A 115,343-nucleotide genomic window follows, 5' to 3' on the forward strand; every position below is an offset into this window, starting at 1 on the left:
CCACGCCCTTCCTGGATTTCGACCGTGATGGCGCGACTTACGACGTCGCGTGAGGCGAGATCCTTGGCGTGCGGTGCGTAGCGAGGCATGAAGGCCTCGCCCTCGCTGTTGGTCAGATAGCCGCCTTCGCCGCGAGCGCCCTCGGTGATCAAACACCCAGCGCCGTAAATGCCGGTCGGATGAAACTGTACGAACTCCATGTCCTGCAGCGGCAAGCCGGCCCGGACAACCATCCCGTTGCCGTCACCCGTGCAGGTATGAGCGGAGGTGCAGGAAAAATAGCAGCGTCCGTATCCGCCGGTGGCCAGGATCGTCATCGGCGCCGAAAACAGGTGCATGGAACCGTCCTCGAGCCGCCAGGCGACGACGCCTCGACAGGCGCCGTCTTCCATGATCAGGTCGACCACGATGTATTCGACGAAGAATTCGGCCGCGTGCTTGAGCGACTGTTGGTAGAGCGTGTGCAGGATGGCATGGCCGGTCTGGTCCGCCGCCGCGCAGGTGCGCTGAGCCTTCCCTTCCCCGAAATGGGTGGTCATGCCCCCGAAGGGTCTCTGATAGATACGGCCATCCTGGGTGCGGGAGAACGGAACGCCGTAATGCTCGAGTTCAATGATGGCGGGAATTGCTTCGCGGCACATGTATTCGATCGCGTCCTGGTCTCCGAGCCAGTCGGAGCCCTTGACGGTGTCGTACATGTGCCAGCGCCAGTCGTCCTCACCCATGTTGCCGAGTGCGGCGCTGATGCCGCCCTGCGCTGCAACCGTGTGGCTGCGGGTGGGGAAGACCTTCGACAGGCATGCGGTCTTGAGACCCCGCTCGGCCAGGCCCAGAGTGGCCCGCAGCCCGGCGCCGCCAGCGCCGACGACGATCACGTCATAGTGGTGCGGAATTAACGTGTAGGGTGTGGCGGCCATGAATTCAGGTTCCGAGGGCGATGTGCAGGACGGCGTACACCGAAAATAGCGCAGCGGTCAGCAGGGTGCCGTTGGCGAACAGGATCGCGGTCATACGCAGTGGGCGGCGCGTGATGTAGTCTTCCATGATGACCCGAATGCCCAGCGCGGCGTGGTAGCAGGCGGCCACCACGTAAACGATCAGTAGCAAGGCATTGACAGGGGAGGCGACCCAGTCGCTGGCGGCTTCAGTCGTAACGTCCGGAAGACGTGCGAGGGAGACGGCAAACCAAAGTCCCGTGGGCAGCAACAACAATGCGCTGATGCGTTCGCGCCACCAGTGTGTCGCGCCGTGGTGGGCGGAGCCCAAGCCACGGGCGCGGGCGAGCGGGGACTGGAATTCCATAACGGCTGCCTAAGTCAGAATCTGGGAAGTCACGAACACAACAAACAGCAAGAGTACCGAACCCACCAACTCAAGGATTACGTATCGCTGCATCCGCTCGCGCTCGAAGCCCCAGCCGATATCCCACAGCAGGTGCCTGACGCCGTGGCATAGATGAAACAGGAAGGCGTATAGCCACAGCCACAGCGCCCCCCTTCCGATGGGGGTTGCGATGGCGTCGCGCAGCTGCTCGAACGCGTTCTGGTCAAAGGCGAGAGCCAGCAGCAGCACGCTCCCGAGCACGGTGCCGACAGTCAGGACGACACCCGAGATACGGTGGGAGATCGACAGCAGCGCGGTGCCGGGCAGGCGGTAGGCCTGAAGATGTGGCGATAGCGGACGTTGTCTCATCAGGGGCAATTGGGGTCTCGTTAGTGGCGCTCGAATGGTCGCTGTCGTGCGGGGTAGAGCAGGTTCGGTCCATCCGACACCGTCGCCGGATCGGGGGAGGGAATTCCCATCCTCGCCGCGAATGCCGCGCTGGTCCAGCCGCGTCGGATGGGCGTTCCTTCCGCGGGTCGTCATTGAGCCTGTCCTCAGATGCCCGCACCTGCAACCGCTTGGGCGATGTCGCGATTTATACCGCGTGTCAGGACCCCAAACAAGGGCAATTGGTAGCAGGAAGGCGCATTGCGCTGCATCGAGTGCCGCGTCTGCTTCCTGCGCGGAAACAATCGACACGCGGTGGCGGCGCGGGTCAGCGGCGCTCCGCGGCCGGTGCTTCTCGGCCCGCGGGCACCGCAGGACGCAAGTACCTCAACCGGCAGAGGCCGACAGTACCAGTCGGACGACGAGATAGATCGCCAGCACCAAGGCCACTGTCATCGCGATCCCGACGAGCACGAACAGGGTCGGAGACCCGTGTTGGAAGTCGCGGCGCCGCTTCTGTTCGCTCTGAACCCCGAACGCGGCCGACAAGGCGCTGCCGATCATGGAGAACAGGGATGGTTTGTCCGATCCGGGCGGTTGGTAGCTCACGTGAAGGGCAATCGGCTGGGGTTTGTGCGGAGGCGCGTTGGTCTCGGTACGACTACGGTGCGGTGCCGCGGGGAGATCCGTGGCGTGGCCACCATCGGCGATTTACTGCTTTCTGAAGAAATAAAATCCTTCGAGGCCGCCCTTAAGGATCATTGAGTCCGGCGTCTTCTCGTAGACGACATAATCGATGGTTCGGCCAGGACGGCCGGGGTCATCGGCCACGATCCTGCCGTCAACGATCTTGTACTTCCACTCGTAGCGGTCCTCGCCACCGAGGATACGGTTATGTCCGGATGTCACGATCGTGCCATCGGCCCGGAACTCCCAGACCCGGTTCTCGCTGATTCGCGCCTTGTTGATGCCGGGCGCGACCGATTCCAGCTTCCATTTTCCGGTCAACTCGGCTCCGTCGGTCAGCGCGACCTCGGCCCAGCCATTACTGGCCGCCGCGAGGAGCGCCAGGATTCCCATCAGTCGGATTCGCATCTGTTTCGGCATGACATCGTCTCCATGTACCGCGTCGATCACCTTCGGTCTGTCAGCCCACCATTCCGCCAACACAGGCTAATGGCCGCGGCCGCCGTGCGGCGAGAAGGCCGGATTGTGACACCTTCACGCGAAAGCTGGCAAGGAAACCCCGTTGCGGGTTCGAGAGGCTACGGCGAAAAAGGGCTTTATCGTGGCGGGGTGTCACCTTAGAATGCGAACGATCCTCCGTATGCTCCTGTTTCCTGCCGATGTCTCGCCTCCCCACCATGCGTGCCGAACTTCTCCATCGCCTCCTGTCCGAGCGCATTCTTTTTCTGGATGGCGCCATGGGCACGATGATTCAGACTTACCATTTGTCCGAGGCCGATTATCGTGGGGAGCGATTCGTTAGCTGGGCCTCAGATCTGAAGGGCAACAATGACCTGCTGTCCTTGACCCAGCCGCAGATCATCGGTGCAATCCACCGCGCCTACCTGGATGCGGGCGCCGACATACTCGAGACCAACACCTTCAACGCCAACCGGATCAGCATGGCCGACTATGGCATGGAGGATCTGGCCTACGAGATCGGTTACGAGAGCGCGCGCCTCGCGCGCCAGGTGGCGGACGAAGTCACGGCGAGGACCCCCGACCGTCCGCGCTTCGTCGCCGGCGTACTCGGGCCGACCAACCGGACCGCGTCGATCTCCCCCGATGTCAACGATCCGGGTCACCGCAACGTCACCTTCGACGAACTCGTCGACGCATACTTCGAGGCGGCCGATGCGCTGGTCGCTGGCGGTGCCGACATCCTGTTGATCGAGACGGTGTTCGACACCTTGAATGCCAAAGCCGCCGTCTTCGCGGTGAAACGCTATTTCGACGAACGCGGCGTCGACTTGCCGGTGATGATCTCGGGCACGATCACCGATGCTTCCGGACGCACACTGTCCGGTCAGACGGCAGAGGCGTTCTGGAATTCACTGCGCCACGCGCAACCGGTGTCGATCGGTCTGAACTGCGCGCTGGGCGCAAAGCAACTCCGGCCGTTCATCGAAGAACTGGCGCGCATCTCGGACACACATGTTTCCGCGCACCCGAATGCCGGTCTGCCCAACGAATTCGGCGAATACGACGAGTCGCCCGAGAGCATGGCCAAGGAACTCGCCGACTGGGCCGAGCAGGGCTTCCTGAACATCATCGGCGGATGCTGCGGTACCACGCCGCGGCACATCAAGGCCATTCACGATGCCGTGCAGCATTTTCCGCCGCGGAGCGTTGCGGAGATCGAACCGCGCTGCCGCCTGTCCGGGCTGGAGCCGCTGAACATCGGACCCGATACCCTGTTCGTCAATGTCGGCGAGCGGACCAACGTGACCGGCTCGGCTGTCTTTCGGCGCCTGGTGGTGGAAGGTCGTTTCGACGCGGCGCTGGACACGGCTCGCCAGCAAGTCGAGAGTGGTGCTCAGGTCATCGACGTCAACATGGACGAGGGCATGCTCGATTCCCAGGCGGCGATGGTGCGCTTCCTGAATCTCGTCGCCAGCGAACCCGACATTTCTCGGGTTCCGATCATGATCGACTCGTCCAAATGGGACGTGATCGAGGCTGGATTGAAGTGCATACAGGGTAAGGGGATCGTCAACTCGATTTCACTGAAGGAAGGCGAGGCGCCTTTCCTGCACCACGCCCGATTGGTGCGGCGCTACGGGGCCGCCGTCGTCGTGATGGCCTTCGACGAGCAAGGGCAGGCCGATACGCTGGCGCGGAAGGTCGAGATCTGCGCCCGGGCCTATCGATTGCTGACCGAGCGGATCGGGTTCCCGGCAGAAGACATCATCTTCGACCCGAACATCTTCGCGGTGGCCACCGGTATCGAAGAGCACAATCGCTACGGCCTGGACTACATCGAGGCCGTTGCCGCAATCAAGGCCACGCTCCCGCATGCACTGATATCGGGCGGCGTGTCGAACGTGTCGTTTTCGTTCCGCGGCAACAATCCGGTCCGCGAGGCGATCCACGCGGTCTTCCTGTATCACGCGATCCGGGCCGGCCTGGACATGGGCATCGTCAATGCCGGGCAACTTGCGATCTACGCCGAACTGCCCGAGGAACTGCGCGAGCGCGTCGAGGATGTCGTGCTGGCCCGCCGCGACGATGCGACCGAGCGGCTGCTGGCCATCGCGGAGAAGTATCGCGGCGACGGCAGTGTCGCGGAACGCAAGGAAGATCTCGAGTGGCGATCATGGTCGGTCGCGAAGCGACTGGAGCACGCACTCGTCAAGGGTATCGATGAGTTCATCGAGGAAGACACCGAAGCAGCCCGTCAGGCGGCCGAACGGCCGCTGCATGTAATCGAAGGTCCGCTGATGGACGGCATGAACGTCGTCGGCGACCTGTTCGGCGCCGGTCAGATGTTCCTGCCGCAGGTCGTCAAGTCGGCCCGGGTCATGAAGAAGTCCGTGGCGTACCTGATGCCCTTCATGGAGGCCGAGAAGGAGGCGTTGGGCGACCACCGCTCGAACGGCAAGATCCTGTTAGCGACGGTCAAGGGCGATGTGCACGACATCGGCAAGAACATCGTCGGCGTCGTGCTGCAATGCAACGGTTACGACGTGGTCGATCTTGGCGTCATGGTCGCCTGTGAACGCATCCTGCAGGAGGCCCGCGAGCATCAGGTCGACGTGATCGGCCTGAGTGGCCTGATCACGCCTTCGCTGGACGAAATGGTACATGTCGCCAGGGAGATGGAGCGCCAGTCCTTCGACATACCCCTGCTCATCGGCGGCGCAACGACTTCCCGAGTGCACACGGCCGTCAAGATCGCACCGCACTATACGCGTGGTGCCACGGTTTACGTGACCGACGCGTCCCGCGCGGTGGGTGTTGCATCCAGCCTGTTGAGCGAGGATCAGCGCGACGACTATATGGCCGGGATCCGCAAGGAATACGAAGACGTCAGGGAGCGGCACGGCGGGCGGCAGTCCCATAAGCCACAGCTGACGTTGGCCGAGGCCAGGGCGAATGCCTTTCGCACGGATTGGGCGCACTACGCGCCGGCCCGGCCAAGTTTCCTGGGCGTGCAGCAGTTCAAGCGCTTCCCGCTGGCAACCCTGGTACCGTACATCGATTGGTCGCCGTTCTTCCACACCTGGGAACTGGCCGGCAGCTACCCGAAGATACTCGATGACGAGGTGGTCGGCGAGCAGGCGCGCGCCCTCTGGAAGGATGCCCAGGCGATGCTCGAGATCCTGGTTGCGAACGACTGGCTCGAGGCCAGCGCGGCCGTCGGCTTCTTCTGCGCCAATACCGAAGGCGACGATATCGTGTTGTTCACGGACGAGTCGCGTACCGAACGGCTGGCCGTCATCCATGGCCTGCGGCAGCAGGCGGTCAAGCCGCCGGGCCAGCCGAATTACTGCCTCGGCGACTTTGTGGCGCCCATCAGCACGGGTGTCGCGGATTATCTCGGCGCGTTTGCCTTGACCACAGGGCACGGGATCGAACAGCATCTCGAACGCTTCGCGGCGGAGCATGACGATTACAGCAGCATCATGTTGAAGGCTCTGGCCGACCGTCTCGCCGAGGCCTTTGCCGAGTGTCTGCACGAGCGTGTGCGCAAGGTGCTCTGGGGCTATATGGCCGATGAGCATTTCAGCAACGAAGAACTGATCGAGGAAGTGTACCGGGGTATCCGTCCGGCTCCCGGCTATCCGGCCTGTCCGGACCACACCGAAAAGGCAACCCTGTTCGAGTTGCTCGACGCCGAGCGTGTCACCGGGATTGCGCTGACGGAATCTTTCGCGATGATGCCCGCCTCATCCGTCAGCGGCTGGTATCTGGCCCACCCGGCATCCCGCTATTTCAATGTCGGGAAGCTTGGCGAAGATCAGGTCCGGGACTATGCGCAGCGCAAGGGTATGCCGCTGGCCGTGATGGAGCGCTGGCTGGCGCCGAACCTGGCCTACGAGCCGTCGAGCCGGTAGGTGGTCCGCGCATAATGAACATCAGGGCAGAAGCGCGATCGAAAGGGCAGGCCGCGTGCGTCAGACGTGGAGGTGTGCGGTGACCCTCGACACGCCAATGCTGACGCTCTTGGGAACGATGGGTTGCCATTTATGCGACGAGGCCGTTGCGGTCCTGCAGCAGGCCGCGGTCCCCGAATGGCAGACGGTCGACATTGCCGACGATGCGGCCCTCCTGGCGCGGTACGGCACGCGCATCCCGGTCGTGCGCAACGAGGGGAGCGGGCGCGAAGTCGGCTGGCCATTCGATGCTGCGGCGTTGCAGGAGTTGATGGCCAGCGGGGCAGACTGAGGCCTTGCACCGGGACTCACCATCGGATTGATCACAGAGGATGACCGTGAATACCCGAATCGAACGCGACAGCATGGGCGAGATGCAGGTCCCCGCCGATGCCTTGTACGGCGCCCAGACGCAACGAGCTGTACAAAATTTCCCGATCAGCGGCCTGCGCCTGCCGGATCGTTTCATTCGTGCGGTTGCACTGATCAAACAGACGGCGGCAGCCGTCAACGTGCGTCTCGGCCTGCTGGACGGATCGATCGGCGCTGCGATCGAAGCGGCGGCGCAGGCCGTGCTCGATGGCGAGTACGCCGATCAGTTCCCGGTCGATGTCTACCAGACGGGGTCCGGAACCAGCACGAACATGAACGTCAACGAGGTGCTTGCGGCGATTGCATCCCGCAACGCCGGACAGGCCGTCAGTGCGAACGACCACGTCAACATGAGTCAGAGCAGCAACGACGTGATCCCGACGGCGATCCACGTCAGCGCGGCACTGGCGATCAACGAAATCCTGATCCCCGCCCTGGAACATCTGTCGGCGACGGTCCGCGCGAAAGGCCAGGCCGAGAGCCATGTCGTCAAGACCGGCCGCACCCATCTGATGGATGCGATGCCGATCCGGTTGGAACAGGAACTCCAGGGCTGGGCTGCGCAAATCGACAGCGGTGTCGAGCGCCTGCGCGCCAGCCTGCCGCGTCTGTATCGAATTGCCCAGGGCGGAACCGCGGTCGGCACCGGCATCAACGCGCATCCTGAGTTCGCAGGGCGGGTCGCCGAGGCGCTGGCGGATGCGACGGGCCTGCCGTTCGTGCCGAACCCATCGTTCTTCGAGGGCTTGAGCAGTCAGGATGCCGCTGTCGAGGTATCGGGCCAACTGAAGACGATTGCGGTCGGCATCATGAAGATTGCGAACGATCTTCGCTGGATGAACTCCGGACCCTTGGCTGGTCTCGGTGAGATCGAACTGCCAGCGCTTCAGCCTGGCAGTTCCATCATGCCCGGCAAGGTCAATCCGGTGATTCCGGAAGCAGCCTGCATGGTCGCTGCGCAGGTAATCGGCAATGACGCGACGATTACCGTCGCCGGACAGGCCGGTTCTTTTCAGCTCAATGTGATGCTGCCCGTGATCGCCCATAACCTGCTGGCCAGCATCGAGTTGCTGGCCAATGTGGCTCGGCTGCTGGCGGACAAGGCGATCGCCGACTTCCGGGTCCGGGAAGACAATCTGAAGCGGGCTTTGTCGCTGAATCCGATTCTCGTGACTGCGCTCAATCCGATGATCGGCTACCTCAAGGCAGCGGAGGTGGCCAAGGCCGCCTATCGGAGCGGCCGACCCATCGTCGATGTGGCCGAGGAAATGACGGGGTTAGCGCGCGCGCAGTTGTTGGCCGTGCTTGATCCTGCCCAGCTGACCCGAGGTGGAATCTCGGACTGAAACCAGGGTGGGACGGCGGATTCCTGTCAACAACGACCTTCGATTTCGTATCAATAACGTTAAGGTGCCGTATGGCTGAGTTTCGATTGCCGCCGGGCTCGCAGGTACAGCCTGGCCGGATTCATCCCAAACCGACGGGCGGCGGAAGCCTTCGGCGGATCGAGGTCTATCGATGGGATCCCGATCGCGATGAGAATCCGCGGATGGATGTCTTTCATGTCGATGCCGAGCGCTGTGGCCCGATGGTGCTGGACGCACTGATCGCGATCAAGAACGAGATCGACAGCACACTGACGTTCCGGCGCTCTTGCCGCGAGGGGGTGTGCGGCTCGTGTGCGATGACGATCAACGGTCGGAACGGACTGGCGTGCACGAAAGCGCTGGATGCCGTGGACGATGTCGTCAGGATCACGCCGCTGCCGCACCTGCCGGTCGTGAAGGACCTCGTGCCGGACATGACGCATTTCTATGCCCAGTACGCGTCCGTCAAGCCCTGGATGCAGTCCCCGTCACCGGCGCCGGCCGACCACGAGCGACTGCAGAGCCACGAGGAACGCGCCAAGCTGGACGGACTGATCGAATGCATTCTGTGCGCCTGTTGCTCGACCTCGTGCCCCAGTTACTGGTGGAATGGCGACCGTTATCTGGGGCCGGCCACCTTGCTGCAGGCCTATCGCTGGATCGCGGACAGTCGCGACGAGGCGACTGGGGAGCGGTTGGACGCGTTGGAGGATCCATTCAAACTGTATCGCTGCCACACGATCATGAACTGTGTGGATGCGTGCCCTAAGGGGCTCAATCCGGCCAAGGCCATCGGGGAGATCAAAAAGCTGTTGGTAGCCCGGCAGACGTGACGGGTGTGCCGCCCGAGTTGGTGTGGCGCTGCCGCCGCGGCACCCGCGAACTCGATCTCTTGCTGTCCCGTTACCTGGAACAGGCCTATGCCGCCGCGCCTTCCGACGAGCAAGCGCGATTCGTCGCGTTGCTGGAGCGCCGCGACAGCGAACTGCAGGCCCTGTTTTTCGGTGGCGCGAACCGGGATGAGTCCTTAGGCGATCTGCCGGCCCGGATTCTTGCGCTCGCTTCGGTTTCCGCTTGAGCCGGGTGCGGCACTCGTGCGCTACGTGGTGCTGCTGCATCTGCTGGCAGGGCTCGCGATCTGGGTCTGTGCACTCCCGCTGCTGGCGCGTCTAGTTGGGGTCTGCCTGATCGCTGCCAGTCACGGGTATCAGATGCGCCGGCTATCGCGGCTGGGCGGATTCCTGTGTTACGGGGAAGAGCGGGGCTGGTGGTTTGAACGCAACGATTGCCCACCGGAGCGGCTGGAGATCAGGGGCAGCAGTGTCGTGACGCCGTGGATCGTGGTGGTGCAGGCACGTGGCGACTGCGGCGAGTATGCGTGGGCGCTGGTCGCCGGTGCCGGTGATCGCGACAGCTTCCGACACCTGCGGGTGTGCCTGCGCGTTGACGGGTCGTCCGGGAATCCTTCGTCGCGGCAGCGGGAGGTGGCTGCGCCGCAGGGCAGTCGCGCTTCTTGACACATCGTTCTGCAATTCCATAACAAACTCCTGCAATGATCGCCCGCCAGCCCTTGCTGATTGCCCGTCTCATAGTGCTGCCCATGCTGATTGGCATCGCCGCAGCGTTGCCGGGCTGCGCGCCGCGACGGGTTGCCGGGCCTGCACCCGGCGCGGACCGGCCCCCGGCTTCGCGGCCAGAAGCGGTGTCCCCGTCGTCGAAGCCCGCTGCGCCGTCCACGAAATCTGAAACGCAACCCTCCAACGCGGCTTCCTCTCCTGCCGAGGAAAAGGGGCCCGTCGAACCGGCAGTGATCGTCGCGTTGCTGGAGGAGTCGGCGGCGAGCCGCTCATCCGGGGATCTCGACAATGCAGTGGCCTCGCTGGAAAGGGCGCTGCGGATTCAACCGCGCAATCCTCGCCTGTGGCACGAGCTGGCGCAGGTACGGCTGGAACAGGGCGAACCTGCCCTCGCGGAGGAGTTGGCGCGGAAATCGTCTGCTCTGGCGGAGGACAACGAGGGCCTGATCGCGGCGAATCAGCAGCTGATGGAAGAAGCTCGCCAGCGTCAGACGCCCGGGGCAGCGGCGCCGGCAGCGGCGGAGTAGGGTGATTTCGCTGGAAGCCGTTTTCGCTGCGGACGGCCCTCTAGCGCGCGAGTTGCCCCATTATCTGCCGCGGGCAGGCCAGCTTGACATGGCCCGGGCGGTCGCTGCGGCGATAGCCGACCGGCAGACACTGCTTGCCGAGGCCGGCACCGGAATCGGCAAGACCTATGCCTACCTGGTGCCGGCGATCCTGTCGGGTCGGCGAATCATCGTATCGACGGGGACGCGCACGCTGCAGGACCAGCTGTTCGGCAAGGACTTGCCGGTGCTGCGCCGCGCTTTGGGGGTCCCGTTCAGCGCTGACTTGCTCAAGGGCCGCGGCAATTATCTATGCCGGTACCGGCTGGAGCACGTGCTCGGCTTCCACCTCGGGCAGCGCGTGCAGGATGCTGCCCAGATCGAGAGTCTACGCCGCTGGGCGCGCTTTACGACAGTCGGGGACAAGGCCGAGGTCGCTGACATACCCGACGAGTCCCCGCTGTGGCATGCGGTCACCTCGACGGCAGACAACTGTCTGGGGCAGGAGTGTCCCAGCTATGGCAGCTGTTGTGTCGCGGCAGCGCGGCGGCGCGCTCAAGAGGCGCAGATTCTGATCATCAATCATCATTTGCTTTGGGCGGACTGGGTGCTCAAGGCGGACGGTCTGGGTGAACTGCTGCCCGAGGCGGAGGTGGTCATCGTTGACGAAGCCCATCAGTTCTCCGAGGCGGCGTCGCAGTTTCTTGGGGTCAGTCTGGGCTCGAGGCAAGTCGAGGCGTGCGCCGAAGATCTCCGGCTCGAACTGGGGAAATTTCCGGGCGAGTTCCGGGAATTGGTGGCTGGAGCGTCCCGGGTCGAAGAGACGCTGCAGGATGCCACGCTTGCCCTGGGCGGTGCCGCGGAACGCGCGGCCTGGACGCACGCGGCCATGCTGCCCGAGGTTGCGGAAGCCTTCGCGGCTCTGGCGGAAAGCTTGAGTACGCTGCGTGATGGGCTTTCGCGGGTCATCGAACGCAGCCCGGGACTGGAGTCCTGCCATCATCGTGTCGAGACCCTGGTTGAGCGCCTCGGGGGGTTCGTCGGGGAGACCGAGACGGATGACAAGGACGTGCTATGGGTCGACGTACGCCGACGCGGGTTCCAACTGTACCGGACACCCATCGACACCGCGGAAGAGTTCGCCCGTTTCCACGAAGCCAGTGGCGCCAGTTGGATCTTTACGTCGGCAACACTTGCCAGCGGCGGGAGTTTCGACGAGACAGCCCGGGAGTTGGGAGTCGATGATTGTGTCGCCTTCCATTGCGACAGCCCCTTCAATTACCGTCAGCAATGTCTGATCTATCTGCCGCCGGGTCTCCCGGAACCTTCTCACCCCGATTTTACGAGCCGAATGATCGAGACGGTGCTGCCGGTACTCTCGGCCAGCCGCGGGCGCGCATTCCTGCTGTTCACGAGCCACCAGGCCATGAATCGCGGCGCCGAGTTGCTCCGCCTGGCGGATCTGCCGTTCCCGCTATTCGTCCAGGGTACCCAGCCGAAGGCCCTGTTGCTGGATCAGTTTCAGCGCGCGGGCAACGGCGTTCTGTTGGGCACGGCAAGCTTCTGGGAGGGCGTGGATGTGCGCGGGGCACTACTGTCGTGCGTGATCATCGACAAGTTACCGTTTGCCTCGCCCGGCGACCCGGTCCTCGCTGCGCGTATCGAAGCTGTCAAGGCGACGGGTGGCGATCCGTTCCGTTCGTTGCAGTTGCCCGCGGCTGTAATGGCGTTGCGACAGGGATTCGGCCGGCTGATTCGTGATGTTCATGATCGCGGTGTGTTCGTGCTGTGTGATCCCCGGGTTGTGACGAAAAGCTATGGAGCGCGCTTCATCGGCAGCCTGCCGCCGATGCCGCGCACGCGCCGCATCAGTGACATCGAGGCGTTTTTCGCGGCAGAGACAGTGGAGGCCGAGGAGTCCACATGAAGATTTTGGCTATCGAAACGGCGACCGAGGCCTGTTCCGCCGCCCTGGTGCAGGATGGTGACGTCATTGAGCGATATGTCGTCGCGCCCCGCGAGCACAATCGCTTGATCCTGCCGATGATCGAAGAGGTCCTGGCCGAAGCCGGGGTAGTGCGGACGCAGATCGACGCCGTTGCATTCGGTCGCGGTCCCGGTTCGTTTACAGGTCTCCGGATCGCAGCGGGTGTGACGCAAGGGATCGCCTATGGGCTCGATTGTCCGGTGTTGCCCGTGTCGACGCTCGCGGCGCTGGCTTTCCAGAGTTTCGAGGAAGCGGCCGGGGAGGGCGTCTATGCCTGCCTGGACGCGCGGATGGGTGAAATTTATGGTGCGCTTTTCCGTCGGGGGCAGGCGGGTGTCCCGGACCTCATCGGGGACGAAGCAGTCCTCGCGCCGGAAAGGGTCGAAGCCGCTGGCATAATGGTGCGATTGGGCGTCGGGAGCGGCTGGGTCACGTATCGGGGGGTATTGTCCGAGCGGTTGAAGACGGTCGTCGAGGTGCTTGAAGACCATTTTCCTCGCGCAGCCTATATCGGGCGACTGGGGGCCCGGGATTTCGCGGCCGGGCGCTGTGTGTCGGCCGGCGAAGCCATACCGGTTTATCTCCGGGATCAGGTGGCGCGGAAACCCAGGACGCAGGCCCGGGAATGAGTCGGCGGGCCGCCTGTAGTAGACTAAGCGGATGGCCCAATACTTCCAGATCCACCCGGACAACCCGCAAATCCGCCTGATCCGGCGTGCGGTCGAGATCGTCATGGATGGCGGTTTGGTGGTTTATCCGACCGATTCATCCTATGCGCTCGGGTGCCGGTTGGACAACAAGGAAGGGCTGGAACGCATACGGCGGATCAGGATGCTGGAGGAGGCGCACCATTTCACCCTGATCTGCCGCGATCTGTCGCACATCTCGGCGTTCGCGAAGTTCGGCAACGAAGCCTATCGGCTGATACGGCAGTTGTCCCCGGGACCGTATACGTTCATCCTTCGCGCGACCCGGGAGGTTCCCCGGCGGCTGCAACATCCGAAGGCCAAGACGATCGGCATCCGGTTACCGGACAATCCCGTCACCTTGGCGTTGCTGTCCGAATTGGGTGAACCGCTATTCAACTCGACCTTGATCGCACCGGATGCCGAAGAGTCCCTGTCGGATCCGGTCGAGATCCGCGATCGCCTCGAAAAGGCGGTCGACCTAGTGCTGGACGGCGGTATCGTCGCCTACGCTCCGACGACCATCATCGACTTCACGGAAGATGAGCCCCGCGTGCTGCGCCAGGGTGCGGGCCCGGTCGACTTTCTCTCCTGATCAATCCCGCAAACTTTCCATGCCCGATTTAGACACGTTCATCCAGGCCCTCAGCGTATGGGCCATTCCGGTTCTGTTCGCGATCACGCTGCACGAAGTCGCGCACGGTTACGTTGCAAAGCTGTTGGGCGATACGACGGCAGCGAGCCTGGGCCGCCTGTCCCTGAACCCCATCCACCATATCGACCTGTTCGGAACGGTACTGATTCCGGGGCTGCTGGTCGCGACCAGCGGGATGATCTTCGGCTGGGCCAAGCCGGTCCCGGTTGACTACCGTCGTCTCAATCATCCGAAGCGGGACATGGCGCTGGTGGCCGTGGCCGGTCCTGCCGCGAATCTGCTGATGGCCGTGTTCTGGGCCCTGACAATCCGACTTGCCGTCGTCCTCCCGGACTACTTTTCGGAACCGATGCGACTGATGGGCATTGCCGGCATCAAGATTAACGTGGTGCTGGCCGTGTTGAACCTGTTGCCGATTCCGCCGCTCGACGGTGGACGCATCGCGGTGGGGCTGCTGCCCGACAAGCTGGCCTTCGGGCTGGCGCGGATTGAACCCTATGGCTTCGTGATTCTGCTGATCCTGCTGGCGACGAAGCTGCTCGACAGCATTCTCGGTTACCCGGCAGCGCTGCTGATCCGTCTGTTCGCCGATGTCGCCGGACTCTGAAGCCATCGAGGCCGGGGCCGACACTGCAGCTGCAGAGGGGGAGGGTGGGGCTCCCGCCTATGCCATCGTCAATGGCAGCCCTCTGACACAACTGCCGGAGGATCTCTACATCCCACCGGAGGCCCTCGAGGTCGTGCTCGAGACTTTCGAAGGCCCGCTCGATCTGCTGCTTTACCTGATTCGTCGCCAGAATCTGGACATCCTGAATATCCCGATCGTGGAGATCACGCGCCAGTACATCGACTACATCGACATGATGCAGGAGCTCAAGATGGAACTGGCGGCCGAGTATCTCCTGATGGCCGCGATTCTGGCCGAGATCAAGTCGCGCCTGTTATTGCCCAAGCCGCAGTCGGCAGACGAAGAGGAAGCCGATCCGCGAGCGGACCTGATACGGCGTCTCCAGGAGTACGAGCGCTTCAAGAAGGCGGCCGAGCAAATCGATACCTTGCCGCGCTGGGAGCGCGATATCTTTCCGGTCGAGGTCGATAACAGCACCATTCAAATCCGCAAGGTTTACCCCGAGGTGGATCTGAAGGAGGTGCTGCTCGCCTTTCAATCGGTCCTGCAGCGGGCCGATCGAACCGTGCATCATCAGATCCGGCGCGAGGCCTTGTCGGTGCGTGAACGGATGTCCTCGATCCTGGCTCGCCTGCTGGATTCCAGCGGCCTGGACTTTCTGCAGTTGTTCGAGACGCACGAGGGTCGGCAGGGCGCCGTGGTTTCCTTGCTGGCGATCCTGGAACTCGCCAAGGAGAATTTGATCGAGATCATTCAGGACGAACCTCTTGCCGCTATCTGGGTCCGTTCACGCGGCGATAGCGGGCTGGTGGCGGCGTGAACTTGAAGGATATCGTTGAGGCGGCGTTGTTCGCCTCGCCGCAGCCGCTCAGCGTCGAGGCTTTGCGGAATCTGTTCGAAGAAGCGGAGCGCCCTGACGTCGCCACCGTCAGGGAGGCGATCGACCAACTCACGCAGGATTATGCGGTTCGGCCCGTTCAACTGCAGCAGATTGCCAGTGGCTTTCGGTTCCAGGTGCGGGACGGCTATTCGCCGTGGTTGTCGCGTTTGTTCGAAGAACGCCCCGTGCGTTACTCGCGCGCCTTGCTGGAAACGCTGGCCATCATCGCCTATCGTCAGCCGGTGACACGCGGCGAAATCGAGGACATCCGCGGTGTCGCCGTCAGTTCTAACATCGTGCGCACCCTGCAGGAGCGGGAGTGGGTCCAGGTCGTGGGCCACAAGGAGGTGCCCGGGCGACCAGCCCTGTATGCCACGACTCGGGAGTTTCTGGACTATTTCGGACTGCGCACCCTTTCCGAACTGCCGGCCCTCGCGGTGTTTTCGGAACCGGCCGCGGAGGGCGACGAGGCCGAAGCGGCCCCTCTTCTGCCCGCCGCGTCCGAGTCGCCTGACGCCCTCATGACCCACATTGATGAGCCACAATGACTGATTCCTCCGTCGATTTGAACGAGAGTCCCGAAGGCGAGGGTGCAGCGGAAGGGCGCATCCAGAAGATTCTTGCCCGTGCCGGGTTGGGTTCGCGGCGCCAGATCGAACAGGCCATCCAGGAGGGAAAGGTGTTCGTGAACGGGCGCCTTGCCAAGCTCGGTGACCGTTGTGCGCTCAGCGACCGTGTCGTCGTCAACGGGCATCAGATAAATCTGCTCAAACGCTGCGCCGGACCCACCCGCGTGCTGCTGTACCACAAGCCGATGGGTGAGATCGTCAGTCGACGCGACCCTGAAGGCCGGCCGGTTGTGTTCACCCAATTGCCCCGGTTGGAAAATGGGCGCTGGATTGCCGTCGGCCGGCTCGACATCAATACCCAGGGATTGCTGCTGCTTACGAACAACGGTGAGCTGGCGAACCGGTTGATGCATCCCGCACGGGAGATGGAGCGCGAGTACGCGGTGCGCGTGTTCGGGCACGTCGGCGAGGCGATGCTGCAGCGATTGCAGGACGGTGTGGGGCTGGAAGACGGCCCGGCACAATTCGAGTCGATACGTTCCGCGGGAGGCGACGCGGCCAACCAGTGGTTTCATGTCGTGGTCCGTGAGGGCCGCAACCGGCTGGTTCGACGCTTGTGGGAGTCTCAGGGCGTCACGGTCAGCCGCCTGATCCGGGTCCGCTTCGGTGACGTCCTGTTGCCGCCGCGGCTGCGAGCCGGCGGATCCATGGAACTCGAGCCGGAACAGATCGAGGGGCTGATGGTGTCAGTCGGGCTCTCCGTCGCGGAACAACACGCCGACAAGCCGCGTCGTGTTCGGGAGGAGCGCTCGGAAACTACCCCGCGTCGTGGCAGACCGCGCCAGCCCACGGCACGGTCGCGGCGCTGAGTGAGCTGAGGCTTGGGCAGCATGGACGGTAAGGATTCAGGCTCGATCGGGTACCAGTGCCGGGATTGCGCGGGGTCGAACGGCACGCGGTGACGAAACGATGGGAGCGGACTCCGCGTTTGCGCTGTACTGCCCCAAGCTTTATGTTTGACATAATATATATTATGCGCAGCAATGAGCGGAAGGCGGAAGAGCGAACCGTATGCGACCGGGGGCATGAACGAAAGCGGCGGGCTCGTGGCCCGCCGCTGCGTTGGAGGCGTTCTGTCGTCTACTGCGCGGCCTTCAGATGGACCACGGCTTCTTCGGCGGCCTTTTTAGCAAGGTCCGCGTGCCCGAGCTTGCCATGTTCGATCGCGCTGTCCAGGCTCTTTATGCCGGCATCAAGGTGCTGATCCGCCACCCCAGCGTGTTCTTTCGACATTCCGGCATGTTCTGCGATTTCCTTGGCGTCAGTCGCTTTGGCAGCGGCATCCGCATGCGTCAACGCGGCGCCGATGTGACTTTCCTCGGCAGACGCGCCGAGGCATGCCAGTGTAAGCAACGCGCCCGCAACTTTACTGGTCAGTTTGATATTCATTGCCATGCTCTCCTCGAAAACGCTCGTTCTTGTCGGAGTTGCCGCGGTTGGCAACTCGGCGATTCGCGGCGACGATTGCAATTGCACCGCCGATCCGCTTTGTCAGCCTTCGTCCTGAGCCAACGCCTTCTTTGACCATCTTGGGCGAGTTGCGTTGCACTGACGACGTTCGAACTGGCCAGTTACCGGAGCCGCCCCAGTCGGTCAGAGCGCATTCCGCTATCGCGCGGTGTGCTCAGTCGCGAACTTCGTCGCCATCGAGTTGACGTTCGATAGCCCGGATCTCTTCCAGCTTCTGCCGCAGTCTGGCCGTCTCGTCCTGCTGGGCTTGCGTTGGACGGCCCTGGACGCGCGCACTCCTTCGTGTACGGGGAGCCTGCGAAGCCGCACGTTCCAGGCGCCGCATTTCCCTGAGAACGGCGCTATCCCTGGCTATGAGCCAACGCAGGCGATCTTCGGCGATGTGGTCGCTGGGGATGCCAGACACCCATTTCAGCACGGCTGCGATATCACCGCAGGACCTGGACAAGGTTCGACCCACCATCAGTTTCAGTTGCAAAACAGGGTCGGCGTGCTCGCGCTCGCGTTTCAGCAAATCGCGGCAAAGCGTTTTTCGCTCGGGTGGAGTCGCCTGCGCGAGATGCGCACCGAACCGCAGCAGTTCGTCGCTATCGATCCGCTCATGCGGTGTCGCGGGCGCCTGCTTTGCCACCGGCCGTGCCGGAGCCGCCAATGGTTCGGGCTGCACTGGTCGGGTTGAACAGGCTGAACCCAACAGTGCGAGCAAACCGATCAGGCTAAGCGTGCGTGGGTCCATAACTTTCCAGCGGTAGTTGGATACGAAACCGTGCCCCTCGTTTTGGATGTCTTGGGTCTGCGATCTCGATCTCTCCGTTGTGGAAACGGACGCATTCCCGGACGTTCGCAAGGCCCAACCCGTCGGTGTAGCATCGGCTGGAGGCTGCCGCCTTGCCAACGAAAAACGGCTCGAAGGCGTGTTCACGCTCCTCATCGTCGATGCCCGGTCCATCATCCTCAACTTCCAGCTTCATGCGGTCGCCGACACATCTCAGGATGACATTGATTTCGGAGCCATCAGGCGAGAAGCTGACCGCGTTCGAGACGAGACCATCGACCATCTCGCGTAACCGCTGCGCTTCCCCGACTACCGTAACGGGTTCGAGAGATAGATTAAGGCGGAGGTCTCGGGATTCCATTGTCGTTCGGTAGGTCGCAGCGATGTCCTCGACCACGCTGCGCATGTCGACATGTGTGATCACCGGCGGCGCCGCCGCCGCGGAGCTGTCGTCTATCGCAACGACATATCGCTCACACGCTGCCGTCATTTTCCGCAGTGCGGCCGCGGCTGCGACCGCATCTCGCACCAGGACCTCCTGAGCTTCGTTCAACTCGCCCGACGTCTCCGTGGCCAGTTGCCCCAGAGTGTCACTGATCGCGTTGGCGGGCCGTTTCAAGGCATTCAACAGGTTCGCCACCAGCATTGTGTCGGCACGGTGCTGTTCGATGCGGCGTTGATGGCACTGCATCATCGCGGCGGCCAGACTCTTCAGGCCTGGCGGTACCGCCAGTTCGGCAGCCTCGTTCAGGGGAGCCCGCTCATAGGCCTGGAAATCCCGGGTGAGCTTTCCCAAGGCGTTGCGCTGCAGCCGCCAAAAAACGGCGATCATTGCGGCCGGAATAAGCCCCCAAAGGACGACCAGAATGCCCCGCCGCTCGCGCTGCCCCACCGCGGACCGTTCCAACTGCGCAATATCCTGTTCGAGGCCTGAAGATGCCGCACTGGAAAGGCGCTGGGCGAGGCTCTGCAGAGTGGTCAGGGCCGTATCGAGCGACCGACGGCTCGTCTTGGAGAGCATGGACGGGAGTTGCTCATGGAACTGCTGCTCCTGCTCGACGATCTGGTCGGCAATCAGCAGCATTTCGTTTCGCTCGAGATTTGCCGCCGATGCGCGGAAATCATCCAACGCCTCCGCCAGCAGTGTTCGTGCCTTATCATATGCCACACGTTCGTTGGCACTTTGCAGTTCGGGTTCCGAGAAAGCCGCGAGCCAGCGCGCCCGCCGCTCGACGTCGTGCAAGCGCTGCTGCACCCGCCGCGCCAACGCGACCTGATCAGCCGAGCCCCGAATTGCACGTGTGCCCTGCCCGCACATCGTGTCGCCGATAGAATCGGCTCGTAGCACGAAGGCGCTGAAGCAAAGAGCGCTCGTCAGAACCAAAAGAGCCATCCATGTCCCGGACGGCAGCCGCGTCAAGATTCGCATGGGACGGTGGGTACGATAAGGGCCGGCAGCCCACGGCAGGCGGAATGTATCGCTTTAGAGGCTTTGACCCGCGCACTATAACGGATACTTGTCGCTCTGGGTGCACTGCACTGCCCTACCCCAATGGGCCGTTGTTCCCAGTGCTTGAGGCTGGGCGCACATGACGCTGGGCCGTCGGTTGGCTGTCGCGCTCACGATCCTGGTGTTGTTTTCGCTGCTGGCCTGGACCGTCAGCCTGCGCGCGCAGGTTCAGGTTCGGCTTTATCGGACACTGGCCGACGAGGCGGTCCAGGATTTGCGCGGCATAGGTGAACTGGAGCGGATTTCCGATCGTTATGTGCAGCTGAGGCTGAGGCAAGTGCTCGAACAAGGGTACAGCGCCGAGGATGCGGCTCGCCTGCGCGTGCGCCTGAAGGAAGCCGTCGCGGCACTGAGTGAAGTGACTGCGTCCCCTTCCCCGGCTGTCGATGACGATCTAGAGTCCCGTTTGCAGGGGGATGCTGTGACCATGCAGGAATCAAGGACCGCCAGGATTCTCGACGCATTGCTGTCCCACTGTGATCAGGCTGAACGCCTCCTCGCACAGGGGCAAGCAGCAGAGGCCGCAGTCCTGATGTTTCGCATCCTGCGCCACGATGTCGAAGGCCAGTTGGATCGCGCCTTCGATGCTTTATGGGACGCACGCCAACAACGCTATGCAGCGGTGTCCGCTGGGTTCACGGACAAGACGCAGCGCTGGCTGACCGCGCTAGATGCTTCGCTTTTCGGCCTGACCTGCGTCTCCGTGATAATGGTCGGGTGGGTGGCGCGCGGGCTCAAGGCACCACTACGCGACCTGGCGACGGGGACCGAAGCCATTACCGCCGGGAATCTTGCGTGGCGGTTCACCTGGCGGCAAGGCGGGGAGGTTGGAGAACTCGCGAGCCACTTCAACCGGATGGCTCAGGAACTGGAGCACCAGCATCACGCCTTGCTCGAGCAGCAAAGGGTTCTCGAGTCCCGAGTCGCCGAACGAACGAGCGAGCTGAGCCAGCGCAACGAGGAACTCCGTAAACTCGACAAGTTTCGGCGGCAGTTCTTCGCCGATATCAGCCACGAGCTTCGGACTCCGCTGACCGTGATGCGCGGCGAGGCGGAGGTTACGCTGCGGGGTCGCGCGACTTCTCCGAGCGAATATCGCGCTTGTCTGCAGCGCATCCAGGTTTCTGCGGTTCAACTCGATCGACTCGTCAGTGAGATGCTGTTCTTGGCGCAGATCGAAAGTGGGCACCTCGAATTCGATGCCCAGCAGCTAGATTGGGGGGAACTTGCGGCCAGCGTGGTCGATGACCTGCGCCTGCTGGCGCAGGCGAGATCGATCGAGGTGTGCTGGACCCCGCCGTCCGGTCCCACCTGGGTACGCGGCGATAGGTCCCGACTCCGCCAGTCGATGCTCGCCATCGGGGACAATGCCTGCCGTTATTCTCCTACCAACAGTCGCGTTAGGCTGTCCATTGAATCGGCGGACGGCGAAGCGATCTTCACGGTCGCTGACCGCGGGATCGGCGTTCCCCCTCAGGACAAGGTGAAGATCTTTGGCCGTTACTATCGCAGCGAGAATGCGCGGCGCTGCCGCCCCGACGGCACGGGCCTCGGTTTGCCGGTCGCTCAAGCGATTATCACCGCCCATGGCGGACGAATCACTATCACGGACCGCCCTGGCGGCGGCACCCTGTTCTGCATCGTCCTGCCCATGTGCGATCCCGCAGTCGGGATGGGCGAGGATGATGGCGCGGATTCCTGATCTATTGCCATGACGCTGCGGATGAGATTGTTGCTGGTCGAGGACGATACTCGCATCGTCGGCTTTTTGCGCCGAGGGCTTGAGGCTGAGGGCTATGCCGTCGAGGTCGCCGAGTCTGGGGCCGCGGCCATCGCAATCGGACGCGAGCAGGCGTTTGCGCTAATCATCCTCGATATTGGCCTGCCGGACTGCAACGGGTTCGAGGTCTGCCGCAGCTTGCGAGAAGCCGGTGTCGACACGCCGATTCTGATCCTGACGGCCATGGATGCCATGGCGGACAAGCTCAGTGGTCTGCGCGGTGGCGCCGATGACTACATGACCAAGCCATTCGCGTTCGAGGAACTGCTGGCTCGGATCGAGGTCCTGCTGCGTCGCACTGCCCTACCCGTCCCCACCCCGACAGCACTGCTGCAAGTCGCTGACTTGACGTTGAACCCCGAGACGCATGAGGTTCAGAGGGGCGGGAGGCCCATCGCTTTGACCCCAAAAGAGTTTGCCTTGCTGGCGTATTTCATGCGGTCTCATGGCAAGGTCCTGAGCCGCACCCGCATACTGGAGCAAATCTGGGGTTACAGCAGCGATCCGATGACCAATGTCGTCGACGTATACATCCGGCAACTCCGCCGAAAGATTGATGCCGGTCGCGAGCCGAAGCTGCTGCACACGATCCGCGGGTTCGGTTATCGCCTCGCCGTGCTGTGAAGGGTCTGCTGCCGCCTGGCGCGGCAGCAGACCGGTGGGGAACCGCACTGAAATCGCCGCAGTCGCCCCTGCTGGCCGTCTGCGGCGTCCCACATACGTCGAGTCCGTCCTCATGTAATCTTAATGAATTACCCAGCGCATTCCTCATGTCATCGGCGCTAGCCTAGCGGCGCCGACAAACAAGAAACACAGAGGATGACCGTCGATGATGGGGAATCGTAGTCAGCACACAGGTCGTCAACCAGCGTCTTCATTGCGGATGACACTGCCGGGCCCGCGCAGGATCTGCTGGACCCGGCTGGCCGCAATCGTCCTGTTATTCGCGTCAGCGGACCCGGTAAAAACAGCGGGGGCGTCCGTCCATTCGCTCGGAGATATCACGTCTGCCATTCCAGTGACCTGGAGCGACGACGGGTCGATCGTCGGCGGGCTTGAGCAACCAGAGGAACGCGTGCTTTTCAAACTGGCTCGCGGCCAGCATCTCGTGCTGAGTCTCGACCCGATGCCGGACGGTCGTTCACCCGGTGTTGCGGTGAACATGCAGGCATCGGTCTGGAGTAAGGACGGAAAGCTGATGGGCACCCTCGAGGGTCAGCCGCTGCGCCTGGCAGGCTATCTTGGCGCCGGGGACTACCAAGTGCGCGTGCGCCCTACCGGAGGAGGCGCAAATAGCCCTTACCGCCTGTCGATCAAGTCCGCCGAGGCCACCCCGCGTCCCAAAGCATGGGCATTGGTCGGGCTCGCTGCAGTGGTCATCGCGCTCCGGATGTTGTCCGGATCGCGGACCTATTCCGTGATGGGCCCCGGTGGCGCGCACTACCGCGATATCTCCTGAGTCGTCACCACCCTGGGAGCCCGCGGGATTTCATGCGCTCAAACCTGGGGTTACATGCTGAGGGTTCCGTGCTGACCTGGATCAGACTGCCGTTTTGGGTGACGAGGACTTGCGCTCGCTCCACCGCTGCGTCAGGACGTAGAACACCGGAACGAAGGGGATCGCAAGGATGGTCGAAGCCAGCATGCCGCCGAACACGACCGTGCCGATGGCCCGCTGGCTGGCTGCTCCGGCCCCATCGGCCGTCAGCAGCGGCACGACACCGAGGATGAAGGCGAACGAAGTCATCAGAATCGGCCGGAAACGGCGCCGGGTCGCTTCGACGGCGGCCTCGGCGATCGTCATCCCTTCCGCGCGCAATTCCCGGGCAAACTCGACGACGAGAATGGCGTTTTTGCTGGCCAGGGCGATCATCAACACGAGCCCGACTTGCGTGTACAAGCTGTTTTCGTAACGACGCGAGATCAGTGCCGCGATCACGCCAACCAGGGCCATTGGGACGACCAGGATCACGCCGAACGGGCTGGACCAGTTTTCGTACTGTGCCGCCAGTACCAGGAAAACCAGCAAGATCGACAACGCATAGACAAAATAAGCCTGATTGCCAACCTGTTTCTCCTGAAACGCGGTGGCGGTCCAATCGAAGGCCATGCCGCTTGGCAAGTTGGCGCTGGCGACCTGCTCCATCAGCTTGATGGCATCACCCGAGCTGTGTCCAGGTGCCTGCGCGCCGAACAGTGGTGCCGCGGGGTAGAGGTTGTAGCGGGTCACCAGTTCCGAGCCGACGCGCCGGTTGACACTCAGCAGCGTGCCAAGCGGCACCATTTCCTGCCGGCTGTTTCGAACATAGAGGTTTTCGATATCCGTTGGCTCCAGACGATAGGGTGCGTCCGCCTGCACGTAGACCTGGTACGACTGGTCGAACTTGTTGAACAGGTTGACATAGGACGATCCCAGGAAGGCTTGCAGCGTTCCGAACACATTGTTCAGGGGTACGTCAAGCGACTGCGCCTTGACTCGGTCGATGTCGAGAAAGAGCTGCGGGCTCTGTGCGCTGAACGTACTACCCACGAATCCCAGCGCGGATTGCCCGCCGGCAGCCCGCATGGTTTCCAGAACGGTTCTCTGCAATTCGGCCAATCCCAGGCTGTGGCGATCTTCGATCATCATCTGGAATCCGCCGGCCTGACCGAGGCCGGCAATCGGTGGCGGAATCACGACGGCGATCCGGGCTTCCTGCACGGCGTCGAACTGCTGTTTCAGGCTGGTCAGGATTTGCTTTTGATCGAGCCCCTTCTCTCCGCGTTGGTCCCACTTCTCGTAGATGGCGAAGGTGCTGAACGCGTTCGAGACATTGGCGGCGTCGAGCATGGAAAAGCCGCCGATGGTGACCCATGCAGCAATACCGGGGGTCTTGGCGAGCACGCCGTCGACCTGCGCCGACACCGTCCTCACCCGCGGTTGGGCGCTGCCCTCAGGGAGCTTCGCGACGACGATCGCATAACCCTGATCTTCGATTGGCAAAAACCCGGTGGGATGCCGGGCAAAGAACCACGCGCCGACGCCGACGATGACGAAGAACACGACGGCCATCCAGCCGCTTCGATCGACCATGGCGCGCACGAGGCGCGCATACCCGCCTTCTATGCCGTCGTAGATGCGGTTGAAACCCCGGTAGAACGCGTTCGGCCGGTAGTCGGCCGGCCGTGAGCGCAGATACTGGGCACACTGGGCAGGCTTGAGGGTCAGGGCGTTGATGGCGCTGATCACCGCGGTCGAGGCGATCACCAGCGCGAACTGCCGGAACAGCTGGCCGCTGATGCCCGGCAAAAAGGCGGCCGGCAGGAAGACCGCAATCAAGACGGCCGTGATGCCGATGACCGGACCGGTCATTTCCTGCATCGCCTTGATCGCGGCGTCCTTCGGCGACAAGCCCTTCTCGATGTAGTGCGAGGCGTTCTCGACGATAACGATCGCGTCATCCACGACGATCCCGATGGCCAGAATCAGGGCGAACAGGGTCATCAGATTGACGGAAAAGCCGAGCATGGCCATCGCGGCGAAAGCGCCGATGATGGTGACCGGAACGGTCGTGGCCGGCACCAGCGTTGCTCGCCAGTTTTGCAGGAAGATCATGATGACCACGAGGACCAGAACGCCGGCTTCCTTCAGCGTTTCGTAAACGGCATCGATCGATTGTTGAATGAAGTCCGTAGTGTCGTAATGGATCGCGTACTTGAGCCCTTCCGGGAATTCATGGCTCATCTGTTCGACGGCCGTGCGAATGTTCTTCCCGAGATCGATGGCATTGGCGCCGGGCAATGCATAAACGAGAATCTGCGCCGCCTTGTGCCCGCTGACCCCAGCGAAGTTGCTGTACATCTGCTGGGACAGTTCGACCCGCGCGAGATCCTTGACGCGCACCAGTTGGGCGGTTTCGTCGCTCTGCGTGCGGACCGTCTTGACGATGATGTCCTCGAACTCCGACACGTCCGACAATCGCCCCAGGGCATTGACCGTGAGCTGGTAGGATTGCTCCGCAGGCACGGGCGCCCCACCCAGTTGTCCGGCGACCACCTGATTATTCTGTTCGCGCACCGCATCGGCGACATCCATGGTCGTCAGGCCGTAGTACTTCAGGCGCTCCGGGTTCAGCCAGATGCGCATGCTGTATGCGCCTGCCCCCAACACCTTGATCTGCCCTACCCCCGGGATCCGGCCCAATGGGTACTGCATGTTGATCATCGCGTAGTTCGACAAAAAGGTGTCGTCGAAGCGGTCGTCCTCCGCATACAGGCTGACCACCTGCAAAATGTTGGTCGATACCTTCTTGATCGTGACCCCCTGCTTTTGCACGGCGTCCGGCAACTGAGCCAGCTGCCCGTTGACCATGTTCTGCACGAGGCTCATCGACGCATTCAAGTCGGTCCCGACGCGAAACGTGATCGTCAGCATGTAGGTCCCGTCCGAACCGCTCGTCGAGGACATGTACATGGAGTTCTCGATTCCGTTGACGCCCTGCTCGATCGGGATGCCGACGGTTTTTGCGATGACTTCGGCGCTGGCGCCCGGGTAACGTGCCACGACCTGTATCGTCGGCGGCACGATATTCGGGTATTGCGCGACGGGCAGGTTCAGCAGGCTGACCGCACCGAGGATGATCGTGATGATCGCGATGACATTCGCGAAAATCGGCCGTTCGATGAAGAAACGGGAGATCATTGCGCGGTCTTCGCCGGGGCTGCATGGGGGGCGTCGTCAGGGAGCGGCGCGCGGGTGGGTGTGACCGGGCGCCCTGGCATGGCTCGCAGCAGACCGTTGACGATGACCCAGTCCCGATCGTCAACACCGGAGGTGATGGCGACGCGACCGCCGGTCTTGGCGCCCAGCGTGACGGGGCGACGCGCGACCATGTTCTTGTCGTCCACGACCAGCGTGAACGCACCGCCCTGGTCGAAGCCTACGGCGTCCTCCGGCAGCAGCCATTGTTGTTCCGGCTTCCCGGTCTCGGCGCGGATCCGAACGAACAGGCCAGGCAGGATGCGGTAGTCGGGATTCGGCAGCAAGGCGCGGAGTTGCAGGGTACCGGTCGTCGTGTCGACCTCGATTCCGCGATAATCCAGTTGGCCCTTGTGCGGATAGCCTTCTTCATTGGCCATGCCGAGCGCCAGCGGAATGTAGGGGACCTTGCTGGCCGTGTCCGTTCCCTCGTTCTGGCGGGCGCGGCGGACCCGCAGCAGATCCTGCTCGCTGATCGTGAAATAGGCGTAGATCGGATCGATCTGGTTGATTTCGGCGAGCACGGTCTCCTCCCCTGCCCCGACGACATTGCCCGGGTCCTTGTACCGGCGGCTCACGCGGCCACGGAACGGGGCTTTGACGGTCGTATAGCCGAGATTCAGTTGCGCCAGTTCGACCTGCGCCTCGGCCGCCATGACGTCGGCCTTCGACCCATCGCGTTCGTAGCGCCAGCGATCCACATCGGTCTGCGCGGCGGCGTTCTCCTGCAGCAATCCGATAAAGCGCTTGAACTCGGTCTCGGCATGGAACAGCCGCGCCTTTGCCGCCAGAAGCTGGGCCTGGGCCTCTTTCAACTTCGCCTGATAGGTGTTCTGTTGAATCACGAACAGCACCTGGCCCTCGTTGACGACATCGCCCTCCTTGAACAGTATCTTTTCGAGATAGCCCTCGACGCGTGCCCGCAATTGCACCGTGTGCAAGGCCTGGGTGTTGCCGGTGAACTCGAGGTACGGTTTGATTTCTCCCCGAATGGGATGACTTACCGTGACCGGTGGCGGCGGTGGTGGGACATAGGTGTTGGGGTTCTCACAGCCCGCCGACAATACCGACAGGGCGAGCAATACCGCCGACGCGAAGCGACCGACGCAGCAAATGGGAAATGGTTTCGTCACCTCGGGCCTCAGGCGTTGGCGGCTTGCAATGGATGGGATGGCAACCGGAGGGTTCACCACGCGGGCGCCCGGATCAGGTTCGTTGGGCGCTCCGTAGGCACGGGCATGGGTTCGAGCAGTTCCCCCCAGTTGGTGCGCCGCGCCATCGCATCCTTGATGGGAGCCGGTACGAAGTCCTTGCCTTCACGGAGTTGCCAGCCGCCACCGAGCGCCCGGTAGACGTTGACCAGGCTGGAGGCGATATCGCCAAGGGTCGTCGCAAAGCTGTCCTGTTGCTGCAGCAAGGATTGTTCGGCGGTCAAAACGGTCGTGAAATCGGCGATACCCTCGCGATACTGCAGCGTCGCCAACTGCAACGAGCGCTGAGCTGCCGCGGTGCTCTGTGCGAGATACTCCGCCGCATCCTGCGTCTTGATGAACGCGATCAGACCGTCCTCGACTTCCCGTTGCGCGCTCAGGACGGCATTCTGGTAAAGGGTCAACGCTTCCTGCAGCAAGGCGTCCTGGGTTCGCACCTGGTTCGTGATCTGCCCGTAGTTGAACAGATTCCACTGTACGGCCGGTCCGAAGCGGTAGAAATGGCTGCTCCACTGGAACATGTCGCTCAGACTGTTCCCGGAGGCGTTGGACGACACGAAGCCAAAACTGCCGCTCAGGGAAAACGCGGGATACAGATTGGCCTCGACCACACCGACACGAGCCGACTGGGCGGCCGCTGCCATTTCCGCCTTGCGGATGTCGGGGCGGCGGCGTAACAGATCGGCCGGAATGCCGACGGCGACGTGGAGCGGCGGCGAAGGGATCTGCGCCATGCGCGCGCCGGCACCGAGGGGTTTGTCCAGTGTGCGCGGTGACTGCCCTAGCAGCAGGCATAGCGCATTCTTGGTCTGGCGGAGTTGGCTTTCCAGCGAAGGGATGGAGGCCTGGGTGCTGCCGAGCACGGTCTTCGCCTGTTCCACGTCGCGTTGCGACGAACTGCCGCCGCGGAACTTGGCCTCGGCGATCTTCAGGCTTCCCTGTTGCGCGGCGACATTGTCGCGCGCGATGGCGAGTTTTTTCTCGAGCGTTCGGATACGAATATAGAAATTCGCAACGTCGGCCGTCAGCGTGACCAGCGTGCTGTCATAGTCGGCCACGGCACTGAGTAGCTCGGCATCGGCTGCTTCAATGGCACGACGAAACTTGCCCCAGACATCGAGTTCCCAACTCGCCGTCATTCCGATTCGATCGATCCACAGCGTATGTACCAGACCGTCGCTCGTCGGCAGCCGCTCGCTGAGCCCGCGGAGCGGCAGGTGAAACTTCTCGACCAATCCGGTCAGGTGTTGTTGTTGCGGATAGAAGTCACCGATCGCAATGCCGAGTTGCGCCCTGGCCTCTAGGATGCGGAGGCCCGCCACCCGCAGCGGAAGGTTCTGGGAGTAGGCCTGTTCGACCAGTTGATTGAGAACGGGATCCTTGAAGACTCGCCACCAGGCCCGGGTTTCAGCGCTGCTGCTGCGGACTCGCTGGTCGCCCTTTTCCAGCCACTGGTTGGCAAGGTCGGCGTTGGGTGTTTCGAAGTCAGGCCCGATCAGGCTGCAACCCGCGCCGAGCGCGGCCAAGCACACAATCCCGACCAGGGACGCGAACACGCGACAATCCATGCAATCCTCCTTGCGGCCCATAGTAGCGGACTGGCACGGCCCGTGCCAACACCAGAACCGGACAAAGCCGCTGCCCCTGCGTTATGGCACCTCCGACGCCAAGTTTGTGGCGGGCGATGGGTAAAGAAATGCTTCCGACCGGCTTCTGCCCTTCCCTGCTGGGGCGGCATCAATAATGCTTTCACTACCAGCAGAACCATCCAGAGCGAGGGGATAACGTGATACCCGAAGGGAACGCACTACAGCAGTACCTGAATACCCTTTACCGCGACTACGCGGCGCTCGACGAGGGCGAAGTCGCCAGCTACATACCCGAACTGACGAAAGCCGACCCTGCCTGGTTCGGGATCGCGTTGGTTACGGTGGACGGGCATGTGTATCAGAGCGGCGATACGCGACAGGCCTTCACCATCCAGTCGATATCGAAGGCGATCACCTATGGGCTGGCATTGGACGATAGCGGCATTCCCAGCGTGCTGGGCAAGGTCGACGTCGAGCCCTCCGGCGAGGCTTTCAACGAGATCAGCCTGGAGCCGGGTACCGGCCGTCCGCGGAACCCCATGATCAATGCCGGAGCGATTGCCACCGTGGCGCTGATCGCTGGTGATACGGCGGATGAGAAGCTCGCTCGGATGCTCAAGACCTACGAACGCTATCTCGGCCGTCAGGTGACGATAGATGAGGAGGTTTACCGTTCCGAAAAGTCCACCGGTCACCGCAACCGAGCCATCGCCTATCTGCTGCGCAATTCCAACATCATCGAGAAGGACACCGATGAGATTCTGGACGTGTACTTCAAGCAATGCTCGATTCTCGTGGATTGCCGCGATCTGGCCCTGATGGGTGCCACGCTGGCCAACGATGGTGTGAATCCGATCACGAGCGTGCGGGCCCTGACCAGTCCGCTGGTGCCGAAGGTGCTAAGTGTCATGAACTCCTGCGGCATGTACGATTATTCCGGCGCGTGGGTGTACGAGGTTGGCATGCCGGCCAAGAGCGGTGTCGGCGGCGGTGTCATGGCCGTGTTGCCCGGACAATTCGGTCTGGCGGTGTTCTCGCCGAAGCTGGATGTTCGCGGCAACAGCGTGCGCGGTATCGCCGCCTGCAAGAAGATATCCAGCGACTTCGGGCTGCACGTCCTGCAGACCGGGCGCATGACGACCACCTCCGTCATCCACGTGCGCTATAACGCGGCCCAGATTCCCTCGAAGCGCTCGCGGGCAGCCATACAGACACGCGCGCTGAGCACGTTGGGAGAACGGGTCGTCGTTTTCGAACTCGCGGGCGACCTGGTTTTTTCCTCGGCTGAGATTATCGTCAGCGAAGCCATGGGCGCGATGGACACGGCAGACTTCCTGATTCTCGACTTTCGCCGAGCACCGCGCATCGCTCAGGGTGCCGTCTGCCTGTTGGTGGCCTTGATTCAAAGCCTCGGTCAGGGCGGCAAGACGGTATTGCTGACAGGCATAGCGGATAAGTTCGACGTGGCGCGCGAGATTCGACGGCGCGTGACGGCTGTCGAACTGGAGCCTCTACTGGGCTGCGAAGACGTGGATCACGCACTGGAGTGGTGCGAAGATCGCTTGCTGGCCGATCACGCGGCCACAATCTCGACCGAGGTCCCCCTGGCGCATCAGGCATTTTGCGAGGGTTTCTCGCCTGAGGAACTGGCGGGACTGGAAGTCATCATGGAGCGTCGGGATTACGCCCCCGGGGCCGCGGTCTGCAGGGAGGGAGAAGTCGCCGAATCGATTTTTTTCATCCTGCGTGGCCAGGTCAGTGTCAACATTCCGTTGGAACACCGGCGAGCGGGACGAATCTCGATGTTGTCCGCCGGCTCGGCCTTCGGCGAAATGGCACTATTCGATCAAGGCGTGCGCACTGCCGACATCATTGCCGACGGCCCGGTTACCTGCCTCGAACTGGACTTCGCGCGCCTGGAGGCCGACTCATCGCCACTGCACGCACGGATCCGCTACCAACTGGTGCGTAATATCGCCCGAGGACTGAGCCGGAAACTGCGGCAATTGACCGGGGAAGTGCGCTTGTTGCGGCGGTGAAAAAAGGTGGCGCGCCATCGCTCGCGTGCAGGGAGAAATCCGGGCTATTTTGCGTCCAGTGCGACGACCAGCGGCTTTGCGGGTAATTCGGCAGCCATGAGGAAGCGCCGACACCGCGCCAGATGGAACTTGGTCGGCCCGTCATCCGGAAACCTGTCCTGCAGGGCCGAAAAGGCGTGCTCGGCTTCCCGCCAGTCTCCCGAGGCCAAGGTCTGCATCGCCTGCTCGAAATCCGCGCAGAGGGTCAGCTGCCTCTCTTCAGCCGTCGAACGTAAGGCGATGACCTCGACGACCGGAAGCGGCGTGGTCTTGCCCACGAAGCAGAAGTCGCCGACATGCCGCAATAGCAGATCGTTCACCCCTTCCACCGCCGCCTGCGTGGCGAGGATCTGCGTGCCCATCTGCTTGTTCAAGCCCTCCACGCGGGCGGCCGTGTTGGCACAATCGCCGACGATGCTGTAGACGAAATGGCCTCCCCCACCGGCATGCCCCACGTAGGCCATGCCGACTTCGAGGCCGATGCGCAAAGACTGCGTCAACAGTGAGTAACGCTCCTTGAAGGTCGCCATCGCCTTTACCGCGTCCAGTGCGCCGAGAATGGCTTGGTGCCGGACCGCGACCGTTTCTTCATCCGACGTCCAGGCACACATGATTCCGTCTGCACGGAACTCGACGACATCCACGCCGTTCTCGCGGAGCGGTTGCGACAGGGTGTCGAAATAGTCGTTCAGGAAGACGGCGAGCTCCTTCGGCCGCAACTGTTCGGAAATCGTCGTGAATCCCGCCATGTCCGACGCGAAGCAGCAGCTGTAGGCCACACGGTTGATCGCGGAGGGATCCAGGACCTTGTCCGTGAAGTCCCTCGCTACCCCTTCCGGAAGATAAAAGCTGATGGCCTCCGTGGCCTTGTTCTTTTTGTGCCGCTCCAGCAGGTATTGGCTCACCAAACCAATGAAAAGGGCCAGCGGTAACTGCACCAACATCGGGATGGCCAGCGGCAGCCAGCCATGAGTCTGAACGAAGGCCTGATAGACGCCGAATGCGTAACCGCCGCCGAGCAGGAGTGCGAGAGGAACGCCGGCTATCGCTGGAAGCAGATAGACCATGCTGCCGAGCAGACCGCCCACGATAGCCAGTACCGCGGCAATGGTGAACGGACTGGAGGGTTGCAGCCCCTGTTCATGCAGCAGATTGCCGAAAGCGGTCGCGGCGATCTCGACACCGCTCAGGTCAACGCCGTCGTCGTTGGTAAACACCGTGTAGAACCGATCCGGCTGTCCGGGGTCGTAGAGATCCGAGTAACCGACGAAGACGACCTTCCCATTGACATCGGGGGGCGGGTGTCCGCTTCCGAGGTCTTCGCTGTTCATGACGACATGGTAGGGTATGGTTGCGATGGTGCCTGGCGGACCGTAGAAGTTCAGGTAGCGATGATCATCACCGGCATAGAGGCTGATCAGCGACTTGGCGGTCTGCCGCTGGCCCGGATCCGGGATGCGGGCGGGATCCTGCTCCAGAAACTGTCTCAGCGCAGGTGCCAGATGAGGGGCCTTCTGGAACAGGTGCCGGGTGTGCGCCATCAGCTTGCGGAGCTCGACTCCGCGCAGGTCTCCTCCGCGGGGCACCGTGACGGTGCCCTCGCCGCCAAGCCCTGATGCCTGCAGAAATGCCCAGAAATTCGGCTGTGTCCTGAGGGCGTGGACTTGCAAGGCAACTGCCGGCATCGTCGCCGCGTCGCCCACACTGGGCTTGAAGGCCCAGAAATCGTAAACCGCTACTTGCACCTTTGGCAGGGGAAACGGCCCCAGGCCCTTCGCGGCGTTGGCCAGCGGCGCGACCGGCGGCACGAGTTGCTCCAGCCACACCGAGCCGGAGGGTTTGCCGCTCGCGTCCAGGATCATCTGGCGCTTGCCGACGAGCTTCGCCGCCAGGACGACCCGGTTCGATCGTTCGATTGCTTGAGCAAAGGCCGAATCCTCCTCGGCGGTTTTCTCCGTCTGAAAGTCGAAGTCGAAGACGATGGATGAGGCGCCCAGCGCCGTCAGACGGTCGACCAAACGGGCATGCACGGACCGGGGCCACTCGCGCGGTAGCCGCGAGAGTCCGAGGTGAACCCCGGTCTGATCGTCAATCGCGATGACGGCGACTTCCGGGGGTGGGTCGATGGCTCCGCGAAGCTTGAAGAGCCATGCCAAGCCAAAATCCTGCTCGACGCCGTGTCCCAAGGGGCTGATACCCAATACGGTGCCGACCGACGCGGTGGCTAAGCCAGCGAGCAGGCCCTTTACCCAGCGGCGCATGCCCTAGCCAGTGGGATGTTGGTTGGTGAGCGCTTGTTGAAATGCATTCTTTATCGGGAAGTCAAGAACCTATCGTTGCGCCGGGGAACGGCTAATGGCGATTTCTCGCCTGTCGACGCGGCGTTGGAGTAGTCAGCAAATCCAGTGCCGGTAATACGTTGCGCCCCGTGGCCAAGTCGGAATCATCAGGATTTTTCCCTGCCCGGAGTTTACGACACTCAAACGGATTTCCGCGATTGGCGCGTAATGACCCCAATGCTGCACCCGTAGATAACATGTGCGATCAGCGTACGACGCGCCTTTTTTGGGCGCGCGTGTCGTGTCAAGCACCGTTTGCGTGCAAAAAGAGGGCTGTCACGGTCCGCTTGTCGAGCGAACGGCGCAACAGAGACGTAATTGGCCGGGTTTTCCGTCATGCGTGGTATGGTACACGTGTAGCGGTACACCCTGTTGGCACAGGGAGAGCCTCATTGAGGAAGACCGCAGATGTGTAACGCCGACCGGAGACCCAACGCTACGGGCAGGTCGCGCTTGCAGGGTCTGTTCGAGAGTACCGGGGGGGGACGCTCAGCAACAACTTTAAAGAGCCATCCATCATGAGTTCACCCCGCCAGAGTCAAAAACACGCACCGGCGCCCGCGCTTCTTGCCAGTGCGACACCGCCTTTTTCCATCATTCCCGCTGAAGCAACTCGGAGCCTTCGCACCGCCGCTGTCAGAAGCGGCCGTCGATCGGCACGCAGCGACTCCACCAGCGCCTTCCGTTCGCACGCCTTGAACTGACAGCTCGCGGCCTGTCCGGAGATCGCCCTCGGCAATCCACGGTAGCGTTTGTTTCCACCGTGACAAGCCGGGGCAGGTTTCTCGCGCGCCCTGACACGCCAGGTATGCGTGATTGCGCCCTCGGCCAGTGACGCGCACCGTCTCGATGCTACCGACACTATTTTTGGCCTGAACGGAGGCAGGCCACGGGGGAGAAAGGATGCGGCTATTGGCGACACGTGGCTCTCGGACAGGATGGGAATCTACGGCGTCGTGAGTGAGGGCCTACTCGTTATTCATGTTGGAGAACAAACATGTATCGAACTGTTAAATCAATGATCCTATTTGGATCAGCTCTGTTCCTTGCTTCATTCCGGTTAGGCGCAACGGAAGCTGTGACGGTGCTGGACCTCGAAGGGAATCCAAGCTGCAACGCGCTCGCGCTGAATTCCGTTTTGCAACTTTCCGATAACGTGCCACCAGCCGCTGGAGGGACGAAAACCATTTCCGCCGTGGGCGGCCCGACCATCACCTACACGATCGATGCGGCCGGGACAGGAATCAGCCAATGGAACGTGGTCGGGAGCCCGCAGACGCCCGTGAACTTTGTGATTCTCAAGGCCAAAGCTGTAAAGCCCTCGGGTTACAAATCCTCGCAATCGCAGACGACTGCGAGCGCTGGAGCGAGGGTGTTTCACTTTTCGCCCGCGGGTACGGTGCAGGACACTCTGGAAGAGGCGCCGGGCTTGGTCGCGCAAGTCAGCTTCTGCTACGGCTTGGCGATGCCGGCAAACCCGGGGGGCACGCAAGCCCTGCCCGAGTGTTCGGAAATCAGCGACCAATTGGACGAAACCGGCATAGCCTGTCCGACAGACGGCAGCAAGCGTGTGATCTACAGCTTTGATCCGGATGCTCCGAACTGGAACGTCACGGCGTGTACGTGCAACGCAACGCTGACGGCCTGTAACCCAAACGCGTCTTACCCCGACGATCCGGACGCCTGCCCGTCCGGCGCCGTCAAGCTGCCTCGGGTTCCGGTCCAGGTGGAGGCGGTCGAGGATCCCTTCCTTTGCTCTACCATCGGCGGCAGTCGGACCTGCAAATGCGTCGACAGTAACAAGGCTGTCGCTGGCTGTCAGTAGCGCTCTATCGAGGGCCTGCGCGATGAATGCTCTGCTGCCCTCGGCGCCATCTGCTTTTCCGGCCGCATTGCAGCGGCCGGAAAAGCCAGGCAGTCAGTCCGGTGCAGCGGGTTCGTCGCGCTTGCTGAATGAAACAACCGCCTGCACAACCCGATAAGGGTTTCTCGTCGACCGAGACCGCGCTTTCACTCGTAACCGGCAGCCTGCAAGCGCGCAATGAAGTTGCTGACATTCTCGCGTGCTGCATGCTCGTAGCGGGCGTGGAACCATTCCGTTCGAAAGATCCGCTCGCGCCCCAGCAGTCCTCGGAGGAAGCCGAGTTGGGCCGGAAAAAACGTATCGTCCGGAATATGTGCCGCTTCTCGCCTGATGTTGTCGCTGTCCTGCACATACTCGCTCCATTCCGAGGCCAACTGCGATAGGTCGATGTCAACCACGTAACATCCGTCCGCATCATTCGGCTCATCCCGATGGCGCGTCAGCAGGATGTAATGACACACGGTTCGAATGTGGTCCGGGTCATGCTGGTTGTGCGCCATGGTCTGAAACAGCGCGGCACTGTCCTGTTCGTTGGTTGCTGCGCCGGGGACATAGATTGCATCGTGCAACCATAACGCCATCTCGACGGCGTCCGGGCAGTCCATCAAGCCGGAGCATCCATCGAATTCGGAAAGACAGTGAGTCAGGTGCCCCCAGCCATGGTAGCGCCGTTCTCGTGCACCATAGTGGCGAAGCAGCGTATCGAAACGCGAGTCACCCTGGTTGGTAGCCCCGGCCAGCAAGCTGCGGCCCCACAATTCCCGGAAGCGTTTCCGCAAATCGATGCTCATATGGCTGGTCATGCGAGGTCTGTAGCTCCATTGGGGCTGCGCGGACACGCCAGGAAGCCGGTCCATTCGTTATTGACTAGCAAGGCTTAAGCCATCTGGGGGGGCGCAAGGCGCTGCCATGACCGTTTGCCCGTGCCCTGAAACTGTGCGGCATCGACTGATGGCGCCTCATAATCGCGCGTCCGTGACCGCCCTGGGTTACTCGTTCTCCCGCAACGACTTAGGGTATCTCCCGAAGCGGCGTGTCTGTGTCGACTGGAATGGAACCTGCTTACAAAACGCAACGTGATAAGCACCCTGCGTTGGCCGTCGCCGCCGGTGATGGAAGGCCCACGGCCGAGGAGCCTTGCTTGGCCTGATAGGGAACCTCGGGATCAGGAACAAAGAGGTGTAGCGACGATGCGAACGTTCTTGTGGCCGTCTCTGGCCGCGGTCTTGTTGACAAGCCTCGAAAGCCGGGCTGACGAAACGTGTGCACCCGTTGGTCGTCTGGCGTCCGTTGAGGGTAGCGTCGAAATCGCTCATGCCGACGAGAGTTCATGGCAGGTCGGTAGACTCGACGAGCGCCTATGCGAAGGCGATTCGGTCCGGGTTGGGGAGTCGAGCCGGGCGGCCGTGCAGCTCATCAATGACGCGGTGTTGCGCCTCGATCAGTCCACTACCATACGCCTACTGGACATCACTGCAAAAAAGGAGGAGCGGTCCCTGCTGCAACTGGTCGCCGGGGCACTGAAATCGTTCAGTCGCTCGCCACGGCACATGGCGGTCAACACCCCGTATGTGAACGGTATGATCGAGGGTACCGAGTTCGCGATGCGGGTCGACGGCGAACAAACCGAGGTCACGGTCTTCGAGGGAAAGGTTTCGGCGGTCAACAGTCATGGCAAGCTGGCGCTCACGCCAGGCCAGTCGGCGGTGGCGGCGCGGGGCGCGGCGCCGCGTGCGTACACTTTGGTCAAGCCGCAGGATGCCGTGCAGTGGACGCTCTACTACCCCCCGATCTTTTCGTTCGCCGAGGGGTCGGGTGAAGCGCATCCCCCCGCGGAATCCGATGCCCTGAAACGGATCATCGCAAGTGCGGCACGCGGCGACACCGTCGGCGCTTTGCAACTGGCAGCATCCGTCGCACCGTCCGAACGGACTCCCCGGTTCGACGCGACTCACGCGGCTCTGCTATTGCAAATTGGGCGCGTCGACGAAGCACGCGGTGCCATCGATGCGGCATTGCGGCGCGACCCGAAGTCCGGCCTGGCGTATGCGCTGCGCTCCGTGATCGCCGTCGTGCAGAACCAACGCGAATCGGCGCTGCAGGACGCGCGCAAGGCCGTCGCCTTGAGTCGAAGCGCCGCTGCCAAGATTGCGCTCTCGTATGTGCAGCAGTCGGCGTTCGAGATTCCGGCGGCCCGCGACACTCTGCTCGCTGCCGTAAGGGAACATCCTAACGACGCCAATGCCTGGGCGCGTTTGGCCGAACTGCAGCTGATGCTGGAGAACCGCAGCGAGGCCACGGAAGCCGCGCGCAAGGCGGAGGCACTGGCGCCGAATCTCTCACGGACACAGATGGTGCTCGGCTTCGCTGCGTTGGCCGAGTTCCGCGACCGGGAGGCCCTTCAGGCGTTCGAGCGTGCGGTTCGCCTCGATTCCGCCGACCCAATGGGCCATTTCGGACTCGGTTTGACACGCATTTATCGCGGCGACGTGCCCGAAGGCCGCAGCGAGCTCGAGGCGGCCGTGGCGCTTGGCTCCTCCAATGCCCTCCTCCGCGCCTATCTGGGTAAAGCCTATTTCGAGGAAAAGCGCCATCCGCTCGATGAGCAGCAATTCAGAATCGCCAAGGAACTCGATCCATCCGATCCCACCGCCTATCTGTATGACGGTATTCAGAAGCAGACCGTGAACCGTCCCATCGAGGCCCTGAAGGACATTCAGGCCTCGATCGACAAGAACGACAGTCGCGCTGTGTACCGGAGTCGGCAGCTGCTCGATCAGGACCGCGCGGCACGCGGAACAACGCTGTCCAGGGTCTACAAGGACCTGGGTGTGTTGCAGTGGGGCATCCGGGAAGCGACCAAGTCACTGATGCTGAGCCCGGCGGACGCCTCAGCGCATCGGTTTCTGTCCGACTCCTACCTCGGGATCCGTCGCCGCGAGATTGCGCGTGTCAGCGAGCTGCTGCAGGCCCAGTTGCTGCAGGACATCAACATCTATCCGATCCAGCCGAGCATCGCGGAGACCAACCTCAACATCCTGACGATCACCGGCCCCTCGAATCCCGGCTTCAATGAGTTCACGCCACTGTTCGAACGGAATCAGGCCAAGCTGTATGCCAGCGGCGTCGCGGGCAACAACAATACCTATGGCGGCGAAGGGGTCGTCGCGGCGGTCTATGATCGACTGTCACTCAGTGCCGGCGCTTACACCTATAACAGCGACGGTTTCCGACCCAACAACGGCATCAACCAGACGATCTACGATTTTTTCGCGCAGGCGGCGATAACGAACGAACTCAACGTCCAGGGGGAGTTGCGGCGGCGGAACTCCACCGAGGGTGACCTGGCCTTCAACTTCAACCCCGGCAATTATCTGGCAAACCAACGCATCACGCGCGATCAGGACATGGCGCGTCTCGGCCTGCGCTACTCTCCGACGACGCACTCGCACTTTCTGCTGTCGTGGATCTACAGCACACTCGATTTTACGGACCGGCAACCAAATCAACCGCTAGATCCCTTCTTGTCGTTGAACCTCAAGGCGGTAAACAGGCAGCCCGGCAATCAATACGAAGCCCAGTACATCCATGAATTCGATTGGCTCAATCTGGTGGCGGGAGCGTCCTACGCGAGCGCGTCCTACAACACCGACGTCGATGCCACTTTTACGGATCCCAGCGGGACGCCACTCTTCAGCGACAGTTTCTCGCAACGATATCCGGTTCAGTTTCCGCACGGGTACGTCTACCTCAACGCGAAGACACCGCAAAAGGTGACTTGGACCACCGGCTTCAGTTATGACGACTTCGAACAGGGGCCGATCAAGGAAACCAGCATCAACCCGAAGCTGGGCGTACAGTGGCAGACCACCCCTGACCTGCTGCTCCGAGCTGCGGCCTTCAAGACCATGAAGCCGGTACTGGTCAACAATAGGACCATCGAGCCAACGCAGATCGCCGGTTTCAATCAGTTGTTTGACGACATCAACGGCACGCAATCCTGGCGCTATGGCACGGGTTTCAACTGGCGCATCACGCCCGATTTCTATCTGGGCGGAGAAGCGACATGGCGCAGGATTCAGGAACCCCAGATCTTTCTGGATCAGAACAACTCACAGTCTGTCCTCTCTGAAGGCCGTCGGGAGCAGTTCCACGATCTCTATCTCTTCTGGACCATCACCGATCAGCTGATCGCGAAGTTGGAGTTTGTCTACGACGATTACAATGCGGCACAGGGCATCGCCACCGAGTTTGACAACCTTCCGACGCATGTCAGCACCATGAGCGCGCCGATCGGCCTCACCTACTACAGTCCGCAAGGCATGTTCGTCGGCGCAACCGGCAGCTTTGTCGACCAGACCGTACAGCGTTCAGCTAGCTCGGTGGATGCCAGTGGCAACGACAATTTTTTCCTCGTCGACGCCAGCATCGGTTATCGTTTTCCGAAGCGCTATGGGCTCATCAGTTTTGCCGTCCAGAATCTGATGGACACGAAGTTCCAGTATCAGGACGACAGCTTTCGGGAATTCCGTACCGAACCGGTGACGGGTCCGTACTTCCCGGAGCGGACGTTCCTGGGACGCCTGGTAATCAACTTTTGATGGTTGCACGCCCATTTCGCTTGGCCCATGGAGAGGTGGCAGATCCTTGCTACGAAGATGGCCTCATTGCCCTGCCGGAAACCGGTTCGTGCTGGGCCTCCAGTCTTTCGTTTCACAACACCAGAGAGTAGCAATATGAAATTTCATGGCGTCGGAATCGCTTTGTTGGTCATGTTCCTTACCTTAGGGCTTACGCGGACCGCCCTCAGCACGGAACTACCCAACTGTGAAGATCTCTTCGCGACGCAGAAACAGACGAACGGCAGAGGATTAACGATTTCTTGCAATTCGGGTGGGCCGCCCCAACTGGCGTATCTGATTGACCCCAATGATCCCAAGGGTGACCCTAAACTTTGCGGTTGCAATGCGGACTGGGTGAAGTGCAACCCTTATCGGAATAATCCGGACACCAATCCTGAAAGCGCTAACCCAGCAGCGGATTCGTCTTCGAAAAAGACGTGGACGCTACCCCCCTGTGTCGAGGGAACGGGAGGCCTGAAGGCTATTCCGAGTGGCTTTGAATATATCAATGACGGCACGACTGCCTGCACCACCATCGGCGGTACACGGACCTGTTTTAGGGCGCGTTGAAACGCCGCCGTTCGCTGAGTGGCGGGCCGTCCGGCGCGCCACCTGGCTCTAACACCTACTTCCACCTGATCGAAAGCATGCGCCTTAGCATTTTGCCTCCGGTTAGTGCGCGAATGCCTTGTCTGACAGAGAAACAATATCCCACCAGGGACTCCGCGCGGCTCGGATGACGCCGGTTTCCAGGTAAGATTAATGGCCCATGACCCGCGCGTCAGGCTTCTGGCATCGACTCGCGACTGCTAGCCGATCTCTCGCACCGATTCGATAACATGAGCAGTCGAAGAAGAAGCAAAGCAGGAACAGTCCTGCTTTCGCGCCGCGCCGCATTGATTGTTTCCCTGCTGGCCCTCAGCGGGGTACTTCTCTATTTCTATCACCGCACGCAGTGGGACCTCCTGTCCAATCTCGCGATGATCCCCTTGGAACTAATCGTAGGGGCCATCCTGGTTGAGGGTTATGTCGCCCGCAAGGAACAGGAAAAGCGTGCCAGACAATTGATGTTCATCAAAAGCTTCATCTTTCGATCGGAGTTGCGGAATCTGTATCTGGCGAACTTTGCAGCGCTGGCGCAGCCGGCCATTACGATGTCGATGATACGACGCGCCAACCTGGAGCAGTTGCGGGCCATGAGGGAAGCGGCGGCAAGCCCGCGCTACCGGTCTCCCGAGGAAATGGAGACGGTCATCATGGAGTATGTGGCTGCCTACCCGGTGTTTTACGGGTTCATGGAGTGGGCTATCGCCAACGATTCAGACGCGATCCTGGCGGAAATGGTCTTTGTGTTGCACTTTATACAGGACGTGAAGGTGTTCAAACGCATGAATCCTGACAGGCTCTACATGCACCAGGCGCAGCAGCACCCGCAGTTGATGGGAAAGGTCATGCGGCTGCTCGGTACCGGCATCGTCAAGTTCCTCGATTATGCTATCGAGCTTAACGTAAACCAGCCCACGACCTTTGACGATCTGCTCGCGGACTATGAGGCCGCAAGTCGGTCTCCGGCACTGCCACCGGAACAGGATACGTCGTCGGCGGCGGGACACACCCTGTTTCAGGCGCTGATGCGGAATTCCTGACCCCATCGACATCCCGCCGGGTAGCGGCCCAGGCCGCAGAAGCCGAAATGGTCGGGCGATGCTGCAAGGCATCGCCCGACCCACGACTCTCGATTCTGTCCTGTTCCCGAGAGTCGGATCAGGGATTCACGATGAAGTCACTGGCACCGATATTGGCAGCGGGTCTTGCGACCAACCTGATCGTTCCACCGCTGCTGATCGTGACCACGGTGTCAGCCCCCACCCCAGTGATGACGACTCGGCTGGCGAAAGTCCCCGCAGAGACGCCGAGTTGTCTGATGTCCAACAGGTCCTGTCCACCTGCGGGGTTTGCGTCGAAGCCGTTGATCACGTCGGAACCGAAACCAGAGGCAAAGCGGAACGTGTCGAGTCCATCGCCGCCATTCATGGTATCTGGGCCCGCGCCACCAACGAGTATGTCATCACCCACACCTCCGGTCAGGTTATCGGCGCCGGCACCTCCGTCAATGACGTCCGCCTGAGCGGATCCCGTGAGTGTGTCATCGCCAGCGCCGCCGTTGATGCGGGCGATGCTGGTCAGGGTCACGTTAGAGAAGTTCAGGATATTGGCGTCGCCGGTGCCGCGAATGATGACATTAGAGAAGCCGTTCCCGCTGATCTGTTCGACCCCGGTGAGCGAGCTCAACCCAATGAAAGTATTCGATGCGAGTGCTTCAATCCGATCCGTACCAGGCCCGCCGTTAACAGCATCGTACCCGCTGTTGAGACCGATCAGAATCAGATCATCGCCGCCATTGGCGTTGACCGTGTCATTGCCGGCGAGTGGTGAGATTTTATCCCTACCTCCCGTGCCGCTGAGGAAATCCGCTGCGGCAGTGCCGGTCATCACATTCCCGACGATACCCGAGAGTGCCGAGAAAACGGTTTCCAGTGTGCCGCGGTCGTCAATGAACGAAACGGCGATCCGGACGCGCTTGCCCACCTCCGCTGGTCCCGGAATGAACGTCAGGCCGGTTGCACCTGGGATGTCGGTGAAAAGCCCGCCGGAACTCTGTTGCCAGCGGAAAGCGAAGCTCGCTCCAGTCAGACCGTCTTCATCGGTAATTGCATCGATGTTCGCGGTGACCGGAGTCTGCGTTTGCGGCTCGGTTCCGGCTGCATCCAGCGTCGGAATGCCAACTGGCAGGCTATTCACGTTGGCGACCGCGTCGGTCGGGGCGGACGTTATGGTTTCCGCGTGCCCGGCATTGTCGGTGAAGTTGGCAACGACCCGAATTGCCTGTCCCACCAAGGCATCTCCCGGCGTGAAGCTGGTGCCAGTTCCGACGGCAGTCCAGGTCGAACCATTAAAGGCCTCCCAAGTCAGGACGATGGAGGCGGTGTTGACGCCTTGGCCATCCGTGAAGGCGGGGGTCGCTGTCAGTGCCTGATTCTCTGCGGGCGACGTGTCGCTGATATTGATTGTTCCGCTCGCCGGCGTGTTCGAGCCGACTGATCCTACCTCCAGGAATGCCTCCTGACCTGGGGGGCAATCGCCGTTCGCGTCGATTGCGTTGCAGAAGGCGAGACGTTCGATGTGGCGCAACGTGTCGGTACCGTCCAGCCCGGTCCCCCGGGCGTGAATCACGGTCACCACCCCCGCCGAGACGCTCATGTCATAGTCTTCCTGCGGACCTGAGAAAACGGCTGTATCGATGTCTGTTCCGGGAGTGCCGGGCACGATCTCACGCCGGATCTCGATAAACCCTGGATTCAGCACGCCGGTCTGCACATCGGTACGCAACGGGTTCATGCTATCGAACACTCTGACATCGTCCGGTGCGTAGGCTGCGGCGAGCTGGACGTTGAGCCACGCATCGCCGTCGATCAGGTCGTTTCCGCCGCGCCCTTCGATACGATCACTGCCGGCGCCGCCGAGCATGATGTTCCCGCCGGTAAAGGACGTCGCCCCTGCCGGCAAAAGCTCAGCCAGGCCGGCGATCCGCGCAATCCCCTCTTCGGTGAGTTCATTCCCGACCATCGCTGCGGCGTCGCGGCTGTCGCCCCTGAGGTTGTCGTTGAAGCGCCAGCCGGACACGGCTTCGACCAGATCATACCGATCACGCAGGGCGTCGACATTCGGCGGTAGCAGCGCCGAAATTTCCATGTCCGCGTTCGCTGCTGCCGGGTCGTTCTTGTGGGTGACCCAGTCGAAACCGAGCATGCCCTCGTTGCGTTCGATGCCCGGGCCGGTGACCATGATGTCGTCGCCGCCCTCGGCATCGTAGTCGTCATCGCCCCCGTTCCCGATGATCACGTCATTCCCGGGTTCGTTAGGATCGTCCTGGAACGGTGCCCCGTTGTCGCCCTGTAGCAGATCCGACTGGCCGCCGCCTTCGATCCAGTCGTCACCGTCGTCGCCGAATACCGTATCGCTGGAGTCGCCGGCAAAGATGACGTCGTTTCCCGGACCGCCAAAGGTTTCGGTCGGATCGGAGCCGCCGACGATGTAGTCGTTCCCCAGCCCGCCTTGATTGAGGTCGAAACCCGGTCCTGAGAAGAGCGCGTCGTTCCCGTCGCCCCCCTTCAGCACGTCGTCGCCAAAGCTGTCGGTCAGAATGTCGTCGCCATCGCCGCCGATCAGTTGGTCGTTACCCGCCCCACCTTCCAGACGGTCGTCACCTTCGTTGCCCCGCAAGGTGTCATCACCCAGCCCGGACCGGAGCCAGTCAGTGGCAGTGGTACCATTCCAGACCACATGCTCGGCACCCGCGAAGCGGATGGTCCCGTCGGACATTCGAGTCAACAGCGTGGACTCGTTGATCGAAGTGTTCGGGTCATCGACTATCGCCCCACTGCTTCCGAGAACCTCCACATTGAAGCGGAAGTCAGCCCGCGAGAATGCGTCGGCGGGCAGTGCGTTCGCGTCCGTGTTGCGCATGACAATCTCGGCGAAGGAATTGCCCTCCAGTTGGACCAGAAGGTTCAGCCCGGCGGTGCGGGACAGGTAGTAAAAGCGATCCCCGTCCTGAAGTTTTTCCAGTTGTGTCTCGAAGACGTAGTTGAAAGTCGAGCCCAGTAGGCCGCCAAACGGCGACTGTGCTTCTGCCAGACCACCGATCCAGAAGTCCACGTCCCCTAATCCGGTGGGGTGTTCTCCCCAATAGTCGCCGGTGCCCGTGATGAACGCCAGGCTGTCCTCAGGCGGGGTCAACGAGGACGCGGGATCGAGCAGAACTGCCGCGGCGGCGCGGCGCTGGGCCTGGGTACCGGCGATGGTCGGATGCGTCCCATAGGCTGCGATGAAATTGACCAGGGACTCGGGGTGACGCAGCCCAAGTCCGAAGTCGGCCCAGTTCTGGTAGGGGGCCAGCGCCGCATTGCCGGTCTCGTTGAAGAACGCCGCGCGCGCCGCCTGCAGACGTGGAATCCCCTCGCTGCGCCCCCGCGCCAGATTGATGGTGGCCAGATCCAGCGGGAGACCCAACAAGCGGTTGCGCAGGGCTTCGGTGACGAACTCGTCCAGTTCGTTGCCCACCTGGTCGGTCATTCCGCGGAAGATGCTCCCGGCTGCCAGTCGGGCATCCAGGGTTCCTGATGGGCCCTGGTTGAAGGCCAGGGGGTTCAGGAAGGCGTCCAGCAGCGGGATATCAAAGGCCGCGCCGCTCGCCGCGTTGCGGGCCACGACCTCGGTGAGCATGGAGTGACCGAAACGGTACACGGTGTGCGCAAACTCAGCTGAAATCGCCGGATCGATTTCGGTGTGGTAGCTGGCAAACACATTGACCTGTGGCTGAACCTTGCGGGCAAACTCCTCGAACACCAGATGCTGGTATTGCATCTCGGTGACGAAGCGCGCTGCTTGAAAAAGACGTTCGCCATACTCCCATCCTGAGGCCGCGTTAGAGGCTTTCCATTGGTCCTTCTGGGCTGCCGGGAGGGCGTTGATCAAGTCGTTCAGGTAGACAGCCAAACGGTTATGTTCCGCATGGAACACGGTATGAATGGCCGTCAGGCCGATGTTCTCGTTGCCCCGACCGTCCCCGGTCAGGAAATGGGCGTTCAGCAACTCATCGTCGTAAGTGCCGGCATCGGCCAGGGGGCCGGGAGGGTTGACCTCCTCGTCCGAGTCAGGCGTCAAGCCCGAGCGGGGGACGGCGTTATGCGCAATGTCGTCGAGGAAGGCATGTCCGGTTCGGACCGCACCCAGGACGGAAATCGGTGCGGCCGGGTCGCCCTCTCGCAATGCATTCCCGGGGAACACTACTTGGGGAAACCCGTTGGGCCCCGGGACGAAGTGGCCGTACGGGTCGGTCGCCAGCAGCGGGACATTCGAAATGTCAGCGTCTGTCAGCTGAATGCCGAGCAGTTCGGCCGCCTGCGCCTTGACGTCGCTCCAATTCGCGATATTGCCGGCAATCTGGCCGTCGAGCAGTTTGCCCGAGGGAATCGGCCGGTTGCTCTCGTCGAGCAGATACGCGCGCAGAAAAACCTGGTGCGACGGGTGCGAAGTATAGGTTTGATTCTGGTCGACGAACGGGGTGGTGGTATTCGTTGCCTCCTGAATGTCATCGGCGGTTCCCAGGGTATTGTCTGGGCCAGGGAGATTCGTGGCCCGCGTAAGAACCATGAAGTTGGTCGGACTGCCGGGGATGTACAGCGGATCATCCGGACGCAGTGGCATGAAAACGGTACCGCCGCCCTTGGTGACGAGGTCCAGGCCATGGTCGAAAAACTGCCCGAAAAGGGTAAAGGTCGAATTGTAGGGCGCTGACAGGCCTTCGTCGGGTGCTCGGTTCGGGATGAAAAGGGTTCCGAATAGATCCTCTACCGCGCCTTCCCCCGCGGCAGCCACGGCGGCTGGATTAGTGTCCGTCTGGTCAACGATCAGATTACTCACGAGGCGCGGAACGGAGTCCTTGACCAGGCCGAATTTCTGCGAGTAGCTGGTGTCCTCCTCGGCTGGACGAAAGGACGGAGGAGCCAATCGGGGAAAGACGCGGTCTGCGGCACCGAATTCCTCCTGACCTTCGATCAGGTTGTTGCAGCGCCCGTCCACCGTTCGCAGGCCATAAGGCAATAGCGGTGACGGGATCTGGTCGCGCAGGGCGGAACAAGGATACCCCGATACGGCCACATGACCTTCGGCAATCTGAATCTGGGTCAGGATGAAGCGCAGATCGGATGCGTTGAGGGTAAAACCAAGCGCCGGCGCGGCTTGCACTTGGGGAGCGGGCAGCGACAAGAGGCCGGTGCCCATCAACGCCGAGGAAGATAACACCCGGTATACCGCCATTGCGGTGCGCTTCATGCGCGAGACATGGTTTGGAACAAAATTCATGGCGGCAGCCCCCTGTTGGCGATGGGATAGGATTGATGCGCTCGTAGCGAGCGGGTAGCCAAGGGTAAGCCCTTACAGGGCGCGTGATTGTCGGAGCGTCCACCGACAACCGTGTCCGCTAATTCACCTACATTCGATTAGTAGGGTTTTTGGGTCGGTAATTGACGGAGCCCACGCGCGCTGTTTTATCTCCTACTGTCTCGATCCGATAGCGGAACGCGGGTCATTCACATAAGGGAAGCCATGGTCTGCGGCCAGCTTGTCCAAGATTTGTGCTGTGTGGAAGCTGAAAACCCAATGGTGACGGTTGCTCCGTTCGGCGCAGGCCAGAACGATGAGGCTGATATGCCTGTGAAAAAGGGCGTGTCTCGCGGTATCAGCCGGTATAAATAATTGTGCGATCCACGTGGTTGACGGTCGCGAGGATCTGATCGGGCTCGGCCATTACGGGTGCCATAGTCCAACGCCGATACGCATCATTCCCGATCCGAAGGACTGCGGTATGGGTGTTGCTGTCATCATCGAGCAAGGGGTCTGGGTCAACGAAGCCGAGGTGGTAACGCAGATCTCGGATAGCTTCCACGCCGGCGGTAAGAAAGGTCCAGCCGTGCTGGACACGATGCCTTTCAGCGTATTTCATGAGTACGTGTTGGTCGTCCTCGTCAGGCTTCAAGGTGATCGAGTACATGAAGACGTCGCGCCCTACCCGTTCGCCCAACAGTTGTTGTAGCCGCAATAGGTTCCGCGTGCCGAGCGGACACGTGTTCTCGCACCGGGTGTACATCATGTTGATAACCGCGATCTTGCCGCGAATGAGGTCGTCGTAAAAGCGAACACTTCGGCCATCGTGAGTCTGCACCAGGGTGTTCGGGAGACCCTGAGCGAGTGCCGGCGCGCGGAGCGACCGCCTGGCGCTCAAGGCATAGCCCGCCAATGCGACGCCGGCGATTCCGACCAACAAGTCTCTGCGTGTCTTCATGGCAGTTTTCCCATCTCGTGTAAACGGGCGCTCGGTCAGTCTTTGATGTCCCAGCGGACCATCATTGCGTGATCCTCGTGTGGCAGGTTGTGGCAATGCATCACGTACTTGCCGACAAAGTCACGGAAACGCAGGAAAACCCGCAGGGTGGTATAAGGACCCAACACAAAGACGTCTTTGCGGCCCTGCTCGTGCAGCGGCACCGTTGCCGGAACGCCCCTCACGGTCTTGCTCAGGATGCGCCCCTCCTCGAAATGAACGTGAATCGGATGGGACCAGCCTCCGGAGGGATTCACGAGTTCCCAGATCTCGGCAGTGCCCCTGCGCACTGTGGCGCGCGCCGACTTGACGTTGACGAGCCCGTCGTTGACGGTCCATAGCCCTCCCTTGCGCGCAAACTCCCAGCGCCGTATCGGTGCCGCGGCGATGTCCTCGGGATCCAGTACCGGCAGCGGGCGGAGTGCGGGCGGCACACGGCTCAGATCCGGGGAAGGCGGATCGCGATCCACGACTATCTTCAGCACGCGCGTTCCAGGCTTGCGAACGTCCTTGGGTCCGCGAGTCGATTCCTGCCGCAGTCGATTGACGAGGTAGAGTACGGTGCCCCGGGGATAATTCGCGAAATTGACAACCAGATCAGCGCGTTCCGCTGGCGCGATCCGCACCCGATCCCGCGTCAGTGGCGCCGGCAACAGGTTTCCGTCATTGGCGATATGACTAAAGGACTGAACGGCATCACTTGCAGTCACTAGGTAGAACTCATAGAACCGTGTCGGGCCGGCATTCAATAAGCGCAGGCGATAGCGTCGGCGCGCGACGCGAAGGACGGGTTCGATTTTGCCGTTGACCGTGATCTTGTCGCCGAAGGTACCCTCCGGGTCCATCGCGTCAAAATAGTGTGTGCCAGAGAGATCGAAACGCTTGTCCTGAAAGAGAAGAGGATAGTCATAGGGGTGACTGGGCAATTTCAGCGCCGCCGGATTGGGATCCTGCTCGTCGCCCGAGTCGAGTTCATCATGTAGCAGGTAGAATCCCGCCAGCCCGCGTGATGCGTTACTTGCGGTGAAATCCAGCGTATGGTCGTGGTACCAGAGCGTACCAAGCGCTTCGCGCGGATCGCCGATTCCGCCATACTGATCGAGACCGGCATAAACGTTGGGATAGAAGTAATCGGAGAACTGGCCAGGAGCGGACAAGGTGGGACCGGCCTTCGAGGCACTGAAATAGTCGCCCGGAAACCCGTCACTCTCCGACGGTGCGTGCAGGTTATGCAGGTGCATGCTGATCTCGGGCGTGCCGAAACCGACGTGATCCTGCGGCAGATCGTTGAACAGCCGGCATATGATCGGTTGACCATAACGCGCGATGATCGTTGGGTTGAGTTGGTAACCTTGGGTGGTGTTGCCTTCGTATCCCCATACCCGCTGAGGCGGGTAAGCCGGGTGGAAGACCCAATCAGCGACCTCTTTCGCGCGTAACTCATAGAGATCGGCTTTGCCGGGAGGCAACTCGGGTTGTTCGAAGAACTCGTCCCAGCGCTGATGTTTGTCGCGGCCGCATTCACCGCTTTCGCCGTTTGGTACTCCCCTTGGCGCGGGTGTCAGTTCGCCCCTGCTCAGCGCTAGCGCGACGACCTGGGGCAGTTCCTCGAGCCAGGGCGTGGTCGGTGGACTAGGGGGCATCTCAGGTACCACCGCGCCGCTGGTCCGGGGTGCCGCAATCAGGCCGATGGCTGGCGCGCTACCCGCCAATTTCAGTAGGGCGCGACGGCCAGCATCCACCTCAGGGTCGATCACTTGCTCATTCTTCATTGTGCATTCCCTCCGTTCCGAGACCCATAAGCTCCGTAGTGCAGACCACGGATGCCGTTTTTTTGACTTATCTGAGATTACGCCTACTGCTGATTCGGTAACGCCTGGTTACTCTTGTCCCGGAGCAGCTGCAAAGCTACCTGGCTGTCACAGGAAGGCAACTCGGCTGGGGTTTGAGATTGGGCCAAGGGCACGACGATCTCGACGACCGTACCCAGACCAGGGCGACTATGAACCTGCGCGTGACCCATTACGGACTCGGCGTGTTCCGTGATCATCCGCAAGCCGAGGCTTTGTTCCCCCTGGACTCGATGCTCCATATCAAACCCGACGCCATCGTCGAGGACACGCAAGCTCAGGTAGTCGCACAGGCGGGTGTCCACGACGACGTAGATCTGTGTGGCCTTCGCATGCCTTAGGGCGTTATCGAGGGCCAGGCGCACGGCAAGGAAGCAGTGCACCTTCACGTCCTCCGCCAGTCGGATCGGGTGTTGCTCTGCCGACACCCGCGGACAGATAGCGCCGCGGGCAGCAATGAGCCCGCAGTGGACCCGAATGGCATCGACAATCATCAGGCGCTCCAGGAACGGCGGGTTCAGATCATCACTTACGTCGCGCAGTGCCCTTATCGCACGGTTAACCTCGGTGAGCATGTCATCGATGAGCGTCTCTGGGGACCATGCGCCATCCTGCTCTGCCCTGAGACGCTTCAGTTCAAGTTGCACAGCCTGCATTGATTGCGCCGCAACCTCATGGAGGATGCTGGCACAGCGCCTTCCGGATTCGCGTTCTGCGTCATCCCGAAGTTTTCGAACATGCTGCAACCGAGGGCATGGATCTCGGCAAGGCTGGCTCGGTGTGTCACCTGCCGCGCCATCCCGGCTGCCATGGGATCTCGACGCCATTGCTTTGCCCTCCTCCCCGTCCGGTCCATACACCTGAAAGGCTCGTTCTCCTGAGCAAAGGATACGGACCTGACCAAAGGAGGGTTGTCGGGGTGTCGACGCACGGAGTTGTCCGCAAATTCGCCTACACGGTGGGGCGGCTGGCTACCGTCACACCAGAAGAACGAGGAACCCCAGGGACGCGCGGTCTCGCGGTTTCTTCTGTCGTCAAGGAAGCGGGTGTCGGTCGGTTCGCAGGAGCTCAGCAGCGCAGCTACCGGCCTGTCGCCAGATGGCAGTCAGCGGATCAGCGATACGTCGTTACGTGTTTTTACGTATTGTCGGCTCGGTCTACATCTGTTTGCATAATCTGCATGAGAACCCTATTGGGGGATCGGGTTTTCTATGAGGCTTTGTTGTCACCGTTGAGCGCGGATCCGCGGCATCGCACTCCTCAGCCGAGATCCTCGCGCGGCACGCCAGTTGGAAAAAATATGTCGCTACAAACGAATGCGTGTGTCGAGGAGGCTCCTCCCCGGTTTTCTCAGCCTTCGTATCACCCACAAGACGGGCGCAGGCCGCGTCTGCCGCCCACGGGCGAGTGCGGACAATGCTCGGTAAGCGTCCATTTGGCTTGGGGAGAGCATGACGGTTCCAGCGGAGTCGCGGCGCGGTCGGGGAATCTCCGTGAAAAGGCGGAAGCGCTATCTGAAACAGCGCGCTATGCGGCCGCGATGCGGGCAATTGGCGACGGGATTTGGGAATGGCAGATCGCCACCGACCGGGCGTACTTTGACGAACGCTACTATGCCCTCATCGGGTATGAATACAATGAATTCCCGGCGTCTTATGCTGCCTGGCGAGAGCGTGTGCATCCAGACGATATTCGGTGTGCGGAAGCCAGCCTGCGCCATAGCGTGGCAGCGGGAACCGGATTCGAGATTCAGTTTCGTATGAGGCACAAATCCGGTTACTGGATCTGGATTGTCGCGCGCGGTAGGGTTATTGAGCATGATGCTGCCGGGCGTGCATCCATCATGGTCGGAACATTGACCGATGTCACGGCCCGAAAGCAAACCGAACAGGCGTTGCTTGAACGGGAGAGGGTTCTTTGGTCGGCCAATTCGCAATTGACGGAGATCTTGCGCGCTCACACGACAGCACTGTCGGCCGAGACCGCCCATCGCATGACGGCCGAATCGGAACTCTTGAAGGCAAACGAGCAGTTGACAGTGGTCGCTGCCGCCTGCTGTCGCTTGGCCCAAGACTTGGCGCTGGCGGAGGAGCGTGAACGCAAGCGCATCTCTCGACTGCTGCACGATCATCTGCAACAAGTTCTCGCCGCCGCCAAAGTCCGTATAGCCCGCGCAGCGGCAGTGGCGCCTCTTTCCATGCAGACATCGTTGATGGAGGTCGCCGCGCTCCTGACGCGGTCTTTGGAGATCTCTAGTTCCCTCAGTACAGAACTCTATCCTCCGGCGCTGATGGTCAGCGGGCTCAAGGGCGGATTGGAGTGGTTGGCTTGCTGGATGCGCGACACGCACCGCCTGCGGGTTAACTTGAAAATGCAGGAGCTAGTGTCCGCCATACCTGACTCACACGCGATCGTCGTTTTCGACGCGGTGCGCGAACTGTTGTTCAACACCGTGAAACATGCGGGCGTTGACTCGGCCCGCGTGGCCATGAGTCAGACGAAGGGACGTAAACTGAAGGTTGAAGTAAGCGACCGTGGCTCGGGCTTCGATCCAGCAGTCGTGCTGAGAGAGGGAGGCCTACAAGTGAGTCTCGGCTTGCCTGGTATTCGAGAACGCGTCTTGTCGATTGGGGGGGAATTTGTCGTAATGAGTTCGCCGGGGAATGGAAGTCGCTTTAGGATCATCGTTCCCGTGGATACGGGAACGTCGGCCTGACAGTGCCGCACTCACTCGGCCGTTGACGCTTCATTCACAGAAACCGCGAGCGTGGGGGGGCATTGTTCCGGGCGCTTTGCTCTCGATCTGCTAGCCAAGCGCAACACGCACCACCGCCCCGGAGAAAGACTGGTCGGTTGTGGTAAAGACCGCACGCCCGGCCCAACTGGCCGACAGCCCCACGTTTAGCGGACTTGATCTCCGGGGAGAATGCGGAACATTACAGCGTAGCGCACGACATCCGCCAGGCAGTGCAGGTCCAGCTTGCGCATCAGGCGATTGCGGTAGGTATCGACAGTCCTCGGGCTCAGCCCCATCCGCCGCGCAATTTCCTTGCTGCTGTGGCCTTGCGCGATCATGCCGATCACGTCGCGCTCCCGCGGCGAGAGAGCCATTGCCGGATGACCGGTACGCTCCATTGCTCGCAGTTTGGCGCGGAGAGAACTTGTCAGGAAAGTGCCTCCGGCGGCCACGGTCTTGACCGCCAGCAACAGATCTTCGAAAGAGTTCTCCTTGAGCACGTACCCTGCCACGCCTGCCTCTTCGGCTTCGAGAGCGGCAGAGGGGTCGTCGTGCATCGTCAGGAGAACGATGCGGGTATCAAGCTTGGCTGCCTCGACTCGGCGTGCGACATCGAGTCCAGTGATATCCGGCATGCTGACGTCGAGTATGGCGACGTCTGGCTTCAGCGATTCGATCAGATTCCAGGCATCTGCGCCATTGGCCGCCTGGGCGACAAGCGCGATACTGCTCTCGCCCTCGAGCAAAGGCACCAGACCCTGCCTGAAGATGGCATGATCGTCGGCGACGATCACAGTGATCGACATGTTCCTTTCCCCCTCGGCTCCGCAGGACTGATCGGCCATTGCAACTTGCCCCTCGTCGCGATCGGGCGAGTTTTCCGGGGCTTCTTGTTTCGGATTTGGGCTCGCTGGGAGCCGGCATGAACATTAAGCAGGGAGGCCCGGCTCGTCGGCGCCTTTCGTGCCGAGTGGTCAGCCCGGTTCAGCAATAAGGGATTGAGGAGCCAGAAGCCGGGCCTGTCGAAAACTACACGGGAAACACCAGCAATTCCTGACCAGGAGTCAGCGCGGTGTCGGTCGTCAAGCCATTCCACTCCGCCAGCTTGATCGGGGGCACTCCGTGCTTCTTTGCGAGACGAGCCAGCGTATCGCCTTTCTTCACGACGATGGTCTTCGTGCCCACAAATTTCGCACCGGGCACGTGGGCCGCCACCAGCTGAGCGTTGTCGCTCGGCAGTAATATGGTGTAGGCCTGCTTGGGCGGCTCGACGTCGGGTTTGAAAGCCGGGTTCATGCGGAAAAACGCTTCGGGCGGCAATCCTGAGGCAGCTACGGCATCGGCCAGACGCACCTGCGCGCCGAGCTCAACGGAAGCCAGTTCGGTGGTGTTTGCCTGCTTGCGGGCCGGTGTGCTGATGGTGGCCGGATCCCCGATCAGCCGGGCCAGCGCAACGATCTTCGGTACGTAGGCCTGAGTTTCGGCGGGCAGGTGCAAATCCCAGAAGCTCGTGCCCTTGCCGGCTTTGGCATTGGCGAGGATCGCGCGCTGAACAGCGCCCTCCCCGCAGTTGTAGGCTGCCAGAGCCATGAGCCAGTCGCCCTTGAACAAGCCGATCAGATGCTTGAAGTAACTGAGCGCGGCTCTTGTCGAGGCGTGGACATCGTAGCGCCCATCGTATTCCTCGGACACGGTCAGACCATGTTGGACGCCGGTACTGGGAATGATCTGCCAGAGTCCCGCCGCCGCCTTCGGCGAGACGGCGGTGGGTTCAAAGCCACTTTCTACCATTGGCACGATGACCAGATCGAGCGGCAGGCCTTTGCGACCGATTTCGCCCACGATATGGTTCAGGAATGGCTCCGCTTTACGGGTCAGGTAGGTTACGCGTCCGGGGTGTTTCCGGAACTCCTCGATCTGAGACTGAACGCGATCATGCTCGACCGAGGTCAGGATCAGGTTGCTCCGGATGTGCGACCAGAGCCCCTCCCGGTTTACCTTGCCTATGGTTCGAAGCGGTTTGCCAGTCCAGGGTTTCGGGCCGGCGATGGGGCCGGAATCGGCGAGTTCCAAAGGTTCCGTGTGGCCCCTGCCCTTCTGCATTCGAAGACGTTCGATCAACTTGCCCTTGGCAAGGATGCGATTCTTGTCGACCCTTCGACGCTTTCCCTTGCCATCCTCGAGGCCCTGGGCGCGGGCCAGTTCGGCCGCTTCCATGGCCGTTTGCACCTTCTCGCGCTCGGCCTTCTCCTGCTCGGCCAGCTTGGCCCGTCGCGAAATGATTTCTTCGATGATCAGGTAATCGGATGGCGGGAGATCGCCTGCCCCGACGGAGCCACTGCCGCCGTCGAAAGCACCGACATCCGCGTTGACGGTCGCGGCCTCGCCGGCACGCGAGTAAAAGATCAACTTGCGGGGCGTGCTGGCAACGCTGGGTTGTGCTGGACCGGTGGGTGCCTGGTGGGCACATGCGCCCAGGAGGGCGGGAAGGGTCAGTGAAGTGATAAGGCTCTTGACGTTCGTCCGAGATTCCGTGGCCGCAACCCAGGTCCGTTGGAACATGCGAGCCGTCTTTTTGATTCTTCTACGCATTCGGGGATGAGCCTCCGATCAGGTCGCCGCGCTAAGTCTGCCGTAGGTTAAGCCTTATGGCAAGCCAATTTCATTCCCGGAGAATGACTTGCACCCGCATTCCGCGGGCTGGACGCACCCGCTCAAGTGACCTATTGTGGGCGCGCGGCCGGAAGCCGCAATCGCCAGGCGCGGGCTCCGCCCGCCCTGTCCCGGACAGTGAGATAACTACGCAATAGGGGGCACCATGAACGACCTTGTCGAAACCGCGCGGCGGCTGATCGCGGGAACCGTGCCATGGCCCGAACGCGAGTCGCTTCAGGAACTCATCGCAGACTTGTTGCGCGGGCTCCATTTTGGGATCGCCCGGGAATTGCTCGCGCGTGCCCGCGAGCGCGACACCTCTGACCGCTGGTTGACGCAGCAATTGGCACTCGCCACCTATAAGGATGAGTCTCTGGTGCCGCGGGTCCGGTTCGACCGCGCGCTGGAATTGTTGCAGGAAATCGGTCTGCGCGATCCGGAAACCCGCGACTCGGAGACGCTTGCGATGGGCGGCGCCGTGCTGAAGCGTCTGTGGGAGTTTGGCGGGCAAGTCGAGCACCTCCAGGAAGCCATCGCCTTCTACCGTGCCGCCTATGAGCGGAATCCCCGACAGGACATGGGCTATGGCGGCACCAATGCGGCTTTCCTGTTGGATCTCCTCGCTGCCCAGGCGGAAACCATCGCGCAGCGAAGTGGTTCGAGCGAAAGCGCCGAGGCCCTGCGGCTGCGAGACGATGCCCAGTCATTGCGCGTTCCTATCCTCTCGGATCTCGTGGCGGCATTGGAGGAAAGTCCCGGCCTGGCAGAACAGTACTGGTTCCTGGCGACGTTGGCAGAAGTCTGTTTCGGTCTCGGGGAATACCCGGAGGCGGGAGCCTGGCTGCGTCGTTTACGGGAGTGCTTCGAAGCCGAAGGCAGTCGTGCCAGCGAATGGAAACTCCAGACGACCTTTCGCCAGTTGGTCATGTTGGCGCGCTATCAGGGTATCGCGTTCCCGCGCGAGGGCAGTACTTTCAACAGCTGGCACCCGGCGTGGCAGGCGCTACATGCCCTGCTCGGCGCCGATACGGCAGCCGCACTCACCTGTTACCGTGGCAAGGTCGGGCTCGCCTTGTCGGGTGGCGGATTCCGTGCATCGCTGTTTCATCTGGGAGTTCTCGCCCGTCTCGCGGAGGTGGATGCGCTGCGCGGCGTGGAAGTTCTGTCGACGGTATCCGGAGGCAGCATCGTCGGAACGCACTACTATCTGGAACTTCAGCGCTTGCTCGAGGACCGGGCCGACAGCGACCTGACACGTCAGGACTACATCGACCTGATCAGACGTCTTCAGGAAAACTTCCTGAAGGGGGTGCAGCGAAATCTCCGGGTCAGGGTTTTTGATGACCTTAAGGCCAACATCCGGCTGCTCTTGTCGACGGCCTACACCCGCAGTATGCGGCTTGGAGAGCTCTACGAATCTGAGCTGTATTCACAAGTGCGGGATGCAAAGGGAGATGCGCCGCGTTCCATGCCCCAAATCCTGGTACGGCCGCGAGCGCCGGACGGGACGCAAGTCGCCGACTTCAATCCCCGTTTCCACAACTGGCGCCGGCGCAGCAAGGTGCCGATGCTGCTCATCAACACGACCTCACTTAACTCGGGCCACAACTGGTTCTTTACCGGCAGCTGGATGGGTGAGCCGCCCGGGCTGATCGGCGGCGAAGCGGACGTCAACGAACGCTACCGCCGCCTCTACTATCACCAGGCGCCGACCAAAGAACTGCGCAACTTCCGGGTTGGCTACGCCGTTGCCGCCTCTTCATGCGTGCCCGGAATGTTCGAGCCGCTCGTGCTGCAGGACCTCTACCCAGACCGAGCGGTCAGGCTCGTCGATGGCGGAGTCCATGACAACCAGGGGGTAGCTGGGTTATTGGATGAGGGCTGTACGCTCATTCTCTGCAGTGACGCCTCAGGGCAAATGGCCGACGTGGCGCGCCCAGCCAGTGATCCCGCCCAGGTGCTGCTGAGGGTAACGGGTGTGCTGCAGGATCGGGTGCGCGAGGCGCAATACCAGGATCTGCGCGGCCGGCTCGAGGGGCGCGCGTTGAGCGGGGTATTCTTCATCCATGCCAAGAAGGAACTGGAAACTCATCCGCTGGACTGGATTGGCTGCGATGAGCCGTGGGAAATGCGGCCAGACCCGCCGCAGCCCTGTACGTCCTACGGAGTCGACAAGACTCTGCAGCGGAAGTTGTCGGAACTGCGGACCGATCTGGATGCGTTCTCCGATGTCGAAGCCTATGCGTTGATGGCCAGCGGCTACCTGATGGCGCGGCGGGAGTTGGACGTCCTGCAACAGCGCCACCTCCGGGATGGCCGCCCTGGCAGTTGGGGGGATTATGATCTCGAGGCCGCCAGCCTGACGGACTGGCCCTTCTCACCGCTGATCCCGGTACTGGGATTGCCCGAAGGTGCGTCGGCTGCGAGGACGGATCTGGAATTGCAGCTCGACATCGGTTCTTCTCTGTTTCTGAAGGTCTGGAAGAGCATCCCAGAATTCCATCGCGCCCTGACGTACGGACTGGGCGCTGTCGCGCTGTTGTTGATCGTGTTCCTGGTCGTGAATTGGGATGTCACGCTGTTGACCTGGGGCGGGCTGGCAATGCTGCTCGCGGGCGGTCTGGCCGCAGCCTATGTTCCGCTGCTGCGCTGGTTCAACCCCACGGCAGAAACACGGAGCTTTCTGACCAAGCTCGCGATGGCAACCGTGGGTTACGCATGGGCCAAGATCCACCTGCGCTATGTCGCTCCGCACTTCCTGGCGCGCGGTCGACTGTCGCGCCTGCTCGGGCTGGACTGAACGTTACAGTGCGCTCGCGACGGTGTGCGAAGCCCAGAGAATGGCGGCATAGCGAAAGGCCTTGCCCAGAGCGATCGCCAGCAGGGATTGCCAGAACGGAAGGCGCATCCAACCGGCAGCAAAGCAGAATCCGTCGCCGATGATCGGCAGCCAGGAAAACAGCAGCAGTGGCCACCCCCAGCGTCGCAGATGCGTCACGGCGCTGGCGCGCCCAGTGGACAGTACGGCATCTGGACCGTACCGGCGCGCCACGAAGCGCCCGAGGAACCATGTGGTCAGTGCGCCGAGGGTATTGCCGAGCGTGGCGGTACCGAGCAATTGCCCGTCGCTGAACTGGCTCAGCCCCGCCAGATAAGCGAGGACGGCTTCGGACCCGCCCGGCGCGAGCGTCGATGATACGAATGCGCTGATGAAAAGGCCGGTCAAGCCGAACGTTTCAGCCCACTGGGTCATGGTTTTCGCCGCGCTCGGAGCTCGCAGCTCTATCCGCCAAAACGGCTTCGACGCGCTTCAGGTCTTCTTCAGTATCGACGCCTGCCACCGGGGCTTGATCCACCCTCAGCACGCGAATCCGCTCACCGTGCCACAAGATGCGCAGCTGCTCCAGGCACTCGACATCCTCCAGCGGCGAGCGTGCCCACGCGGCGTAACGTCGTAGGAAGCCGGCAGTGTAGGCATACATGCCGATGTGTCGGAGATGCTTGAAGCCGCTGTTGACCTGCCGGGGTTGTTTGGTGAATCCCTCGCGATCCCAGGGGACCGGTGCCCGGCTGAAGTAAAGGGCGTGGTCCGCGCAATCGACGACGACCTTGACCGCATTGGGATTGAATATCTCGGACGGATCATCGATTGCGGTGGCGAGTGTGGCGACAGCAGTCGGTGTCGGGGGCAACAAGGCCTCGGCCAAAATGCGGATCAGGGCGGGATCCACCAGCGGCTCATCGCCCTGCAGGTTCACGATCCGTTCCTCGGCATCCCATGCCAGGCGCTCGGCGACTTCGGCCAGACGCTCGGTGCCACTAGAATGCCGAGGGCTGGTCAGCACGGTCGTGACGCGCAGTGGCGCGATCGCCTCCCCGATCGAACGATCGTCCGCTGCAACGATGACTTCCGCAGCGCCTGCAGCGATTGCGCGTTCGCAGACGTGGACGATCATCGGCTTCCCGGCGATAGGGATGAGCACCTTTCCGGGCAGGCGGGACGATCCCAGCCGGGCGGGGATCACAATCTTGAACGGTGCGGGTGAGTTCACGGCACGATGGGCCCGCCATGCGCCTTCGGGTGCAAGGCGTCGTACTCCTCAAGGCTTATCCGTCGGGCCTCGTTTTCGAGCATCACCGGGATGTCATCGCGGATCGGGAACGCCAGGCGGTCGAATTTGCAGATCAGTTCCTGCTCCTCGCGTTGGTAAACCAGTTCGCCCTTGCACAGGGGGCAAACCAATATTTCCAGCAATCGCTTATCCATGGGGTGTGTTTCTCAATCGTTGTAGTAAGTCGCGACCGAACGCGGGCTCGACATCAGCTTGGACCGGAACGTACCACAATTTCTCATCTGAGAAGCTCCGGCATTTCACGGCATCCTTCTCGGTCATCAGCACCGGTTTATCGTCAGGGAATGTGACATCCTCGGACCGGTAGGCGTGATGGTCGGGAAAATCGACGGGCTCCACCGAGATGCCCAATCCGGCCAGATGCCGGAAAAACCGCTGTGGATAGCCGATTCCGGCCATCGCTCGCACCGGCGTTCCGACAAAATGCGTCAACGGAACGGTGCGGCCGGTCGACAGGTTTATCGCCGTGCCACCTTGCACGGTCATCCCGTATTCGCCGGTGAGGACCTCACCATCCCGGCGCACGACGAAATCGACCGAACGGGCCCGGGCGACGGGTTCGCGCAGTGGTCCGCCGGGCAGACACCACCCGTTGCCGAAGCGCCGTTCGCCGTCGACCAGCAGTATCTCCACATCTCGCCCCAGACGATAATGTTGCAGTCCGTCGTCGGCTACCAGGATGTCGCAAGCGGTTTCGGTCAGCAGCGCTTGGGCCGCAAGCAAGCGATCCCGTGCGACCATCACCGGGGCGCCGGTTCTCTGGGCGATCAACACCGGCTCGTCACCGCATGCCGCGGCGTCGGTATCCGGTTGCACGCGCAGGGGTTCTGTCCGCCCTGGTTGTCCGCCGTAACCCCGACTGACGATACCCGGCGAATAGCCGGCGTTCAGCAGGAATTCCACCAGCCATATCGTCAGCGGGGTCTTTCCGGTACCCCCTACCGTTAGATTGCCGACGACGATGACCGGCACCGGTAACCGCCCAACGGATCCCAAGCCCCGTCCATATGCCCAGCGGCGTAGGCGCGCAGCAGCGCAAAAGAGCAGGCTCGGGGCAACCAGAAGGGGGTTGACCGAACTGCGGCGATACCATTGATGTTCGAGCCACCGCCCAAGTCTTTCCTGCCGGGTCATCGAGCGCCCACGACCCCGGCATCAGCGTGCATCGGGACCCCTCGGCGCGGGTCCTGGAGACGTCCCGTTAGACTCCAGCACAAAGCTGATTTGCCCGAGACCGACTTGGCTGGCGGCATCGAGTACCCGCATGACCGACTCGTGTGGCGTCTGGCGGTCCGCGCGAACGACCACCGCGGTTCGGTCCCCGGAAGCCGCGCTCGCCAGCAGCGCTTTTAGCGTACTCATTTCCGGATCCTTTGCCGCAACCCCGTCGACCTCCACCCGCCCATCGCGATCGATCGTCACGCCGATTCCGGTGTTCTGTGTCGTCGCCGGTGTCGCAGATTGCGGGAGCCGAACCTTCAGACCCGTTTCCCGTCGGAACGTCGTCGTCAGCACCAGGAAGATCAACAGCACGATGAGTACGTCGATCATGGGGATCAGATTCAATTCGGGGTGGTCGGGCGTCCGCGCTCGAAAGTTCATGTTCAGTACCTCAGTTCGTACTGTCGGCATTGCCGCACTCGAGCGCGGCCAGCACATGCAGCACTTCGTCTTCCATACGCAGTGCCAACTCGTTGACGCGGCCGTGCAGGTAACGATGGAACATCAAACTGGGGATGGCGACAGCGAGACCGGCCGCGGTCGCGAAAAGAATCTCGGAGATCCCGCGCGCGAGAAGCGCCGGATCGTTCACTCCTTGCGCTGCCGAAAAGACGGAGAACACCTTGATCATGCCCAGAACACTGCCCAGCAGACCGAGATAGGGCGAAATCGCCGCGATCGTGCCGAGTGTGTTGAGATAGCGTTCCAGTCCGTGCACGACTTGTCGCCCGGCCTGCTCGACGCTCTCCCTTACCGCTTCGCGCCCGCGCTCGCGCTGAGCCAAGCCCTCTGCCAGGACTGCGCCGAGCGGAGAACTGCCGCGGATGACGCGCAGACTCACAGGATCGATGTGTTCGCTGCGGCACAGCGCGCGTACCTGCGGGATCAGGTCCGTCGGCATGACCCGCGAAGTGCGGAGCGTCCAGAGCCGCTCCAGGATGATGCCGACGGCAACCACGGAGCACAGCAAAAGCGGGCCCATCAGCCAGCCGCCGGTCTTGATGATGTCGAGAAGGTTCACTGGAGCGGCAAGGAAGCCAAAGCGCCGCAGTTTACCCTAAACCCCAGGTCCACGTACGGGCTGCGCGATAGGAACAGCCGGAAAGTCAGGCGGTTTTGGTCTGTGGTAGGGCGCGTGGCGTAAGACGGGAATATTACTTACGACCCGTGTTGCGCTAATTCATCCGCCGGTAATAGTCGAGCACTCGGGAAACATAATCCCGTGTTTCCTGAATCGGGGGAACCTTGTTGCCATGTCGCTTGACGGAGTTCTCTCCTGCGTTGTAAGCAGCGATTGCGAGACTCAGATCGTAAGGAAACATGTCGATCAGGTCGCTGAGGTAACGCGCCCCGCCTTCGATATTCTCGGCCGGATCCTGACGATCGCGGACTCCGTAACGCGCCGCTGTGCCCGGCATCAGCTGCATCAGGCCGACGGCGCCTTTATTCGACACGGCTCCGGGGTTATAGGACGATTCGGCACGAATCACCGCATGCAGTAGAGCCGGATCGAGGCGATACTTATTGGCAGCGGCGTCGATCAGGGGTGCGTACTGTACTCGATGGTTGATTAAATCCTGCGAGCGCAGCGTCCGTCCCGTTCGAAACGGAGCCAAGCCTTGGCCATAAAGGGGTCCGCTCCGTGTTGGTTTCGGTGGAGGCGGAACGGACGACTTGATGATTCGCCGATATCCGGCGTGACGAGGATTGTCGGTGTAGAAAACATGCCCCGTGCTGTCGACGAATTTATAGACATCAGCGACAGCATCGACGCTTAGCGTCGCGATGAGGGGCCCTGCCAAAGCCCAGATCAGAAATCTCCGCACGTGCCTTGATCCTCGTTATGTCGTTATCCTGGCGGCATCGCCCCGTTTTTATACGCAAGTCTGTGGCGTGCATCAAGTGTTTCGGCAGTGTGACCGGTCCTCGCTGCCATGCCCAGGCGTCCCTCAGGACTGTTGAGGGACGACGCCGGCAGTGCAGAGGAGACTGTTGCGCGCGGGCGGCAAGCGTGGGTGTCACAAGGTGCCGCCGCTGGCACTTTGCCCAGGTTGGGGGGGCAAGGGCCTGGCGAGGCAAAGGGCCAGAGAACGAAAACGGGGGGCTTCGAGTGAAACTGTGAGGCTTTGCGGCCGGATGCAAGCTGAAAAAGGGACGGAGCAGGTGCCGGTATGCACCTGCTCCGAGGAGTCGGAAAAAATCTATTTGGCGGGGGGCGCTCCGGCAACCTCGACCGGCTTCGCGCCGACGGTGAGATTATTGCGGTTCTTCTCGATCAGGGCTTGCTTGATACCCTTGACCCGAGACAAATCCTCGATTGAAGTGAACTTCCCGTTCTTCTCGCGTTCCTGCACGATGGCATCGGCTTTCGCCTTGCCCACTCCCACCATGGCTTGTGCCAACTGATCGGAGTTGGCCGAGTTGATATCGACGGCTTCAGCCAGTGCGAAGGACCAGGTAAAGGCTGCAACAGCGATGAATACAAACTTGAACAATGCGTTCATTGGATCTCTCCCGTAAAAGGGGTGAAGCAAAGGTCCTGGTGTTCTCGATACCGCCAATGCGCCCTTGGCTCCGCAGCAATGTTGCCCGGCCATCACCCTTCCCTCTTCATGGCCTGCGGCCTCGTGCCGCCGGACGATGGAGCTAAGCCATGCCTAGGATAATCACAGCCAAGTCGAGGAACACCGTGGAGTCGCGCCGGCATGAGGCCGACAGGGGCTAAGCGTAGACGTCAGCGCCCGGTCTTCAAGCTAACGACCGGTATCGGCAAACCTTATTGCCGAATATGTGACAGCGTTCACTCTGTCACGGGCTTTATCGTTTCCCAATATTGGCAGGAGGGACATCGCCAGTAGATCTCACTGGCAGTGAAACCGCATTGCGAACAGTTATAACGCCGTGTTCGGGGAGGCAGAAGCGAATGCAGTGCGAGCATGACACTTGGCAACGCGGCCAACTGTTCTTCCGTGCTGCTTTGCTTCATCAGGGCGAGGAGTCTTCGCGTTAGGGGCACGGATGGAGAGCTACTTATCGCCGAGAGCACGTAATCGGTAGCGGCGGCGACGCTCTTCTCCGCGGCCAACCGTTCACTCAGCAGGACAGCAGCCTCGCTGCATCCGCAATCCTTGTGGAGATGTGTCAGCCAAGCAATAAGGCCTTCCTCATCCTTCCGCGCAGCATGCAGCAGTATCCCAAGATCGAGGATTTCCGGCAGGAAGACTGGAGCATGGCGTTCCAGCATCGTCAGGATGGCGGTGAGTTCGGACCATTCCCTGCGTCCGGCCAGCAACCGGGCTCGCTGCAGCAGAGCGCGGGCACATTTCGGATCGTCGCGCAGGGCCGCTTCCGTGAGAGCGAGCGCGTCGTCGTCGCGGCCAGCGTCGTGCTCCTGCTGCGCCAACTCACAGTAGAACTGGGCAATGGTTTCACGGTGGAGCGGCTTCTGTGATCGCCTCAGTCTCTTCAGGCAGTCGATCGCCTTCTCCCACTCCCTCTCACGCTCGTAGATTCTCAGCAAGCTTTCTAGAGAGCATGTGCTGAAGTCAGGGCGGTCCTGAAGCGCGATGAAAATGCCCTCGGCACGGTCCAATAAGCCGGCGGCAGAGTAATCCGTACCGAGTTCCAGTTGAATGCGGGATCGGAAGGGTTCGGTTAGCCCGGCCTGGGAAAGTAGTGCTTCGTGCACTGCCAGCGCCTTGTCCACTTCGCCACGGCGCCGAAAGAAGTTGCCGATCGCGAGGCGCAATTCGCGGCCCTCTGTATCCGTGGCTGCCGTTTCGGACAGGAGATCCAGGGCTTCCTCGACCCGATCCTGCAGCATGTACTCCAGGCCGCGTGTATAGGAGGCGTTCAGTTCCCGGACGCGATGGAAGCGGCGGTCAGCGGCGTATTGGCGGCGCGCGATAAACCAACCTGAGGCCGCGGCAATGGGTAACAGGAGAGCGAGCAACTCTAACATGGGCCAGCCTGAGCGGTTTACACCAGGGACGGGAACGGCACCGTGCATAGGCGCGACGATTCGAGAACCGATCCAGCGGAACTACACAGGCGCGATAGCTGCGCTGGAGCGGCGCCACGGTAACGGTTCGGTCGAGCCAGGGATAGCCCGAATGCGTTTGTCGTTCGCGACCCCAACATCCAGCGAGCGGCGCTGTGATGCCGAAAAGGACGAAGGGAGGTGCCCAGGTTCCCTTATCCTGCCGCGGTTGTAAGGAACCTCGCACCCAGGAGCCGTGAGCGGGCTCCCGTCCGAGGACGGGAACCCGCTGCATTCAAGATTTGCGCTTGCGCAGGCTAGCTGCAAGAACCCACAGCCGATATCAAGCCAATATCGCAAGAAGTCCTGTTTGGGCCGGAAAGAACGTCAGTCAGTGCTTATCCACCCGATCGCGGAGTTCTTTCCCGGGACGGAAGTGGGGTACGTATTTGGATTCGAGCGGTACAGACTCACCCGTCTTTGGATTGCGTCCGAGCCGCGGCGGTCGATAGTGCAGGGAAAAGCTGCCGAAGCCTCGAATCTCGATGCGCCGGCCCCCTGATAGGGCATCGCTCATGTATTCGATCAGCACTTTGACTGCCGACTCGATGTCGCGGGGCGGCAAATGACTGAAACGAGCGGCCAATGACTCGATAAGTTCGGATTTGGTCACTGTCATCTGGAGCAGAATCTGTGGGAACCCCGGGGTTACCCCGGGGTTGGCGTGGATCGAGACTACTTATTCTCCATCTGTTCCTTGAAGATGTCGCCGAGGGTTGGGGTCCCGGCGGAGGCTGCCTGAGTGTAATCCTTGAGTGCAGCCGATTCTTCGTCGTGGTCTTTGGCCTTGATCGACAGCGAGATGTTCTTGCTCTTCTTGTCGACGCCGATGAACTTCGCCTCGACCTCTTCGCCGACGCTCAGCAGGCTGCGCGCGTCTTCGACTCGGTCGCGTTGAATTTCGGAGGCCCGGAGATAGCCCTCCACGTTGTCGCCCAGCGTGATGACAGCCCCTTTGGCGTCCACTTCCTTGACCACGCCCCGAACGATGGCGCCCTTTTCGTGGGCTCCGATGAAGTTCTGGAAGGGGTCCTGCTCGAGCTGCTTGATACCCAGGGAGATGCGTTCACGTTCCGGGTCGATCGCCAGCACGACGGTTTCGACTTCGTCGCCCTTCTTGAAGTTGCGGATCGCTTCTTCGCCGGTAGTGCTCCAGGAGATGTCCGACAAATGGACCAGTCCGTCGATGCCGCCGTCCAGACCGATGAAGATGCCGAAGTCCGTAATCGACTTGATGCTGCCGGAGATCTTGTCGCCCTTCTTGTGCAAGGCCGAGAACTCTTCCCACGGATTCGCCCGGCATTGCTTCATGCCCAGCGAGATGCGTCGACGGTCCTCGTCGATATCGAGCACCATGACTTCGACCTCGTCGCCGAGCTGCACGAGCTTGCCCGGGTTGACGTTCTTGTTGGTCCAGTCCATTTCGGAGACGTGGACCAGACCCTCGACGCCTTCCTCGAGCTCGACGAAGCAGCCGTAGTCGGTCAGGTTGCTGACCTTGCCGAAGAGGCGCGAGCCGGACGGATAACGGCGAGCGATATTGACCCACGGATCCTCGCCCAGTTGCTTCAGGCCCAGCGATACGCGGTTCTTTTCCTGGTCGTACTTGAGAACCTTGACCTGGATCTCCTGGCCGATCTGCACACATTCCGACGGATGGCGAACGCGCTTCCACGCCATGTCCGTGATGTGCAGCAGGCCGTCGATGCCGCCCAGGTCGATGAAGGCACCATAATCGGTGAGGTTCTTGACGACACCGTTGATGATCGCTCCTTCCTTCAGGCTCTCGAGCAGGGCTTCCTTCTCGGCGCTGTACTCGGATTCGACGACGGCGCGGCGTGACAACACGACGTTGTTCCGCTTCTGATCGATCTTGATGACCTTGAATTCGAGATCGCGATTCTCGAGGAACGTCGTGTCGCGCACCGGGCGGACGTCGACCAGCGAACCCGGCAGGAACGCTCGGAGAGCGCCGACGGCGACGGTGAATCCGCCGCGAACCTTGCCGACGATGCGTCCGACGACGGTCTCGTTATCCTCGAAAGCCTGCTCCAGATCGGTCCAGGCCTTCATCTTTTTCGCTTTGTCGCGCGAAAGCAGCGTGGCGCCGAGGCCGTCCTCGATCATGTCCAGGGCGACTTCGACCTCATCGCCGATCTGAACCTCGAGCTCTCCGTCGGCGGCGAGGAACTGCCACCGGGGGATTACGCCCTCCGACTTCAGACCCGCGTTGACCACGACGACATCGGAACCGATGTCGACGACGGTGCCACGGACGATGCTGCCAGTGCGCATTTCAGCGCGGGCAAGGCTTTCTTCAAACAGTTGCGCAAAGCTTTCGGTCATAGATTCTTCCGCCCAATCAGCGACCGGGCGATACTCACTCAGTCGATCAGATTAAAAAAACCCCGCCCGTCGTCAGCACGAAGGCGAGCCCAAAGTCTGTCCTATACGGTCTGCCGGGTGCGCGGCGGTCAGAGGACGCCAACCACCGCGAGGCAGCGTGCGATCACTTCATCGATACCCAGATCGGATGAATCGATCACCAGCGCCCCGTCCGCGATACGCAATGGCGCTTCGGCCCGTGTGCGATCGCGCTCGTCCCTTTCTTCGATGTCCTTGGTTAAGCGCGCAAGGGTAACATCCACACCCTTCTCTTTCAACTGCTTGTGGCGACGCTGTGCCCGGACTGCCGCACTGGCGGTCAGGAACACCTTGAATTCCGCGTCCGGGAAGACCACCGTACCCATGTCCCGGCCATCGGCAACCAGCCCCGGCAACTGTCGAAAGTCCCGTTGCTTCTGCAACAACGCCTGGCGAACCGGCTTAAGTGCGGCGACCGCCGAGGCCATCGCCCCGCAGCTCTCGGTGGGGATCCGGTCCGTGACGTCGATCTGGTCCAGCCAGACGCTTGGGGGCTCGCCTGATGAAAAGCGCAGATCCATGCGACCCGCCAGTCTGGCCACGGCGTCCTGGTCATCCAGCGAGAGGCCGTCGCGTTCGACCGCCAAACCCAAGGCGCGATAGATGGCACCGCTATCGAGGAAGTTCCAGCCGAGGCGGCGGGCCACGGCCCGGCTGACCGTCCCCTTTCCGGAGCCGCTGGGGCCATCGATCGCCAGTACCGGAACGACGTGACTCATGGTGCCGTCTCGTCTGCAGCGGTGATGGCCAGCCCAAGGCCGGCCGCCAAGTCGACGAAGCCCGGGAATGAGGTGGCGACATTACGGCAATCACGCACGACGACCTCCCCCTGTGCCCGCAACGCACTGATCGCGAATGACATGGCAATACGGTGATCCCCATGGGAGACGATCGCGCCTCCCCCGAGCTGTCCGCCGCGTATGCGGATGCCATCCGGCGTTGGATTGGCTTCGATACCCAGCGCCGACAGGCCGTCCGCCATGACCTGGATCCGGTCGCTTTCCTTGACACGCAGTTCCTCGGCGCCCGTCAGGACGGTCTCGCCCTCCGCACAGGCCGCTGCGACGAACAGGGCCGGGAACTCGTCGATGCTCAGCGGAACGAGGTGTTCGGGAATCACGATCCCGTGCAGGGGGCGGGATCGTACCCGGATGTCGGCGACCGGTTCTCCGCCGATGATCCGTGCATTCAGCACTTCCAGTTCGGCTCCCATCAGGCGCAGGATGTCGATCACACCGGTGCGCGTCGGGTTCATGCCCACATGTCTCAGCAACACGTCCGAGCCCGGTGCGATGGAGGCGCCGACCAGGAAGAAGGCGGCGGACGAGATGTCGCTGGGAACGTCGATCTGCGTGCCGCGCAGGCTACCGCCACTGGACAGGGCGATCCAGTCGCCGTCGCGCCGCCACGGATAGCCGAAGCCCGTCAACATGCGCTCGGTATGGTCCCGGGTAGGCGCTGGTTCACGCACACGGGTTTCGCCGTCGGCATAGAGTCCGGCCAGCAACAGGCAGGACTTCACCTGCGCGCTCGCAACCGGCATGTCGTAGGCGATGCCGTGCAGCCGCTGGCCACCGTGGATGTGCAGCGGGGCCGTGCCGGCGTTTGTCGTATCGATGACCGCACCCATGGACTTGAGTGGCTCGGTTACCCTTTTCATTGGCCTGCGGTTCAGAGACTCGTCGCCGAACAGCACCGAATCGAACGCCTGGCCGGACAGCAGGCCGGAAAGGAGCCGCATGGAAGTGCCGGAGTTACCGAGATCGAGTGGTGCCTCCGACCCTGTCAGCCCGTGCAGGCCCACCCCGTGAATACGCACGTGACCAGCCTCCGGTCCCTCGATGCGGACGCCCATCTGGCGAAAGGCCTGGATAGTCGACAGGCAATCCTCGGCTGACAGAAAGCCGCTGACCTCGGTGACGCCCTCGGCAATCGCGCCCATCATGATGGAGCGATGAGAGACCGACTTGTCGCCGGGCACGCGGAGTTCGCCCTGAAGTTTTCCGCCCGGCTGTATCCGGAACGTTAAAGTGGAATGTGCCATGTGGTCAGTTGTCCATGCGTTCTAGTGATCGTTGTCGTGCTTCCCGGGCCGTCGACAGGAACTCGAAGAGGCGCGTCGCGTCGCGCTGTTCCAGGCAGTCCGCGAAATCGTTCAGCTCGGCGCCGAACGCCTGCAGCAGTGTCAGGATCTGCGTGGCGTTCGCCAGGCAGATGTCCAGCCACATTTCCGGATCGCTGGCAGCGATCCGGGTGAAATCGCGGAAGCCGCCGGCCGCATATTGAAATATCTCGGCCTGTTCATCCTTGCGTCCGAGCAAATGGACCAGCGTGAAGGCGAGCACATGCGGCAGATGGCTGGTAGCCGCCAGCACCTCGTCATGATGCGCCGGGTCCATCGCCGACACGCGCGCCCCGAGGGCGGTCCAGAAAGCCGTAACCCGCTCGCAGGCGAGGGTCGAAGTGGCCGGATCCGGCGTCAGGATCACGCGCTTGCCCGCGTACAGTTCTGCGTTTGCGGCACCAACGCCGCTACGTTCGGCGCCCGCGATGGGATGGGCCGGGACGAAATTCGGGGGCAGCGTGCCCAGCGCGGCACGGCAGGCATCGATGACACTCAGTTTGGTGCTGCCCACATCGGTATACACGGCGGTGTCGGACCAGAACGGCGCCAGTTCGCCGCAAACGCGACCAACCGCCCCGACCGGAACCGCAATGACGACGAAGTCGGCATCCTCGGCTGCGCTCACCGCGGCACTGCCCCGGTCGATGACGCCGAGCGTCGTGGCTTCGGCCAGATTCCGGGCGTCCCGGTCGACCCCGACGATTTCCCGGCAAAGACCGCGTTCACGCGCGGCGCGGGCGACCGATCCACCGATCAATCCGACGCCGATCACGCAGAGGCGGTCAATCATGAACCGAGAACCCGATCGAGTGCGTCGATAAAGAACTGGTTTTCGGCCTCGGTCCCGATCGTCACGCGCAAGTGGTTGGGAAGTCCGTAGTTGGCGATCGGCCGTACGATGACACCTCGTCGCAGCAAGGCCTCGTATACCGGACCGGCCGTGCGCTGCAAATCCATGGCGATGAAGTTGCCGATCGACGGAATGTACGGCAGGCGCCTTGCCCTGAACGCTTCCGTCAGTTGCTGCATACCTGCGCGGTTCAATGCAACGGAGCGCGCCAGATAATCGTCATCGGCCAGCGCGGCCTGCGCTGCGGCGAGCGCGACGGAATTGACATTGAAAGGTTGCCGAACCCGGTTCAGCAAATCGGCTATAGCGGGACTCGAAACGGCGTAGCCCACGCGCAGCCCGGCCAGCCCATAGGCCTTCGAGAAGGTGCGCGTGACAATCAGATTCGGGTAACGCGACAGGTTCGGCAGCACGCTGGTGTAGTCACGCGCCTGGGCGTATTCCACATAAGCCTCGTCGACGACCACGAGCACCTGCGGCGGTACGGCGGTAATGAAGCGTTCCAGCTCGACCGACGGGACATGAGTCCCGGTCGGGTTGTTCGGATTCGCGATGAACACGAGTTTGGTGCCGGGCTCGATGCTGGCAGCCATCTGCTCGAGATCGTGGCCGTAACGCGGTGCGCGGCGCCCGTCATGCGCCGGCGCGACAATTGCCGTCGCCCCGACCGCTTGCGTCACGATCGGATAGACCGCGAAGGCATGCTCGGAGAACACCACGCTGTCACCCGGCGCCAGAAAGCAGCGGGCAATCACTTCCAGCACATCGTTCGAGCCGTTGCCCAGCGTGATCTGCTCGCGCGCCACGCCGTTGTGGTGGGCCAGCGCAGTTTTCAGTTCATGTCCGCTGCCATCCGGGTAGAGATGGCTGTCGAGCAAGGCACGCTGCGCCGCTTCGAGGGCCTTGGCACCGGGGCCGAGCGGGTTCTCGTTGGACGCCAGCTTGACGATCTGCTGCAAACCGAGTTCTCGCTGCAGTTCGCCGATCGGCTTGCCCGGCTGATAGGGCGTCAGCGCACGGACACCCGGCGCAGCCAGTCGTTCGGGAATCAGGGGCTCACAAGCCATAAGGACGCTCGACAGGAAAAAGGGTCGTCGGTGAATCGGCTCAGACGGCGCGCGGATAGGAACCAAGCACCTTCAGCATCGTGATGCTGGGCTCCAGCGCCTGTAGTGCGCTGCTCAGGGCCGGATCTTCCCGGTGCCCCTCGACGTCGATAAAGAACACGTAGTCCCACAGACCGCGACGCGAGGGGCGCGATTCGATCTTGGTCATGCTCAGGCCGAAGTGGGCGAAAGGCTCCAGCATCGCGTAGAGCGCCCCGGGATGATTGCGCGTCGACAACAGGAGCGATGTCCGGTCGGAGCCGGTACGTCCGACCGGGTTCCGACCGATGACGAGAAACCGTGTGGTGTTGTCCGGCTCGTCTTCGATGTTCCGTTCGAGGATTTCGAGTCCATAGATCGGTGCCGCCACCTCACCCGCAATCGCCGCGGTATCGGGGGTGCTGGAAGCCATCCGCGCGGCTTCGCTGTTGCTGCTGACGGCGGTGCGCCGGACCTCAGGCAGGCGCCGGTCCAGCCATTCGCGGCACTGGGCCAGCGACTGCTGATGTGAGAACACCTCGCGGACCTCCTTGAGGCTGCCCGCCGAGCTCATCAAATTATGGTGAATACGCAGCAGTACCTCGCCCGTGATCACCAGCGACGATTTCAGGAAGCTGTCCAGAGTATGCGTGATCACGCCTTCCGTGGAATTCTCCACCGGCACGACGCCGTACTGGCAGTCACCGCTTTCGACGGCCCGGAAGATCTCATCGATGGCCGGCAACGGCTCAGCCAGGATGGCATGCCCGAAGTGCTTGTAGGCCGCCTGCTGGGTGAATGTTCCCTCAGGTCCCAGGAAAGCGACCGACAAAGGCTTCTCCAAGGCCAGGCACTCTGACATCAGTTCCCGGAAGAAGCGCTTGACCGCGTCGTCGGACAGGGGGCCCCGGTTCTCCGCGGCGATGCGCCGGAGCACCTCGGCCTCCCGCTCGGGTCGATGAAAACACTCGGTCTCGCCGCTGGCCATCTTGGACTCGGCGACCTGCAGCGCGTAGCCCGCCCGCTCGTTGATCAGCGCGAGAATGCGCGCATCGACGGCATCGATCTGGGTGCGCAGTTCCAGAAGGCTACGGGGTTCCGACACGTGAGCAGCCCTGCCGGATCAGTCCTGACCGTTGCCGCACGCGATGCGTGCCGACAACACGCCGCTGATACCCCGGATCGCCTCCAGGGTGGTGTCCGGCACCGGGTTGTTCAGGTCGATCAGCGTGTACGCATAGTCACCGCGGGACTTGTTCAACAGGTCCAGAATATTCAAATTGGCATCCGCCAGCAGGCTGGAAATCTGGCCGACCATGTTGGGGACATTCTCGTTGGCGATCGCCAGCCGGCAACCCTCGGTCCGCGGCATGAAAACCTCGGGGAAATTGACCGAGTTGCGAATGTTCCCATCCTCGAGGAAATCACGGATCTGGTCGGCGACCATGACCGCGCAGTTCTCTTCGGCCTCGGCCGTCGACGCACCGAGGTGTGGCAGGACGATGGCCTTGCCGTTGCGGACCAGCTGCGGCGAGGCGAAGTCGGTCACGTATGTGCGGATCTTGCCGCCATCCAGTGCGGCAAGCACCGCGGCCTCGTCCACCGTCTCGGCGCGCGAGAAATTCAACAGCACGGCGCCCTGACGCATCGAGCCGATGCGGCCCGCGTTGATCAGCCCGCGCGTCTGGTCGTTCAGCGGGACATGGATCGTGACCATGTCCGAACGGCTGAGCAAGTCGTCGATGCTTACGGCTTTCGCGGCCGAGGAGGACAATTGCCAGGCGCTGTCGACCGTCAACATCGGGTCATACCCGACGACATCCATGCCGAGGGCAATGGCCGCATTCGCCACCCGGACCCCGATCGCACCGAGCCCGAGCACGCCCAGCGTCTTGCCGGCAAGTTCCGAGCCGCCGAACTGCTTCTTGCTCTTCTCGACTTGCGAACTGATCGTCTCATTGTCGCCTTCGAGGTGACGCGCGAAATCCCAGGCCTGGCAGATGTTGCGACTCGCCAGCAACATGCCGGCGATCACCAGTTCCTTGACCGCGTTCGCATTGGCGCCCGGCGTGTTGAAAACGGGAATGCCGCGCTTGGTGTACTCGGCCACCGGGATGTTGTTCACCCCCGCACCGGCACGACCGACCGCCTTCAAGGAATCGGGAATCGGCAGGCCATGGAGTTTGAACGAGCGCAGCAGGATCGCATCGGGGTGTTGTATCTCCGAGGCGATCTCGTAGCGGTCGCGTGGCAGGCGCTCCAATCCCTTGGGCGAAATGGCGTTATGAGTCAGAATCTTGTACATGTGGAACCTCAGCCGTAACGGCGTTCGAAATCGCCCATGAAGGCGATCAGCGCATCGACGCCGGCCTCCGGCATCGCGTTGTAGATGCTGGCGCGCATGCCGCCCACCGAGCGATGACCGTCGAGCGTCACCAGCCCCGCGGCCTTCGCTTCCTGCGTGAAGGTTTTCTCGAGCGAGGCATCGCGCAACCGGAACGGCACATTCATCCGGGACCGGACCGCCGGATCGACCGGATTCGAATAGAAATCCGAGGTATCGATGACACCGTACAGCTTCGCGGCCTTGCGCGCGTTGCGCTCGCCGATCGCTTCCAGCCCACCTTCGGAGCGGATCCATTCGAGCATCAGGCCCAGCAAATACCAGTTATAGGTCGGGGGCGTGTTGATCATCGAGCCGCCGTCGGCCTGCGCCCGGTAGTCGAATAGCGAGGGTGTGTGCGGCAGTGTCTCGCCCATCACGTCGTCACGCACGATAACGACGGTGATGCCGGCAGGACCCAGATTTTTCTGCGCGCCGGCATAGATCACGGCGAAGCGCGAAACGTCGATCGGGCGCGACAGAATGTTCGAAGACATGTCGCATACCAGCGGCAGGCCGGCAGCATCCGGGATGTCCGGGAATTCGACGCCGCCGATGGTCTCGTTCGACGTGTAGTGCAGGTACGCCGCATCCGGATCGATCTGCCAGGTGGCCCGGTCCGGAATCATCAGATACTTGTCGGCCTTCGAGGTCGCCGCGATCTTGACCTCACAGAAGCGCTTGGCTTCGGCGACGGCCTTTTCCGACCACAGGCCGGTCTCGACATAGGCAGCGGACTTCTTCCCGCGCAGCAGGTTGACCGGCACCATCGCAAACTGCGTGGTCGCGCCACCCTGCAGGAACAGGACTTTGTAGTTGTCCGGCACGCCCATCAGTTCGCGCAGATCGGCTTCGGCCTTGGCGGCGATCGCCATGAACTCCTTGCCGCGATGGCTCATCTCCATCACCGACATGCCGCTGCCGGCATAATCCAGCATCTCTTCCCGGGCACGATTCAGGACGGCCTCGGGCATCGTGGATGGCCCGGCGCTGAAGTTGTACACACGTTTCATTCGTCTAACTCCAATACATCATCAAAATTCTCGTCGTCGCCGGCATCATCGTCGCCTTCGCCCGGCAGATAGGGTATGCGGTCCATCCCTACAACCTTCTCGCCGGACGTCAGTCGGATGACGGTCACGCCCTGGGTATTGCGGCCGAGCACGCGAATCTCCTCGACCCGGGTGCGGACCAGCGTACCGGCGTCGGTGATCAGCATCAGTTCGTCCTGGTCGGCAACCAGTGCCGCGCCGACCACGGCGCCGTTGCGCTCGGTGGTCTGGATCGCGATCACGCCCTGCCCGCCGCGGCGATGTTTCGGGAAATCGCTGACGGGTGTGCGCTTACCATAGCCGTTCTCGGTGACGTTCAGTACCGTGCCCTCGGTGCCGATCATCAGCGCAATCACGCGCTGACCTTCCTGCAGCGTCATGCCGCGCACCCCGACCGCGGTGCGCCCCATCGAGCGGACCTCGACCTCGTTGAAGCACACGGCCTTGCCGGCGTTGCTGAACAACATCACGTCCTGCTGTCCGTCCGTCACGGCGACGTTGACCAGGCGGTCGTCGACGCGCAGGTCGATCGCAATCTTGCCGCTGGGTCGCGGGCGTTCGAATTCGCGCAGCGGCACCTTTTTGACGATGCCGAGCGTCGTGGCCATGAAAATGAAATGCGCCTCATCGAACTCGCGTATCGGCAGGATGGCGTTGATGCGCTCACCGTCCTCCAGCGGCAACAGGTTGACGAACGGCTTGCCGCGTGCGGTCCGACTGGCGACCGGCAGATCGTAGACCTTCAGCCAGTACACCTTGCCGACGCTCGAAAAGCACAGGATCGTGTCATGCGTGTTCGCCACGATCAGCTTCTCGATGAAATCCTCTTCCTTGGTTGCCGCGGCGGCCTTGCCTCGCCCGCCGCGGCGCTGTGCGCGGTAGGCCGACAGCGGCTGCGACTTGACGTAGCCCTCATGGGACATCGTCACGACCATGTCTTCCTCGGTGATCAGGTCCGCGGTCGACAGATTCAGATGGCCTTCGATGATCTCGGTCCGCCGTGCGTCGCCGAACTGGTCGCGCACGGCCATCAGTTCGTCGTGGATCACTTCGAGTAAGCGGCGGTCACTGGCCAGAATCGCGAGCAACTCATCGATCTGTCCCAGCAGCGCCTTGTATTCGTCGACGATCTTGTCCTGCTCCAGGCCCGTCAGGCGGTGCAGACGCAGATCGAGGATGGCCTGGACCTGGGCCGGCGACAAACGGTAGAACCCGTCGACGAGGCCAAACTCGGCCGTGAGCAACTCGGGGCGGGAACGTTGCGCGTCCTCGGCCCGCGCCAGCAAATCCGCCACCACCCCCGGGCGCCAGGTCCGCCCGAGCAGCCGCTCCTTGGCTTCGGCCGGGTTGGCCGAGGTCTTGATCAGTTCGATGACTTCATCGATGTTGGCCAGGGCCACGGCCAGGCCTTCCAAGACATGAGCGCGCTCGCGCGCCTTGCGCAGTTCGAAGATCGTCCGCCGGGTGACCACTTCGCGGCGGTGGTCGATGAACGCTGCCAGCATTTCCTTCAGGTTGAGGCAGCGCGGCCGCCCACCGAGCAGGGCGACCATGTTGATGCCGAACACCGTCTGCATCTGGGTCTGCTGGAACAGATTGTTCAGCACGACCTCGCCGCTCTCGCCGCGCTTCAGCTCGACGACCATGCGCATGCCGTCCTTGTCGGATTCGTCACGCAGGCCCGATATGCCTTCAAGCTTGCCTTCCTTGACCAACTCGGCGATTTTTTCCATCAGCCGGGCCTTGTTGACCTGATACGGCAACTCGGTGACGACGATGCTTTGCCGACCGCTGTCCTCGGCGCCTTCGAAATGGCTCCGGGCCCGGATATGGATGCGCCCGCGGCCGGTATGGTAGGCCTCGCGGATGCCGCTGGCGCCGTTGATGATGCCGGCCGTCGGAAAGTCGGGGCCCGGCACGTGTTCCATCAATTGCTCGATGGTGGCCGCGGGGTTCTCGATCAGCAACAGGCAGGCGTTGATGACTTCGGTCAGGTTGTGCGGCGGAATGTTTGTCGCCATGCCGACGGCAATACCCGCCGAGCCGTTGACCAGCAGGTTGGGCACGCGCGTCGGCATGACCGACGGTTCGCGCTCCGACTCGTCGTAGTTCGGCACGAAGTCGACGGTCTCCTTGTCGAGATCCGACAGGAGTTCGTGGGCGATCCGCGCCATGCGGACTTCGGTGTAACGCATCGCCGCGGGCGGGTCGCCGTCGACCGACCCGAAGTTGCCCTGGCCGTCGATCAGCATGTAGCGCAGCGAGAACGGCTGCGCCATGCGCACGATGGTGTCGTAGACGGCCGAATCGCCGTGCGGATGATATTTACCGATCACGTCACCGACCACGCGGGCCGATTTCTTGTACGGTTTGTTCCAGTCGTTGCCGAGTTCGTGCATCGCGTAGAGCACGCGGCGGTGCACCGGCTTAAGCCCGTCGCGCACGTCCGGAAGCGCCCGTCCCACGATCACGCTCATCGCGTAATCGAGGTACGACTGCTTCATTTCATCTTCGAGATTGACCGGGATGACTTCCTTGGCAAACGAACCCATGGCAACTCTTGGTCTGATTCAGCGTCTCAACAGGGACGGAGCAAAGAATAAGCCCTCAGCGGGATGCGGGAGCCCCAGCGAATGCGGGGAAGCAGCGTCGGCAATCCACTGAAACGGAAAGACCGCGCATTATAGCAGAACCCTTTCCCGGTCAGTTGCCTGAGCGGGTTGCCCGCGGTCGAAGCGGCAGTGGGCGCCTGCGTTGCGACCCCCCTGCAAGCTGCGGCGTAACCATTCACCACCCCTCATGCTGGGTAGTGGGAGCGGGCCGGGAGGGCGAGACCGTCTGCGGGAGGGAACCCGCACGCTAGCCTCCAGGGACGGATTCACGGCGTGTCTTGGCTTCCCCGCCTGCTCCCGCGAGGGGGAAGCGCGAACCGTTACATCTGCGGCGAGGGCTCAACGTCCCTGGCGCCACCACCGGCCCACGATGCCCTCGATGTCCAGGTCTTCCGGGCCGTCGCGCCAACAACCGTGATAATCGACGTCACTGCTGTTCGGCACCGGATCGGGCCGGTCGATCTGAAAGCGGATCGGCACCGGCACCGCCTCACCCAGGGCCATCGCCTCGCCGCGCCCGAGCGTGGTCAGCACATTCACGAAATCCGATTCGCCCTCCGGAACCAGCTGCCGCACGTAAGCCTGATCGTCGGGATTCGTCAGCCGGAGGCAGATGTATGTTCCGCATTGCGACAGGACCGTCTCGGACAGTTCTTGCGGACGTTGGCTGACGACCGCCAGCGCGACGCCGTATTTGCGCCCTTCCTTGGCAATGCGTTCCATCGACTTGCGCGCACCTGCGAAACTCGATCCGGGGTCCCGCGGAATGTAGGCGTGCGCTTCCTCGCAGACCAGCAGGATCGGGAACTCCCGGGCGCGCGGATTCCAGTAATTGAATTCGAAGGCGAGGCGCCCGATTTGCGCCGCGATCCCGGGGCGGATGTCGAACGGGACCGGGCTGAGATCGATCACGTTGATGGCACGCTTCGGAGACCCAAGCCCGACGAAGTCGCGCAACAGGCCGGGAAGGCTCTCGGAGCAGTTCCGGCGTGACGGATTCAGCAGGAAGTCATAGCGCCCGTCGGCCAGCCGGCTTTGCAGCTTGATCAGGAACTGATCGAACTGGCCGAACAGCGGCCCGCGTGTCTTGCCGAAGTCGGTCCGGAGTTCATTGGCCTCCTTGAAGGATTCATAGACCCGTGTCAGCGGGAAATAGACCGGCGAATCCACCGAAATCGACTGCAGTCCAAACTGCGCGCCATTCTTGCGCTTCAGATCGAGCACGATGTCACGCAGAAAAGCGGTCTGCACGGGCGCGTTGCCGTCGTTCGGATCGATCAGGAGATCGACGAGTTCGGCGAAGGTCATCAGCCAATAGGGGATTTCCAGTTGACGCGCGTCGAGGTAGCGGACGCAGTCCGGATCGAAGGCGCTGCGCTCGGAGCCGTCCCGGTCGACCCAGCAATACTCGCCGTGGAGATCGAGCAGAATGATGTGCGCGCGCGGCCTCGTCGCCACCAGATGCTGCAACACCGAGGCCACCGCCCAGGACTTGCCGGAACCCGACTGACCGAGAATCGCGAAATGACGGCCGCACAGACTGGAGGGATCGAGAAACACCCGGGCTTCCGGGTAATCCTTCAGCCGTCCCAGCGGAAAATCGAGAGGTCGGACGCCGGCAAAGATGGCGTCGACATCGGCTGCCGTGACTGTCCTGACCTCGGCGCCGGGCAGGGGGTAATCGCTGATGCCTCGCCGGAAGCGGCCCTCGGCGGTGATCTCGCCCAGCGGATTCACGATCAGCGTGCCGCCTGCCGCGGTGGGAATCCGCGCATCCAGCCCGCGCATCTCCTGCACGACGGCGATCAGGCGGCTCGTCGCCTGCTGCAGCGTGACAAAGGTGCCGACCTGGCCCCGGGCGCCGGGGCTGTCAGCCTCCCCCGGCGGATCCGCGAGCAAACGTGCGGAGATGCGTCGGCCCCTGATTTCCCACACATGCCCAATCAAAACGTTATCGTTCGTCATCGTCGCCCTCCCCTGCCGGCTCCCGAAAGCTTAGCGCAGATGCCGAGCCGGCCTGCCGCGCGCCGTCAAACCCGAAATGGGTGACGTTGTCATCGAACTCCTTATGTTCGTACAATTCCGATCAGTACAGTGGTCCATGATCGGCGGGCTCTCGAACAGGCAAACGACGATGGCCATCTGCGCAAACAACAATAAGAACGATAAACACGCCCCGCTATTGCTCTCGGCCGCCGGCTGCGCCGCCGTCGGGGACCCCGGCCACTGCTGCGACGATCTCAATCCGACATGACCTCATCCATCTGGCGTATTGGCCAATTCCTGAATTCGGTCCAGACCAGCTTCGTCGGACTGCTCCAGATATGGTCCATTCCTCTGGTGCTGTTGTTGAGCCTGGCCTCTGGCTACACCACCTACTACGGGCTATCGCACTTCATCACCGACTGGATCGCTGTCGTCATCACGGTCGCCGTGCAGTCGGTCATCGTGATCTGTTCGCTCGAACTGGCGAGCGTGCGCTGGCGCGCCAATCTCACCCGCTTCATCACCGTCAATGTCACCTTGGCCATCGCGGTCTTCGTGTCGGTTTCGTTTTCTTACTTCAAGTTCTATGAGCTGTCCCACCGGGACACCATTCTGCTGGATCGCGAGCGGCAGCTGAACACCGAGGTCAATGGCTTCTTGACCGCGGTCACGCGGCAGAAGGCGGCGCTGATCGCAGACCAGCGCACGCGCATGGAGAAATCGGCGCTCGAGGCGAAGCAGGCTTTTCTCAATGCGCTGCCGAGTCAGCAGCAGAATCGCCGGGGAAAGATCGGGCGTGGGCGCGTGTGGAGCCACTTCAACCAACTGCAGCAGTCGGAGCAGTCCCGCCTTAAGGAACTGGCGTCCCAGTTGCAGGCCCTGGATGCGCCGATCCAGGAGGCGCGATCGGCCTTGCAGCGCTTCTCGCTCGATCTCGGCAATGCGGCCGCGTACGATCAGGTGATAGCCGCGGTCAACAACGTCAGCGGCGTTGCCGAGCGGTTGATCGCCGGTCAGGGCGGCGAAACCGTCGCCCCGCCGAAACTCGTCAGCTATGGCAGCTTCGCACGCGGCATGACGCCGTCGTTCGCAATGTGGGAAGACCTTTCCTGGTTCGCACTGGCCTGCGCTGCCATGGTCGACTTCTTCACGCTGGTGCTGTCCTACCGTCTGGAATTCACGGCGCCGGGCCCGTTGACCGACGAAGAGCGCGATCTGGCCTTTCGCGGCATCGTCGAGTTCAATGAATTCCGTATCAACGACGACGACGAACTGGAGTTCGTCATCGAGAAAACCGAGTTGGAACGCGCGCGTCGGTACGCCGACTGGTTGCGGATGTTCGTCGTGGCCTTCCTGTTGAACCGGGGATTTCTTCGCAAGGTGGACCGCCGGTCGGTGGAATTCGCGCCGAACCTCTATCCGATCATCGCCGATCGTCTGCGCACGGATGCCGAGGGTCTGGCGCGCCTGCCCGATCCGGGCGAGCGTTTGCGGGTCCTGTTGAACCCGAAGAGCCATGGCTGACGATACCTTCGAGGACGCGACCTGGGAGGCCGGTTTCGAGGGCGATAGGGCCGTCGTCGTCTCCCGGCTGGGTGTCTTCCGCCGCGTCTTTCCGCGGCCGCAGCGCTATTCCCGGCGCTTTTTTCACGATGTCTACGAATTGCCGATCGAGGAGTGGACGCTGCCGATACCCTCGCGCGAGCTGCTGCCCGGCTGTTTCGTGGAAACCTCGGTCGAACTGCGCTTCCAGCCCACGTTCCGCTATGCCAGCCAGGATCTAACGCGTCTTCCCGCGTTGGGATCGCATATCCGAAACTCATTCCTCACCTTGCTCACCGATATCGTCGAGGAAGAGCTCAAGTCGCTGGAAAACCCCGTTTGGCTGACGGACGGCTGCCACGCCATCGAGCGTCGGATCGTCAACGCGATTCAGGAGACCCTCGCTCTGCGCGACATCCAGAGCCGGGTGCGCTGCACGGTCACGGTCGATCTCGAAGGCTTGATCGGGGCGTCGCTGGATGCGCCCACAGAGGACGTCCGCTACCGGGCCCTGCGCAACGAACTCCTGCGACGCCGAAACGAATTGCTCGAGGCCGAGAGTCAACGCCAGCTCGAACTGGAGCAACGTGAGCGCGAACGGCGTCTGGCAGCGGAACACGAGGCGCTCGAACTGGCCCGCAAGGAAGCGGAGTTGCGTCAGGCCGCGCGCGAGCGCGAGCTCGAAGATCTGCGAGCCGAAATCGCCGCCGAGGAACGGCGCCAGGCCGAGCAACGCCTCAGTGAGGCGCGGCAGCGCGAGGAACAGCTGCGGACCGAGGCCCATCTGCGCGATCTCGAGCGGGACATCGACCTCAAGGACCAGGACCGCCGCGCCCGGATGGTCGAGGATACCGAGGACCGACTGAAGCGCGAGATCGAACTGCTGGCGCTGGAACGGCAGCGTCTGATCCTCGAAGAAGAGATCCGCGATATCAAGATCGCCAAGGCCAAGGGCTGGGTCATCAATGCCAAGCGCCGCTTTTCGCTGGGACGGAACGCCGATCCCGACAAGTCGGCGGAGGCCGATCTGGACGACGGAGGCAAGGGAGATGAGTAGGTTGTTCCGTAAGCCGAGACCAGCACACACGATGACGAATTCCCTCCGCTGCCTCGCTGCGGCCGGCCTGCTGCTGACTGCGGGGTTTGCCTGCGCGAAAGAGTGGTCACAGGTGACCAATCCGGCTCCCGGCCGTCCTCAGGCGATCGGTCAGACCTCCAAAGGCTGTCTGGCCGGTGCCGTGGCCCTGCCGGCCGATGGTGTCGGTTATCACGTGATGCATCTCGAGCGTCACCGGAACTTCGGACATCCCCATCTGGTGGACATGATCGAATCTATCGGCCGCGCGACGGCGCGTGACCGGCTCGGCGTGTTGCATGTGGGAGACTTGTCCCAGCCGCGCGGCGGACCCACGCCTTTCGGGCACCGCAGCCACCAGACCGGACTCGATGTCGACGTTTGGTTTGCGATGGACTCGTCGCTGCTGGGCCGGGCGGATTCCCTGCGCTCCAACCTCGATGCACCGAGCTTGCTGAACCGCACCGGCAGCGGCCTGAATCAGATGTTGTGGGACGACAAACATGCCCGGGTGCTGGAATTTGCCTCCCGCGTCCCCCGGGTCGAGCGCATCTTCGTCAATCCGCACATCAAGCGGGAACTCTGCCGCTCGACGACCGGCGACCGCTCCTGGTTGCGCAAGATTCGCCCTTGGTGGGGTCATGACGACCATTTCCATGCCCGCCTGTCGTGTCCGCCTGACAGCCCGCAATGCGAGTCCCAGGAGCCCTTGCCGGCGGGGGATGGCTGCGACAGCTCGATGGACTGGTGGTTCCGGGCCCCGACGACGACACCCACGCCTGGCCGCAAGGCCCCGCACCATATCGAGATTTCCCGGATGCCCAAGGAATGTCAGTGGGTGTTGATGGATTGACGGGGTTGCCAGGCGGCGTCGGTATGCCGCGATCCTGCCCCGGCACGCTGGCCCGCTGCGTGCATTGCGATCCCGCTTCGGAACCCCGCGCGGCGAGCGGGGTAGCCATCTGATCCGCAACTGCCCGACCGGTCGCCGCAAGACCTCATCGCGCCCGGCCCCACTGGCCGCGCCACTGCGAACGTCTGGTCCCATCGAGGGGGCATTCCCGATAGGCCATGGCTCGCCGGTCGTGCCGCGCGGCTGAAACCGCACCGGCAGCCCCCGGAGGGCTCCGGCCTGCTTTGGTCCCGTGGCGATCGGAATGGGCCGCCTGCGGTGCCCGTGGCCTGCGCTGGCTGCCAACAGCCGTTCTGCTGATCGTCATCACCAACGCGAACGCGGCCGACCCGCAGCCCTATGCCGTCACCCTGCGCGAGACGGGCCAGACCGAGCTCGATGCGGCCTTGAAGGACGTCTCGAACCTGCTCAGCCTGCAGGAAGGCGCCCCGGTCGGGCCGTTTGCTCTCGTGGCGAGGGCACGTGAGGACAGCGAGCGCTTCGTCAGCGCGCTGCGTAGCTTCGGCTATTACGATGGGAAAGTCAGCGTCACGATCGGCGGCAAAGGACTCGACGACGCCGGCCTGCTGGCGCGCCTCGACCGGGCGCCCGCGGATCCGCCGATCCCGGTGCTCGTTGCAGTCGAGTTGGGTCCCCTGTTCCGTCTCCGCAAGATCGTCGTCGAAGGGGATGCGCCCGCCGACGTCCGGGCGGAGCTAGGGCTTTCCCCTGGTGCGCCGGCCGCCGCGTCGCTGGTGCTGGCCGCGCACGGCCGCCTGATCGATCTGTTGCGACAGAAGGGCCACGCGCTCGCCAAGGTCGATCCGCCGATCGCGACCTTGTATACCGCCGACAAGGTGCTCGACATCACGTTCAAGGTTGACGCCGGCCCCAGCGTCGATCTGGGAAAGATCTCCGTGACCGGCGCCGACCGCATGCGCGACAGCTTCCTAGAACAGCGCGTCATGGTGTCCCCGGGGGAACCCTTCAATCCCGAGGCGATCGAGAAGGCGCGCCAGGATCTCTCCGCGCTCGGGGTGTTCTCGTCGGTGCGGGCGCGCCCGGCCGATGCGCTGGACGAGCAAGGCCGACTCCCCATCGAGTTCTCCGTCACCGAGCGGCCACAGCGGGTGGCCAGCATCAGCGGCGCGTATTCGACCGACATCGGCGGCAGCGCCGGCGTCTCATGGCGCCACCGCAATCTGCTCGGCAGCGCCGAACAGCTCAATCTCAGTATCGGCATCTCGCAACTCGGTGGCAACAGCACCATCGGGGTGGGCTACAACGGCGCGATCACGTTCATCAAGCCGGACTGGCTGCAGCGGGAGCAATCCTTCCAGGCCAGTCTCGGCGCCGTCAAACAGCACTTCGATGCGTTCGACCAGACGGCCGCGAGCACCGGTGTCCTGGTCAACCGGCGCTTCTCGGAACACTGGGGCGGAAGCCTCGGCCTCGCGGGCGAGCAGGAGAGCATCACGCAGCAGGGCGCGACCTCGGACTATACCCTGCTGAGTCTGCCGGCCACGCTCAAGTACGACGATACCGACAACCTCCTCGATCCCACGGAGGGTATCCGGGCAGCAGGACAATTCACGCCAATCCAGCCGGTGGCGGGACGCATCTCCGAACCGTTTGCGCTGTCGCAGGTGGCGGCATCGACCTATTTCGACATCGCAGACCCCGGGCGCAGTATCGTTGCGCTACGCGGCCTGATCGGGTATGCCATCGGCGTCAGCCAGTTCGACCTGCCGGCCGACAAACGTTATTACGCCGGTGGCAGCGCAACTGTCCGCGGCTTTCGCTTTCAATCGGTCGGCCCGCGATTTCCGGACAACCGGCCGCAAGGTGGCACGGCCGTCGCAGCCGGTACCCTGGAGTTCCGGCAGCGCTTCTTCGAGGACTACGGCGCTGTCGCCTTCGTGGATGCCGGTCAGGTATCGGCGAACGGCGCGCCTTTCACCGCCGGCTGGCGCATCGGTGCCGGACTGGGCGCGCGCTATTACACTTCCCTCGGCCCCATTCGCATCGACGTGGCCGTGCCGGTGACGCCCGAGGCGAACAGCGGGTCCTTCGAACTCTATCTCGGTCTCGGGCAGGCTTTCTGATGCGACGCCTGGTCCTGTGGCTTACACGCATCCTGGTGGGCTTGGTCCTGCTGCTGACCGGTCTGCTTCTCTTCCTGAACACGGCGCCGGGCTTACGCTTGATCGAGCGCGTCACACCGTTGCTCAGCGAAGGTGAGGCCGCGATCTCGGGTTTGTCAGGACGGTTTCCGGACCGCTTGCGGGTCGCGCGGATCGAGTTGATCGACCCGGCCGGGGTGTGGGGTCACCTTGACGACGTAGCGCTCGACTGGTCCGCCCGCCACCTGTTCCAGGGCCGCGCCGACATCGATCGCCTTACCGTGGGCCATATCGTCATGCAGCGGGTGCCGGAATACCCTGAGGATCCCGAAGAAGATAACTCCCTGCCGCTGTTTTTTGCGTTCCGCGAACTGTCCGTCGCCCGTTGCGACCTCGCCGCCACGGTCGCAGGAGCTCCGATGAGTTTACGCATCACCGGCAGCGGCGACCTCAGCGCCCTGGACCGGGGGAGCGCCGACCTGCAGATTGAACGCACCGACGCTCCCGGCAGCTATCGTCTCGTCGGTGCCGTGAGCCCCGACGGAACCCAGCTGCAGGCCATCGTCAACGAGCCTCCTCAAGGTCTGCTGGCGGGTCTCGCAGGACTGCCCGATCTCGGTTCGATTCAGGCCCGGGCAAGCATGGAGGGTCCCTGGTCGGACAGTCGCATCGTTTTGAATCTGAAGGCCGGTCCGTTGCGCGCCGAGGCTGGCGGCGCAATCGATTGGTCCGCCAGCACCGCCCGGGTGACCATCAAGCTGACGGCGCCGGCCATGAAGCCGCGCCCGGATCTGTCCTGGCAGTCCGTTCAGGTGACTGCGCACATTGACGGACCCTTTGCCGGCCCCAAGGCCAACGGCAGCGCGCAGATTGGGCAGTTGACGGCCGGGGGAGCGACCGTCCGCAGCCTGACCGCCGATCTTCGCGGGGACGCCGAGCGAGTCCAGGTGCAAGCCGAAGCATCCGGCGTGAGATTGCCCGGCCCCAGCCCGGGCTTGCTCGAGAACCATCCCCTGACGTTGTCGGCATCCGCCGATTTGCGCGCGAAGAACCGGCCGATCGCTTTCAAGCTGCGGCATCCCCTGCTCGGCGTGGATGGCACGGCAGTCACCGTCGGCAAGCGGCAGGTCGAAGGCAATCTGGCGCTGCCGGCGCTGGCACCGGTCCTGGCCGGTTTCGGGGTCGACCTGCAGGGCACGGCGGCCCTGGACTTTCGCGTCACCGAGCAGCAGAACGGCCTGCAAATCGATGTGAATGGAAAGCTGGCGACCAAAACCGGCGCTGCTCCATTGCCCGCATTGATCGGACCCGCCGCGACGTTCCGAGCGGCCGCGCAGATCCGGGGCACGGAGGTGACCCTCCCGCAGTTTCAGTTCGACGGCAAGGCGCTGTCGCTGGCCGCCGACGGAAGCGCGAGCCCGCAGGCCGTTGCCCTGAAGTACAAGCTCGCGCTCCTTGACCTCAAGGCCTTGTCGCCGGAATTGCGCGGGCGCCTGAACGTCGATGGCGCGCTGACCGGGCCACCGGCGGCGCTGGCGCTGGATGCCACGCTCGCCGGCGACGTTTCGGCCCGTGGGATACCGAGCGGCCCGTTGAACGCGAAACTCAAGGTGACCGGCCTGCCCGGCCAGCCGTCGGGGACACTCACCGCGCAAGGGAGCCTGGAGAATGCACCGTTGTCCCTGTCCGTCGCTGCGACGCCGGTGTTCGGCGGCGAGGTCAGTGTACGGATCGATAAACTCGACTGGAAGAGCCTGCACGCGACCGGTGCTCTGTCGTTGCAACCGGGGTCGGTCGTGCCGATCGGCAAGGTGGAGGCACGCGTCGGTCGCATGGAAGACCTGCGGCGTCTGGCCCGTGCTCCGCTGACCGGTACGCTGACCGTCACCCTGGACACCAGCCGCGGCGACCGGGCCATGCAGGCGCGCCTGAATGCGGAGGGGCATGACATCGGTATCGAAGGGACGGCCGTGGCCGCGGCGCTCAGCTTGCAGGCCACGGCGCAGGATCCGCTCGTGCATCCGGTGTTCAGCGGACAGTTGGCACTGAAAGGCCTGAGAACGGGTACCGTCGAGGGCGGTTCGTTACGCATCGACGCGTCCGGTCCCGCCGAGGCGCTGGCCACGCGGCTGCAGGCCGAGTTGCCGGGTGTCCGCGGCGCGCCCGCCGCTCTGACGGCCACCCTGGTTCTGGATGCCATGCAGCGCGAACTCGAACTGTCGGCCCTGCAGGCTACCTGGCGGCAGGAAGTGCTCCGGCTGCGACGCCCGGCGCATCTCGGGTTCGGAGACACGCTCGCGGTCAGCCGGCTGAGTCTGGCGTGGCGGCAAGCGTCCCTCGACGTGGACGGGCGCGTGTCGCCGGATCTGGACCTTACCGCGGAATTGCGTGATGTTCCGGCCGACGCCTTGGCTCTGATCGACCCCGATTACGCTCTGGACGGTCGGCTGCAGGCATCCGCCCGCCTGAATGGCCCGCCGGCACAGCCCCGCGGTTCGGTGCGTGTCGATGTGACCGGTGTGCAAGGTCGCTCGGGTGCTGCCCGAGGTCTCCCGGCCCTTAATTTCAGTGCCAATGCACTGCTCGACGGCGAGATTGCGCGCCTCGATGGTCGCTTGACAGGGGGGCCGAACGCCCAGATCACGCTGCGCGGCGACGTGCCGCTGCGACCGTCACAGCCGCTGAACCTGCAAGCGGACGGGGCGGTTGATCTGAAGTTGCTGGATCCCCTGTTGATGGCAGAGGGCCGGCGCGCTCGAGGCCGCATCGCACTGAATGCCGGTCTCCGGGGCACGCTGGGCGAGCCGGCCATCACGGGCGGCTTCCAGCTGTCGCAAGGCGAATTCGAGGACTATGCGATCGGCTTGCGCCTGTCCGACCTGACCGCATCGGTACAGTCGGACGGCGATCGGCTGCGGATCGACCGACTGGAAGCCCATGCGGGGCCGGGTCGTATCGACATGCGTGGCAGCATCGGCGTGCTACAGGCGGAGCTACCGATCGATCTGACCCTGACCGCCCGCAACGCACGCCCGCTGTCCAGCGACCGGATGACCGTCACGCTCGATTCGAACCTGACGCTGCATGGCGATGCCCACCAGCGCTTGGCCGCGGCCGGCAACATCCACATCCGCCGGGCCGAGATCCGTATTCCGGAGCACATTCCCGCCACGATTGCCGTGCTCGACGTGCGGGTGCCGGGTGCGCCCCCTCCCCCGCCGCCCGCAGCCGGTCCGGACATCGGAGTCGACCTGACGATCGATGCCACCGACGAGATCTTCGTCCGGGGCCGCGGCCTCGATGCCGAGATGTACGGAAAGATCCACCTGCTCGGCACCGCGAACGCACCGCAACCGAATGGCCGTTTCGCGATGCGTCGCGGGCAGTTCACCTTGATGGGCAAGACGCTGACCTTCAGCCGCGGCGAGGTCGGCTTCGACGGCGGCACGCTGACCAATCCGACGCTGGATTTCGTCGCGAATGCGACCAACAACAACATCACGGCGACGCTCGCCGTCGGTGGCACGGCCCGTAAGCCGAAGATCACGCTGACCAGCGTGCCGGAACTGCCGCAGGACGAGATTCTGGCGCAATTGCTGTTCGGCCGGGGTTCCGCCGCCCTGAGTCCGCTCGAACTGGCGCAGATTGCCGGTGCCCTTGCCTCGCTGACCGGCGTCACATCGGGTCTGACGAATCCCCTCGAAACGGTGCGCAAGGGACTGGGACTGGACCGCCTCGCGGTCGGCAGCACGAAAGCCGGTGCGCCCACACTGGAGGCGGGGCGCTATGTCGCGCCCGGCGTCTACCTCGGCGCGAAACAAGGTTTCAGCGGTGGTAGCGCCATCCCGCAGGCCGCGGTGCAGATCGACGTTACCGAAGGACTCAAGCTCGAGGGCACGGTCGGAGCCGGCAACAACAACGCCACGGCAACCAGCACGGGCGCCAGCAGTGCCGGCGTGCTGTATCAGTTCGAATATTGACCGCAGCGGTGGGCCGCCTGTCACCCGCCCGGCGGGTGGCGTGCCATCGACGATCCAACTCAAACGACCCGAGCCCAAAGTCCGCGCCCGACACCAAGCCGTCAACCAGTTCCAGTAAAATCACGCGCGGCCGCGGGGAATGGGGCGCAGCCGATCGGCGTTCGATGGTGCGTTACTTGCTAGCTCCCCGCCAGGAACCTCGGGTGACCGGGCGTGCGCAGCGCAACGGCGCCGCAACGCGGTGGCCGCAGACGCCGCCGGGCGTCAGCCACTCAACCCTCTACGATTACAGAACTTTGGAGTGACACGATGCAATTAGGCATGATCGGTTTGGGTCGCATGGGCGCCAACATGGTGCGCCGCCTGCTCAATGCGGGCCATCAATGCACGGTCTACGATGTGAACCCGGAATCGGTACGTTCGCTGAGCGCGGCCGGCGCCCACGGCACGAGCGACCTGGCGTCGTTCGTGGCGGGCCTGGAAGCGCCGCGCGCCATCTGGATCATGCTGCCGGCGGCCATCGTCGATTCGACGATCACCCGGCTCAAGGAGCATCTGGAGCCCGGCGACATCCTGATCGATGGCGGCAACACGCATTACATCGACGACATCCGGCGCGCGAAGGAACTGGCGCCGGAAGGACTGCATTACGTCGATGTCGGCACCAGTGGTGGCGTCTGGGGACTGGAACGCGGCTACTGCCTGATGATCGGTGGGGAAACCAAGACCGTGCAGCACCTCGACCCGATCTTCCGGACGCTGGCCCCGGGCCAGGGCGATGTGCCGCCGGCCGAGGGTCGCGACGGCCGCATCGGCACGGCGGAACAGGGGTATCTGCATTGCGGTCCCGCCGGGGCCGGGCATTTCGTCAAAATGGTCCACAACGGCATCGAGTACGGCATGATGGCCGCCTATGCCGAAGGCTTCAACATCCTGCACCGCGCCAATATCGGCAAACAGGGCCGGGCGGCCGACGCGGAGACGACGCCGCTGCGCCACCCCGAACACTATCAGTACGACCTCGATCTCGGCGACATCGCCGAATTGTGGCGCCGCGGCAGCGTGGTCACCTCGTGGCTGCTGGACCTGACGGCCAACGCGCTGTCCCAGTCCCCGGACCTGGGGCATTTCGGCGGACGCGTGTCCGATTCGGGCGAAGGCCGCTGGACCATCGAGGCCGCGATCGCGGAGGGCACGCCGGCGCCGGTACTCACTGCAGCCTTGTTCCAGCGTTTCTCCTCCCGCGGTGAAGACGAGTTCGCCTGCAAGATTATCTCGGCGATGCGCTACCAGTTCGGCGGGCATACCGAAAAGTAACCCATCCCGAGAGGCGGGCAGCCGTGACAAGACCTGCGGCAGGCTGCTGATGCCTGCCCGTCGGCTCTCTTGCATGGCGGTGTGATTCGCCCGAGTCTCAGGCGATCCCTGCCCCGCTGCACCGAATCCCTACGCGGCGGCGCCCGCCGTCGTGCCGCCGCGCCCATCTCCGCCCCGCTCGACACTCAGGTCGGCACGCGGGTATCGGCTTCCAGGTCGGCGAGGAACTCGCTCAGAATGGCTTCGCTGGCGTGCGGCATTACGACCACATGCGCGCACTCGTCCGCCTTGCCGTCAAACGACTGACGCATCGTGGCCAGCGAATACTTCGTGATGAGCGCCTGACTCGGCTGACGAAAACACACGGTGTTGGATAGTTCGTTCGCCCGGGTTGCCCGGTACTGGGGCAAGCGGGTGCGTAGCTGATCCAGCAGCCAACCGGTTCGCTGCAGGATGCCGTTCGCGTTCTCCGTCAGTGCCGCGCGCGCGCCAGTGGTCGTGAAATAGTGGAATTCCGCCGGCTTGACCGCGTCACGTGAACACGTGATGGTGCCCGGAACATGGCGTATATATTCGGGATTGTGGACGCGACTGAAATGGCGGTGGAATTCCTCAAAGCTCGCCGCCGTCGTCAGGTAAAGCCCGGCCGGTGCCGGAAATCCGAAGAACTTGTGGCAGGAGACCGCGATCGAGTCGTAACGGGCCGGGATACCCGAAGATCCCCCCCGCAGCAGTTCGACCGCATGGCGGGTGTACGGCAGATAGCCGCCGAAGAGTGCAGCGTCCAGATGGACATATGCGGCATGGCCTTGTAGTGCGGCCTGGATTTCGTCCAGCGGATCGATCGCACCCTTGAAGGTGGTGCCTAACGTCGGGACGACCAGCGCCGGGCTATCGGCATTGGCCGCCAGTTTCTGCTGCAGATCCGCCGGGTCCATACTGCCGTCGGGCCGCGTGCCGACCAGCACCCGCTCGATGCCCAGCAGATCCTGCAGGATCTGGATCGAGTAATGCGCCTCGACCGTGAAATAAGCCTTGGGCAACACCCCTGTACGAGCCTTCAGCAGGGTCCGGCCCATGTACATGCCATGCATATTGCTGTCGGTGCCGCTGTTCGACACGAAGCCCCAGGTGTCGTCCGGAGCGAAGCCATAGAGCGGCGCGAAATCCAGGATCACCCGCTTTTCGATGTCGCGGGTGTCGTACAGCATCGAGCTGCGCTCGAACGGATTGCCCACGTTGTTATACGCCACACGCCCGATGCCGACGGCTTGGAGTTGTTGCCGCCAGGCGAAGAAGTCGTCGTTCGGCATCAACATGTTGATCGGGTAACCCAAGACGCGATCCCGCAGTGCCGTCCGTCGCGCCTTCACCGCGAGCGACCGTGCATCGGTGGTGACGACTGGCGCCCGGTCCTTCAGGCGCACCAGGCTCGCCGGAGCGCAGCCGCCCGCCAGCGTCAGCATGCCGAGTGCGGATTGGCCCAGAAAGCGGCGTCGTGTCAGCATGGTCGTCCTGCTCGTTTTTAACTCGTTTTTTAATGGGTGTCGTGGTCCGAGAGCGACCGGATCAGCTCCGACGGCTTGTGCCGGTGCGTCGACGCCGGAGGTACCGCCGCCGGCTCGCGGCGGTATCTTAATCCCGCAGGCCCCGAAATGGCGCGTCAGGGCATGCCGGAACCTTGCTGCGAAGCTGACGGTCCGGGGCCCCTGTCGCTACAATAGCCAATCGAATGCAAACACAGGACGCTCCCCCCACCATGCGCACCAGCCAGTTCCCGTTGAACACCGTCAAGGAAACGCCCGCCGACGCCGAGATCGTCAGCCACAAACTGATGCTCCGAGCCGGGCTGATCCGCAAACTGGCTGCCGGCCTCTATAACTGGCTTCCCCTGGGTGTTCGGGTGCTGCGCAAGGTCGAGCGCATCGTGCGCGAGGAGATGGACCGTACCGGCGCGCTGGAGGTGTTGATGCCCGCGGTGCAGCCCGCCGAATTGTGGATGGAGTCCGGTCGCTGGGAACTGTACGGGCCCGAACTGGCGCGCCTGAAAGATCGCCATGACCGCGACTTCTGCCTCGGCCCTACGCACGAGGAGATCATCACCGACCTGGCGCGAGGCGAGATCAAGAGCTACAAGCAACTCCCGATCACCTACTACCAGATCCAGACCAAATTCCGCGACGAGATTCGTCCGCGCTTCGGCGTCATGCGGGCGCGCGAGTTCATCATGAAGGATGCCTATTCCTTCCACCGCGACCGGGAATGCCTGCAGCAGACCTACGACGCAATGTACCAGGCCTACAGCCGTATCTTCACACGCCTGGGCCTGGAGTTCCGGCCGGTGTTGGCGGATACCGGCGCGATCGGCGGCAGTCTGTCGCACGAATTCCATGTGCTGGCCGATTCGGGCGAAGACGCCATCGCGTTTTCCGATCAGAGCGACTACGCCGCTAATGTCGAAATGGCCGAAGCCGTCAGCCCGACCACCCCGCGCCCGCCGACGGCCGAAGCGATGGAGAAGGTGGCCACGCCCGGCAAGAAAACCATCGAAGAGGTCAGCGAGTTCCTCGGTCTTCCGCCGCAGCGTGTCGTGAAGGCCATCGCGGTCATGAGCGGCGAGCAGTTCCATCTGCTGCTGCTGCGCGGCGACCATGAACTGAACGAGATCAAGGCCCGCAAGCTGCCGGAACTGGCCGAACTGCGCTTCGCGGAGGATGAGGAAATCGAGCGGTACATGGGTTGCCGTGCCGGTTATATCGGCCCGGTCGGTGCACCGGAAACCGTTAGCCTCATCGCCGACCGCGCCGTGCTCGCCCTGAACGATTTCGTCTGCGGTGCCAACGAGGCCGGGTTTCACTACACCGGGGTCAGCTTTGACCGCGACCTGCCCGAGCCGGAGCGCGTCGCCGATCTGCGGAAGGTGGTCGAAGGCGACCCCAGCCCGGACGGCAAAGGCACGCTGCGCATCGCCCGCGGCATCGAGGTGGGCCACATCTTCCAGCTCGGCACCAAATACAGCGCGGCCATGAAGGCCGAGGTGCTCAACGAGCAGGGACAGAGCGAGGTCGCGATCATGGGGTGCTACGGCATCGGCGTCTCGCGCGTCGTCGCCGCGGCCATCGAACAAAACCACGACGAGCGCGGCGTCATCTGGCCCGAACCGATCGCGCCGTTCCAGGTTGCCCTGGTGCCCATCAACATGCACACCTCCGAACGGCTCGCCGCGGCTGCCGAGGAACTTTACGGCACCTTGCGCGAGGCTGGATTCGACGTGTTGTACGACGATCGCAAGGCCCGGCCCGGCGTCATGTTCGCCGACATGGAACTCATCGGCATTCCACACAGGGTCGTGATCAGCGAGCGCGGCCTCGATGCCGGCACGCTGGAATACCGGGGGCGCCGCGACGCCGAGAGCCAGAACGTGGACCTGATCAGCATCGTCGATTTTCTGCACGCCCGCATGAACGCGAGCAGCTGAAACGCCTTCTAGAGAGGGATTCACCGCGGCGCCGGCTTGGCGCCCGGCCCCGTTTGGTGCACGACTGCACTGCAACGCAGCATTCCTGCGACTGCCGCCGATAGCTGTCACGTTTGGGGAGTCCGCCCGATGCGGTACGGCACCCACGCTACCTGCTGGCCTTTTTGTTGCTTGGCACGTATCAGATGAAACCGCTGGGCTACGGTCCCGCTGCGGGGCGGGCAGCGACAGGTAGCCCCGAATCCGAATCGCGAGATATCCCGTGAACTTCATCCAGAGTAAACCCATCGCTGAACTGCGCGCGCTGATGCGCGCGTATCCGTGCCTGAGCGGTCTCTCCATCGCGGTGCCGACTCTGATCCTCGTTGGCGATGCGGTGCTCCCGACGCTGGGCCATGTGTTGCACCTGTTGATCGAAGTGGTCGAAGTGCCGCTGGAGCACCTGCTTGAACACTTGCTGCACCTGTCGCCCCGGCAGGCGCAGGGCGTGCTTGCGTGGACCGCCCTGGCCGGGCTGATCTACCTGCTGATCCGCTTTGTGCAGAAGACGATTGCCGAGACGCGTCGCGCAACGGCGGCGACCACCGAAGCCTTCCGCAGCCTGAAGGGCAATCTGGGCCCGACGCTGCGCGAGCGCCCTGCGGCCACGCTCACGCTTACCGTCGGTCTGCTGGGCGCCATCGCCTTCATGATGTTCTGATCCCTCGGGTCTGCTGTGAGCCCTCTCGGCGAATCGCGCAGCGTCGAGGGCAACGCTGGTTCGCCCTGAGGGCCGGGCTCCTACAAGGAAACTCTCGGGCGCAGCGCGATCGCGGATGCGACGGGTTTGATCTGTCCGTCGGGCGGTAACCGGCATCCCGAGGCGTGTCTGTAGGAGCCGAGCCCTCTCGGCGAATCGCGCGGCGTCGAGGGCAGCGTTGGTTCGCCCGGAGGGCCGGGCTCCGACGGGGAACCTCTCGGGTGCAGCGCCATCATGGGCCTGAAGAATTTCGCTATTGCGGTGGTTTCAGCGGCCCCCAGTTCTCGTAGCGCCCGCCGCTGCCGGGTTGGTGCTGATAGACCAGCACCCGAAAGCCATTGCCGAAGGACGCACCGATCATGGCCATCGGCGCCAGCGGTCCGGCATAGAACAAATGGATCGTGTCGATGCCCTGGCGCATGAATTCGGCACTGCGGTCGCGCACCTCGTAGAGCAATTCCGGAATCGCCTCGGGCGTCAGCGGCTTGTCGCGAAACACCCGCGCGATGCGCTCCTCGGGAATGTCCTTCAAGCCCTCCTCGCCCATGCGAAAATTCTCGACCTGCACGCGAATGTCCATGTTGGATTTCAGGTCCACCAGGAGAATCGCCGGGCGCTGGCCCGGTTCGCGCCGCACCTGATCGAACCACCGCTGCCGCCGCCGGCGGCGTCCAATGACGACGTCCCACCAGGTCCAGAAAACCGGGACCGCCAGTACCAGCCCGAGCCAAATCCCGATCGGATCCAGGACATTCATCGTAAAATCGTGCAGGGCATCAAGCATGGCGAACGCGGTACCAGGTAAACAAGCCCGGCATTTTCGCATTCCGCGCCCTGTGCGCGCAGCTTCGGTACGGGTTCACGGTTCCGACGTCTTTGTGGATGTGTGATCGGTTGCGGCCGGGTCGCATCGATCAGTCGCCTTGATGAAGATCGGCCAAAGAGGCCGGCGCCTTTGTCCATGCTCATCATTGTTTCGAACGGGTCCAGGCACCGTAGCGTGCCGAGAGGTTGCAGGCCAATGAAAGCTGATGTCGGACGAATCCTGCGCGCACTGACCGCGCTGCTGTTGACCGGGGGAATTGCCCAAGCCATGCCGGGTATGGACATGACCGGAGGGGTCGGCACCGAGCCTCCCGCCACTTCGCACCCCATGGGCGGCGGGCTGGCATCCGCGGGCTCGAACTTCGAGATCACCTACAGCGCCGACGGCAAGACGGCCCTGTTCACGTCGACCCGCCCCGGGAGCATCGAGTCGGGGACACCCTACAACTTCGATATCTGGCTGGCCCATAAGGTCAACGACGTGTGGCAGCCGCCCGTCCCGCTGGGGCCGGGTATCGATCCGACCGTCGGCCCGAATCTCAACACGCCGGCCTGGGAACTGGAGGCCAGTTTCTCGGACGACGGCCAACTGATCTATTTCACGCGATACGAGGCCGGCAACCTGTCGACGGGCGATCTGTACGTCGCGCAGCAGGTAGACGGTGTCTGGCAGCCGGCCCGGAACTGGAATGACGTCCCCGAGCTGCCGCACCTCAACACCGCGACCGGCGAGGAACATTGCCCCGTCATCGCTTCCGACAGCCTGATTTACTTCAACTACCAGCAGCCCGGCGTCACGCAGGACAGCGATGTCTGGAAGGTCGAAAAGAAGAATGGCGTCTGGCAACCGCCGCAGAGCCTGGGACCGCGCCTCAACTCACCGTACCGCGATCATTTGCATTGGACCGGCCTGTCACGCGACGGCCAGAGCCTGATCGTCACCAGCAACCGGCCCGACCTTGCCTCGCGTGGCGGGCACGACGAATGGATTGCGTACCGGAACGCAAAGGGTGACTGGCAGGAACCCCTGAATCTGGGCGATACGATCAATACTGCCGGCGAGGATATGTGCTGGACCTTCACGCCCGACGGCCAGCAGTTCACCGGCGGCTGGGGACCGCAGGGCAACTTTGACTTCACGCCGCGCTGGGTCAGTAAGAACGACATTCCCTTGTTGAAGAACTTCGAGCCCATCGGTCCCCCGCCGAACCTGCTCGCGGCCCACCCGGTGAAATAATGGCAACACCGCGCGCCGCGCGAATTCCGGAAGCTCGACCGTAACCATTCACCCCCCATTGCTGGGTAGTGGGAGCGGGTCGGGAGGGCGAGGCCGTCTGCGGGAGGGAACCCGCAGGCTAGCGTCCAGGGACGGATTCACGGCGAGTCTCGACCTCCCCGCCCGCTCCCGCGAGGGGGAGGCGTGAACCGTTACGCCCGGCCCGGGTCCGACGCCTAAATCACTCGCTTTGGAGTACGTTCATGACCGGTTATGTCGACGATGTGGTGATCCCCTACGACCGCGACCTGGGGCCCGTGCTGTTCGAGCATTACGGCGCCGACACGGCCCGCCGCATTGCCGAACTCGCGCCGCGGGATGTACTCGAGATCGCCGCGGGTACCGGCATCGTCACCCGCCACCTGCGGAACCTGATGCCGGAGACCTCCCACCTGACGGCCATCGACATCAGCGATTCGATGATGGCACTGGCCCGCAGCAAGTTCCGCCCGGGCGAACGCGTCACCTTTCAGAATGCCGATGCGATGGCGCTGCCCTTTGACGACGAAACCTTCGATGCGATCGTCTGCCAATTCGGCGTGATGTTCTTCGACAAGGCGGTGGCTTTCCGGGAAGCTTATCGGACCCTCAAGCGCGGCGGACGCTACCTGTTCCGCGTCTGGGACTCGGAACACTACAATCCGTTCGCCAGCGTCAGCTTCGAGGTCTTCAAGCGATTCTTCCCGGACAACCCGCCCCGCTTTCTGCTCGACCCCGTGGCCTGCCACCAGATCGACCCGATCAAGGAAAAGCTGCTGCGCGCCGGTTTCGACCCCATCGTGATCTCGGTACAACGCCACGAGTATGAGATTCTCGATGTCTCCGCCTTTGCCCGGGCGCTGGTCTACACCCCGGTTCTGTTCGAAATCCGCGACCGCGGCGGTGTCGATCCCGAGGCGATCACCGACGCGCTGGCCGAAGCGTTCCGCAAGGAACTCGGCAGCAGCCCCATGCGCTATCCGATGCAGGCCATCCTGTTCGAAACCGACAAGCGTTGATTGAGGAATGCCGTGACAGCGGCTGTCACGGCGTGAGCGTCTCCGAGGTATCGCGCGATACCCCGGCATCCCGCATGTTGAGCAAGAGCGGAAAGAGTGGCCGCAGGCCTTTCACCCTGGCCGCGAACCGTGCCCCGGAAACGCGTCGCGCCATCCTTCCGGGTCCGTTTGGTGTAAGGGACTGCCCTAGTTCCTTTGCGGTATACCCGGATTGCACGACACCCCCATCGTAAGTTACTCTCCGACCGCCAAAACCCTCGTAAGCTCTACGGTTATTTCCGCGTCCGGTTCTCGGTAACGCTCCTGGATGGTCATCGCAACGATGACCCGGCCGTCTTATGCATCAGGCCGCTGACTGCAGCTCAAGCCACTTCGGCGCGGTCGTACTGCACGCTTCCCTGCACTCAAGTGGTGAAAGGATTGAGCTGTACGACCTCATGACGGCGAGGGTTTTGGTGTTCGCAAGCGCTGGTCCAGCAAAACATCGATCTAGCACAAAGCAAATATGGACTAGCCTTTATTCCCGGGGCTGCGCCAACGCGGCCTTGGTCTCAGCTCAAGTAATGGAGGTTCTCCCATGACAGGCTACAGATACAGCGCCGCTTTGGCGCTGCTCGCTCTCGCGGCGCCCTATGCGGCCGCCGACAATGGCGCACTGCTCGCCTCGCAGTGTTATCAGTGCCACGGTCCCAACGGGCGCAGCAAAGGCGAAATCGACACCATCGCCGGCAAATCCGCCTCGGACATCTACGGCGACATGCGCGAAATGCAGCAAAAGCCGGACGTCGACATCATGCACGCGCAGGCCAGGATCTATACCGATGCGGAACTGCGTGCCATCGCCAACTACCTTGCCACCCTTCGCTAAGGAGAACCGCCCATGGATATCAAACGTAGAAATCTGTTGCGGTTCGCCGGTCTTGGTGCCGCAGCCACGGCCGCCGGCATCGCGCCCACACTGACCCGTGTCGGCGCGGTTGAGGCCGCCCCGGTAGTGAGGAAGGTGGTCGTCATCGGTGGCGGCTTCGGGGGTTCCACGGTCGCTAAATACCTGAAACTGTGGGGACAGGCTCAGGTGGAAGTGACCCATGTCAGCCTCGCATCGACCTACGTCTCGCCGATTCTCAGCAACCTGGTGCTCAACGGCCAGAAAAGCCTGGCAAGCCTGACGTTCAATCTGCAGACCGCCGCAACAAAGCTCGGCATCCGGTTTGTTGCCGGTTCGGCTGCCATCGACCGCGGTGCGCGCCTCGTGCGGGTAACACACGATAACGGTACCGAAACCTTGCTCGACTATGACAAGGTCGTTCTCAGCCCCGGCATTGCATTCAACACACTACCGTCGATGCTGGCGGCCAACCGGGGCATCGCAGGCGGCAAGCTCCCGATCCCGCATGCATGGCAAGCCGGACCCCAGGTGGGCAACCTCAAGGCGCAGATCGACCGCATGCCGAGCAGCAGCGGCGTTTTTGTGCTGTGCATTCCGAAGGCCCCTTACCGCTGCCCCCCGGGACCGTATGAGCGGGCCTGCGTCGTGGCCGATATCCTCAAGCGCGTCAAGCGTGGCGGTCGCGTGGTGATCTTCGATGCCAATGCGCCAACGAACCCCGCGGACAAATACACGGCGATCCAGGCCGAGCAGCACACGTTCAGCACGGCCTTCACCGGCGCCTACGGCAGCATCGTGGAGTATGTGCCGAATGCGACACTGCTCGAAGTGGGCACCACCGGCGGACAGTTCGGCACCAAGACGGCGCGCGTTAGACTCGGCGACGGCTCGGTTCGCACCCAAACCTGCAATGTCTTGAACGTGTTGCCGGAACACAAGGCCGGCGCCATCGCCTTCGCCGCTGACCTGATCCCGGTGGGCCAGCGCTTCGTGCCCGTCGACCAACAATCCTACGCCTCCCTGGCCGACCCGGACATTCACGTCATCGGCGATGCCCACGATTCCAAGCAGCCCAAGGCCGGACATGTCGCCAACAGCGAAGCAAAGGTCTGCGCCGATGCCATCGTGCGGGAATTCGGCATCCTGCCACCTCGCACCGCCGAGGAAGTCCCGGTGACCAACTCTGCCTGCTATAGCCCGATCAGCAGCACCACCGCATCGTGGCTGACCGTCGGCTTTCGCTACGACCCCGTGTCGCGACAAATGGTCCGCATCGATGCTTCGCTGGCGGAAGCGGAACAGCCCAGTGGTGACAACTACAAGATGATGCTTGCCTGGGCAAACAACCTCTTCGCCGACACGTTCAGCGTCTAACCGCCCTTGCACCAGCGGCCCCTCCGATGGGCCGCTGGTTGCCCATTCGCCGTTTTGTCGATGTTGGGCCTCGCCAGCGACACCGGCCCGACGAAAGCCAAATCCTGCCCGGCGCGCGACCTCCGGTGCGATGCGCGCCAGAACGCCCCCCCTTTTTTTGCACTGCTTTGCAACGCCATGCCGATCATGCGGATACCGCACCATCGGTGTGATTCGCCGCAGCGGGTGTACGATGCACCAGAGCGTTTGCCCCCGGTGTCGTTCCGGGCGCGCTCAGGTCGTCGGATGAGACGAATTCCCAGCTCTCGCGGAGGACCGCACCATGCACGTGACATTTGAACAAGCACAACAGGCCATCGAGGCCGCGATTCGCAAGGCCAATGCATTGCATACCCAAATGTGCATCGCCGTGGTCGATTCAGGCGCCGAACTGAAAGCTTTCGCCCGTATGGACGATGCCTGGGTCGGTAGTGTCGACATCGCCGTCAAGAAAGCCAAGACCGCCTGCCTCTTCGGCATGACGACAGGACAGATCGGCAGCCTGTCGCAGCCCGGCGGGCCCCTGTACGGCATCGAACATTCCAATGGCGGACTCATCACCTTCCCGGGCGGCGTCCCGATCGTCACCGAACAGGGCGTCTTGATCGGGGGCCTGGGTGTCAGCGGCAGTTCGGTGGAAAACGACCATCTCGTCGCCCAGGCTGGCGTCGAAGTCATCGGCGTTTCTGCCCTCCCCGACCATCCCTGGCGGACCTGACTAAAGCCCGACTCCCGCAGCGCCCTCGCGACCCGCTCAATCCCCTGCCCTGTCGATTTGTCGATCACGGCGGGAGATATGCGGCGGGGACGAGGGCTTTCCGGGCCATAGCGCGGCCGTTTCGCGGTCCAGCGTCGCGATTGCCCTGGAACCGGTTTCCGCTCACCTCACCGGATCAGAACGTTTACAGCCTCTGATCCGTGTGAACCACCGCTGTGCAGCGCGGAAGGCCCTGCCTACGCCAGCGCTTCTTCGAGCCTTCAAGCGACCGCGAACGTGTGCCTGGGACCGGAGCCATACCTGTTTTCTGGTGATGAATCCTTTCCGATGGGCTGTACGAAATGAGAGGGATATACCTATCGTATTGGGCAATCTCGCCAATAGAAATATCGCATAAATGTCATTAATGTTTCCTCTATAGAGAACCGACAAGAGCCAAGGCTCTTGTCAAAAGGAAACCGGCCTGGCTCGCCGTAACGCGCAGCGAGGCTGAGCAGGGCAATCGCATGACGCCTACGAGTGATGTCGTGCGCACGGCGCACGCTACGAGATGTCGCTGCTGGTGATCGATGTCGTGCGCACGGCGCTACGGGATACCTTTTCTAGGGTGCGCTGTGCGCACGAAGCCATCTTATGCGATTGCCCTGCGAGGCTGACGCGGATCGAGAGATGATTGGTAATCGATCGCTCTGGATCAAGATACATCGCGCTGCAAGCGTTGCGACGGGATGAGCAAGCAGGTATCGGACGATTGCTAACGGAGAGATACCTCACCGGGCCGGCTGGGCAATAATCAAGCCTGGGAAAGGCTTGCCTCATCGGAGGCCAATGCCATGAACGCCCACGACCATGACCTGCCGGGCACACCGAGTGCGTGGAATGCCGATCTATCAGAACCCCACCTCATTGGGACAAGCAGGGTATCTAATCCCCCGCCGGATTACGGGCCAGACGCGAACCACACGCCGTTGCCGCTGTCGCTAGGCCCCTCCACTGGAATGCCCGCCGCCCGCGGGGAAGGACGGAAAGAGGCAACGGCGCGACCGCGGTGGGGCAAGCGCCGCTTCCGACCGGGCGTCAGTGGTAACCATTCACCTCCCCTTTGCTGGGTCGTGGGAGCGGGCCGGAAGGGCGAGGTCGTCTGCGGGAGGGAACCCGCAGACGAGTCTCCAGGGACCGATTCACGGCGTGTCTCGGCTTCCCCGCCCGCTCCCCCGAGGGGGCGGCGTGAACCGTTACGCGTCAGTGGTGGCCTTGCCGGTCTTGGCCTGCTGCTCGCACTGTGTGGCAACGAGGGTTGGGCGGCATCGATCTCCATTGCCGCGGGCACGGCACCGGCCGCACGGGCGGATGGCTTGTGCTCGCTGGTCGAGGCGATCATCAACGCCAACCGCGATGCCAGGACACACGCCGACTGCCCACCCGGCAGCGGGCCTGATGTGATCGTGCTGCCGTCCGACAGTACCCAGTCGCTCACTGCTGTCGATAACCGATCCTACGGAGCGACTGGGTTACCGGTCGTGACGTCGGAGATCACGATCGAAGGCAATAACAGCCGCATCGTCCGCGCCAGCTCCGCACCGGCATTTCGTCTGGCGACCGTGACTGGCAAGCTGATCCTGAAGAATGTCACCCTGCAGGGCGGCGCACAGCCAACCTGGGACAACGCCAGTGGCGTCCGCAATGGGGGCTGCGGCATCCTGATTTCGCAAGGAACCGTCCACCTGGAAAACAGCACCGTGTGCGATAACGCATGCTACTTCCGCGGCGGCGGCATCTATAACCACTACGGCCAGCTCAGGGTTATCAACAGCCTGATTACGCGCAATACCGGAAGTACCGGCGGCGGACTGGCTCAATACCATGGCACGGCCGAAGTGACCGATTCGGTTATCTCCGAAAACCTCGCCAACAAGAATGACGGCGGCGGAATCTACAATGGTGCCAGCAACCTGACGCTGAGGCAGTCGACCGTCAGGGATAACCGGGCCAACTATGGCGGCGGGATACGTCAGGAATGGGATAGCCGCAGTACGATAAGTGACAGCAATATCCTGGGAAATCACGCCACAACCTCGGGCGGTGGGATCGAGAATGGTGCGTTCGCTTCGCTGACCATCTGCTCAAGCACGATCGCGCGGAATAGCTCGGACGGCCGAGGCGGCGGTCTCACCGGCACCATGTCGCACAACGGCACGCTGGTCGTGAATACCACCATCAGTGGCAATACCGCCGGCACCACGGGCGGAGGCGTCTCGATCTGGGGAGAGGGCGTCACGACGCTGACGCGCAGCACCATTGCCTTCAATCACGCCAACGAAAGTGGCGGAGGCCTGTTTACCGCCAACAGCCCGACGGTGTTGTCGAACACGCTGGTAACGGGCAATAGCGCTGACGGCACCGGCCCCGAGATGGTTTGCCAGGGCGCGCTGTGCTCGCGTTACGCCACGGTCAACCACTTTAATCTCTTTGGTTATGGCGGCCGGGCCGGCCTGGTCGGCTTCTCGCCCGGGACGCGCGATATCGTCCCCACTCAACCGCTGGCCGCGATCCTGGACAGTGCGCTCGAAGACAATGGGGGCGCCACGCTCACGCATGCCCTGCTTCCGGGAAGTGTGGCCATGGACGCTGGTGACCCCGATTTCGAGAAGGTGATCTACGGCCGCACCGACATCTACGACCAGCGAGGTCCCGGCTTCCTTCGCCTCGGCGGCCCACACATGGACATCGGGGCCTTCGAGGTCCAGCCCTGAGGGGCAGGAACGGACGAGAGGCCCGATCGGCAGCCGTGTCGGGCCATCGCCTCAGTGGCAGCGCAACGGCATGCCAAACACAATGGGGGAACGACGATGAACGACAAACCAGGAATCACCAATCGACGCGCATTTCTGAATAGCCTGGCCGCGGGCGGCTTGGCGCTGAGCTTGTCCGCATCGAGCAATCTCGCGCAGGCGGCCCCGCTTGCGGTTCAACTCCGACACGTCGGCGGACCGGATCGCCCGTACCAGACAGTGCAGGCAGCGCTGGACTCCATCTCCGATGCCTCGCGCGACCGGCCGTACCTGATCCTCGTCGATCCCGGGTGCTACGACCTGAGCGAGAATCGCAGGCCCGTGGTGCTGCGGCCCTATATCAGCGTTGCCGGAACGAATCGCCAGTCAACGATCTTTCGCACCAGCGACGACCTCAATTTCCGTATCGCGAGTTACACGAGCGTATCCAACCTCACGATTCAACATCGGTGCTCCATGGGAGGCTCCGCCGCCCTTTTCGGAAGCACCGGGACTCTGAACAGTTTTCTCGTCGACTCGGTCGATGTGACCGTCGAGGGCACCGCAAGCGGCTTCCGCTCACTCGGTTACGTGGACCTTGGGGAATTCCGCAATGTGGCCATCGTCACCGAGGGAACCGGCATCGAGATCGCCGGCGGCGGGCATGTCTATATCCACGACTGCAACATCCACCTGATTTCCGGCCAGACCGGAGGCGATCACATCGGCGTTGTCGGCGCCAACTACTGTCGCATCTTTGTCTTCGGCGGAAAGCTTGGAACCGGTTACGGATACCCCGACATCGCAGACCCCACCGGGAGCGTCATCGGCTGCTTGGCGCGCCCCAATGCAACCGGGCGCATTCATTTATTCGGCGTGTGGTCCATCTGTCGGAACATGTCGAAGGACCCTGGCATCTCCGTCAATTGCGTTCGCAATGAATCCAGGGAACTGCGCATCCGGGTATTCGATTCCTACCTGCAGAGTGAGGCCAGCAGTCTTGCCGCGACCCGGACGTTATGCAGCGTGGGTGGAGGGAAAATCGAGGTCTATGGAACCCGCTATGCCATGTGCGGCTCGGAGATGATCTTCAGCGCGAACCAGATCGGGCTGCAGCGATACGATGCGAGCGCCAATGGAACCACGATCGGCGGCAACAACAGCGGCCCGACCAATGGCGGGTTGATCCTGCTGGATGCCTCTCAGGGGCCCTTCACGCTGTACCTGCCGAACCCGTCAAACAGCATACCTACCGAGCAGTTCATCTTCAAAAAGGTCGACAGGACCGCCAACGCGGTCACGCTGAGCGCCGGCCGGACAACGATCGATGGCTCACGTCTCTACCGCCTGACCGCACCCTTCCAACGCTTGCACGTGAGATTTGCTGACTCGGCGTACTACGTCGTGGGGTGAGACGTTCGCACTAACCTTGCCGCACATTTCGACCGGGAGGGAGCCTGGTCAGCAGCCGCCAAGGAGTCCACGACATCATTTCGCCTCGGGGGCAGTTGCAAGAGTGCTGGCGCAGGGTGCAGGCCGACGGACGGGCCCACGGTCCGGTATTCGGTGGCTTTGTTCGCGGCCGACACGCCGCTGGATGCTCGACAAGCGCCCGGCGCCTTCCCGGACCAGGGCGCGGGCGCTCTGCCATTCGGCGGCGCCGTGCCGAACCGCGGTAGCCACATTCCGAAAGCCGCGCTCGATTCTCGGAGCACCGGCGTCCCCGCTCAGAATGTCGGTCTTGATTCTTTTTTAATCGGCGTCGGGATTCAGTCAACCGATGGCCATTTTCCGAGCGTCGAGCTCGACTCAAAAAGTATCGGCGCCGGTTCTCCGAGAATCCCGGGCGAGGCTCCGAGAACCGGCGTCGACTCTCTGAGTGTGCCGGTCGATGCTCCGAGATCCTCGGTCGACTCTTTTTGTGCCGACCGCGACTCTCGGAATATCGGCGTCGGAGCTCCGAGTGTGGCCGTCGAGTCTTTTTGCGCCGACCGGGGTGTTTTCCGGATCGAAAACGGGCGGCGGAGCCTCACATCGGTGAATGCGAGAGGAGGCATCGCGTTGCGGATTTCCACACACACTGCCCTTTGTACCGGACACGGTCGGTCGGGCGAAACACCTCCCCGGCCGGAACCGGGGAGCGGGCGTTCACGTCTTTCGCACGGCTTCCGATTACGAACGAGGCCGCCTCATTCTCCGTTATGTGCGTTCGCGTTGCCTGAATCGGCCTTTTGCCGCGGTACAGCAGTGGAGTCACTTTGCGCCGCTTCCCGAACGCAGAGCAGGAGACGCGCGATGTGATCCCGCGCGTTGTTGATCGGCCCGAGCAGGTCGACCAGCGTGGACTGACTGGGGATCACCCCGCTGGAGAATTGCTCCAGCGCCTCGCCTTTCAGCTCCAGTAGTTCGCGCTGCAGCGAACTGAGCTTCTCCGTATCGAGGGAGGAAGACAACTCGAGCGTCGCCAGTCGCCGTTCTATGGTGGCAATGCGCGCCAGATAGCTCGTGAACAAACCATGTCGTCGTGAGTGCCCGCGCTGCCGGCAGGCTTCGCGTAGAAACAGCGCAGCCCCGAGAAGGGCGCCGAGAACGCTGAGGCTGTTGCTCAAGGTGTCGACATCGTCGGCGGTCAGCAGTGGATGTTCCCGTTCTCTGAAACTGGCGGAACCCGGATGCAGGGTCATTCTCGACGGCAGCGCCAGTAACGAGCGGTCGAGCGGCGGCTGTTGAAATCGGGCAAAGCGGGAATCGAATACGGCTTCCATCACGCGCTCGATGGTCGCCGGCGAGACCGATTCGTTCGCGACCAGCAGCAGCGGGGCGCCGAGCGTATGCATGGGCCCGGCCGGCACCGGCGGTTCGATCTCATAGGTGAAGGGCGGAATCACCACGTCCTGCGTGAACAGCCGCTCGATCTGACTGTTGGTGTCATCGAGCGGGTTGTCCGAGACGATCGAGCTCAAGCGAAATGCCTCGGAAAATGGAATCGGGACGAGGCGATAATCGGCATGCCGTATGAACTTCAGCGCGACTTTCGAAGGAACCGTGGCCAGGTGGAATACCGCGTCCGGCAAGTCATTCCGCCGTCCCTGGGTCAGGAAGCGATCAATCTCGGCAGGACGCAGGCTCTGGGAGCGAATGCCATTGGAGTTCAACAGGCTGGCGGACGAGATCCCCAACAGTCCCAGCACGTTGCTGGCCAATTCGTGCGTCTCGGAACCCTCGGAACCCAGGCTGACGATATGCCCTCGGAGCGCCGTCAGACTCCGGGTGACTTCCTCCGCCATCTCTCGCTTGACCAGCAGATGCAGGGCCTCGGCATATAGCGGTGTGACTTCAAGCACGTGTTGGTAGTCGCCGCTGCGAAATATCCCCGACACCATGGCCAGATCCACGGCACCCGAATTCACGGCTTTCAGCGCGGCGGTGGTATCGGCGCTCGGAACGACGCGGGTAAGCGTGCCTCTGGACGAAATGTCGTCCGCCAGCGCCTGCGCCAACTCGGCGCGAGTGGTCCCTGCCAGGCCTGCCGTAAGGGTGATTCGCGGCGCGGGTACATCGCCGGTGGAACGAACGACCACCGTGGCGAAAGCAGCCGTGAACAGCGCCAGATAAATGAAAAGAGGATATCGCTCCCTCAGCACACAAGCCCAAGAGGAAAACCATCCCGCCATGCCTGCCCCCGAGAAAATAGCCTGTTACCTGAACTCATTGCCCAGTTCCGCGGGCACGGCCGACTGCGTGACTCGGTCCGTACATGCGATCGCAAAACACCGAATCCGCCGGCCTCGGGGCTACAAAGCCCGCTTCAGCACGCAGTCGTGATGCCCGGCTACCTCCCGGCCCAACTGTAGCCCCTACGATACCTTGAACTTACGGGGTTGCAAGACGGGGTCCAACGACCAAGGTCGCCGCGCGGAAAATCTCGTCAGGGAGAAGACGCTGTGGTTTGGAAGCCAACCTTCCTCGGCGACCGAGAGGGCCTGCGAGGCCCTTATGCGGGATACGGACGTATAAATAAACGGGTTAACCCGCAAGCTCCCGGCCGATCCGACTGTCGGTTGTAGCAATAGCCATGGTGTTCGGGACTGTACTCGATGGGGGCGCCGAAACCGTCGCGCAGGTCGGCAATGACCCGAAACACGGTGGAGCGCGAACACTGGAGATGCTGTTCGAGGATGCGTTCGGAAACCGGCGTGCGTCGGGTTGTCAGAACCTTGTGCAGCTCGTAGATCCGTTCCCAGTGTTTCATGGCCAATCGCTCCTTGATCAGCAGAAATGAATAGAAAGGCGGCGACCGGAAACTGCGACGCACTTCGTCCGACTGGGTTTCCGGATCGGGGTATTACGCCGTTCGGACATTATGCGGGTGGAAATTGCGCTGTGCTACCGTGCCCGACGATCCCTCAAAACCCGCATGCGATGCGATCGGTCGTGAACGTATTCGAACGCGGCGGTCATGCCGCGGCGAACTAAGTGAGGGAGACATACCGGGCTACGGCAGCTAGCGCTGATCCGGCAGGCACAGCGGCGCCGCACGATGTCCGGCGACCGCTGCCCACACCCCGTTGTCGGACTTAATCCTTAAGTCGTACCCCCGTCTCGAATGTTGCCACATCAATATTTTCCGGGGGAAAAATGGACTGTTCTACCGTAGCAGCCTCGGGCACAGGTACACGGAATCGGTGGAGCTAATGTTCCCTAGCAAACGCGATGATTGCGGACATGTGGCTGGAATAGGATGAGCGCGTGCACGCGGCGGGCTGTTGGATTCCCGCTTGCGCGGGAATGACGAGGGTGCGCGAGAATGACGACAACGCGGGGGCGGAGGTGCGGTGTTGGGCTGGGATTCCCGTTTTCACGGGAAAGACGCCAGCGCGGGAAGGACTGGGGTTGCGAGGAAGGCAGGCGACCGGTCTCAGGGAAGACTGCGACCCTCCGCCGCCGCGTCCACCACGAACTGTTTGAGCGCCCGGCGCTGCAGTTCCCATTCCTCAGGACCGGCAGCGCCCCAGTGGTTCATCGATTCTCGAAAGCGGCGAACGGACTCGGTCAATGCCTGGGCCGTGGGGACCGGCGAGGTGAAGGAGCGCGAGACCAGTGCGCCCGTTGCGCCGAGCCGAGGGTACTGCGCGTTCAACAAGTCGGACGGGATCGGCAAGGAGGCGTCGTCGATTCGGGCGACCCCGCCCACGTGCAACGGCAGCCCGACGGCATGCACGATCTCACTGGCGCGCTCCAGCATCCACGAGGTCAGCGTCTCGAACCGCGACCGTATCTTCATCGAGAGCTTGAGATCGGTCAGTCCGACGTGAATTTCGTCGATGCCGGGTAGGCACACCAGTTCCTCGATGAAATACAGTGCGGCGGCGGTTTCCACCAGCAAGACGGTCGTCGCACGGCCCGCGACGAGGTCGGCGAAACGGCGCGCTTCGTCGGGTCGATGGAAGTAAGGCAACATGACGTGCGTCGCGCCTCCCCCGATGACGCGTTCGACCTCCTCCGGGGATTGCTCATGGATGGGATTCACGCGAACGAACAGCGGATGATCGCCGATGGTTTCGCGAATCAACGGCAGCCGGTCGATATCGTGCGCCGAGATGCGGGTTCCCATTCCACCCTGCCGCTCGTTCTTGCCGATGATCTCGAGATCCAGCCCGATACGGTCGATGCCGGCCATGACGCCGCTCCGCGCGAGCGCCGGGTCGTCGGTGATCAGGGTGAGTACGAATCGGTCGCCGAATCCGGCTGCTGTACTGGTGTTCATGGTCTGGACGATATGGCGGGATGCAGATACCGAAGGTCGGTTTGCCGGCTTCAGAACCGGTAAGGGATTTTGTCGGTGTCCCACGGCAAGCGATATTCATCCGGGTCGTCGTACTGGTACTCCCGGTCGAAGTAGTTGAGGAATGTCGCTTCCTTCCCCGTAATGTTCTTGAAGCCGTGCCACACGCCCGGCGGAATGACCAGGACGCCCGGCCGGAAATTGCTGAGGCGCAGCACCTCGAGCTGTCGATAGGTCGGCGAGGCTTCCCGATCGTCGAAAAGGACGGCGGTGAAGGTGCCGTCGATCGCGACGACGTGATCGGTCTGGATCAGGTGTTGATGCCATGCCAACACGGCATCCGGCCACGCGGTCACCGTGATCATGTGTTTGATGTCGCGGTCGTGCAGTGCCCAGTCGCGGCGGTAGACCTCCTTGACGATCGAATTCGCCGTGATGATGTTCTTGCACTCCTTGAATTGAACGCCTTCCAGCTTCGGCGGCTTGAGGTCCCAAGCCGGCGTGGCGGACTGTGAGTCTTTCTTCGCCTCTTCAATCATGTCGGATTACCCCTCGGGTTATCGGGCTGTGCCGTGTCGATGGAATGTTTCAGGTATCTGTCGCGTCATGCGCCTGCGAGCGAGATCTCACGCGGACTCAGAGCCGGCTGACCAGGCCGAGCATGCGCGCCGCCGACGCGCGGGGTGACAGTTCGGCATCGAAGATGCGTGCATTCGCGGCGCCGATTTCGCGGGCGTGCGCCGGGTCACGGGCCAGCGCGATGGCGCGCTGGGCAATGGCATCGGGCTCTTCGGTGCTCAGCAGTTCCGACAGGGAGGCGTGAGGCTCCAACAGCGAAGCGTCGTTGCCCAAGGGTTCACCGACGAGCGCGCTGCCCAGCGCCATCGCGATGGCGAACTTGGACGAGATACAGCGTTCCATGCCCTGCGTGTAGACGGTGACCCGGGCGCGTGCGACCGTCGCGATGTATTGCTCAAGCGTCAGACGTGGACTCAGCGCATCGCTGAATGGCTCCGGTACCGACTCCGTGCTGGTGAAGCCGACGACGCAGTTCAGGTCGTTGCAGCGTCCGATCCGTTGCATGATCTGATAGCGGCGCTCCATCATCGCGCGATGCCGAGGCTTGGCGTAGAAGCTCGTGACGAAGAAGATGTCGATGTCTTTCTGATCGGTCCGACGCTTCAGCATGGCGTCGATCGCGGGGAAGTTCGCGAAGTCGCGAAACCTTCTAAGGGCGTCCGCGCGGTGCCCGCCGTAGGCCTGGTCGTGTGCCATCCCAGGCCGGAAACCAAACCAGGTCGTGGGCAGCAGGATGCGTCGCGCCAGAGCGGCAATCATCGGCGGTTTCACCGGAAAGAACTGCGGCACGCTCCAGATCTTTCCGCGATGGGCAGCAAGCTCGGGCGTCTCGGCGATGACGCCGGCATTGAGGTTCACCTTGAAGTACGCATCCACGGCTTGCAGCAGCGGCCAGTGATAGCCGCCGTTCGGAGCCGCCCTGTCGAGGCGATTCCCGTCATGGGCGTCGATGCAGAAGTAGCGCGTGCGCGCCCCCTGTCGGTACTCGAACAGGCACATCGCGAAGAGAAGATGTTGCCATTCCGGGTTCTGGACCGCGGCCCTCAGTGGCGTGGGGATGCGGTTGATCACGCGCAACCGGATCTTGCCTGTATCAGCAAGTTCGCTGAAGCCGTGAAGATAGAAACTGGAGAAATAAACGCGAGAGGTGTCGATGAAACTCAAGCTTGAGCCGTCGTACCCGTTGGGGTGGTCACCGACGTCGCGTGGGTGCTCCGATGAAGTTGCCTTTCGGGCCAAGTGGACAGGACCGCCCTTCGAATTCATTACAGAAGCGATGGGGCATCATACCGATCTCATTGCGTGGCGTTCAAGGCAACCAAGGAAATAGGCCTTGTCGCCCCTTCGAGGGGGGCATGCTCGCGGTCGCGTGGTGGATTCCCGCTCAGCGGTCCGGCCGGGGACAGGTTCCGCGGGAATGACAGGAATTGCCGAAATGATAGTGGGTTGGAGCCACGACGAGGCCGCGGGATTCCCTCTTCCCCGCTAACGCCAACAGCCTTGGGACTAGCTGCACGCATGACCGGCGAGACTGGATTCCCGCTCATCGGTCTGGCCGAGGGTGCGCTGCGCGTGAATCCACGCTGCGAGTGCTCGATCGGCCGACGCTCAACCGTCATTCCCGCGTAAACGGAAATCCAGGTTTTCCGCCCCGGACGAAGATGGGGGGACATGGCGAGCGGGAGACCGGCTACCGTCGCCCCTTGCCCGCCGCGATCGCAGCCACCAGGATGGCCGCGGTTGCCGACACGTTCAGCGACTGTACCTGCCCTGCCCCGGCGATGGTTACGGTGTGCTCGCAGGCGCGCAGCGTGGCCTTCAGCAGACCGTGCTCCTCATTGCCGAGCAGCAGGCAGATGGGCTTCCCGGGCGATGAGAGCATCCCGACGTCGGCGCCGTGCTCGGCGGCCGTCGCGACGACGCGGTACAAGGGGCGCATGGACTTCAGCAATTCCGGCAGACGGGACGCCGAGTAGAGTTCGAGGTACTCCAGACCGCCCTCGGCAACGCGATAGGCTGCGTCCGAGAGCCCGGCCTGGGCCGAATGGTCCGAAAGCACCATCCGTGGCAAACCGAAAAAGGCCAGCGTCCGGGCGATCGCGCCGAGATTGTGCGGATTGCCGATCCCGTCCAGGATCACCAGCGCCTCCCCGGCCGCTGACCAACGGGCGAGGTCGTCGGGATTCAACGGCAGCACGAGCCGCGGCGTGGCGGCGGCGACGATGCCGCCGTGCAACACGGTCCCGGCAACGCGCTCCAGTTCGGGCTCCGGAACCATCCGGTAAGGGCGGCGCTGCGCCGCGAGCGTCGCGCAAAAGCCACCGGCCGAGCCCTTCATCCGGTCGCTGTAGTACAGCCGCAGCACGCGCCCGGGATCGCGCCGGAACACCGCGGCAACGGCCGACAAGCCGCAGATCTTGTCGACGTCGTGGAACTCCGGCGTCCGGCTGTCCGGCCGTGGGTTTCGCGGCACCGGCCGTTCCCCGCGCCGGACACGGTCGGAGCCCGTGGGCGCGGGCGGCGCGCCGCGCCGCTTCGGTCTGTCTCTGCCGTTCATTTACATTTCCAAGGCATAGGGCATCGTCTCCGATATCCGTTAAATCTTCTCCCGCCTGATCCATGGCGCCGTTGATCCTGTTCAACAAGCCCTTCGGCTTGCTGTCGCAGTTCACCGACCATGACCATGAGGCGCAGCGGCCGACACTGGCCGGTTTCATATCGCTGAGCGGGGTCTATCCCGCCAGTAGGCTGGATTATGACAGCGAAGGCCTGTTGTTGCTGACCGATGACGGTGGATGGCAGGCGCAGATCGCCGATCCGCGCTTCAAGTTACCGAAGACTTACTGGGCGCAGGTCGAGGGCATTCCCGATCAGGCCGCCCTCGCCGCGCTTGACTCGCCGCCCTCAGCCTGATCGAAGCGATGGGTTCTCGCACTACAACCGAACCCCGATCATTCCGATTCGCCCCGTCGTCACAAGGCGCTTCCAGGGTCTGCTGTTGACCCATGCCCTTACCAAGTCCTTCAGTCTGAAGGTGCCGCGCGAAGTGTAGGCCGAGGGCGAATCCATGACCCGCGATAAGCCTGCCGTCTCGTCTTGACGCCGCTTTCGCCGTCCCCCTTGCGAGCGGGAAATCCACCGAGTTGTATGCTCAGGCCAATAACCGCGTTGAACCGCGGCACTTCACGGGGCGGGTTCTTTTTGCTCTGAATGGAGGCGGCTTCCCATTCTTCGCGTTCAAACATGAGGGCACCCCCAGATCGGGACAAGTCCGGCCTAACACATCAGGCGGACGATCCGCCAGGCCACGATCAGATAGCACGTCAGGGCGCGCTCGACGTCGGCGATGGTCGATGGTCGATGACTGAAAGGCTTACCCCCGGCAGCCCTTCCTGAAAACGGGGAATCGAAAAAGGTGCTCGATAATCGCTGGGGAGCAGAAATAAGACGGATAGTCGGTACTTTAGTTAGTCAACGAGATGTAACTTGGCACAGCCATGGCGACCGTCTTCACGCCGCTTTAAGCCCAAATGACGTAGGTAGTTTCACCGGTTGTTGGAGCGTTTGCGTTCCGGTAGCCTACGGACCAGAACGTGTCATGAAATGCGCACTCCAGAAAGGGACGGATACATTTACTAATGCATGGGAAGCCAAGATCACAAGCGTTCTGCCCGCCAGAATCATGGATGTTCCCTTTCAATCCCGCGCTTCACTCCCTATTGATCCTTGAAAAGGCGTCGCACTATTGAGCTTTTCAAGCATCTGGTCATGTATTGATAGCGCTGTGAGCCAGTTGACAGTAAACGAGACAGAGCGAGTTTTCTAAGTTGTCCTTTATGCAGCACCGAAGAACGTTACGGACGGGATCGGATCGGCAGGCAAGGTCAACTCAGGGTAACCCGGATTCGAAAAGTCGAATTGATAGGAGACGCGTGTTCCAACAGTGATCCGATTATTGCAGACTCAGTCTTTCTTGGGGGGAAAAGGGAATGCAAAAATGGTCTGGGCTGCATGGCAGCTCAAACGATGAGGTCTTGACGAGTCGATTAGCTGACGCGAGGTATCAGGGTTATAATTTAAGTTCCGATACAATCAGGTCGGGCGAGTTGCTCACGGAATGTAGGCCGCAGACTGTGGCCGTCGTTGAGCGGCGGTCACTGACACGAAACTCGCTCGGAAAGCTATTGTCCGAGAAAATGAATCATGGCGCTCACAGGGCCGGCGAAGCCGTCGATGATGTGAGAATTCTTTTGTTCCCGACCTCCGAAGCGCTTCGCGAAACGCTGTTTGAAGCACGAGAAGGGAAACCTGCCCTCGATCTAATCCTTCTCAGCCTGGACGATCCAAACATTGACAACGGAGATCTACGCAGCGAGATCTGGAGCCTGCAGGAAAATTTCCCGGCCACCGCCGTGGTCGTGCTTGCCGATTGCGAAAGTCCGCGTGTCGTGTTCGATGCTTTCCAATGTGGGATCAAAGGGTACCTGAACAACTCGATATGCCCGGACGTCGTTGTCCGAATTCTGCGCCTTATTCTCAGCGGCGGAACCTTCATCCCTGAGTCAATTCTCTTGCCAGTCAATGATCATGTCGTGCCGCGCCTCCGGGAGGAACCGTCGATCAGGATGTCAGGCGTGTCATCGCTGAAGCTCACACCAAAACAAGCGGAGGTCTTTCGGCTTCTTCGCAAAGGGTATTCCAACAAGGTAATCGGCCGAGAACTGGGCACCCAGGAAGGCACGGTAAAGGTGCATGTCCGGCAAATCATGCGTAAGCTGGGCGCGACCAATCGCACGCATGCCGTGTTCCTGGCGGATCAACTCACCGGCGGTGAAGTGTGATCCGGGCGTGTGCCATGGGAGCGCCGCACCGTCGAAAGGGCACCCGCGTTGGTGCATCGCAGATGGCCCTGGTCACCTTGCCACTGTGCCTCCTCGCTCAGACGAGCGCGGAGGGAGGGGCATCGCAACGAGCCCCGACCGTCGAGGAACTGCTTCGCAGCATCCAGAAGCGCGACGCGCTGATCGGTGAGTTGTTCGATCGCGTGCAGGAACTCGAGCGGCAGGTGGGCAGCCGCAAGCCACTCTCCGCTTCAGACGCCTCGGCTTCGAAAGAGCCTGTGACTCAACCCCCTTCGCAGCCGGCCGTCGCGCAGGGGACTGCGCCAAACGGAGTCGCAGAAACACGACCCGCTGGTACCCCCACTCAGCAATCACCCAAGGCCGCGTCGAAGCCACCCGGGCCGGGGCAATTCGATGTCGACGAAGATGCGGCAGAGCGTGCGCTCGAACGGACCTTGGTGATCAGCGGAGCGCTGTTGCTCCCATTCGGTAAAGGGGAACTCCAGCCCAATTTCGCCTACGTGCGCAATGAGCTAAGTCAGCCGGTGGTGTTTTCGTCGTCGAGAACGGGCGGTCAGGCCTTGGTGGCCTCCAGCGATAGCACCAGCGACATCATCGCGCCCAGTCTTTTCATGCGGTTCGGCCTGCCATTTGACTCGCAACTCGAACTCGGCGTGCCATGGCAGTCGGTCGATCGAAAGCGCATCGTCAGTTCGGGCGGAAACATACTGGCGGTACAGAGAACCGACAACTCGGATTTCGGCGACGTGCGCGTGGGCTTGGCCACGAGCCTGCTGACCGAAAAAAAATGGTGGCCGGACGTGATCGCGCGCCTGACCTGGGACAGCGACAACGGCGGCGGTACCGGCAGCGACATCCTGATAGGGAGCG

The 115,343-nt window shown here is 62.5% G+C and carries 89 protein-coding genes (2 of these 89 cut by a window edge); 41 read left to right on the plus strand and 48 right to left on the minus strand.

Annotated features, from left to right (window positions below; translation table 11 throughout):
* From sdhA to BWR02_RS06680, 5 genes are all read right to left on the minus strand, one after another.
* Positions 1-917, minus strand: partial view of a succinate dehydrogenase flavoprotein subunit gene (gene sdhA, locus BWR02_RS06660; protein ID WP_139556974.1) — the 5' portion only. It extends 874 nt beyond the left edge of the window; only the first 917 of its 1,791 coding nucleotides appear in the window; it begins with the start codon at positions 915-917; its stop codon lies off the left edge, out of view.
* Positions 918-921: 4 nt separating this feature from the next.
* On the minus strand, positions 922-1,302 hold the full coding sequence (gene sdhD, locus BWR02_RS06665; RefSeq protein WP_139556975.1) for a succinate dehydrogenase, hydrophobic membrane anchor protein: 381 nt from the start codon (positions 1,300-1,302) through the stop codon (positions 922-924).
* Positions 1,303-1,311: 9 nt separating this feature from the next.
* The gene (sdhC, locus tag BWR02_RS06670; protein ID WP_139556976.1) at positions 1,312-1,692 is read right to left on the minus strand and encodes a succinate dehydrogenase, cytochrome b556 subunit; all 381 of its coding nucleotides are present in this window, start codon (positions 1,690-1,692) and stop codon (positions 1,312-1,314) included.
* Positions 1,693-2,097: 405 nt separating this feature from the next.
* Positions 2,098-2,319 carry a DUF2970 domain-containing protein gene (locus BWR02_RS06675; protein ID WP_236101994.1) on the minus strand — a complete coding sequence of 74 codons (222 nt, stop codon included), beginning with the start codon at positions 2,317-2,319 and terminating at the stop codon, positions 2,098-2,100.
* Between the two features lie 102 nt (positions 2,320-2,421).
* Positions 2,422-2,817, minus strand: coding sequence for a hypothetical protein (locus BWR02_RS06680; RefSeq protein WP_236101996.1), 396 nt, complete (start codon positions 2,815-2,817; stop codon positions 2,422-2,424).
* Positions 2,818-3,074: 257 nt separating this feature from the next.
* Between BWR02_RS06680 and metH the strand changes: the two genes are divergently transcribed.
* The 14 genes from metH to rluB all read left to right on the plus strand — a co-directional run bounded on the left by metH (position 3,075) and on the right by rluB (position 16,947).
* Positions 3,075-6,773 (plus strand): methionine synthase, encoded by a 3,699-nt coding sequence (metH, locus tag BWR02_RS06685; protein ID WP_139556977.1) that lies wholly within the window; start codon positions 3,075-3,077, stop codon positions 6,771-6,773.
* Between the two features lie 79 nt (positions 6,774-6,852).
* Entirely contained in the window at positions 6,853-7,104 is a 252-nt protein-coding gene (locus tag BWR02_RS06690) for a glutaredoxin family protein (RefSeq protein WP_236101997.1), read from the plus strand.
* 40 nt (positions 7,105-7,144) lie between these two features.
* The gene (locus BWR02_RS06695) at positions 7,145-8,530 is read left to right on the plus strand and encodes a class II fumarate hydratase (RefSeq protein WP_139556978.1); all 1,386 of its coding nucleotides are present in this window, start codon (positions 7,145-7,147) and stop codon (positions 8,528-8,530) included.
* Positions 8,531-8,601: 71 nt separating this feature from the next.
* Entirely contained in the window at positions 8,602-9,384 is a 783-nt protein-coding gene (locus tag BWR02_RS06700) for a succinate dehydrogenase iron-sulfur subunit (protein ID WP_139556979.1), read from the plus strand.
* A complete protein-coding gene (locus BWR02_RS06705) occupies positions 9,381-9,629 on the plus strand; it encodes an FAD assembly factor SdhE (protein WP_236101998.1) in 249 nt (82 codons plus the stop codon). Before BWR02_RS06700 ends, BWR02_RS06705 begins: the two co-directional genes overlap by 4 nt.
* A gap of 16 nt (positions 9,630-9,645) precedes the next feature.
* Positions 9,646-10,068 carry a protein YgfX gene (locus BWR02_RS06710; RefSeq protein WP_139556980.1) on the plus strand — a complete coding sequence of 141 codons (423 nt, stop codon included), beginning with the start codon at positions 9,646-9,648 and terminating at the stop codon, positions 10,066-10,068.
* A 35-nt stretch (positions 10,069-10,103) separates the two neighbouring features.
* On the plus strand, positions 10,104-10,655 hold the full coding sequence (locus BWR02_RS06715; protein WP_201276184.1) for a tetratricopeptide repeat protein: 552 nt from the start codon (positions 10,104-10,106) through the stop codon (positions 10,653-10,655).
* Between the two features lies 1 nt (position 10,656).
* Positions 10,657-12,600 carry a DNA repair helicase YoaA gene (gene yoaA / locus BWR02_RS06720; RefSeq protein ID WP_201276185.1) on the plus strand — a complete coding sequence of 648 codons (1,944 nt, stop codon included), beginning with the start codon at positions 10,657-10,659 and terminating at the stop codon, positions 12,598-12,600.
* Entirely contained in the window at positions 12,597-13,289 is a 693-nt protein-coding gene (tsaB, locus tag BWR02_RS06725) for a tRNA (adenosine(37)-N6)-threonylcarbamoyltransferase complex dimerization subunit type 1 TsaB (protein WP_139556981.1), read from the plus strand. The genes yoaA and tsaB overlap by 4 nt, the downstream gene beginning before the upstream one ends.
* A 31-nt stretch (positions 13,290-13,320) precedes the next feature.
* Entirely contained in the window at positions 13,321-13,941 is a 621-nt protein-coding gene (locus tag BWR02_RS06730) for an L-threonylcarbamoyladenylate synthase (RefSeq protein WP_139556982.1), read from the plus strand.
* A 19-nt stretch (positions 13,942-13,960) separates the two neighbouring features.
* Positions 13,961-14,608 (plus strand): site-2 protease family protein, encoded by a 648-nt coding sequence (locus BWR02_RS06735; RefSeq protein ID WP_139556983.1) that lies wholly within the window; start codon positions 13,961-13,963, stop codon positions 14,606-14,608.
* Complete coding sequence (locus tag BWR02_RS06740; RefSeq protein WP_139556984.1) at positions 14,592-15,449, plus strand: segregation and condensation protein A; 858 nt, start codon at positions 14,592-14,594, stop codon at positions 15,447-15,449. Before BWR02_RS06735 ends, BWR02_RS06740 begins: the two co-directional genes overlap by 17 nt.
* Positions 15,446-16,057, plus strand: coding sequence for an SMC-Scp complex subunit ScpB (gene scpB / locus BWR02_RS06745; RefSeq protein WP_139556985.1), 612 nt, complete (start codon positions 15,446-15,448; stop codon positions 16,055-16,057). The genes BWR02_RS06740 and scpB overlap by 4 nt, the downstream gene beginning before the upstream one ends.
* Entirely contained in the window at positions 16,054-16,947 is an 894-nt protein-coding gene (gene rluB / locus BWR02_RS06750) for a 23S rRNA pseudouridine(2605) synthase RluB (RefSeq protein WP_139556986.1), read from the plus strand. The genes scpB and rluB overlap by 4 nt, the downstream gene beginning before the upstream one ends.
* 271 nt (positions 16,948-17,218) lie before the next feature.
* Here the strand turns inward: rluB and smbP are convergent, their stop codons facing one another.
* From smbP to BWR02_RS06765, 3 genes are all read right to left on the minus strand, one after another.
* On the minus strand, positions 17,219-17,527 hold the full coding sequence (gene smbP / locus BWR02_RS06755) for a small metal-binding protein SmbP (protein ID WP_139556987.1): 309 nt from the start codon (positions 17,525-17,527) through the stop codon (positions 17,219-17,221).
* A 235-nt stretch (positions 17,528-17,762) separates the two neighbouring features.
* Complete coding sequence (locus tag BWR02_RS06760; RefSeq protein WP_139556988.1) at positions 17,763-18,344, minus strand: hypothetical protein; 582 nt, start codon at positions 18,342-18,344, stop codon at positions 17,763-17,765.
* The gene (locus BWR02_RS06765) at positions 18,325-19,812 is read right to left on the minus strand and encodes an ATP-binding protein (RefSeq protein ID WP_139556989.1); all 1,488 of its coding nucleotides are present in this window, start codon (positions 19,810-19,812) and stop codon (positions 18,325-18,327) included. Before BWR02_RS06765 ends, BWR02_RS06760 begins: the two co-directional genes overlap by 20 nt.
* A gap of 160 nt (positions 19,813-19,972) precedes the next feature.
* Here BWR02_RS06765 and BWR02_RS06770 point away from each other — a divergent pair, with 160 nt between their 5' ends.
* The 3 genes from BWR02_RS06770 to BWR02_RS06780 all read left to right on the plus strand — a co-directional run bounded on the left by BWR02_RS06770 (position 19,973) and on the right by BWR02_RS06780 (position 23,132).
* Positions 19,973-21,595 carry a sensor histidine kinase gene (locus BWR02_RS06770; RefSeq protein ID WP_139556990.1) on the plus strand — a complete coding sequence of 541 codons (1,623 nt, stop codon included), beginning with the start codon at positions 19,973-19,975 and terminating at the stop codon, positions 21,593-21,595.
* A gap of 9 nt (positions 21,596-21,604) precedes the next feature.
* Entirely contained in the window at positions 21,605-22,297 is a 693-nt protein-coding gene (locus BWR02_RS06775) for a response regulator transcription factor (RefSeq protein ID WP_236102000.1), read from the plus strand.
* A 451-nt stretch (positions 22,298-22,748) separates the two neighbouring features.
* Positions 22,749-23,132, plus strand: a complete 384-nt coding sequence (locus BWR02_RS06780; protein WP_162560051.1) for a hypothetical protein — start codon at positions 22,749-22,751, stop codon at positions 23,130-23,132.
* Between the two features lie 81 nt (positions 23,133-23,213).
* On the opposite strand, the gene BWR02_RS06785 is transcribed toward BWR02_RS06780, so the two are convergent.
* Genes BWR02_RS06785 through BWR02_RS06795 form a run of 3 tightly spaced genes read right to left on the minus strand, consistent with a single transcriptional unit; the run spans position 23,214 to position 29,190 of the window.
* Complete coding sequence (locus BWR02_RS06785) at positions 23,214-26,354, minus strand: efflux RND transporter permease subunit (protein WP_139556992.1); 3,141 nt, start codon at positions 26,352-26,354, stop codon at positions 23,214-23,216.
* Positions 26,351-27,544 carry an efflux RND transporter periplasmic adaptor subunit gene (locus tag BWR02_RS06790; protein WP_139556993.1) on the minus strand — a complete coding sequence of 398 codons (1,194 nt, stop codon included), beginning with the start codon at positions 27,542-27,544 and terminating at the stop codon, positions 26,351-26,353. The genes BWR02_RS06785 and BWR02_RS06790 overlap by 4 nt, the downstream gene beginning before the upstream one ends.
* A gap of 53 nt (positions 27,545-27,597) precedes the next feature.
* On the minus strand, positions 27,598-29,190 hold the full coding sequence (locus BWR02_RS06795) for an efflux transporter outer membrane subunit (RefSeq protein WP_201276186.1): 1,593 nt from the start codon (positions 29,188-29,190) through the stop codon (positions 27,598-27,600).
* A gap of 218 nt (positions 29,191-29,408) precedes the next feature.
* Between BWR02_RS06795 and glsA the strand changes: the two genes are divergently transcribed.
* A complete protein-coding gene (glsA, locus tag BWR02_RS06800) occupies positions 29,409-31,250 on the plus strand; it encodes a glutaminase A (RefSeq protein ID WP_139556995.1) in 1,842 nt (613 codons plus the stop codon).
* A 44-nt stretch (positions 31,251-31,294) separates the two neighbouring features.
* On the opposite strand, the gene BWR02_RS06805 is transcribed toward glsA, so the two are convergent.
* A complete protein-coding gene (locus BWR02_RS06805; protein WP_139556996.1) occupies positions 31,295-33,550 on the minus strand; it encodes a CHASE2 domain-containing protein in 2,256 nt (751 codons plus the stop codon).
* A gap of 1,162 nt (positions 33,551-34,712) precedes the next feature.
* On the opposite strand from BWR02_RS06805, the gene BWR02_RS06810 reads away from it, so the two are divergent.
* Positions 34,713-35,453 (plus strand): hypothetical protein, encoded by a 741-nt coding sequence (locus BWR02_RS06810; protein ID WP_162560052.1) that lies wholly within the window; start codon positions 34,713-34,715, stop codon positions 35,451-35,453.
* 185 nt (positions 35,454-35,638) lie between these two features.
* Here the strand turns inward: BWR02_RS06810 and BWR02_RS06815 are convergent, their stop codons facing one another.
* Positions 35,639-36,295: an HD domain-containing protein gene (locus BWR02_RS06815; RefSeq protein ID WP_139556998.1), complete on the minus strand. Its 657-nt coding sequence runs from the start codon at positions 36,293-36,295 to the stop codon at positions 35,639-35,641.
* 387 nt (positions 36,296-36,682) lie between these two features.
* On the opposite strand from BWR02_RS06815, the gene BWR02_RS06820 reads away from it, so the two are divergent.
* The gene (locus BWR02_RS06820; protein WP_162560053.1) at positions 36,683-40,093 is read left to right on the plus strand and encodes a tetratricopeptide repeat protein; all 3,411 of its coding nucleotides are present in this window, start codon (positions 36,683-36,685) and stop codon (positions 40,091-40,093) included.
* An 860-nt stretch (positions 40,094-40,953) separates the two neighbouring features.
* Positions 40,954-41,760, plus strand: a complete 807-nt coding sequence (locus BWR02_RS06830; RefSeq protein ID WP_139557001.1) for a hypothetical protein — start codon at positions 40,954-40,956, stop codon at positions 41,758-41,760.
* 118 nt (positions 41,761-41,878) lie between these two features.
* On the opposite strand, the gene BWR02_RS21245 is transcribed toward BWR02_RS06830, so the two are convergent.
* The 4 genes from BWR02_RS21245 to BWR02_RS06850 all read right to left on the minus strand — a co-directional run bounded on the left by BWR02_RS21245 (position 41,879) and on the right by BWR02_RS06850 (position 50,565).
* Positions 41,879-47,041: a peroxidase family protein gene (locus BWR02_RS21245; protein ID WP_139557002.1), complete on the minus strand. Its 5,163-nt coding sequence runs from the start codon at positions 47,039-47,041 to the stop codon at positions 41,879-41,881.
* Between the two features lie 376 nt (positions 47,042-47,417).
* The gene (locus tag BWR02_RS06840) at positions 47,418-48,020 is read right to left on the minus strand and encodes an SCO family protein (protein ID WP_139557003.1); all 603 of its coding nucleotides are present in this window, start codon (positions 48,018-48,020) and stop codon (positions 47,418-47,420) included.
* A gap of 35 nt (positions 48,021-48,055) precedes the next feature.
* The gene (locus tag BWR02_RS06845; protein ID WP_139557004.1) at positions 48,056-49,831 is read right to left on the minus strand and encodes a multicopper oxidase family protein; all 1,776 of its coding nucleotides are present in this window, start codon (positions 49,829-49,831) and stop codon (positions 48,056-48,058) included.
* Positions 49,832-49,914: 83 nt separating this feature from the next.
* Positions 49,915-50,565, minus strand: a complete 651-nt coding sequence (locus BWR02_RS06850; RefSeq protein ID WP_162560054.1) for a sensor histidine kinase — start codon at positions 50,563-50,565, stop codon at positions 49,915-49,917.
* Positions 50,566-51,209: 644 nt separating this feature from the next.
* Here BWR02_RS06850 and BWR02_RS20820 point away from each other — a divergent pair.
* Positions 51,210-52,625, plus strand: coding sequence for a sensor histidine kinase (locus BWR02_RS20820; protein WP_268921399.1), 1,416 nt, complete (start codon positions 51,210-51,212; stop codon positions 52,623-52,625).
* Between the two features lie 185 nt (positions 52,626-52,810).
* Here the strand turns inward: BWR02_RS20820 and BWR02_RS06860 are convergent, their stop codons facing one another.
* Both BWR02_RS06860 and BWR02_RS06865 read right to left on the minus strand, forming a co-directional pair.
* A complete protein-coding gene (locus BWR02_RS06860) occupies positions 52,811-53,452 on the minus strand; it encodes a response regulator (RefSeq protein ID WP_139557007.1) in 642 nt (213 codons plus the stop codon).
* A 223-nt stretch (positions 53,453-53,675) separates the two neighbouring features.
* Positions 53,676-55,055, minus strand: a complete 1,380-nt coding sequence (locus tag BWR02_RS06865) for a transglycosylase SLT domain-containing protein (RefSeq protein ID WP_162560056.1) — start codon at positions 55,053-55,055, stop codon at positions 53,676-53,678.
* A 409-nt stretch (positions 55,056-55,464) separates the two neighbouring features.
* Here BWR02_RS06865 and BWR02_RS06870 point away from each other — a divergent pair, with 409 nt between their 5' ends.
* On the plus strand, positions 55,465-58,101 hold the full coding sequence (locus BWR02_RS06870) for a tetratricopeptide repeat-containing protein (protein WP_139557009.1): 2,637 nt from the start codon (positions 55,465-55,467) through the stop codon (positions 58,099-58,101).
* Between the two features lie 3 nt (positions 58,102-58,104).
* Here BWR02_RS06870 and BWR02_RS06875 read toward each other — a convergent pair whose 3' ends face one another.
* The 20 genes from BWR02_RS06875 to BWR02_RS06970 form a co-directional block, all read right to left on the minus strand.
* On the minus strand, positions 58,105-58,554 hold the full coding sequence (locus BWR02_RS06875; RefSeq protein WP_139557010.1) for a YqaA family protein: 450 nt from the start codon (positions 58,552-58,554) through the stop codon (positions 58,105-58,107).
* Complete coding sequence (gene kdsB / locus BWR02_RS06880) at positions 58,538-59,353, minus strand: 3-deoxy-manno-octulosonate cytidylyltransferase (RefSeq protein ID WP_139557011.1); 816 nt, start codon at positions 59,351-59,353, stop codon at positions 58,538-58,540. The genes BWR02_RS06875 and kdsB overlap by 17 nt, the downstream gene beginning before the upstream one ends.
* Positions 59,350-59,568 (minus strand): Trm112 family protein, encoded by a 219-nt coding sequence (locus BWR02_RS06885; RefSeq protein ID WP_139557012.1) that lies wholly within the window; start codon positions 59,566-59,568, stop codon positions 59,350-59,352. The genes kdsB and BWR02_RS06885 overlap by 4 nt, the downstream gene beginning before the upstream one ends.
* The gene (gene lpxK / locus BWR02_RS06890; protein WP_139557013.1) at positions 59,561-60,568 is read right to left on the minus strand and encodes a tetraacyldisaccharide 4'-kinase; all 1,008 of its coding nucleotides are present in this window, start codon (positions 60,566-60,568) and stop codon (positions 59,561-59,563) included. Before lpxK ends, BWR02_RS06885 begins: the two co-directional genes overlap by 8 nt.
* Before the next feature lie 21 nt (positions 60,569-60,589).
* Positions 60,590-61,036, minus strand: coding sequence for an ExbD/TolR family protein (locus tag BWR02_RS06895; protein ID WP_139557014.1), 447 nt, complete (start codon positions 61,034-61,036; stop codon positions 60,590-60,592).
* A gap of 10 nt (positions 61,037-61,046) precedes the next feature.
* Positions 61,047-61,676, minus strand: a complete 630-nt coding sequence (locus BWR02_RS06900) for a MotA/TolQ/ExbB proton channel family protein (protein ID WP_236102002.1) — start codon at positions 61,674-61,676, stop codon at positions 61,047-61,049.
* A 154-nt stretch (positions 61,677-61,830) separates the two neighbouring features.
* Positions 61,831-62,481: a transglycosylase SLT domain-containing protein gene (locus BWR02_RS06905; protein ID WP_139557015.1), complete on the minus strand. Its 651-nt coding sequence runs from the start codon at positions 62,479-62,481 to the stop codon at positions 61,831-61,833.
* A gap of 375 nt (positions 62,482-62,856) precedes the next feature.
* Entirely contained in the window at positions 62,857-63,159 is a 303-nt protein-coding gene (locus tag BWR02_RS06910) for a ComEA family DNA-binding protein (protein WP_201276187.1), read from the minus strand.
* Between the two features lie 296 nt (positions 63,160-63,455).
* Entirely contained in the window at positions 63,456-64,616 is a 1,161-nt protein-coding gene (locus BWR02_RS06915; protein WP_139557017.1) for a hypothetical protein, read from the minus strand.
* Between the two features lie 409 nt (positions 64,617-65,025).
* Positions 65,026-65,364: an integration host factor subunit beta gene (locus BWR02_RS06920; RefSeq protein ID WP_498921904.1), complete on the minus strand. Its 339-nt coding sequence runs from the start codon at positions 65,362-65,364 to the stop codon at positions 65,026-65,028.
* A 5-nt stretch (positions 65,365-65,369) separates the two neighbouring features.
* Positions 65,370-67,040 carry a 30S ribosomal protein S1 gene (gene rpsA / locus BWR02_RS06925; RefSeq protein ID WP_139557018.1) on the minus strand — a complete coding sequence of 557 codons (1,671 nt, stop codon included), beginning with the start codon at positions 67,038-67,040 and terminating at the stop codon, positions 65,370-65,372.
* A 128-nt stretch (positions 67,041-67,168) separates the two neighbouring features.
* Positions 67,169-67,837 (minus strand): (d)CMP kinase, encoded by a 669-nt coding sequence (cmk, locus tag BWR02_RS06930; protein WP_139557019.1) that lies wholly within the window; start codon positions 67,835-67,837, stop codon positions 67,169-67,171.
* Positions 67,834-69,162, minus strand: coding sequence for a 3-phosphoshikimate 1-carboxyvinyltransferase (gene aroA, locus BWR02_RS06935; protein ID WP_139557020.1), 1,329 nt, complete (start codon positions 69,160-69,162; stop codon positions 67,834-67,836). Before aroA ends, cmk begins: the two co-directional genes overlap by 4 nt.
* Positions 69,163-69,166: 4 nt before the next feature.
* A complete protein-coding gene (locus BWR02_RS06940) occupies positions 69,167-70,033 on the minus strand; it encodes a prephenate dehydrogenase (RefSeq protein ID WP_139557021.1) in 867 nt (288 codons plus the stop codon).
* A complete protein-coding gene (hisC, locus tag BWR02_RS06945) occupies positions 70,030-71,160 on the minus strand; it encodes a histidinol-phosphate transaminase (RefSeq protein WP_139557022.1) in 1,131 nt (376 codons plus the stop codon). The genes BWR02_RS06940 and hisC overlap by 4 nt, the downstream gene beginning before the upstream one ends.
* A gap of 40 nt (positions 71,161-71,200) precedes the next feature.
* On the minus strand, positions 71,201-72,283 hold the full coding sequence (pheA, locus tag BWR02_RS06950; protein ID WP_139557023.1) for a prephenate dehydratase: 1,083 nt from the start codon (positions 72,281-72,283) through the stop codon (positions 71,201-71,203).
* Positions 72,284-72,301: 18 nt separating this feature from the next.
* Positions 72,302-73,483, minus strand: coding sequence for a phosphoglycerate dehydrogenase (locus BWR02_RS06955; protein WP_139557024.1), 1,182 nt, complete (start codon positions 73,481-73,483; stop codon positions 72,302-72,304).
* A gap of 8 nt (positions 73,484-73,491) precedes the next feature.
* Positions 73,492-74,574, minus strand: a complete 1,083-nt coding sequence (gene serC, locus BWR02_RS06960) for a 3-phosphoserine/phosphohydroxythreonine transaminase (RefSeq protein ID WP_139557025.1) — start codon at positions 74,572-74,574, stop codon at positions 73,492-73,494.
* Entirely contained in the window at positions 74,571-77,165 is a 2,595-nt protein-coding gene (gene gyrA, locus BWR02_RS06965; protein ID WP_139557026.1) for a DNA gyrase subunit A, read from the minus strand. Before gyrA ends, serC begins: the two co-directional genes overlap by 4 nt.
* A gap of 399 nt (positions 77,166-77,564) precedes the next feature.
* Complete coding sequence (locus BWR02_RS06970) at positions 77,565-79,190, minus strand: ATP-binding protein (protein WP_139557027.1); 1,626 nt, start codon at positions 79,188-79,190, stop codon at positions 77,565-77,567.
* A gap of 285 nt (positions 79,191-79,475) precedes the next feature.
* Here BWR02_RS06970 and BWR02_RS06975 point away from each other — a divergent pair, with 285 nt between their 5' ends.
* From BWR02_RS06975 to gnd, 6 genes are all read left to right on the plus strand, one after another.
* Complete coding sequence (locus BWR02_RS06975; RefSeq protein ID WP_201276189.1) at positions 79,476-80,735, plus strand: hypothetical protein; 1,260 nt, start codon at positions 79,476-79,478, stop codon at positions 80,733-80,735.
* On the plus strand, positions 80,728-81,810 hold the full coding sequence (locus BWR02_RS06980) for a hypothetical protein (RefSeq protein ID WP_139557028.1): 1,083 nt from the start codon (positions 80,728-80,730) through the stop codon (positions 81,808-81,810). The genes BWR02_RS06975 and BWR02_RS06980 overlap by 8 nt, the downstream gene beginning before the upstream one ends.
* 31 nt (positions 81,811-81,841) lie before the next feature.
* On the plus strand, positions 81,842-82,681 hold the full coding sequence (gene mepA / locus BWR02_RS06985; protein ID WP_139557029.1) for a penicillin-insensitive murein endopeptidase: 840 nt from the start codon (positions 81,842-81,844) through the stop codon (positions 82,679-82,681).
* 218 nt (positions 82,682-82,899) lie between these two features.
* Entirely contained in the window at positions 82,900-84,825 is a 1,926-nt protein-coding gene (locus BWR02_RS06990; protein ID WP_139557030.1) for an autotransporter assembly complex protein TamA, read from the plus strand.
* Positions 84,825-88,823: a translocation/assembly module TamB domain-containing protein gene (locus BWR02_RS06995; protein WP_139557031.1), complete on the plus strand. Its 3,999-nt coding sequence runs from the start codon at positions 84,825-84,827 to the stop codon at positions 88,821-88,823. The genes BWR02_RS06990 and BWR02_RS06995 overlap by 1 nt, the downstream gene beginning before the upstream one ends.
* Before the next feature lie 309 nt (positions 88,824-89,132).
* Entirely contained in the window at positions 89,133-90,140 is a 1,008-nt protein-coding gene (gene gnd, locus BWR02_RS07000; RefSeq protein ID WP_139557032.1) for a phosphogluconate dehydrogenase (NAD(+)-dependent, decarboxylating), read from the plus strand.
* A gap of 185 nt (positions 90,141-90,325) precedes the next feature.
* Here gnd and BWR02_RS07005 read toward each other — a convergent pair whose 3' ends face one another.
* The gene (locus tag BWR02_RS07005) at positions 90,326-91,648 is read right to left on the minus strand and encodes a pyridoxal-dependent decarboxylase (RefSeq protein ID WP_139557033.1); all 1,323 of its coding nucleotides are present in this window, start codon (positions 91,646-91,648) and stop codon (positions 90,326-90,328) included.
* A 251-nt stretch (positions 91,649-91,899) separates the two neighbouring features.
* Here BWR02_RS07005 and BWR02_RS07010 point away from each other — a divergent pair, with 251 nt between their 5' ends.
* Both BWR02_RS07010 and BWR02_RS07015 read left to right on the plus strand, forming a co-directional pair.
* The gene (locus BWR02_RS07010) at positions 91,900-93,618 is read left to right on the plus strand and encodes a proline--tRNA ligase (protein ID WP_139557034.1); all 1,719 of its coding nucleotides are present in this window, start codon (positions 91,900-91,902) and stop codon (positions 93,616-93,618) included.
* 262 nt (positions 93,619-93,880) lie between these two features.
* Positions 93,881-94,318, plus strand: a complete 438-nt coding sequence (locus BWR02_RS07015; RefSeq protein ID WP_139557035.1) for a hypothetical protein — start codon at positions 93,881-93,883, stop codon at positions 94,316-94,318.
* A gap of 292 nt (positions 94,319-94,610) precedes the next feature.
* On the opposite strand, the gene BWR02_RS07020 is transcribed toward BWR02_RS07015, so the two are convergent.
* Entirely contained in the window at positions 94,611-95,141 is a 531-nt protein-coding gene (locus BWR02_RS07020; protein WP_139557036.1) for a hypothetical protein, read from the minus strand.
* A gap of 237 nt (positions 95,142-95,378) precedes the next feature.
* Here BWR02_RS07020 and BWR02_RS07025 point away from each other — a divergent pair, with 237 nt between their 5' ends.
* The 7 genes from BWR02_RS07025 (at position 95,379) to BWR02_RS07055 (ending at position 104,660) form a co-directional block, all read left to right on the plus strand.
* Positions 95,379-96,419, plus strand: coding sequence for a PD40 domain-containing protein (locus BWR02_RS07025; protein WP_139557037.1), 1,041 nt, complete (start codon positions 95,379-95,381; stop codon positions 96,417-96,419).
* 242 nt (positions 96,420-96,661) lie between these two features.
* Positions 96,662-97,456 carry a class I SAM-dependent methyltransferase gene (locus BWR02_RS07030; protein WP_139557038.1) on the plus strand — a complete coding sequence of 265 codons (795 nt, stop codon included), beginning with the start codon at positions 96,662-96,664 and terminating at the stop codon, positions 97,454-97,456.
* 577 nt (positions 97,457-98,033) lie between these two features.
* On the plus strand, positions 98,034-98,324 hold the full coding sequence (locus BWR02_RS07035) for a c-type cytochrome (RefSeq protein WP_139557039.1): 291 nt from the start codon (positions 98,034-98,036) through the stop codon (positions 98,322-98,324).
* 12 nt (positions 98,325-98,336) lie between these two features.
* Positions 98,337-99,719, plus strand: coding sequence for an NAD(P)/FAD-dependent oxidoreductase (locus tag BWR02_RS07040; RefSeq protein ID WP_139557040.1), 1,383 nt, complete (start codon positions 98,337-98,339; stop codon positions 99,717-99,719).
* 322 nt (positions 99,720-100,041) lie between these two features.
* A complete protein-coding gene (locus BWR02_RS07045) occupies positions 100,042-100,476 on the plus strand; it encodes a GlcG/HbpS family heme-binding protein (protein WP_139557041.1) in 435 nt (144 codons plus the stop codon).
* Between the two features lie 1,355 nt (positions 100,477-101,831).
* Positions 101,832-103,229 carry a right-handed parallel beta-helix repeat-containing protein gene (locus BWR02_RS07050; protein WP_139557042.1) on the plus strand — a complete coding sequence of 466 codons (1,398 nt, stop codon included), beginning with the start codon at positions 101,832-101,834 and terminating at the stop codon, positions 103,227-103,229.
* Between the two features lie 96 nt (positions 103,230-103,325).
* On the plus strand, positions 103,326-104,660 hold the full coding sequence (locus tag BWR02_RS07055) for a hypothetical protein (protein WP_139557043.1): 1,335 nt from the start codon (positions 103,326-103,328) through the stop codon (positions 104,658-104,660).
* 776 nt (positions 104,661-105,436) lie between these two features.
* On the opposite strand, the gene BWR02_RS07060 is transcribed toward BWR02_RS07055, so the two are convergent.
* From BWR02_RS07060 to BWR02_RS07085, 6 genes are all read right to left on the minus strand, one after another.
* On the minus strand, positions 105,437-106,891 hold the full coding sequence (locus BWR02_RS07060) for a type 2 periplasmic-binding domain-containing protein (protein WP_162560057.1): 1,455 nt from the start codon (positions 106,889-106,891) through the stop codon (positions 105,437-105,439).
* A gap of 350 nt (positions 106,892-107,241) precedes the next feature.
* Positions 107,242-107,499 carry an HTH domain-containing protein gene (locus BWR02_RS07065; protein ID WP_139557045.1) on the minus strand — a complete coding sequence of 86 codons (258 nt, stop codon included), beginning with the start codon at positions 107,497-107,499 and terminating at the stop codon, positions 107,242-107,244.
* Positions 107,500-108,165: 666 nt separating this feature from the next.
* The gene (locus tag BWR02_RS07070; protein ID WP_139557046.1) at positions 108,166-109,014 is read right to left on the minus strand and encodes an aldolase/citrate lyase family protein; all 849 of its coding nucleotides are present in this window, start codon (positions 109,012-109,014) and stop codon (positions 108,166-108,168) included.
* A 50-nt stretch (positions 109,015-109,064) separates the two neighbouring features.
* The gene (locus BWR02_RS07075; RefSeq protein WP_139557047.1) at positions 109,065-109,571 is read right to left on the minus strand and encodes a cupin domain-containing protein; all 507 of its coding nucleotides are present in this window, start codon (positions 109,569-109,571) and stop codon (positions 109,065-109,067) included.
* Positions 109,572-109,668: 97 nt separating this feature from the next.
* Positions 109,669-110,775, minus strand: a complete 1,107-nt coding sequence (locus BWR02_RS07080) for a glycosyltransferase family protein (protein ID WP_139557048.1) — start codon at positions 110,773-110,775, stop codon at positions 109,669-109,671.
* A gap of 526 nt (positions 110,776-111,301) precedes the next feature.
* Positions 111,302-112,084 carry a TrmH family RNA methyltransferase gene (locus BWR02_RS07085; protein ID WP_236102004.1) on the minus strand — a complete coding sequence of 261 codons (783 nt, stop codon included), beginning with the start codon at positions 112,082-112,084 and terminating at the stop codon, positions 111,302-111,304.
* 146 nt (positions 112,085-112,230) lie between these two features.
* Here BWR02_RS07085 and BWR02_RS07090 point away from each other — a divergent pair, with 146 nt between their 5' ends.
* Positions 112,231-112,524 carry a pseudouridine synthase gene (locus BWR02_RS07090; protein ID WP_139557050.1) on the plus strand — a complete coding sequence of 98 codons (294 nt, stop codon included), beginning with the start codon at positions 112,231-112,233 and terminating at the stop codon, positions 112,522-112,524.
* Between the two features lie 110 nt (positions 112,525-112,634).
* Here the strand turns inward: BWR02_RS07090 and BWR02_RS21630 are convergent, their stop codons facing one another.
* Positions 112,635-112,856: an IS4 family transposase gene (locus tag BWR02_RS21630; protein ID WP_139557051.1), complete on the minus strand. Its 222-nt coding sequence runs from the start codon at positions 112,854-112,856 to the stop codon at positions 112,635-112,637.
* 939 nt (positions 112,857-113,795) lie between these two features.
* On the opposite strand from BWR02_RS21630, the gene BWR02_RS07100 reads away from it, so the two are divergent.
* Both BWR02_RS07100 and BWR02_RS07105 read left to right on the plus strand, forming a co-directional pair.
* The gene (locus BWR02_RS07100; RefSeq protein ID WP_162560058.1) at positions 113,796-114,452 is read left to right on the plus strand and encodes a response regulator transcription factor; all 657 of its coding nucleotides are present in this window, start codon (positions 113,796-113,798) and stop codon (positions 114,450-114,452) included.
* Positions 114,453-114,514: 62 nt separating this feature from the next.
* Positions 114,515-115,343, plus strand: partial view of a hypothetical protein gene (locus BWR02_RS07105; protein ID WP_139557053.1) — the 5' portion only. Its footprint extends 404 nt past the window's final position; the window shows 829 of its 1,233 coding nt (coding positions 1-829); it begins with the start codon at positions 114,515-114,517; its stop codon lies off the right edge, out of view.

Source organism: Methylotetracoccus oryzae (assembly GCF_006175985.1).
Lineage (GTDB): Bacteria > Pseudomonadota > Gammaproteobacteria > Methylococcales > Methylococcaceae > Methylotetracoccus > Methylotetracoccus oryzae.

Bases quoted from the DNA above. Each gene is read 5' to 3' on its own strand.
- BWR02_RS06995 (WP_139557031.1), top strand. From the start codon at position 84,825: ATGCGACGCCTGGTCCTGTGGCTTACACGCATCCTGGTGGGCTTGGTC.
- BWR02_RS06840 (WP_139557003.1), bottom strand. From the start codon at position 48,020: ATGAAGACACGCAGAGACTTGTTGGTCGGAATCGCCGGCGTCGCATTG.
- sdhD (WP_139556975.1), bottom strand. From the start codon at position 1,302: ATGGAATTCCAGTCCCCGCTCGCCCGCGCCCGTGGCTTGGGCTCCGCC.
- BWR02_RS06910 (WP_201276187.1), bottom strand. From the start codon at position 63,159: ATGAACGCATTGTTCAAGTTTGTATTCATCGCTGTTGCAGCCTTTACC.
- BWR02_RS07035 (WP_139557039.1), top strand. From the start codon at position 98,034: ATGACAGGCTACAGATACAGCGCCGCTTTGGCGCTGCTCGCTCTCGCG.
- BWR02_RS07055 (WP_139557043.1), top strand. From the start codon at position 103,326: ATGAACGACAAACCAGGAATCACCAATCGACGCGCATTTCTGAATAGC.
- BWR02_RS06885 (WP_139557012.1), bottom strand. From the start codon at position 59,568: ATGGATAAGCGATTGCTGGAAATATTGGTTTGCCCCCTGTGCAAGGGC.
- gnd (WP_139557032.1), top strand. From the start codon at position 89,133: ATGCAATTAGGCATGATCGGTTTGGGTCGCATGGGCGCCAACATGGTG.
- BWR02_RS06760 (WP_139556988.1), bottom strand. From the start codon at position 18,344: ATGGACCCACGCACGCTTAGCCTGATCGGTTTGCTCGCACTGTTGGGT.
- BWR02_RS07040 (WP_139557040.1), top strand. From the start codon at position 98,337: ATGGATATCAAACGTAGAAATCTGTTGCGGTTCGCCGGTCTTGGTGCC.
- BWR02_RS06915 (WP_139557017.1), bottom strand. From the start codon at position 64,616: ATGTTAGAGTTGCTCGCTCTCCTGTTACCCATTGCCGCGGCCTCAGGT.
- BWR02_RS06815 (WP_139556998.1), bottom strand. From the start codon at position 36,295: ATGACCAGCCATATGAGCATCGATTTGCGGAAACGCTTCCGGGAATTG.
- BWR02_RS06805 (WP_139556996.1), bottom strand. From the start codon at position 33,550: ATGCGCCGCTGGGTAAAGGGCCTGCTCGCTGGCTTAGCCACCGCGTCG.
- BWR02_RS07025 (WP_139557037.1), top strand. From the start codon at position 95,379: ATGAAAGCTGATGTCGGACGAATCCTGCGCGCACTGACCGCGCTGCTG.
- BWR02_RS07005 (WP_139557033.1), bottom strand. From the start codon at position 91,648: ATGCTGACACGACGCCGCTTTCTGGGCCAATCCGCACTCGGCATGCTG.
- BWR02_RS06870 (WP_139557009.1), top strand. From the start codon at position 55,465: ATGAACGACCTTGTCGAAACCGCGCGGCGGCTGATCGCGGGAACCGTG.
- BWR02_RS06775 (WP_236102000.1), top strand. From the start codon at position 21,605: ATGACGCTGCGGATGAGATTGTTGCTGGTCGAGGACGATACTCGCATC.
- BWR02_RS06850 (WP_162560054.1), bottom strand. From the start codon at position 50,565: ATGCAGGCTGTGCAACTTGAACTGAAGCGTCTCAGGGCAGAGCAGGAT.
- BWR02_RS06875 (WP_139557010.1), bottom strand. From the start codon at position 58,554: ATGACCCAGTGGGCTGAAACGTTCGGCTTGACCGGCCTTTTCATCAGC.
- rpsA (WP_139557018.1), bottom strand. From the start codon at position 67,040: ATGACCGAAAGCTTTGCGCAACTGTTTGAAGAAAGCCTTGCCCGCGCT.
- BWR02_RS06955 (WP_139557024.1), bottom strand. From the start codon at position 73,483: ATGTACAAGATTCTGACTCATAACGCCATTTCGCCCAAGGGATTGGAG.
- smbP (WP_139556987.1), bottom strand. From the start codon at position 17,527: ATGAATATCAAACTGACCAGTAAAGTTGCGGGCGCGTTGCTTACACTG.
- BWR02_RS07070 (WP_139557046.1), bottom strand. From the start codon at position 109,014: ATGAACACCAGTACAGCAGCCGGATTCGGCGACCGATTCGTACTCACC.
- BWR02_RS06740 (WP_139556984.1), top strand. From the start codon at position 14,592: ATGTCGCCGGACTCTGAAGCCATCGAGGCCGGGGCCGACACTGCAGCT.
- BWR02_RS06940 (WP_139557021.1), bottom strand. From the start codon at position 70,033: ATGATTGACCGCCTCTGCGTGATCGGCGTCGGATTGATCGGTGGATCG.
- BWR02_RS07090 (WP_139557050.1), top strand. From the start codon at position 112,231: ATGGCGCCGTTGATCCTGTTCAACAAGCCCTTCGGCTTGCTGTCGCAG.
- BWR02_RS06845 (WP_139557004.1), bottom strand. From the start codon at position 49,831: ATGAAGAATGAGCAAGTGATCGACCCTGAGGTGGATGCTGGCCGTCGC.
- BWR02_RS06975 (WP_201276189.1), top strand. From the start codon at position 79,476: ATGACCTCATCCATCTGGCGTATTGGCCAATTCCTGAATTCGGTCCAG.
- BWR02_RS06990 (WP_139557030.1), top strand. From the start codon at position 82,900: ATGGCTCGCCGGTCGTGCCGCGCGGCTGAAACCGCACCGGCAGCCCCC.
- BWR02_RS07065 (WP_139557045.1), bottom strand. From the start codon at position 107,499: ATGAAACACTGGGAACGGATCTACGAGCTGCACAAGGTTCTGACAACC.
- BWR02_RS06785 (WP_139556992.1), bottom strand. From the start codon at position 26,354: ATGATCTCCCGTTTCTTCATCGAACGGCCGATTTTCGCGAATGTCATC.
- mepA (WP_139557029.1), top strand. From the start codon at position 81,842: ATGACGAATTCCCTCCGCTGCCTCGCTGCGGCCGGCCTGCTGCTGACT.
- BWR02_RS07010 (WP_139557034.1), top strand. From the start codon at position 91,900: ATGCGCACCAGCCAGTTCCCGTTGAACACCGTCAAGGAAACGCCCGCC.
- BWR02_RS21630 (WP_139557051.1), bottom strand. From the start codon at position 112,856: ATGTTTGAACGCGAAGAATGGGAAGCCGCCTCCATTCAGAGCAAAAAG.
- BWR02_RS06770 (WP_139556990.1), top strand. From the start codon at position 19,973: ATGACGCTGGGCCGTCGGTTGGCTGTCGCGCTCACGATCCTGGTGTTG.
- BWR02_RS20820 (WP_268921399.1), top strand. From the start codon at position 51,210: ATGTCGCTACAAACGAATGCGTGTGTCGAGGAGGCTCCTCCCCGGTTT.
- BWR02_RS06715 (WP_201276184.1), top strand. From the start codon at position 10,104: ATGATCGCCCGCCAGCCCTTGCTGATTGCCCGTCTCATAGTGCTGCCC.
- metH (WP_139556977.1), top strand. From the start codon at position 3,075: ATGCGTGCCGAACTTCTCCATCGCCTCCTGTCCGAGCGCATTCTTTTT.
- aroA (WP_139557020.1), bottom strand. From the start codon at position 69,162: ATGGCACATTCCACTTTAACGTTCCGGATACAGCCGGGCGGAAAACTT.
- BWR02_RS06860 (WP_139557007.1), bottom strand. From the start codon at position 53,452: ATGTCGATCACTGTGATCGTCGCCGACGATCATGCCATCTTCAGGCAG.
- sdhC (WP_139556976.1), bottom strand. From the start codon at position 1,692: ATGAGACAACGTCCGCTATCGCCACATCTTCAGGCCTACCGCCTGCCC.
- BWR02_RS06820 (WP_162560053.1), top strand. From the start codon at position 36,683: ATGCGAACGTTCTTGTGGCCGTCTCTGGCCGCGGTCTTGTTGACAAGC.
- BWR02_RS06795 (WP_201276186.1), bottom strand. From the start codon at position 29,190: ATGGATTGTCGCGTGTTCGCGTCCCTGGTCGGGATTGTGTGCTTGGCC.
- tsaB (WP_139556981.1), top strand. From the start codon at position 12,597: ATGAAGATTTTGGCTATCGAAACGGCGACCGAGGCCTGTTCCGCCGCC.
- rluB (WP_139556986.1), top strand. From the start codon at position 16,054: ATGACTGATTCCTCCGTCGATTTGAACGAGAGTCCCGAAGGCGAGGGT.
- BWR02_RS06830 (WP_139557001.1), top strand. From the start codon at position 40,954: ATGAGCAGTCGAAGAAGAAGCAAAGCAGGAACAGTCCTGCTTTCGCGC.
- BWR02_RS06700 (WP_139556979.1), top strand. From the start codon at position 8,602: ATGGCTGAGTTTCGATTGCCGCCGGGCTCGCAGGTACAGCCTGGCCGG.
- BWR02_RS07075 (WP_139557047.1), bottom strand. From the start codon at position 109,571: ATGATTGAAGAGGCGAAGAAAGACTCACAGTCCGCCACGCCGGCTTGG.
- BWR02_RS06730 (WP_139556982.1), top strand. From the start codon at position 13,321: ATGGCCCAATACTTCCAGATCCACCCGGACAACCCGCAAATCCGCCTG.
- gyrA (WP_139557026.1), bottom strand. From the start codon at position 77,165: ATGGGTTCGTTTGCCAAGGAAGTCATCCCGGTCAATCTCGAAGATGAA.
- BWR02_RS21245 (WP_139557002.1), bottom strand. From the start codon at position 47,041: ATGAATTTTGTTCCAAACCATGTCTCGCGCATGAAGCGCACCGCAATG.
- BWR02_RS07020 (WP_139557036.1), bottom strand. From the start codon at position 95,141: ATGCTTGATGCCCTGCACGATTTTACGATGAATGTCCTGGATCCGATC.
- BWR02_RS06895 (WP_139557014.1), bottom strand. From the start codon at position 61,036: ATGAACTTTCGAGCGCGGACGCCCGACCACCCCGAATTGAATCTGATC.
- hisC (WP_139557022.1), bottom strand. From the start codon at position 71,160: ATGGCTTGTGAGCCCCTGATTCCCGAACGACTGGCTGCGCCGGGTGTC.
- cmk (WP_139557019.1), bottom strand. From the start codon at position 67,837: ATGAGTCACGTCGTTCCGGTACTGGCGATCGATGGCCCCAGCGGCTCC.
- BWR02_RS06765 (WP_139556989.1), bottom strand. From the start codon at position 19,812: ATGCGAATCTTGACGCGGCTGCCGTCCGGGACATGGATGGCTCTTTTG.
- serC (WP_139557025.1), bottom strand. From the start codon at position 74,574: ATGAAACGTGTGTACAACTTCAGCGCCGGGCCATCCACGATGCCCGAG.
- lpxK (WP_139557013.1), bottom strand. From the start codon at position 60,568: ATGACCCGGCAGGAAAGACTTGGGCGGTGGCTCGAACATCAATGGTAT.
- BWR02_RS06970 (WP_139557027.1), bottom strand. From the start codon at position 79,190: ATGACGAACGATAACGTTTTGATTGGGCATGTGTGGGAAATCAGGGGC.
- BWR02_RS06980 (WP_139557028.1), top strand. From the start codon at position 80,728: ATGGCTGACGATACCTTCGAGGACGCGACCTGGGAGGCCGGTTTCGAG.
- BWR02_RS07045 (WP_139557041.1), top strand. From the start codon at position 100,042: ATGCACGTGACATTTGAACAAGCACAACAGGCCATCGAGGCCGCGATT.
- BWR02_RS06680 (WP_236101996.1), bottom strand. From the start codon at position 2,817: ATGCCGAAACAGATGCGAATCCGACTGATGGGAATCCTGGCGCTCCTC.
- BWR02_RS06695 (WP_139556978.1), top strand. From the start codon at position 7,145: ATGACCGTGAATACCCGAATCGAACGCGACAGCATGGGCGAGATGCAG.
- BWR02_RS07030 (WP_139557038.1), top strand. From the start codon at position 96,662: ATGACCGGTTATGTCGACGATGTGGTGATCCCCTACGACCGCGACCTG.
- BWR02_RS06735 (WP_139556983.1), top strand. From the start codon at position 13,961: ATGCCCGATTTAGACACGTTCATCCAGGCCCTCAGCGTATGGGCCATT.